95 protein-coding genes, 1 tRNA gene and 1 pseudogene (1 of these 97 cut by a window edge) are annotated in these 115343 nt (G+C 28.1%); 57 read left to right on the forward strand and 40 right to left on the reverse strand.

Going from position 1 to position 115343, the window contains the following annotated elements; translation table 4 throughout:
• The 8 genes from rpsT to ACPYPZ_RS01280 form a co-directional block, all read left to right on the forward strand.
• A protein-coding gene (rpsT, locus tag ACPYPZ_RS01245) for a 30S ribosomal protein S20 (protein ID WP_426461516.1) crosses the window boundary here: on the forward strand, positions 1-104 show its 3' portion. The gene continues 157 nt to the left of window position 1, outside the view; only the last 104 of its 261 coding nucleotides appear in the window; the start codon falls outside the window, past its left edge; the stop codon is at positions 102-104.
• 107 nt (positions 105-211) lie between these two features.
• The gene (nadE, locus tag ACPYPZ_RS01250; protein ID WP_426461517.1) at positions 212-1003 is read left to right on the forward strand and encodes an NAD(+) synthase; all 792 of its coding nucleotides are present in this window, start codon (positions 212-214) and stop codon (positions 1001-1003) included.
• Between the two features lie 8 nt (positions 1004-1011).
• A complete protein-coding gene (locus tag ACPYPZ_RS01255; protein ID WP_426461518.1) occupies positions 1012-1743 on the forward strand; it encodes a YebC/PmpR family DNA-binding transcriptional regulator in 732 nt (243 codons plus the stop codon).
• Positions 1743-2861, forward strand: coding sequence for a ZIP family metal transporter (locus ACPYPZ_RS01260; RefSeq protein WP_426461519.1), 1119 nt, complete (start codon positions 1743-1745; stop codon positions 2859-2861). The genes ACPYPZ_RS01255 and ACPYPZ_RS01260 overlap by 1 nt, the downstream gene beginning before the upstream one ends.
• Before the next feature lie 118 nt (positions 2862-2979).
• Positions 2980-4992, forward strand: coding sequence for a DHH family phosphoesterase (locus tag ACPYPZ_RS01265; protein WP_426461520.1), 2013 nt, complete (start codon positions 2980-2982; stop codon positions 4990-4992).
• Complete coding sequence (rplI, locus tag ACPYPZ_RS01270; protein WP_426461521.1) at positions 4973-5437, forward strand: 50S ribosomal protein L9; 465 nt, start codon at positions 4973-4975, stop codon at positions 5435-5437. Before ACPYPZ_RS01265 ends, rplI begins: the two co-directional genes overlap by 20 nt.
• Positions 5437-6987, forward strand: coding sequence for a DnaB-like helicase C-terminal domain-containing protein (locus ACPYPZ_RS01275; RefSeq protein WP_426461522.1), 1551 nt, complete (start codon positions 5437-5439; stop codon positions 6985-6987). The genes rplI and ACPYPZ_RS01275 overlap by 1 nt, the downstream gene beginning before the upstream one ends.
• Positions 6988-7050: 63 nt before the next feature.
• Positions 7051-8286 (forward strand): CNNM domain-containing protein, encoded by a 1236-nt coding sequence (locus ACPYPZ_RS01280; RefSeq protein ID WP_426461523.1) that lies wholly within the window; start codon positions 7051-7053, stop codon positions 8284-8286.
• A gap of 30 nt (positions 8287-8316) precedes the next feature.
• Here ACPYPZ_RS01280 and ACPYPZ_RS01285 read toward each other — a convergent pair whose 3' ends face one another.
• A complete protein-coding gene (locus tag ACPYPZ_RS01285) occupies positions 8317-10125 on the reverse strand; it encodes a hypothetical protein (RefSeq protein ID WP_426461524.1) in 1809 nt (602 codons plus the stop codon).
• Positions 10126-10320: 195 nt separating this feature from the next.
• Here ACPYPZ_RS01285 and recA point away from each other — a divergent pair, with 195 nt between their 5' ends.
• Positions 10321-11325: a recombinase RecA gene (recA, locus tag ACPYPZ_RS01290; RefSeq protein ID WP_426461525.1), complete on the forward strand. Its 1005-nt coding sequence runs from the start codon at positions 10321-10323 to the stop codon at positions 11323-11325.
• A 71-nt stretch (positions 11326-11396) separates the two neighbouring features.
• On the opposite strand, the gene secDF is transcribed toward recA, so the two are convergent.
• The 11 genes from secDF to ACPYPZ_RS01345 form a co-directional block, all read right to left on the reverse strand.
• Positions 11397-14015 carry a protein translocase subunit SecDF gene (secDF, locus tag ACPYPZ_RS01295; protein WP_426461526.1) on the reverse strand — a complete coding sequence of 873 codons (2619 nt, stop codon included), beginning with the start codon at positions 14013-14015 and terminating at the stop codon, positions 11397-11399.
• Positions 14016-14233: 218 nt separating this feature from the next.
• Entirely contained in the window at positions 14234-14953 is a 720-nt protein-coding gene (locus ACPYPZ_RS01300; RefSeq protein ID WP_426461527.1) for a hypothetical protein, read from the reverse strand.
• The gene (locus ACPYPZ_RS01305; RefSeq protein ID WP_426461528.1) at positions 14946-15803 is read right to left on the reverse strand and encodes an aromatic motif membrane protein; all 858 of its coding nucleotides are present in this window, start codon (positions 15801-15803) and stop codon (positions 14946-14948) included. The genes ACPYPZ_RS01300 and ACPYPZ_RS01305 overlap by 8 nt, the downstream gene beginning before the upstream one ends.
• 1 nt (position 15804) lies before the next feature.
• Complete coding sequence (locus tag ACPYPZ_RS01310; RefSeq protein ID WP_426461529.1) at positions 15805-16779, reverse strand: aromatic motif membrane protein; 975 nt, start codon at positions 16777-16779, stop codon at positions 15805-15807.
• Positions 16769-17719, reverse strand: coding sequence for an aromatic motif membrane protein (locus ACPYPZ_RS01315; RefSeq protein WP_426461530.1), 951 nt, complete (start codon positions 17717-17719; stop codon positions 16769-16771). The genes ACPYPZ_RS01310 and ACPYPZ_RS01315 overlap by 11 nt, the downstream gene beginning before the upstream one ends.
• Positions 17697-18404 (reverse strand): ABC transporter ATP-binding protein, encoded by a 708-nt coding sequence (locus ACPYPZ_RS01320; RefSeq protein ID WP_426461531.1) that lies wholly within the window; start codon positions 18402-18404, stop codon positions 17697-17699. Before ACPYPZ_RS01320 ends, ACPYPZ_RS01315 begins: the two co-directional genes overlap by 23 nt.
• Positions 18404-20227: a hypothetical protein gene (locus ACPYPZ_RS01325; RefSeq protein ID WP_426461532.1), complete on the reverse strand. Its 1824-nt coding sequence runs from the start codon at positions 20225-20227 to the stop codon at positions 18404-18406. Before ACPYPZ_RS01325 ends, ACPYPZ_RS01320 begins: the two co-directional genes overlap by 1 nt.
• Positions 20228-20349: 122 nt before the next feature.
• Entirely contained in the window at positions 20350-20784 is a 435-nt protein-coding gene (gene coaD / locus ACPYPZ_RS01330; protein ID WP_426461533.1) for a pantetheine-phosphate adenylyltransferase, read from the reverse strand.
• Position 20785: 1 nt separating this feature from the next.
• Positions 20786-21982, reverse strand: a complete 1197-nt coding sequence (locus ACPYPZ_RS01335) for an acetate/propionate family kinase (protein WP_426461534.1) — start codon at positions 21980-21982, stop codon at positions 20786-20788.
• An 81-nt stretch (positions 21983-22063) separates the two neighbouring features.
• Positions 22064-22567, reverse strand: coding sequence for a dihydrofolate reductase (locus ACPYPZ_RS01340; protein WP_426461535.1), 504 nt, complete (start codon positions 22565-22567; stop codon positions 22064-22066).
• 72 nt (positions 22568-22639) lie between these two features.
• Positions 22640-22855, reverse strand: a complete 216-nt coding sequence (locus tag ACPYPZ_RS01345) for an MAG6790 family protein (RefSeq protein WP_426461536.1) — start codon at positions 22853-22855, stop codon at positions 22640-22642.
• 551 nt (positions 22856-23406) lie between these two features.
• Between ACPYPZ_RS01345 and ACPYPZ_RS01350 the strand changes: the two genes are divergently transcribed.
• The 4 genes from ACPYPZ_RS01350 to ACPYPZ_RS01365 all read left to right on the forward strand — a co-directional run bounded on the left by ACPYPZ_RS01350 (position 23407) and on the right by ACPYPZ_RS01365 (position 29973).
• A complete protein-coding gene (locus tag ACPYPZ_RS01350) occupies positions 23407-26220 on the forward strand; it encodes a hypothetical protein (protein ID WP_426461537.1) in 2814 nt (937 codons plus the stop codon).
• 683 nt (positions 26221-26903) lie between these two features.
• Complete coding sequence (locus tag ACPYPZ_RS01355) at positions 26904-27359, forward strand: hypothetical protein (RefSeq protein ID WP_426461538.1); 456 nt, start codon at positions 26904-26906, stop codon at positions 27357-27359.
• 113 nt (positions 27360-27472) lie between these two features.
• Entirely contained in the window at positions 27473-29272 is a 1800-nt protein-coding gene (locus ACPYPZ_RS01360) for an MYPU_1760 family metalloprotease (RefSeq protein ID WP_426461539.1), read from the forward strand.
• A gap of 2 nt (positions 29273-29274) precedes the next feature.
• Positions 29275-29973, forward strand: a complete 699-nt coding sequence (locus ACPYPZ_RS01365) for a DUF402 domain-containing protein (RefSeq protein ID WP_426461540.1) — start codon at positions 29275-29277, stop codon at positions 29971-29973.
• A gap of 212 nt (positions 29974-30185) precedes the next feature.
• Here ACPYPZ_RS01365 and ACPYPZ_RS01370 read toward each other — a convergent pair whose 3' ends face one another.
• Both ACPYPZ_RS01370 and ACPYPZ_RS01375 read right to left on the reverse strand, forming a co-directional pair.
• Positions 30186-32690, reverse strand: coding sequence for a PfkB family carbohydrate kinase (locus tag ACPYPZ_RS01370; RefSeq protein WP_426461541.1), 2505 nt, complete (start codon positions 32688-32690; stop codon positions 30186-30188).
• 56 nt (positions 32691-32746) lie between these two features.
• Entirely contained in the window at positions 32747-34369 is a 1623-nt protein-coding gene (locus tag ACPYPZ_RS01375; protein ID WP_426461542.1) for a PTS transporter subunit EIIC, read from the reverse strand.
• Positions 34370-34528: 159 nt separating this feature from the next.
• On the opposite strand from ACPYPZ_RS01375, the gene ACPYPZ_RS01380 reads away from it, so the two are divergent.
• Entirely contained in the window at positions 34529-35455 is a 927-nt protein-coding gene (locus ACPYPZ_RS01380; RefSeq protein ID WP_426461543.1) for a nucleotidyltransferase, read from the forward strand.
• Positions 35456-35520: 65 nt separating this feature from the next.
• On the opposite strand, the gene asnS is transcribed toward ACPYPZ_RS01380, so the two are convergent.
• The 4 genes from asnS to tpiA all read right to left on the reverse strand — a co-directional run bounded on the left by asnS (position 35521) and on the right by tpiA (position 40075).
• Positions 35521-36876, reverse strand: coding sequence for an asparagine--tRNA ligase (gene asnS, locus ACPYPZ_RS01385; RefSeq protein ID WP_426461544.1), 1356 nt, complete (start codon positions 36874-36876; stop codon positions 35521-35523).
• A gap of 11 nt (positions 36877-36887) precedes the next feature.
• Positions 36888-37391 carry a YhcH/YjgK/YiaL family protein gene (locus ACPYPZ_RS01390; protein WP_426461545.1) on the reverse strand — a complete coding sequence of 168 codons (504 nt, stop codon included), beginning with the start codon at positions 37389-37391 and terminating at the stop codon, positions 36888-36890.
• An 8-nt stretch (positions 37392-37399) separates the two neighbouring features.
• A complete protein-coding gene (locus ACPYPZ_RS01395) occupies positions 37400-39253 on the reverse strand; it encodes a hypothetical protein (protein ID WP_426461546.1) in 1854 nt (617 codons plus the stop codon).
• An 87-nt stretch (positions 39254-39340) separates the two neighbouring features.
• On the reverse strand, positions 39341-40075 hold the full coding sequence (tpiA, locus tag ACPYPZ_RS01400; protein ID WP_426461547.1) for a triose-phosphate isomerase: 735 nt from the start codon (positions 40073-40075) through the stop codon (positions 39341-39343).
• A gap of 98 nt (positions 40076-40173) precedes the next feature.
• On the opposite strand from tpiA, the gene recU reads away from it, so the two are divergent.
• The gene (recU, locus tag ACPYPZ_RS01405) at positions 40174-40665 is read left to right on the forward strand and encodes a Holliday junction resolvase RecU (protein ID WP_426461548.1); all 492 of its coding nucleotides are present in this window, start codon (positions 40174-40176) and stop codon (positions 40663-40665) included.
• A gap of 28 nt (positions 40666-40693) precedes the next feature.
• Here the strand turns inward: recU and ACPYPZ_RS01410 are convergent, their stop codons facing one another.
• A complete protein-coding gene (locus ACPYPZ_RS01410) occupies positions 40694-40975 on the reverse strand; it encodes an HU family DNA-binding protein (protein WP_426461549.1) in 282 nt (93 codons plus the stop codon).
• 351 nt (positions 40976-41326) lie between these two features.
• On the opposite strand from ACPYPZ_RS01410, the gene ACPYPZ_RS01415 reads away from it, so the two are divergent.
• Positions 41327-41417, forward strand: a tRNA-Ser gene (locus tag ACPYPZ_RS01415).
• Between the two features lie 102 nt (positions 41418-41519).
• A complete protein-coding gene (locus ACPYPZ_RS01420; RefSeq protein WP_426461550.1) occupies positions 41520-42695 on the forward strand; it encodes a restriction endonuclease subunit S in 1176 nt (391 codons plus the stop codon).
• 247 nt (positions 42696-42942) lie between these two features.
• Here ACPYPZ_RS01420 and ACPYPZ_RS01425 read toward each other — a convergent pair whose 3' ends face one another.
• Positions 42943-43353 (reverse strand): hypothetical protein, encoded by a 411-nt coding sequence (locus ACPYPZ_RS01425; RefSeq protein WP_426461551.1) that lies wholly within the window; start codon positions 43351-43353, stop codon positions 42943-42945.
• Positions 43354-43480: 127 nt separating this feature from the next.
• Here ACPYPZ_RS01425 and ACPYPZ_RS01430 point away from each other — a divergent pair, with 127 nt between their 5' ends.
• Together ACPYPZ_RS01430 and ACPYPZ_RS01435 are read left to right on the forward strand one after the other, a co-directional pair.
• Positions 43481-44758: an endonuclease gene (locus ACPYPZ_RS01430; protein ID WP_426461552.1), complete on the forward strand. Its 1278-nt coding sequence runs from the start codon at positions 43481-43483 to the stop codon at positions 44756-44758.
• A 223-nt stretch (positions 44759-44981) separates the two neighbouring features.
• Positions 44982-46628, forward strand: a complete 1647-nt coding sequence (locus ACPYPZ_RS01435; RefSeq protein ID WP_426461553.1) for an IS1634 family transposase — start codon at positions 44982-44984, stop codon at positions 46626-46628.
• Positions 46629-46745: 117 nt separating this feature from the next.
• On the opposite strand, the gene ACPYPZ_RS01440 is transcribed toward ACPYPZ_RS01435, so the two are convergent.
• Genes ACPYPZ_RS01440 through ACPYPZ_RS01450 form a run of 3 tightly spaced genes read right to left on the reverse strand, consistent with a single transcriptional unit; the run spans position 46746 to position 48080 of the window.
• On the reverse strand, positions 46746-47126 hold the full coding sequence (locus ACPYPZ_RS01440; protein WP_426461554.1) for a hypothetical protein: 381 nt from the start codon (positions 47124-47126) through the stop codon (positions 46746-46748).
• Positions 47116-47616 carry a DUF4231 domain-containing protein gene (locus ACPYPZ_RS01445; protein WP_426461555.1) on the reverse strand — a complete coding sequence of 167 codons (501 nt, stop codon included), beginning with the start codon at positions 47614-47616 and terminating at the stop codon, positions 47116-47118. Before ACPYPZ_RS01445 ends, ACPYPZ_RS01440 begins: the two co-directional genes overlap by 11 nt.
• Positions 47616-48080: a hypothetical protein gene (locus ACPYPZ_RS01450; protein WP_426461556.1), complete on the reverse strand. Its 465-nt coding sequence runs from the start codon at positions 48078-48080 to the stop codon at positions 47616-47618. Before ACPYPZ_RS01450 ends, ACPYPZ_RS01445 begins: the two co-directional genes overlap by 1 nt.
• 75 nt (positions 48081-48155) lie before the next feature.
• Between ACPYPZ_RS01450 and ACPYPZ_RS01455 the strand changes: the two genes are divergently transcribed.
• From ACPYPZ_RS01455 to ACPYPZ_RS01475, 5 genes are all read left to right on the forward strand, one after another.
• The gene (locus ACPYPZ_RS01455; protein WP_426461557.1) at positions 48156-48992 is read left to right on the forward strand and encodes a Cof-type HAD-IIB family hydrolase; all 837 of its coding nucleotides are present in this window, start codon (positions 48156-48158) and stop codon (positions 48990-48992) included.
• Between the two features lie 233 nt (positions 48993-49225).
• Complete coding sequence (gene rpsB, locus ACPYPZ_RS01460; protein WP_426461558.1) at positions 49226-50011, forward strand: 30S ribosomal protein S2; 786 nt, start codon at positions 49226-49228, stop codon at positions 50009-50011.
• A gap of 52 nt (positions 50012-50063) precedes the next feature.
• Positions 50064-50942 carry a translation elongation factor Ts gene (gene tsf / locus ACPYPZ_RS01465; protein WP_426461559.1) on the forward strand — a complete coding sequence of 293 codons (879 nt, stop codon included), beginning with the start codon at positions 50064-50066 and terminating at the stop codon, positions 50940-50942.
• A gap of 160 nt (positions 50943-51102) precedes the next feature.
• Positions 51103-53001, forward strand: coding sequence for a ribonuclease J (locus tag ACPYPZ_RS01470; RefSeq protein WP_426461560.1), 1899 nt, complete (start codon positions 51103-51105; stop codon positions 52999-53001).
• Between the two features lie 49 nt (positions 53002-53050).
• A complete protein-coding gene (locus tag ACPYPZ_RS01475; RefSeq protein ID WP_426461561.1) occupies positions 53051-54037 on the forward strand; it encodes a DNA-methyltransferase in 987 nt (328 codons plus the stop codon).
• 92 nt (positions 54038-54129) lie between these two features.
• On the opposite strand, the gene ACPYPZ_RS01480 is transcribed toward ACPYPZ_RS01475, so the two are convergent.
• Genes ACPYPZ_RS01480 through ACPYPZ_RS01495 form a run of 4 tightly spaced genes read right to left on the reverse strand, consistent with a single transcriptional unit; the run spans position 54130 to position 59620 of the window.
• Entirely contained in the window at positions 54130-55731 is a 1602-nt protein-coding gene (locus ACPYPZ_RS01480; RefSeq protein WP_426461562.1) for an MHO_4530 family protein, read from the reverse strand.
• A 1-nt stretch (position 55732) separates the two neighbouring features.
• Positions 55733-57931, reverse strand: coding sequence for an ATP-dependent helicase (locus ACPYPZ_RS01485; RefSeq protein ID WP_426461563.1), 2199 nt, complete (start codon positions 57929-57931; stop codon positions 55733-55735).
• Positions 57912-58604 (reverse strand): RDD family protein, encoded by a 693-nt coding sequence (locus ACPYPZ_RS01490; RefSeq protein WP_426461564.1) that lies wholly within the window; start codon positions 58602-58604, stop codon positions 57912-57914. Before ACPYPZ_RS01490 ends, ACPYPZ_RS01485 begins: the two co-directional genes overlap by 20 nt.
• A complete protein-coding gene (locus ACPYPZ_RS01495; RefSeq protein WP_426461565.1) occupies positions 58604-59620 on the reverse strand; it encodes a glycosyltransferase family A protein in 1017 nt (338 codons plus the stop codon). The genes ACPYPZ_RS01490 and ACPYPZ_RS01495 overlap by 1 nt, the downstream gene beginning before the upstream one ends.
• Positions 59621-60183: 563 nt before the next feature.
• On the opposite strand from ACPYPZ_RS01495, the gene ACPYPZ_RS01500 reads away from it, so the two are divergent.
• Both ACPYPZ_RS01500 and ACPYPZ_RS01505 read left to right on the forward strand, forming a co-directional pair.
• A complete protein-coding gene (locus tag ACPYPZ_RS01500) occupies positions 60184-62340 on the forward strand; it encodes a S8 family serine peptidase (RefSeq protein ID WP_426461566.1) in 2157 nt (718 codons plus the stop codon).
• 6 nt (positions 62341-62346) lie between these two features.
• Entirely contained in the window at positions 62347-64161 is a 1815-nt protein-coding gene (locus ACPYPZ_RS01505; RefSeq protein WP_426461567.1) for a hypothetical protein, read from the forward strand.
• Between the two features lie 105 nt (positions 64162-64266).
• On the opposite strand, the gene ACPYPZ_RS01510 is transcribed toward ACPYPZ_RS01505, so the two are convergent.
• Both ACPYPZ_RS01510 and ACPYPZ_RS01515 read right to left on the reverse strand, forming a co-directional pair.
• Complete coding sequence (locus ACPYPZ_RS01510) at positions 64267-65766, reverse strand: phospholipase D-like domain-containing protein (protein WP_426461568.1); 1500 nt, start codon at positions 65764-65766, stop codon at positions 64267-64269.
• Positions 65767-65818: 52 nt separating this feature from the next.
• A complete protein-coding gene (locus ACPYPZ_RS01515; RefSeq protein ID WP_426461569.1) occupies positions 65819-66259 on the reverse strand; it encodes an RpiB/LacA/LacB family sugar-phosphate isomerase in 441 nt (146 codons plus the stop codon).
• Between the two features lie 134 nt (positions 66260-66393).
• Between ACPYPZ_RS01515 and ACPYPZ_RS01520 the strand changes: the two genes are divergently transcribed.
• The 23 genes and pseudogenes from ACPYPZ_RS01520 (at position 66394) to atpC (ending at position 86939) form a co-directional block, all read left to right on the forward strand.
• A complete protein-coding gene (locus ACPYPZ_RS01520; protein WP_426461570.1) occupies positions 66394-68397 on the forward strand; it encodes an Mbov_0121 family peptidase domain-containing ABC transporter in 2004 nt (667 codons plus the stop codon).
• Positions 68390-68764 (forward strand): MAG1140 family protein, encoded by a 375-nt coding sequence (locus ACPYPZ_RS01525; protein ID WP_426461571.1) that lies wholly within the window; start codon positions 68390-68392, stop codon positions 68762-68764. The genes ACPYPZ_RS01520 and ACPYPZ_RS01525 overlap by 8 nt, the downstream gene beginning before the upstream one ends.
• A 43-nt stretch (positions 68765-68807) precedes the next feature.
• Positions 68808-69284 carry an rRNA maturation RNase YbeY gene (gene ybeY / locus ACPYPZ_RS01530; protein WP_426461572.1) on the forward strand — a complete coding sequence of 159 codons (477 nt, stop codon included), beginning with the start codon at positions 68808-68810 and terminating at the stop codon, positions 69282-69284.
• A complete protein-coding gene (gene cdd / locus ACPYPZ_RS01535; RefSeq protein ID WP_426461573.1) occupies positions 69284-69682 on the forward strand; it encodes a cytidine deaminase in 399 nt (132 codons plus the stop codon). The genes ybeY and cdd overlap by 1 nt, the downstream gene beginning before the upstream one ends.
• Before the next feature lie 2 nt (positions 69683-69684).
• Complete coding sequence (gene era / locus ACPYPZ_RS01540; RefSeq protein ID WP_426461574.1) at positions 69685-70560, forward strand: GTPase Era; 876 nt, start codon at positions 69685-69687, stop codon at positions 70558-70560.
• A gap of 48 nt (positions 70561-70608) precedes the next feature.
• A complete protein-coding gene (locus ACPYPZ_RS01545) occupies positions 70609-71694 on the forward strand; it encodes a M42 family metallopeptidase (RefSeq protein WP_426461575.1) in 1086 nt (361 codons plus the stop codon).
• A gap of 33 nt (positions 71695-71727) precedes the next feature.
• Entirely contained in the window at positions 71728-72039 is a 312-nt protein-coding gene (locus tag ACPYPZ_RS01550; RefSeq protein WP_426461576.1) for a YneF family protein, read from the forward strand.
• Between the two features lie 89 nt (positions 72040-72128).
• Entirely contained in the window at positions 72129-73778 is a 1650-nt protein-coding gene (locus tag ACPYPZ_RS01555; RefSeq protein WP_426461577.1) for a TrkH family potassium uptake protein, read from the forward strand.
• A gap of 10 nt (positions 73779-73788) precedes the next feature.
• Complete coding sequence (locus ACPYPZ_RS01560) at positions 73789-74508, forward strand: potassium channel family protein (RefSeq protein WP_426461578.1); 720 nt, start codon at positions 73789-73791, stop codon at positions 74506-74508.
• 140 nt (positions 74509-74648) lie between these two features.
• Positions 74649-75074 carry a division/cell wall cluster transcriptional repressor MraZ gene (locus tag ACPYPZ_RS01565; RefSeq protein WP_426461579.1) on the forward strand — a complete coding sequence of 142 codons (426 nt, stop codon included), beginning with the start codon at positions 74649-74651 and terminating at the stop codon, positions 75072-75074.
• Between the two features lies 1 nt (position 75075).
• Entirely contained in the window at positions 75076-75984 is a 909-nt protein-coding gene (rsmH, locus tag ACPYPZ_RS01570; protein WP_426461580.1) for a 16S rRNA (cytosine(1402)-N(4))-methyltransferase RsmH, read from the forward strand.
• 19 nt (positions 75985-76003) lie between these two features.
• A complete protein-coding gene (locus ACPYPZ_RS01575) occupies positions 76004-77236 on the forward strand; it encodes an MAG3720 family protein (protein WP_426461581.1) in 1233 nt (410 codons plus the stop codon).
• Between the two features lie 3 nt (positions 77237-77239).
• Positions 77240-78658: a cell division protein FtsZ gene (gene ftsZ, locus ACPYPZ_RS01580; RefSeq protein ID WP_426461582.1), complete on the forward strand. Its 1419-nt coding sequence runs from the start codon at positions 77240-77242 to the stop codon at positions 78656-78658.
• 210 nt (positions 78659-78868) lie between these two features.
• Positions 78869-79762, forward strand: a complete 894-nt coding sequence (locus ACPYPZ_RS01585; RefSeq protein WP_426461583.1) for a PTS glucose transporter subunit IIA — start codon at positions 78869-78871, stop codon at positions 79760-79762.
• A gap of 161 nt (positions 79763-79923) precedes the next feature.
• Positions 79924-80373: a hypothetical protein gene (locus ACPYPZ_RS01590; RefSeq protein ID WP_426461584.1), complete on the forward strand. Its 450-nt coding sequence runs from the start codon at positions 79924-79926 to the stop codon at positions 80371-80373.
• A complete protein-coding gene (locus ACPYPZ_RS01595; RefSeq protein WP_426461585.1) occupies positions 80373-81152 on the forward strand; it encodes a F0F1 ATP synthase subunit A in 780 nt (259 codons plus the stop codon). Before ACPYPZ_RS01590 ends, ACPYPZ_RS01595 begins: the two co-directional genes overlap by 1 nt.
• 9 nt (positions 81153-81161) lie before the next feature.
• A complete protein-coding gene (atpE, locus tag ACPYPZ_RS01600; protein ID WP_426461586.1) occupies positions 81162-81479 on the forward strand; it encodes an ATP synthase F0 subunit C in 318 nt (105 codons plus the stop codon).
• A 2-nt stretch (positions 81480-81481) separates the two neighbouring features.
• Positions 81482-82039, forward strand: coding sequence for a F0F1 ATP synthase subunit B (gene atpF, locus ACPYPZ_RS01605; protein WP_426461587.1), 558 nt, complete (start codon positions 81482-81484; stop codon positions 82037-82039).
• Positions 82039-82581 (forward strand): ATP synthase F1 subunit delta, encoded by a 543-nt coding sequence (gene atpH, locus ACPYPZ_RS01610; protein WP_426461588.1) that lies wholly within the window; start codon positions 82039-82041, stop codon positions 82579-82581. The genes atpF and atpH overlap by 1 nt, the downstream gene beginning before the upstream one ends.
• Before the next feature lie 12 nt (positions 82582-82593).
• On the forward strand, positions 82594-84165 hold the full coding sequence (atpA, locus tag ACPYPZ_RS01615) for a F0F1 ATP synthase subunit alpha (RefSeq protein ID WP_426461589.1): 1572 nt from the start codon (positions 82594-82596) through the stop codon (positions 84163-84165).
• A 6-nt stretch (positions 84166-84171) separates the two neighbouring features.
• On the forward strand, positions 84172-85032 hold the full coding sequence (atpG, locus tag ACPYPZ_RS01620) for an ATP synthase F1 subunit gamma (RefSeq protein WP_426461590.1): 861 nt from the start codon (positions 84172-84174) through the stop codon (positions 85030-85032).
• A gap of 12 nt (positions 85033-85044) precedes the next feature.
• Positions 85045-86430: pseudogene (atpD, locus tag ACPYPZ_RS01625) on the forward strand (F0F1 ATP synthase subunit beta); the annotation flags it as partial.
• Between the two features lie 89 nt (positions 86431-86519).
• Positions 86520-86939: an ATP synthase F1 subunit epsilon gene (atpC, locus tag ACPYPZ_RS01630; RefSeq protein ID WP_426461591.1), complete on the forward strand. Its 420-nt coding sequence runs from the start codon at positions 86520-86522 to the stop codon at positions 86937-86939.
• A gap of 143 nt (positions 86940-87082) precedes the next feature.
• On the opposite strand, the gene ACPYPZ_RS01635 is transcribed toward atpC, so the two are convergent.
• From ACPYPZ_RS01635 to thrS, 3 genes are all read right to left on the reverse strand, one after another.
• Complete coding sequence (locus ACPYPZ_RS01635; protein ID WP_426461592.1) at positions 87083-90220, reverse strand: hypothetical protein; 3138 nt, start codon at positions 90218-90220, stop codon at positions 87083-87085.
• A 74-nt stretch (positions 90221-90294) separates the two neighbouring features.
• Complete coding sequence (locus ACPYPZ_RS01640; RefSeq protein WP_426461593.1) at positions 90295-90732, reverse strand: hypothetical protein; 438 nt, start codon at positions 90730-90732, stop codon at positions 90295-90297.
• A 95-nt stretch (positions 90733-90827) separates the two neighbouring features.
• On the reverse strand, positions 90828-92573 hold the full coding sequence (thrS, locus tag ACPYPZ_RS01645) for a threonine--tRNA ligase (protein WP_426461594.1): 1746 nt from the start codon (positions 92571-92573) through the stop codon (positions 90828-90830).
• A 319-nt stretch (positions 92574-92892) separates the two neighbouring features.
• Here thrS and ACPYPZ_RS01650 point away from each other — a divergent pair, with 319 nt between their 5' ends.
• A complete protein-coding gene (locus ACPYPZ_RS01650) occupies positions 92893-94242 on the forward strand; it encodes a hypothetical protein (RefSeq protein WP_426461595.1) in 1350 nt (449 codons plus the stop codon).
• A gap of 211 nt (positions 94243-94453) precedes the next feature.
• Here ACPYPZ_RS01650 and ACPYPZ_RS01655 read toward each other — a convergent pair whose 3' ends face one another.
• Positions 94454-94900 (reverse strand): transposase, encoded by a 447-nt coding sequence (locus tag ACPYPZ_RS01655; RefSeq protein ID WP_426461628.1) that lies wholly within the window; start codon positions 94898-94900, stop codon positions 94454-94456.
• A gap of 71 nt (positions 94901-94971) precedes the next feature.
• Positions 94972-95973: a tryptophan--tRNA ligase gene (gene trpS, locus ACPYPZ_RS01660; RefSeq protein ID WP_426461596.1), complete on the reverse strand. Its 1002-nt coding sequence runs from the start codon at positions 95971-95973 to the stop codon at positions 94972-94974.
• A gap of 173 nt (positions 95974-96146) precedes the next feature.
• On the opposite strand from trpS, the gene secA reads away from it, so the two are divergent.
• Both secA and ACPYPZ_RS01670 read left to right on the forward strand, forming a co-directional pair.
• Entirely contained in the window at positions 96147-99404 is a 3258-nt protein-coding gene (secA, locus tag ACPYPZ_RS01665; RefSeq protein WP_426461597.1) for a preprotein translocase subunit SecA, read from the forward strand.
• Positions 99394-99873 (forward strand): hypothetical protein, encoded by a 480-nt coding sequence (locus ACPYPZ_RS01670; RefSeq protein WP_426461598.1) that lies wholly within the window; start codon positions 99394-99396, stop codon positions 99871-99873. The genes secA and ACPYPZ_RS01670 overlap by 11 nt, the downstream gene beginning before the upstream one ends.
• A 132-nt stretch (positions 99874-100005) precedes the next feature.
• Here the strand turns inward: ACPYPZ_RS01670 and ACPYPZ_RS01675 are convergent, their stop codons facing one another.
• Entirely contained in the window at positions 100006-102732 is a 2727-nt protein-coding gene (locus ACPYPZ_RS01675; protein WP_426461599.1) for a glucose PTS transporter subunit IIA, read from the reverse strand.
• A 447-nt stretch (positions 102733-103179) separates the two neighbouring features.
• Between ACPYPZ_RS01675 and ACPYPZ_RS01680 the strand changes: the two genes are divergently transcribed.
• Entirely contained in the window at positions 103180-103869 is a 690-nt protein-coding gene (locus ACPYPZ_RS01680; protein ID WP_426461600.1) for a hypothetical protein, read from the forward strand.
• Positions 103870-104129: 260 nt separating this feature from the next.
• Here ACPYPZ_RS01680 and ACPYPZ_RS01685 read toward each other — a convergent pair whose 3' ends face one another.
• The gene (locus ACPYPZ_RS01685; protein WP_426461601.1) at positions 104130-105683 is read right to left on the reverse strand and encodes a hypothetical protein; all 1554 of its coding nucleotides are present in this window, start codon (positions 105681-105683) and stop codon (positions 104130-104132) included.
• Positions 105684-105786: 103 nt separating this feature from the next.
• On the reverse strand, positions 105787-106458 hold the full coding sequence (locus tag ACPYPZ_RS01690) for a hypothetical protein (protein ID WP_426461602.1): 672 nt from the start codon (positions 106456-106458) through the stop codon (positions 105787-105789).
• A gap of 439 nt (positions 106459-106897) precedes the next feature.
• Between ACPYPZ_RS01690 and ACPYPZ_RS01695 the strand changes: the two genes are divergently transcribed.
• The gene (locus ACPYPZ_RS01695; protein ID WP_426461603.1) at positions 106898-107455 is read left to right on the forward strand and encodes a hypothetical protein; all 558 of its coding nucleotides are present in this window, start codon (positions 106898-106900) and stop codon (positions 107453-107455) included.
• Between the two features lie 119 nt (positions 107456-107574).
• On the opposite strand, the gene ACPYPZ_RS01700 is transcribed toward ACPYPZ_RS01695, so the two are convergent.
• Positions 107575-108798, reverse strand: a complete 1224-nt coding sequence (locus ACPYPZ_RS01700; RefSeq protein WP_426461604.1) for a hypothetical protein — start codon at positions 108796-108798, stop codon at positions 107575-107577.
• A gap of 1 nt (position 108799) precedes the next feature.
• Positions 108800-110179 (reverse strand): hypothetical protein, encoded by a 1380-nt coding sequence (locus tag ACPYPZ_RS01705; protein ID WP_426461605.1) that lies wholly within the window; start codon positions 110177-110179, stop codon positions 108800-108802.
• Between the two features lie 238 nt (positions 110180-110417).
• On the opposite strand from ACPYPZ_RS01705, the gene ACPYPZ_RS01710 reads away from it, so the two are divergent.
• The 3 genes from ACPYPZ_RS01710 to ACPYPZ_RS01720 all read left to right on the forward strand — a co-directional run bounded on the left by ACPYPZ_RS01710 (position 110418) and on the right by ACPYPZ_RS01720 (position 114066).
• The gene (locus tag ACPYPZ_RS01710; RefSeq protein WP_426461606.1) at positions 110418-111059 is read left to right on the forward strand and encodes a hypothetical protein; all 642 of its coding nucleotides are present in this window, start codon (positions 110418-110420) and stop codon (positions 111057-111059) included.
• Entirely contained in the window at positions 111059-112042 is a 984-nt protein-coding gene (locus ACPYPZ_RS01715) for an MAGa7180 family putative nuclease (RefSeq protein ID WP_426461607.1), read from the forward strand. The genes ACPYPZ_RS01710 and ACPYPZ_RS01715 overlap by 1 nt, the downstream gene beginning before the upstream one ends.
• A gap of 245 nt (positions 112043-112287) precedes the next feature.
• Positions 112288-114066, forward strand: a complete 1779-nt coding sequence (locus ACPYPZ_RS01720) for a hypothetical protein (RefSeq protein WP_426461608.1) — start codon at positions 112288-112290, stop codon at positions 114064-114066.
• Positions 114067-114136: 70 nt separating this feature from the next.
• On the opposite strand, the gene ACPYPZ_RS01725 is transcribed toward ACPYPZ_RS01720, so the two are convergent.
• A complete protein-coding gene (locus ACPYPZ_RS01725) occupies positions 114137-115330 on the reverse strand; it encodes an HAD family acid phosphatase (RefSeq protein ID WP_426461609.1) in 1194 nt (397 codons plus the stop codon).
• Between the last annotated feature and the right edge of the window lie 13 nt (positions 115331-115343).

Raw genomic sequence — 115343 nt, forward strand, 5'->3', positions numbered from 1 at the left:
CACACAAAACAATTGCTAAAGCAGTTTCAAAAGGTGTATTCCACGCAAACAAAGGTGCTAGAAAACACTCAAGATTAGACCAATTTGTTAACCAAAACAAATAGTTTAATTAAGTACTTTTAACTTCCACTTAGGAAGTTCTTTTTTTTATTCTTGAAATAATAAAATATTATAAAATATTACTACTAAATTAATTAGGAGAATATTACTGATGAGTAAAATATCTAAATATCAAAATCAAGCAGTTTCATACGATGAAAATTTAGCTTGAGAATATTTAAAAACTATTGAAACGTTTTTACAAAACAAAGTAACAGAAGCTCATGCAAATGGTGTGGTTGTAGGAATTAGTGGTGGTATTGATTCAGCACTAGTTTATGCAATTGCAAAACGTGTATTTAAAGATAAGGTAACAGCAGTTGTAATGCCAGTTATCAAAATGACTGATAATGATTTATATCACATCAGCGAGCTTGAACAAGCTTTTAATGATAAATTCATTACCGTTGATTTAACCAATGCTTTTCACGCGATGCAAGAAGCTACTAAAGTTACTAATCCATTATCAATTGCTAATATTAAACCACGTCTTAGAATGACTACTTTATATGCAATTGCACAAGATAAAAATGCTTTAGTACTTGGAACTGATAATGCAGACGAAGTGCATATTGGTTACTTTACTAAATTTGGAGATGGTGGAGCCGACTTATTACCTATTTCACAACTAACAAAAGGTGAAGTAAGGTTTTTAGCTTCATTATTAAATGTTCCAGATTCAATTTTAAATAAAAAACCATCTGCTGGACTTTGAGAAGGTCAAACTGATGAAGATGAGCTTGGATTTACATATGCTGATTTAGATTTTTATTTAAATCACTTAGACCAACCAGAACAAATTAACAAATACTTATCAAGTGATACGATCTCAAAAATTGAACACAAACATAAAATTACTCAACACAAACGTGATACAGTTTATAAACCAGAATCATTTAACTAGGAGGAATTATGGCAGGACACTCACACGCAGCCAATATTATGCACCGTAAAGGAGCACAAGATGCAGCTAGAGGAAAAGTTTTCCAAAAACTTTCAAAAGAAATCTTTGTAGCAGCACAAAAAGGAGTTGACCCTGAAACTAACCCAGCATTAAAATTAGCTATTTCTAAAGCTAAATCAAAAAACATGCCTAAAGATAACATTGAAAGAGCTATTGCTAAAGCAAAAGGTGACAAAAACAGTCACGCTTTCGTTGAAACAATTTTTAATGCGACAGTTACAGGTGGTGCAAGTTTTATCGTTGTAACACTTAGTGATAACATTAACCGTGTTACTTCAAACGTACAAGCTTATTTTAGAAAACAAAATGCAACATTAGGAAAAACTAACCAAATTCCTTTTGCATTTGACAAAATGGGAATTATTGAAATTTCAAAACAATTAGTTACTGAAGATGAATTAATGATGGTAGCACTTGAAAATGGTGCTGATAACATTGAAAACGAAGAAGAATCATTTGTTGTTCTTTGTTTACCAGAAAACTTCACACAACTTAAAACTGCAATTGAAAACGATTTAGGAATTGATACATTCATTCAATGTGAAGTTACATATATTCCTAATATGTATGTTGAATACGATGAAGAAAAAGAAACTAAATTATTAGAATTTGCAGAAAAATTAAAAGATGATGATGATATTCAAGATGTATATCACAACATCGATGTTAAATTTAATTAATGAGCAACTTTTTACAAGAAATTTCATCTAAAATAATGGATGGAGTAGGTAATGAAGTATTAGGAAAAATTTTAATTGTTGTAATTTTCTTATTAGTACTTCTTGCTATTCCTGTAGGAATTTCTGTTTTATTCCCTTTATTTAAAAGCAAATTAAATCACCGTACTAAAGTATATTTATATGCTTTTTCAACTGGGTTTTTCATTGTGCTATCTACCTTTGGATTTTTACGTGAAGCACTTGAACAAGCTGGAGAAGCAACTGCTCATTCAAATTACAGTGAATGAGGTAAGTATGGATATAATATCGCAGTTGTATTTGGTGGTTTAGTAGGTGGAATTTTATTTTCATTTACTTTAAAATTTGCAATCTCATATCGTATTAATAAAAAATTATTACATAGCAAAAAATTAAGCTTATTTATTCATGATCATTCACACGAGCATGGTGGAGAAGGTCATGTGCACGAACACCCGGCTCATATTTTTAGTCAAGAAGATTCGATCGAATTAGCTGAAGAAGCTCTTGCAGAAAAAATCAGTGGTAAGATGAAAATTATTGCTCTTGCATTACTTTTAACACACAGAATTCCTGAAGGATTCTTAATTGGATATAACCTTAGTTTAACAGTAAATGGACAAGAAGCAGCAGTTACTAACTTAACATTAGCTTACTTTATTTCGCTTATTTTACATATGATTCCTGAAGAGCTTGTCTTCTATTACCGTTTAAGAGAAGCTGGATATGGTAGATGAAATTCTTTATTAATTTCAACTATTATGGATATGTTATTCTTACCATTTATGTTAATTGGTATGTTTGCAGGAACATCAATAGCATCTAATCCAGGAGCTCAAGGTGCGTTAATGGCAATTATCGCTGGAATTTTCTTATTTACATCACTTGTTGAATTTTTCCCAGAATTCTATCATGTTGAAATGAGCAAAAAAAGATGAATGGCTACAATTATCGCATTATTCATTGGGGTAGCATTTGCGGTATTTGTGTTATGTTTCCACTCACACTCACATGGACACGTACATAATTGTTTAGTAAGTACAACACTAGATTTACCAAAAGTGCAATTACCTAATTTACATACAAATTTAATAATTTAATCCTAAAAGTTGGTATTCCAACTTTTTTATTTTAAAAATCATACTTAGAAAACCTAAAATAACGCTATTAGGTATTAAATTAGGTATAATTTAAAAATAAATAAGAAAGATAAATAAAATGAAAAGAAAACAAAAGATTTGGATATTTAGTAGTGCAATATTTGGCAGTTTAATAATTTTTGTTGCATTAATTATTAGTTTAATTAAAAGTAATAAAAACGAATGAACTTCACTATTTTTTGCACTTGGACTTTTAGTAATTTTAGTTTTTACCACTATTTTACTTTACTTTGCAATTCGTAACTTTGCAAAATCTCGTGAATTAATTAAAGGTTCATTTAATAGTTTTGTCGAAGAAGTTATGTCAAATAATAATATTGGAATTATTATTTATGATATCGATCAAAAAATTATTTGATCAAGTAATTTTATAGCTAATAAGTTTAATAAAGATTTTATTGGTTTAAAAATTGATGATTTATTTAACAAAGTAAATTTAAAACTTGAACAAAATTGAAATATTACTGAAACTAAAAAAGAATTTGAATTTAATCATAGCTACTATGAAGCTCAATTTTGACCTACTTCAAATACGGTAGTTATTCGTGATATTTCAAGTGAATATTTATTTAAAATTGAAACTTGACAACAACAACCAGTTATTGGTGAGTTAGAAATTGATAACTTCCAATTATTCCAATCAATTCTATCTGAAGAACAATTATTCACAATTAATAAAGTTGTTATTGACGTAATGAATGAATATGTTGAAAAATATAATTTAATTTATCGTCAATATACAAATGGTAAGTTCGTTATTTTTACTAACGAAAATTCATTGCAAGAAATGTGTAAAGATGGATTTTATGAGTTAATGAATATTAATAACAGAATTAAAGGCCAAGATATTGGAAAACTTAGTTTATCACTTGGATTTGCTCACGGATGATCTTCATTAAAAGAAAAAATCGAGCAAGCTAAAAAAGCTTTAGTGCAAGCTCAAAGCCGTGGAGGAGATCAAGTAACTATTTTCTCAAACCAAGAAATGCCGGTTTACTATGGTTCTAACTCAGAAATTCTAGTTAATAATAGTAAAACTAAAATTCATCAAATTGCACGTAATTTTGAAGCTGCTTTAACTAATCCGAATATTACTCAAGTAATGGTTTACGGACACCAATTTGCTGATTTAGATGCAATTGGTTCAGCTTTAGCAATTTGTGAAATAGCACGTAATTTTGACAAAAAAGCTTATATTGCAAATGCAACATTAGATTCAACTGCAGAAAAAGCATTACGTGATATTTCTGAAAAACATAAAGATGCATTAAGCAATTTATTTATTAAAAACCCTAAAACGGCAACTAAAATGACTGATGCTAATACAGTTGTTGTTCTAGTTGATAACTCAGATCCAAATCGTACCGATAATAAAGAAGCATTGATTAACGCCGAAAGAGAAAACATATTTGTATTTGATCACCACCGTGTAGCTCATGAGGTTGATTATTGTCCACAAACAAATGTTTATATTGAAACTGGTGCAAGTAGTGCTTGTGAAATCGTAACTGAAATTATCACTTTCTTTAAAAAGCAAATTGATATTACTCAAATAGCTGCACAACTTTTACTAAGTGGTATTTATTTAGATACTAATCAATTTACTAAATCAGTTACTCCAAGAAGTTTTCAAGCTGCTGCTTGACTTGAATCTAAAGGTGCAAACGCAGTTATTAGTTCAGAGATGTTAAAAGTTGATGAAGAAGCTTCAAAAGAAGTTCAAGAAATATTAGCAAATACTGTTGAAATTAAAAAAGGATATTACTTAGCTTATACTGATAAAGAATGTTCAAACGATATTATTTCAATAGCTGCTAATGAATTATTAAAAGTTCGTGGTCGTGTAGCGAGTTTCGTAGTTGCTCGACTTAAAGGGACAAAATTATATAAATTAAGTGCACGTGGAATTGAAACGAATGTTCAAATTATTTGTGAAGCAGTTGGTGGTGGTGGTCACTTTGGAACCGCAGCAGCTGTTTCTGATGAAGATTTAGAAACATTTGTTGATAACATTAGACACGCAATTACAACAGCAGGGAGACATTTAAATTATGAAAGTAATTCTAATTAAAGATTGTAAAGACGGGAAAGCAAATACAGTAATCGAAGTATCAAATGGATATGGAAGTAACTTTTTAGTTAAAAATGGTTTTGGAGTTCCATATAATCCACAAACAGCTAAAATGTTAGAAAAAAAACTTGATAAGTTAGCTGCAGATGAACACGAAAAAAGAGCTGAAATGCTTGAATTAAAAGAAAAACTTGAAGCTCTTAGATTAAAATTTGAACTTACAGCTAATGTGGATGGAAACAAAAACCTTAACGTACATGGCTCAATTTCTACTAAAGATGTTGATAAGAAATTAAGAGATTTAGGTTTCAATATAAGTAAACACGCTTTACAAAAAATTCACTTAGTTTCTGAAGGTTTACATGAAGTTGATGCAGTTCTTTATAAAGATATTGTTGCTAAAATTCATATTGAATTAAGAATTAATGTTAAAGAGAAAAATTAATGTCTAAACATAAGCGTAAAAATCTTTTAGCTTTAGCTGAAAAGTTTAAAGATGTTAAACAAAATCCGAATACAGTTTATGCTGATGAGAACCTCGAAAAAAGAATTTTAGCTACAATGCTAGCAATTCAAGACAAACAATTAATGGCTTTAGATTATCTAAGTCCAGAAATGTTTTTCTACCTTAAAAACAAGGAGTTGTTTTTATTATTTAAAAACTGAAAGAAACAACTTAAGTATGAAAACATTTGATTTACATACAATGATATTTTAAATTTCTATGAAGATGAAATTAGAAATCAATCTAAAGAATATCCAAATATCTCAATTGAATATTTAAATGAAGTTGCAACAACATTATTTAACGAGCTGAATTTCTTAGCTGAAATCGACAAACTCAAAGAATTAAGCAATATGCGTAATCTTGAAGGATTCTTTTTAGAATACGCACACCAAATGGGCGGATTAAACAACAAACTTAATTTTAAGGATGTTTTATATGATTTTAGTGAATATGTTAATTTTAAAAATGATGGAGCACTTGAAAGCGGACAATTCCAATCAATCGAAGAAGTCTCAAATGCATTTCATGAATTTGTAATAGATATTCTGCAAAATAATGTTAATCAATTTAGTTTAAAAACTCATTATGAAGGAATTGATAAATATGTTAATGGTTTTAAACCAGGACAATTTATTGTGCTTGCAGCTCGTCCAGGAGTAGGTAAAACAGCGTTAGCTTTAAATATCGCAACTAACGTAGCTTCAGCGCATGAACAAGAACAAAACAATTTTGATTCACAAATTTTAAGCACTACGGATAATGAAACTAAACCGCAAATTAGACCAAAAAACGTCGCATTCATTTCACTTGAAATGCCAGTTAATGAATTAATTGCTCGTGTAATTTCATCAACAGTGCAAATTCCTTTATATGCTTTGCAAAATCCGAAGATGATCTTTGAAGATGAAATGATTAAAAATAAATTTAATTATTTCTTTACAAAGAAAATGAATCAAATGAATATTTATTTTGACGATACAGCAACAAGTAAAATTTCTGACATCGTATGAAAAATCAAAGCACTAGTTAAATCACTTGATGGCCAATTAGATTTAATTATTATTGATTACTTGCAACTTATTTCATCAAGTGATGCTACCGGAAACCGTCAAAACGAGGTTTCGGTTATTTCAAGAACCTTAAAGACTTTAGCATTAGAACTTAAAGTTCCAATTATTGCTTTATCGCAATTATCTCGTAGTGTAGAAAATAGAGAAGATAAGCGTCCACAGCTTCACGATTTACGTGAAAGTGGTTCAATTGAACAAGATGCTGACATTGTTATTTTCTTACACCGTGATTTAATACCAAATACCAAAGCAAATGAAAATGCTCAAAGTGAAACTGGTTCAAATTTAAACACACAAGGTCAAGGAAGTAAAACAATTGTTACGGTAGCAAAAAACCGTAATGGACAACCAGGAAGTGCCGAATTTATGTATTACGGTCCAACTGTTACATTCTTTGATCGTCATAAAAATAATTAAATAGGGAGTTAAAATGGATGGTTATTCCAGTTGTATAAAATTATTTTTAAATAAGGAGGCACAATGTCTCTAGAATTAAAAATCATTTTATCTTTTGTTTTAATTTTATTATTTTTATTAAGTAGTATTTACAGTGGTAGTGAAACTGCTTATTCAACTATTTCACCAGCAAGACTGCATGATATGGTGGAAAATAAGGAACGTTTTGCTACAATTATTCAAAAACAATCAAAAAGATACAACCAAATTTTAAGTACTATTTTGATTGGAAACAACTTAGTAAATGTTGGTTCAGCATCGCTGATGACTTACTTTATGGCTAGAGTTATAGGAAATGATGAAACAGCTGCAATTATTTCAACAGCAGTAATCACACCACTTTTAGTTTTATTTGGTGAAATTATTCCAAAACTTTTAGCTAAGTCATACCCTGTAAAATTCTTAAAAACTTTTTGTCTTTTTATTGAATTAAATTATTGATTATTCTTTATTTTGACATATCCAATTTCAAAAATTAGTAAGAAAGTATATGAAACTAATACTGAAGAAGATATTAAGAATTTTATTAAAATCGCTCAAGATGAAGGGGTGCTCCAAACTGGTGAATCAATTTTAGCTCAAAATGCTTTAGATCTAGATTCAACTAAAGTATCTTCACACTACATTAAATTAAAAGATGTTGAAACTGTTGATTTTAAAGCGACCGTTGGTGAAGCTCTTAAAATTTTTAAAGAAACAAATTATTCGCGTTTACCAGTTATAAAAGATGGACAACTAATTGGGATTATTCTAGTTAAAGATATTTTTCACGTTCAAAAATCTGAGCGTGTTGTGGACTATTTAAAAAACGTTCCAAATATTTCGGCTAACTCTATTTTATCCAGTGCACTTGAAAAACTCCGTGCTGCCCGTGCTCAAATGGGATTTGTGGTCGAAAATAATAGTTCAACAGATACAATCGGAATTATTACAATTGAAGATATTATCGAAGAAATCATTGGTGAAATTTATGATGAATACGATGATGATGAAGTGATTTATGAAATTTCGCTAGAAAAATCACACGTTCAATCTGATGTAAAAATGAATGAAGTATTTAAACAGCTTGAATTAGATACTGAATTACTTGAAGAAGGTGAAAGCGAATTAGATTTAAGAAGTTGATTATTAAAACGTACAAATAAAAGCAGATTAACTAAAAACACAAAATATATTATTGAAAATGAAATTTCATTTAAAGTAATTGAAATTGTTAAAAATCAGAAGTTTTCAGCAATAATTGAGGTTCATAAATTATAGTGATACAAAAAATAGTTGGCTATTAACCAACTATTTTTTTAATAATGGAATAGGTTTTAAATATGAAACTTCTGTTAAGTTTCCTAAATTTTTAAATCCAACACTGTTAAATAAGGTTGAGTCATAAATAATAGCAACGACCTCTTGTTGATTTTTTCCAAATCTTTTTGAGTCTAAAAATTCTTGAGGAATATCTGTATCATTTCTTGATTGATATCCGAATGTATAATGTCTTCCAGTAAGGTCATTTAGTATATCGACTATTTTTTGCGGTTCTGTTCCAGAACTTTTTGTAACTTCTGTTAAACCGATAATATCAAAACCAGTTTGTGCGATTAATTGAGCTATTGCAAGAACCTTACCTGGTTTTTTACCATTGTATTTTAGAATGTTTCAATGTGCAACTCTAATTGTATTTGTTTCGTTTTTTGGATATTCTTTTAATACTGAAGGGTTTGAATTTATTGTTTTACCATTAATTTCAATATCTGTATATACAGGTGCATGGTCACTTATTTTATTTCTAATATATTTTGTATCGTTTTCGTTTGTTTTTTCTCCAACTTGTTCAATTTCTTTACGTTTTCATATTTGATTTTGTTGGTAGAAACCACGTGCTATATCAACTTTAAATTTGAAATTATTTGCATTATCTTCATTGCTGGTTAAAACTCTAAAATCAGAATCCGAACCATTTATAAAGAACATTTTGTCATAAGGATTTTTATATCCACCTTTTGTATCTAGTGATGTATAAAATTTATCACCTACAACAGATGTATATAAACTATCTAAAACTGGTGTGATACCTTCAAAATTAGAATGTCTTTGTAAATAGAAATTAACATCCATAATATTTGTGTCACCACCAAAAATTACAAGATCTTCAGGATTACCGATATTTAAATAATAACGCATAACTGATGGCAGTGCTAAAAACTCACTAACTTCTTGAACTCCTTGCATTTCAAGTTTATCAGTTGTGGTCCCTGTGTTTGCTTCTAAAATTGCTCCTGAAGGAGAGTCCTCATTATTTGATTTAGAAACAGCAGGACTATCTAGATGATCAAAAATAGTTGTAATATTTGGAAGATTTAAACTTTTATCAGCAAATTCAAAAGTCATTCCAAATGGAGGACGAACGAAAATTGTTTTTTCAGTGAAAATTTTTGCTAATTTATTTTCTGAATCAACTTTCATTTCCATTCTTGGAGTGTTTTGATATTCTTCAAGTAATGTGACTTCATTATTGGTTTCTTCGTTTTTAGCTTCTTCACCTGTTTTAATTTCTTCTTTTACTTCCTCTTTTTTATCTTCTTTTTTAGTTTCGTCAGTAGATGTTGATGTTTTTTCTTGTTTTTCTTCATCTTTCTTTATTTCTGAAGTTTCTTCACTTTTTTTATTTTTATCATCTTCTTTACTTGAATCAGAATTTTCTTTTTCGTTTGTTTTTACTTCATCAACTGGTTTAGGCTCAGGTTGTGGAGTTGGTTCTGGTGTAGGTTTTATTTCATCTTGTTTTTTATCTTCTCCATCTGTTTTAATTTCTTCTTTTACTTCGTCTTTTTTATCTTCTTTTTTAGTTTCGTCAGTAGATGTTGATGTTTTTTCTTGTTTTTCTTCATCTTTCTTTATTTCTGAAGATGATTCTTCTTTTTTGTTGTTATCACCTTTTTTATCTATCTCAACTTCGTCAACTGGTTTTGGTTGTGGAGTTGGCTCTGGTACTGGTTTAGGTTCATCTTTTTTAATGCATCCAGCTGATAATGCGGTTGCACTTGCTAAAGGTAATGTGACTAATGTACCTCATAATAATTTTTTAAAAATTTTACTCTTCATTCTTTACTCCTAATTGCTATATCTATAATTTTATTAAAATATCAAATCTTTTTATGTTTTATCTTTTGAACTATTAAAATAATGTGGTTTGTTTTCATAAATGATGAGATTTAGTTAAATTACACACTATAAAAAAATAATTAGTTTATTTTTTGTAAAATATAAAAAATAAATTCTTTATTAGTTGGAGGAAAGATGAACGACGAAGAATTAAAAAAATTTACTCTTGATACTGATAAGGATATTAAGGATGCACTAAAAGAAATTGAAAAGAAATATGGGAAAGAAGCTATTATGCTTCTTGGACAAATTCCTGAAGCAAATGTCGAAACTTTTCATAGTGGAAGTTACGTCTTAGATCAAGCACTTGGTATTAATGGATTTCCACGTGGAAGAATTATTGAAATCTATGGACCTGAAAGCTGTGGAAAGACAACTTTAAGTTTACACGCTATTGCGTCGGTGCAAAAATTAGGTGGAATTGCGGCTTTTATTGATGCTGAACATTCAATTGATCCTGGTTATGCTGCGAACATAGGGGTTGATATCGATAATTTAATTTTATCTCAACCAGATTCTGGTGAGCAAGCATTAGAAATAGTTGATATACTAGCTAAAACTGGTAAAGTTGATTTGATTGTGGTTGACTCAGTTGCAGCGTTAGTTCCTGAAGCTGAATTAAATGGAGAAATGACAGATCAACAAATAGGCTTACAAGCTAGATTAATGTCTAAAGCATTGCGTAAAATAACAGGTAACTTAAATAAAAATAGAACTACAATTATTTTTATTAATCAAATTCGTGAAAAAGTAGGAATTGTTTTTGGAAATCCTGAAACTACTCCAGGTGGTCGAGCACTTAAATTTTACTCAAGCATTAGAGTAGAAGTTCGTAAAGGATCTGTAATTAACGAATCAAAAGATATAGTTGGTAATGAAATTAAATTTAAAGTAGTTAAAAATAAACTTTCAGGACCATATAAAACTGCTAATAGTGAAATTTATTTTGCTAGAGGAATTGATACTTTAGGAGAATTAGTAGATTTCGGTGTCGAATACGGACTATTTGAGAAAAAAGGTGCTTGATACAGTATTCAAGACAAAAACATTGCTCAAGGTAAAAAGAATATGAAAGATTATCTCGAAACGCATCCAGAACTTAAAGAACAAGTTTTAGAGAAAATCAAAATCAAAGCATAATTCAAGTAGTGATGACTCACTACTTTTTTATATAAAAAATCGATAGCATAAACTATCGATTGGTTTCATTATTAATCTAAATAATCATTAATTCCGTTGAATGTTTGTTCTTCTGGATAATTGATTTTTCAATATCCTGTATCAATTCTCTTTTGAATTTTCTTTTGACGGTGTAATTCCAATTTACTTCATACTCAAGTACAAATGAAAATAGATGAGTAAACACCAATTGAAATACCAAATAACATAACGATGTTAAATGAGAAGTCAGTAGCGTTTTGGAATGCAAGAAGAACAGCGATTGCAAATAAAGTAGTTAATGAAGTATAAATACTTCTTTTTAATGTATCAGCAATTGATTGGTTAATGATTGTTCGAATATCTTCCTTAGTAAGAATTTTACGGATGTATCTAGAATTGATTGTTTCACGAATTTTATCGAATGTTACAACTGTATCGTTAATACTTAATCCTAAAATAGCAAGCATAGCAGCAACTAAAATTGTTGAAACTTGTAAACGTGTGATGATAATAAATGCAATAACCATCAAGAAGTCGTGTAACAATCCGATAATTGCAGCAATAGAGTAAGTGTAATTCATTCTGAATAATAAGTAAAGAATTATTCCGATGAAACTAATTCCTGTTGCTAATAAAGCGTTAAGTACTAATTTTTGAGCTTCTGAGTTTGAAACTTGGAAAGTTAATAAGTTGTAATTATTATTAACTTGTTTAATAATTGCAGAAATTTGTGAAACAAGGTTTTCTTGATTTACAGCTTGTGTTGTGTTGATTGATACTATGTATGAGTGTTGTTCATTATTTGATAAACTAATTGAAATTGCTTTAGCTAAATTATTAATTTCTAAAGCATCTTGGTTAGCTAATAATAATTCTTTAATATGCTCTGCTTGTTCTTTAGAAATAATAATTCCATTAGCTTCATCACCAATAATAGAAATGTTAATTCCACCACTAAATTCGATAGATGAATTAATACCAGCAGAAAGATTTTTATTAATTCCTGCAAGTACACTAAAGACAATTGCAGCAATAACAATGAAGGTTAAAGATAATAAAACAAAATATTTAGAATATTTTAAAAAGTCAGCATTATCAATTTTTTGTCTAAACTTAGTTGGATTATTAATGTATCTTTTTCTTACACCAAGTAAGTAAAGTCGTTTATCAAAAATTCCACTGTTTGCAAGTAAAGTAGCAAGAAAACGTTGGAAAACAAGCATTACTAATAATGTAAATAACACTGATAATGTTAAAGTAATACTAAATCCTTTAACATCTTTGGTTCCAAAGTAGAATAAGACAAATCCAACTAAAATTGTTGTAATATTTGCATCTAAAATACTTGAAAGAGACTGACGATTAGCATTTTTATAGGATTTTTTAAACGAGTCTCCTTCATAAATTTGTTTCTTAAGCCGTTCGTAAGTAATAACATTAGCATCAACGCTAATACCAATACCAATAATTAAAGCAGCAAGTGTTGATGGCGAGTATTCTCCACGTAATGCTGTGAACATTAATAAAGTTAAGAAAATATAAAGAGCCATACTAATAGTACTTAAAGCTCCGAGTAAACCGTAGTTTACAATCATTCAAAGTGCAATTGCCACGAAAATAATAATTCCAGCAATCATCGCATATTTAAATGCATTTTGGTTTTTGTCAGCTTGTAAATAACGTTTGTAAAGTGGTTTTAATTCGTAATTACTTAAACCGAATTTAATGTTATCTGCAAGTTTTTGAGCACTATCTTGAGTGAATTGTCCTTGAATTACAGTTTTACCACTAGTAATTGCACTAGAAACAGCAGGAGAAGAAATTAAGTATAAACCTGCATTAAAGTCATTTTCTTTTAATGCGTTTTCTACTTTAGCTTCATTTAAAACTGATTCATTTACGTGAACAAAGTTTCAAAGGTTTTTGTTTGCTTTTTCTCATGCTTCACGGTTTGCAGGACTTTCTGCAATTTGATATAACTTATCTAAGTTTAATCAAATAAGCATTCTTTTATCTTTAAGAGTAGAAATGTATTGAGTTGCATCGGTTCAAGCGTTTTTACCGCTTTCGCCAGCAAGCTCAATTTCAACAGTTCATTTACCACCTGGCTCAACTGCAGCAGCGACTGAATTATTACCAGTTGCAAATGGTGGAATAAATGTAGATAAAGGTTTTAGTTGTCCGTTTGCACCAAAAAGAGATGCGTCCTTTTCAAATTTAACTACTGAACCATCTCTAACAAATAGAGGATGCATTTCTGTATCTGTAATTGTTAAAATTGGTTTAGTAACAATTTCTTTTTCAAAATCATTTAATTCGTTTGAAGAATATGAACCACTTTTTGTAATTCTTAATTTTCCATCTCCTTCTGTTGAAACGGTAATTCCATTTAATCCTGTTCCACCTGTAAGACGGTTAAAAAGTGATTTATTAACAAGTTCAGTTAAGGTTGGATCTGCGTTTTCAACTTCGTTTTTCTCATTCTTAACTTGTGCTTGTACTAAAACTTCAACACCACCACCATATTCGATTGATTTATTAACGTTTTTTGAAATGTAAAACGTACTACCAAATACGATTGCAACACCAGCTGCGGCAATGGTTATAAAACTAATTAAAAATCTTTTGAAATTATTTATTTTCAACGTCTTTTTAATTCAATTAATCATAATTTAAATAATACCATAAAATGCGTGAAAAATATAACTAAAAACGCAGTAATTAAGAATTAAAATAATTATTTTTATGTTCAGAATTTATTATATTTTTTTCATTTTTTTATCACAAGAATATTGTTTTACTAAGCTTATGCCTATTAATACTTAAACCTAAATATAAGTTAATTGATTCTAGCTTTTTATATAAAAAAATCTCGGAATTACCGAGATTAAGAGATTTTGAGTAAACTAGCAGGACCATAGTAGTTTGCGACAAAATCTTGTTCGTATTCATTAACTAGTTGTTCTGTTAATTCTTTGTAATTGAAATATTTATTAATTTGATCTAAATCTATGTTTGAGCGAATGTCGTCTCTAAAGTAAATAATTCTAGGGTTTAAAATATAATCATTATTTTGATTAATATCAATTTCTAGGACAACATTTCTCATATTTAGAAAAATAATATTTTTGAATTCTGGATTATTTGATTCGAATACCTTAAGATGATTGATAGTTGAGGTAGAAAGCTTAAAACCATTAGGAGATAAAGTATAGTGTTTATGTTTTCAGGCTTGACTAGGATCATCTAGGTCACTGGCTTTAATTAAACCAATTTGGTGTTGATAAAGTCTAGAATTTAGTACTTTACCATCTTTTTCATAGAGAAAGAATTTAGGATTAAGTAAACGAAAGTTTTTAATATTGTTAATTATTGTAAGAGAATTTTGGGTTATTAAATTATTATATTCTTGACTATTAAATTTTGCATCTTTAAGGGCATTTTGGAGATTGTTGAAGGTTAATTGTGAAGGAAGAAACTTTGCATCTAACTTGGAGTGAATTTCAATTTGTTCTGCAGTAGGTTTTTTATCATTGCATGAAACAGAAATTAGAGAAGGAATGGTAACAATAGGGGTAGAAAGAAAGAAAAATAGTTTTTTATTCATAAGATATATCTACTACAGTATAACGTAGTTGTGTGCCTCCATAGTGATCGGTAAATAATATTTCGTTAGTATTACTTCCATAAATATTGTAATTTGCAAAGCTTTTGGTATCTTGAATGTATTTTTCTAAACTAAAATCTTTTAATTTATCTTTAGAAGCTAATAGTTTAGGGAATGTATAAACATACATTAAAACATTAGTTGATGGTTTTTGCTCACCATCTTTGTAGAATGACATATTAAACTGGATAATAAATCCGTCTTTTGTAAGTAAGTAAACGCGTTTTTCGTTTTCATAATCATCGTTTGAATATTCTTGAACAACATAATCAATAAATTCATTAGAGCTTGGAGTATAAAAATTATTATAAAGCAAGCTATTTTCTAAATTTTCTTTTTCGTATTCTTCGACAGTTTTATCACGTCCAAAGTCTTGTGTTTGAATAAATGTTAATTGTGGTAAGTGGTATAAATAATATAACCAATTAGTGTGACTAAATTTTCGAGTAACTGTTTCGCCGTATTCAATTGGAGCAGCATCACCAAAGAAGCTAAAAGCATCTCTGAACGCTCCTGTAATGTTATTTGCATATCTTAAAGCAACTTGTACTTTTTTAGCATATTCATTACCGAGATTAAATTGCTCGTTAAGGAATTCTGTTTTTGCATCATTATCTGTGTATAAATTATTAAGAATAGTTTGAATTGCATCTTGCTTAATAAATGCGTTAAATTTATCTTGTTCACTCTGCATCTTTTTAACTACTGCTTGTTCATTAGTACAGCTGAGTGCTGTTAATGGAGCACTGAGTAATGAAAGTGCAGCAAAATATTTAAATATTTTTTTCATACTACTCCTTTAATAATGTTGGATACACATAAACAGGTTCACCATAACGTTGTTTTTTAACCATATCTGTTATAAATTGTTCGTAAGCAGCTGGCACACCATGAATAAATGCATAGTGATAAATGCTTGAAATTAAGTTTAATGAAATTTCAGGTGCTTTTAAATTAGGGAAATATCAAATATTATCTGAAATTTCAACATAAGTATTGTTGTTTGAGATGTTTTTAATCATAATTCTAAAAACTAATTTATCTTTTGAAAGATAGTAAACTGTACTGTTTGCTAGCTCACTGCTTTCTGAACCGACTACCATATTACCAAGTAAATCATCGGTTACACGGTAAGGGTTTGGAGGTAATAAGTTTTTGAATTTGTTTAAATAATTTTTATCAATGAAATCTAGATTTTTAAATGTTTCACCAATAAACTCTAAATAGTTAAATTTAAATAAATCTAAATGCATTAAAAAGAAATATCAGTTTTTACTTGCTCATTGCATAATTTGGTCGTTGTATGCACTGATTTTATCTGTTAAAGAACTTAATTGTTGATTTGCGACTTTAATTTTTTCGCGTGTTTCTTCAAGTTCTTTAGCAAAGTTTTGAGGTAAGAATTCGTATTTTCTTAAATCCTCATTTAGTTGTGCAATTTCTTGATCTAATTTGGATTTAGTTTCAAAAGTTTCTTGATTTGCTTGATAAATTTCTTGAAATGATGGAAGAACATTAGCTTCGGTTTGAGAATTTAAAAATGCAGTTTTAGCTGTTTCGTCATTTTTAAATACAAGTTTTAAAATTTGGTTAAGTAATGCTTCATTATGTTTTTGTTCATTTACTTCTTTAATATCAATATGATCAAACTTATGATCGATATACTTTTCCATTTTTTGTACGTTTTGATAATTAGCACATGATAAAGCTGTGAAAGACATTAAAGGTAAGAAACTTAACAGCATTCATTTTTTCTTATTTTTCATTGACAAAACCTCAAGTGTATTTTTCGAAACTAACTTTGTTATTCTCATCATTTTGCATTTTTTGGATTACTAATGAAAGTAATTGAGCGTAGTTCTTAGAACTAAATAATTTAATAAATGCTACATCATTAAATTGTTTTGAAACCGCTTCTTCATTAATTGGATCGTCGAAATTTTTTAAATAATCAATTTCTTTTTGTATTTGTGCTTGATTTACTTCTTGAATCATTTCGATTAATTTTGAACTAAATGCATCAACGCTGATGTTATTAGAAATTACATATAAATCAGGAAGTAAAAAGATTTGTTTTTTATCATTTTGATCTTGATACGTTAATAACATTAAAAACTTATTTGTATCAATTTGCATAAAGTACATTTTTTTGTTTTTTAGTTCATCGTATTTTGATAATTGGAAATCTTTAATATATATTTTTTGAATATTAGAGTCTTTTAATGTGATACTTAATGGTTTATCTGATTCTAAAAACTTATTAAAGATATTATTTCCTGCACTAGCATTTCCTGAATATTCATTACCATAAGGGTTAAAAACAAATTGTAACTTTTCTAAGTTGTTTAAATATCAGAATCATTCGTTGGTTAATGCTTGTTCGATGTTTTTAATTGATTGAATAGTTTGTTTTGTGTTGGAATCAGCATTTTTTAATACTTTTTGATCTCATAGTGGCGCAAAAATTAGTGATGTACGATATTCAGGAATTAAACTATTACCGATTTGACTTTGTGTACGATAAAAGTCTTTAAGTTCATTTTGATTATTATCAAAATAAGTTTCAGTAAGTAATTTTAAATTGTGATTAATAGTTTGTGCAAATGGTTTGTTATAACTAATGTGACTGTTGTTACATGATAGTGCAGATAAGGGTACTGCAACACTAGATAAAAGTCCTAAACTAATTTTTCAAAACTTTTTCATAGTAGATTTTTTCTAACGAATCGTTTTTAGTTCCACTATAAACGATTTTTCCTTGGTGAATTAATGTTAATGAGTCTACGTATTTATCAATTTCGCTTAACACGTGAGATGAAATGAAAATAGTAGTACCTTTTTTATTTAACTCTTGTAAATAACTAAATAAGTTATAACGAGCTGTTGGATCTAGGTTTGCAGCAGGTTCGTCAAGAATTAAAAGTTCTGGATCGAACATTAATGCTTGAATTAAGAGGATTTTTTTCTTTTGACCTGATGAAAAGTCGTATGGTTTTTTATTTTTTAAGTCTTCGATTTGAAAAACTTGTAAAAAGTGATTAATTTTATTTTCTAATTCTTTATGAGATAGATTATTAAGTTTACCAAGAGCATATAAATAATTAAATACAGTGATGTCTTTAGGGAAAATAGCATTTTCAGGAACATATCCAAGATATTTTTTACTTTCTGGATTAGTATTTAAAATATCGTTAATTAAGATGTCTCCTTCATATGAGTAATAAGCACCAACAATACTTTTAATTGTTGTAGTTTTACCAGCTCCGTTTTCACCAATAAAAGCGTGAAAGCTTCCTTTTGGAACGCTAAAGTTTAAATCAAAAACTCCAACTTGCTTATCTTTTTGAGAATAAATCTTATTGAGATTTTTAACTTCTAATATTTTTTGCATTATTTATAATCCTTTTTACTGTATTTGTAATTATTGATAAACATTAAGACTGCAACTAATGTTACTCAAATTGCTAAGTATCCAATTTTAGATACTTGTTTTGCTCCTTTTTCTAATTGGTAAACTGTATCAAGTGTTTGAAATACATAATTATCACTTTTTGTTAAGTTAAATCTAATAATAACTTTTGGAGAATCATCAATAGTTGTTACTTCTTGAATTGGTGTATATTGACTATATCCACCGATTAAGTAGTCTAAACCATTGATTTGAATTTTAAATTGACTTGGTGTATAACTTTTTGAAATGTCTTCATTTAATAAAATGGCATTTGCAAGTGGTGTTTGATTAAAGTTAAAGTAAATGTGATATAAAAGTGCTGTTGCTAAATAAACTTTCTTTTCAGTGTCTGTTTTAATAAGTTTATTTTTAATAGCTGTTTGATTAAATACTGTAACTAATGAGTTTGCATAAGTGTTTAAAAAACTATTTTCATCAGCTAATTGTGATTGAATGGTTTCTAAAACTGCATCTTTTGTTGCGAATAAATCTTCTGTATTAGTTTGGTTCATTACTCCACTAAATAATTTAGTTGCGTATGAATTAAATGAGCTATCTCCAAGAACTTCTTTTAAGTAAGTTCATTTAAGTTCACCAACAAGGTTATCGCTAGCGCTAAATGTGTATTTATCTTCTGGGAATTGAACTTTGAAATCATCAGCACCAACTCTAGCATAAATTAAGTTTGTATTAACAATATTGTTTCTAAAGCTTTGGTTTTTTAGTGCTCCAGGGACAATAAATTTACTAATTGCTTCGCTTTTTTCGTTTAACACTTCAAATACTTGTAATCCATTTGTTTTAGGATTTGCAGCATCATTTTTAACTAGTGAATAGTTATATAAATATGATGTACTTTCTGGTGCGTTTAAGTATGAATTTGTGTAGTTTTTATGTTGAGCAACACTTTCGAAGACGTTTTGCTCATTTAAATTAAATAAGTCTAAAAATTGGTATGGAAGAATTGCTCAAGAGTATGCAACGACACCACTTGATGCACGTTTAGATAGTGTGTAACTATCTTTTAAGAATTCTTCTTGTTTTGAACTGAATGTTTCATTTTGATATCCATTTGGAACGATAAATAAATTATTATCTCCATTTAAATAAAATTCTTCAGTGTTAGAAATTTTTCCTGATAAGTTGTCTTTATATTTTAAGTTTAAGTAATAAGCAAAGTTATTAGCCACACTGGTTGAATAACTGCTTAAAACTACTCCAGCAACCATTAATGGTGTAGAAATTATTAAAGGTGCAGTTAAAGCTATTTTTGAATTAGCATAGTAAGCAATAATAGATGTTATTAATCCAAAGAAGTTGAAGATTAAAACAAATCCAAAGAAGCTAACTAATAGTAATAAAACTAATGAGCTAAACATATGTAAGCTTAAACCGATAAATAAGTTAGTAAATAATAATAAGATTCCATATCCAAGACTAAATAGTAAGGCATATGTTGTTTTAGCACGATAAATATTTTTACGACTAATAGATTTACTTAAAGCAAGAATTTCCATTCCTTCTTTTTCAAGGTCGTTAAAAATATTTAAATATAAAATTGAGCTATAAAAAATAGTAATTAAAATTTCAACAAAAGCGGTAATTAAAATTACTAAATAAGCTGAACTTTGTAAATTAATTGCTCCAAATACAATTGCTGCAATTACTGAAATTGCTAATCATAAAATCGGAACAATAATAATTATTTTTTTAGTTAATAAAAGTTTTGATAAAAAACTTCAATAGTTTTTAATTTGCTTCATTTTTTCCTTTCGATATATTACTGTGCAGAAATATTATAATATAAATATTACTTTTGAGTAATAAAAAAGAAAAAAATAAAAGTACACTTATTCGTGTACTTATAGTATAGAAAACATAGTTTTTACTTTAACTTGTTTAAATATCTTTTATGTCTTTCTAAAGTTGAATTAATATCAACCATCTCTAAATCACTCATAAAAAAGACAGTTTGAATCTCAGGATTTAGAGATTGATTAATATAATTTATTTCTTGTTCATAATTAAAATCTGCTGTGTCGCGGAGTCCACGAACTAGGTAATCTGCACCAAGAGATTGAGCAAAATCGACAGTAAAATCTTTTTCGTTGGTTAGTACTGACACATTTTGAAATCCTAAATTTGATATTTCAGATTCGATAAAAATTTTATTATTGTGAATATTTGAATTATCTTCTTTATCTGGATTAACTGTAACTACCACATAAATATGATCGAATAATTTTGCTGCTTTTTCTAAAATATGTTGGTGTCCTAAATGTCAAGGATTAAAACTACCAGCAAAAACGGCTTTTTTCATTTTATTTTTTATGTACTGCTAAAGCATTTTTAGCAATTACAAGTTCTTCGTTTGTGTGAATTGCATACACAGGAACTTCGCTAGTTTTATCACTAATTAATAAATAATCATCATAGTGTTGTTTGTTTTGTTCTTCGTTAATTACAATTTTTGTAAATGTAATTTTACTCATAATACGAGCTCTTAAACTTGCATCATTTTCACCGATACCTGCAGTGAAAACAATAGCATCAAGTTTTGAACCTAATTTATTTGAGTATGATGCAATATAATCAACGATTTTTTGTGCATAAAGTTCTAAAGTAAATTCAGCTTGCTTATCACCATTTCTAAAGGCGTCACGAACATCACGCATATCACTAGAAATTCCTGAAACACCTAGAACACCACTTTTTTTATTAAGAATATCGGTAAATTCATCAATAGAAATACCTTCTTGCTTCATAATGAATTGATGTATAGATGGATCGATATCTCCGCTACGTGTTCCCATCATAATTCCAGCTAATGGTGTAAGACCCATAGATGTATCAAATGACTTAGAATCTTTAATCGCACATAAACTAGCACCGTTTCCTAAGTGTAAGTTAATAAATGTAACTTTATCTTTGTTTAAAAGTTTTTCTAATCTTTCTGTGATATATTGATGACTAATTCCATGAGCACCATATCTTCTAATTTGATATTTTTCTGTTAATTCATAAGGAATTGCATAAGTTGCATTTACTTTATTAATTGTTGTGTGGAATGCTGTATCAAAATCAGCACTTAATTTAGCATCTGGAAATACTTTTTTAAATCCACGCATTGCAGCAACTGCACCAGGATTATGTAGTGGTGCATAAATACTGCAATCGCTAACTTTTTGAATGTTTGCATCATCTAGGATTGTTGTTTTGTCAAAGAATGTTCCACCTTGCACAACTCTAAATCCAATATATTCGACTTCTTTTTTGTCGCTAATTAATTCAATTTTTTGCATTGCTTTGTAAACTTCTTCTACAGCAATATCGTGATTTGGCATATTAACATCAAAATGATGTTTTTGTTCTTTATATTTGATTGTGATATTACCTTTATCTAATCCTATTCTTTCAGCAATACCACTAGCTAATAATTCTAATGATTCTTTATTAAATAGACTAAGTTTAATTGAACTGCTTCCTGCGTTAATTACTAAAATTTTTGAATTTTCCATGAGACTCCTTGGTTTGTTATATTTATAATTCTAATTCTTTTTAAATTCACTTGATTAAAATGGAATACTTTTCCACATTTATTATTTAATTCGTTCTCATTTTTGAAATTCAAAGTCAGTATAATCAATTTTTTTAGTTAATTGAAATTGTTGCAAATAAAAATCATTAAGTGCATCTAAATATACTAAATCTTTCGGTTCTACCTCTTGCAATTTAAATGTAGGTGATATTTTAGAAATATATCACACATCAACTTTATCTAAAAATGTCTCGTATATGGTTTTACCACCAAATAAAATATTATCGGTTTTGCGATCTTCAATTAAACATAATGACTTTTGGTAACTATCAAGATCGTAAATTGGATGTAATCATTTTTTGTATTGTTCTACAAATTTTTTAGGCAGACTATTGTAAGTGTTTGAACCCACAATGATAGTGCGAAAATTATTTTGTTTAATTGCTTCATTGATTAATTTATATAGATGTTGTATTTCGTTAGGACACTTTCATGCAAGTTTATCTTTATAACCGATTAATTTGTGTCCGTTATCATCTATGAATGCAATAATTCCAATTAACATAAATCCTCCTTAATAAATAAGAAAAAGGAGCGATGCTCCTTTTAAAATATTCGGTAAAAACTAAATCGAGAACTAAACAATTTTCACTGTTACTTCTTTTGATCCTCTTTTTCCTTCTAAGTTATTTCTTTCTACGTGTAGAATTTCAATTTTTTCATTTCCTTGAGTATGTTCACCACGTTTTTGACCTCTACGGAATCCTTTAATCATTCCTTCAAGTTCTTCTAATGTGTTAGCTTGAGCTACTACTTCTCCGCTGGCTACTAATTTTGCTTTGTATTTGTACATAAGCACCTCCATTTTATAAAATTCGGATGAATTTTTCATCTGAACTCAGAAGTATTTTTTAGAAATACCTTTTGTAGAATTTTAATCTACATAATGATTTTACAAGAAAATAAAATACATATAAGGTATTTTCAAAAAAAGGGTAAAAAATGTGGTTAAAAAGTAATTTTGTTTCAGTTTTAAAGAAATTTTTTCTTACTACTTGTGATTAAAATTAAAATTTTATTTTTATGAAAAGAATAAAGATATATCGATAAAATAGAAAAAATATATTTTCTATCGTATAAAACTATAATAAATTAACTTTTTTGTAAATATTATATGATTGCAAAGTTAAAAAAAATACTAAAAAATTAATATAATAAAAATAATGTAAAAAATATGCATTGTGCTTTTCAAATGTTTTTGATTAAATTTGTAAATTTAGTGATAAATTAAGTTTATTTATTCTTTGTTAATCAAACAAATTAGTATTTGCTGTGAATATTAAAATTTTGAAAAGTTTGATTTTTTAGATAGAAATTAAGTGTTAAGTATAGGAGTTGAAAATTATGAAAAAAAGAATAAAAAGAAGGATGAAGAAAACAGCTTTTATCGGAGTTCCTACAGCTATTGCTGCTGCAACTACAATTTGGACTTTATCATTACATGAAGAAGCAAAAAAAGTTATTACTAATCCAGAATTAATTGATTTAATGTCTCAAATTAATCAAATTCGTGAATCTAATAAAGACCGACTTAAAAATTATTCTGATAATAGTGAATTAGACAATATTTTAACTAATGCACAGTCACTAATTAACTCAGATGATTCAAAAAGAGTAAATGAATTAATTAAGAATTTAAAAGAACACAAAAATAAGTTGGAAGAATTTTTAAATTCAAAAAGTAAACTAGAACAGCTTGATAAAGATGCTAAAAAGATATCTGTTGAAAAAGTTCCTAGTTCTATTTCGAAACAATTAACTTTAGAAATTGAAAATAGTGATAATCAATTGGTTAAAAACTCAGTAACGATTAATGAATTAAATACACAATATGATAATTTAAACGAAGCAATTAAAACAGCTGAGCAATTTATTCAAGAACGTGCAAAATTAGAAAAAGAATGAGCCGAGTTACAGTTGCAAACTGTAACAGGTATGAACAAAAGATACCAAGAAGTATTAAAACAAGCTCGTGTTAATGTTGAGAATGTAATAAACAATAAAGAATCATCTCTTGAAGAGATAAAGCAAGCAATAGATGAATACAAAATTAAACTAAGCGATGCAATTACAAATGCAGATCTCATTCAACAAGCTCGCAAGGCTAAAAAAGATAAAGAAGCAGAAATAGCTAATTATCCACAAATTACTTTCGAACAAATTGTTCAAAACTATAATAATTTAGATAATGTGGCTAAACCTGCTTTTGATGATTACGAATCAAATGAAGATTTATTAAAAGATATCAAAAACATTAAAAACTATGAAATAGTTGTTTCAAAACCAGATGACTCAAAACCTAATGATGATAAAAACAAAACTGATGTTTCACAACCAAAAGCAGAAACTAAACCTAACGAAAACACAGGTTCTACAGATAACAATCAAACTGCAGAAGAAACAAAACCATCAAATGAAAATGAGCAACCAAAAGATGATAATGTAGACAACAAACCTACACCAGAACCAGAAAAACCAAAAGACAGTCCTGTTGTTGCTGATGCTAAAAAAGTAATTAATGCAGTTGAACTTATTTTGAAAGATTATGATATTCCTAATTCTGATGAAATCAATAAAATTCTCACAGATTTAAACGATTTAATTAATGAACCAAAACAAAATATTCAAAAAATAAGTGAAACTAAGCATAAGTTATTTGAAAAAGCACAAGAATTTGCAGATAGCTTTAATAATGCAGTTGAAACAACCACAACAAATTTCTATAAAGGATTTAAAAACTTTAGACTTTATGATGATAATTTAGCCACAGGTAATGTTGTTTCATCATTTGTGCAAGTGCCTTTATTAGGTTGAAATGATATTCGTAATAAAGAAATTACTGATCAACTTAAGGAAATTAGTAAAAAATACTTAACTAATAATGAACAATTAGATACATTAAATGCCCAAAATGATGCACAATTTAATAGTGCGGTTGAAGAAGCATATAAAATTAACTTAAATGATTTAGATAACCCAAAAATACCTGGAGTTAATAAAAAATCAGTTAATGAAAAATATTTATCTGTGATTTACGAGTCAGCTCAATTATTAAGAACTTGAATTTTAAAAACTTTTGATGAATGATGACAATGATTACAGATTGCAAAAGAATATTTAACACCAACTCAATATATTGAAATGTTAGTTAAAACAACAGGTTACGGGTTAGAAAACCTTGAATATTCAGAGTTAAAAAATAAACAGTCAGAATACTTTGATCCAAATGAAAGAAATTTTGAAATGCCTGATGAGTATGCGTTTAAGGTTGAACCAAATAATTCTAATCTGAATCAAAAAGAACTATTTGCTGATAATGCTTCTGTTTCAAATTGAGGATTATTATGAGATAGTGCCATAGCACTTTTATCTGAAAATCCAATGGGATATAGTATCTATCCTTTTATTTGAGGTGCTCAGCAGTTTGGTGATATAACAAATTGAGATAATAGTGGAATAAAACCTGATAAATCAAGTATTTATAGTAAATCACTTACATTAGATGAATTTTTAAAGAACAAAAAATATTATGAAGTATTTTTAAATAATAAAACACCTTGATACGGAGAGCCTATCAAGCTTGGTTCGAGAACAAATGATTTAATAAATGTGGAAGAAGATGGATCTAAATTTACTTTTGATTTTATGACAAACCCACTTAACTATAGTTATACTTATAGTCAAACAGTTGGTTTTGAAAATTTCTCTTATGTTTTCCGTGAGTTATTTAACGAAAGAGTAGAACTATTTAATCAAAATTTAAAAGCTGATGTAGAAAATTATTCATCAATGTTGCAAAAGCTTAAAAATTTAATTCATAAAGAAGTACAACAAGGAAATAATTCATTTGTGAATGTAGCTACAATAATTGATAAAGCTACAGATATTCAGTCATTTGATCAAAATACGATGAACTTAATTGAAAAATACAATTACTATAAAAATGAGTTATTAAACACTAAAGATCAATTAACCGAAAAAGCTTATCCAATTCTTAAAGAATATGTTGAACAAAAAATTCAAGACTCAAATACAGAAGAAGCTGAAAAGCAACAACTGCAAAACGCGTTAGATGAATCAGAAGCACACTTCCAAGAAGATGATCTTAATAAGAAAGTAGAAGCTATCTCCGTTTTACTTAATGTTTTAAAAATATAAAATTTATACAAAATTACAGCATAAGTTTATGTGCTTTGTAATTTTGTATTTTTTATTAGGTTTATTGTTATTGTGAATTTCTATCATAAGTTAAGACAATAGATTCTATATGATAGTATCGTCATTATCACTTTAATTCTAATAACTATAGGTATCTTTTAAATAGTATGAAATGTACAATGATTTGAGTCGATTCATATCAAGATAATTTGTTATATTTTCTTTTGGTGTTTCTTGTTTATTTGTAAATTAGTAAATATGTTATTTTTTAGACATTATTTTCATTTCAAATTAAACTTTTTATATTATTGTTAATTTACCTTAAATTATTTCTAATACACTAACAAAAAAGTTATTTTTTAATAATTTGTTTATTGCTAAGGATTTTAAAAGTGCTAAAAGGTACATTAAAAAACTAATTTTTCTATTTTTTATCCAAATATGAAAATAATGTTAAGTTTTTCACAAAATGGATTTCCGATCCATAAAAGAATATAATTGTTATGTAAAATAATTTATTTTTTAAATATAAAGGAGTGTCTAATTCTTAAAAAGAATAAATGACTATATGGCTTATGACAAAACAGCTGAAGTTTAATACTACAAAAATTAGTTTTTTAGTTATTAATATATCCATTTTATTATTATTACTAATCGGTTTTGGGACATTAATTTTTTATGGTATGGAAAATATTTTTAATAAGGGTGAATATATCGATGTCATTGGTGAATGTGCACCAGATAGTAATTGCGGTCATTCATTCATTTACGAACCATTTCAATACAAAATGAATGTCTGAGTAGAAAAATGGTTAGCATATTTAATATTTGGAATGGTTTTATATATTGTAGAGCTTGTTAGTTTATTAATCCAAAAAAACAAAATTGTTCATTCATTATTTCCGCTATTTTATGGTTCAGAACTTAAAATAAGCACAGAACAAAACAACTTTAATAAAGCAACAACACTTATAAATATCTTAGTGTTATTTCTTTTTGTAATTATTTCAATTTTTATGATATCTTGAAGTCAAACAAACAAATGATTAATTGAACAAATATTCCTTGTGGTAATTAGCACTATAATATTTGTTTTATACGCAAGTTTAAATTTTACTTATTTAAAGACGCAAAAATAAGTTATTAAGTAAGGCACTAGATACTTATAAAGTATCTGTGCTTTTTTAAATAACTTAATCATTCTTTACCTTAGAAATTATCAAAGTATAATATAAATAATCAAAGGATTAAAATGAAAAATAAAATATATAGACTAATTGTATCAATGCAACTAATACCTACTTCAGCAATGGCGTTTGTTTCATGCAATGAAACGAAATATAATCCTAAAACATCTAAAATTGTTGAAAATGAAGAATTTTTTACAGACTTTCAAAAATGACCAAGTTATTTTGATAATTCTAAATCATTATCAGAAGTGTTAAAAATAAGTGAAAAAGATTTTAATGTTAAATATTTTGAAGACAGAGTCCCTTATATAGAATATATTGACCCAGAAACAAAAATACATTTTCGAGATTATAGCTATAAAAATGAAAATAATAAGTTTTATTTTTATTTAGGAAAATATGGACTTGTTATTCTTGCTAACGAATTTAAAAATAAAATACCATATTTAAACGAAGTATTTGACTTAAATTCAATTAACTTAAATATAAATAGTGATTTGATAATTAAAAACGGAAAAGTTAATGGATATTATCAAGCAGAAACCAAAACAATTAATCTCTTTACAAGCAAATTATTTAATCTTGCTTTAACACCAATGCAAATTATTAGTTATATAATGCCTACTTTATTTCACGAGTATATTCATCATTTTGCAAGCAGTTATATTTCTAACCCTGATTTATTAAATAAAGATAATTCAGTAAATTATTTAGGTAGATATCAGAACAAGGAGTTTGCAGAAGCCTTTATAGATTTATTTCAATACAAAAATAAAAAAATTGAATCTACTGGTTCAAAAAATATTAACAATTATTTAAGTTTAAGTGATTTATTTAGTTTTGCAAACAATAACCGTCAAATTAAGTATGATAATGAACAGTTGAAGAAACTTTATTTTAACAAAATGATTAAATCATCAATTAATCGAGATAAATTAAAATACATTTATAGTTTTGATGAATTAATTGCTAGAGAATACACAAAGTATGGATTTGAAAACTATTATAGCGACCTAGTAGAAGCTCAAGGTAACAAATTACAAAGTGATTTTTTTGGAATTTTTGATGGTAAAAACTATCTTTATTACTCATATTTATATGATTGAAGCCGTAGCTTAAAAATGGACAAGCTTAATAAAGAAGAATTATTAAACAAAAATATTTCTTACTTTGGCAGTTTAAAAAATGAGTATCCATATGATATTTTTTGAAATCAACAAAAAGCTTACGATGTTTATAATTTATTTACTAAGGCAAGCGGTTATGGTAAAAACATAAATCAAATCCATGCTAAAATGAACTGAAAATATATTATTGAAAATGGATATAAATCATCTTCAAAATTTTGATTAGATGATAAAGATATTAATCAAGTAATGTTTACAGGATTTTTAGAAAATAAACCAGAACAAAATTTAGGAATAGCTATTTTTGACAAAAATGCAAATCAAATAATGAGTTCGAGCTTATTAGATGTTCAAAATAATGATAACTTTTGATTTACAGACCATTTTTTTGGAAAAAAATCTTTTGATCGTGGAGCTGATATATATAATTTTGATGCTAGACAAAAACAATTAGATTCCAGAATATTAAATGATAAATATTATTCATATACCACAAAGGATTTTTTAGATTTAACTAATTTACAATCAAATTATAGATATAGTATTTATTTTTTTATTGATAAAAATAATAATCAAATCGCAGAGAATAATGAACTTTTATTTAAAAAGCAACTAACTCTCCCAAATCGAACTTTAACCTCTCTAAAAAGTTCGGTTTTAACAAATAATTTAGATAAAACATTTGTGGTGTTTCAAGATGAAAAACAAACTTATATTGAAAAAATTAAGGAGTAAAAATGGAATGAGATTTTAAACAAATCAAAATTGGACAAATCATTAATGTACAAGCGTATAAACATAATGGTTTTTTATATCGTCAATGAAATGGTGCAAAAGTGATTTTTCACAATAAAAGACATATTGTTTTATTTTTACGTGGAACTAGAGTAACTGAAAGCCAAAACGACACTAATGGTTGAAGATATACAGAAACTGCTTTATGATTTATTCCTAAAAAAAGCTTATATAATGCAATCGTGCTTTTTAAGAAAAATGTTGGATGCTACTATTACATTAATATGGCTTCATATCCAATTTTTGAAGATAATACAATTAAATTTATTGATTATGATTTAGATATTAAATGTTATCCAGAAAAAGATTTACAAATTGTCGACCGTGATGAATTTGGACAAAATTCAAAACAAATGGATTACCCAATGGTGTTAAAAGAAAAAATTCATGAAGAAATTAAAAATTTAGTTTCTATGTATAACAATTACGAATATTTCTTTAATACTGAAATTTTAGAATATTACTTAAGAATTGCAGTGCAAGATAAGTTAATCACGGAAAAAACAGTAAATGATTTTATTTCACAAAATCGTAAGAAATTTAGTGAAGAGTCAGAAATGTTTTATCAAATTTCGAAACATAAAAAAAATAACTACATTCCTTATAAAAAGAAACGTAGTAATAATGTAAATCAAAAATAGGCACCTAGAATGCCTATTTTTTTCATCACTGACGATTAAATACACCGAAGACATTTAAAATACCATAGCAAAATAAAGGAATCATTGTGCCAAGTCCAAATGGAAAAATAATTCATCCATATCAAGGATAAGTTTCGACATTTAAATAAATGCTTAAAGAAATACCTAGTCCAGTTAAAATTCCACAAATTACTAGTAAAATGATAAAAATTTTAAAACGGTTCATTTTCAACTAAAAATTCATTAAATCTTTGCTCTATTTCTTCTAAAGTTGGCAGCGATTCTATAGCACCAAATTTAGACACTACAAACGAAGCACAAATATTGGCTTTAAGAATAATATATTTTAAGTCTTCAATATTTAAGTTTTTCATCGCATCGTGATTATCATATTGCTCTAAAAACTGTGCAATAAAGAAACCAAAAAACGAATCTCCTGCACCAGTTGTATCAACAACTTTAGTCTTAACAGAAGGGACAATAATGTATTTTCTATTATAAATTGCTAATGTACCTTTTTCACCTAAAGTGATTAAAACGTTTTTCTCATCTAATGCACTGTGTTCATTGCTAAATTTATCATTAAGAATATTTTCAACTGTATTGTTATATAACATTTGATATTCTTCTTCTGATAATTTTACAACATGTACATTTTGAATATATTTATATGATTGTTCTTTAAAATATGCTAATTTATTTTTAAATAAGGCATCACGATAATTAGGATCAAAGAAACCGAATTTTTCCTTATATTCTGTTAAAGAGTTTAAGAAACTATCGTAAGTTTTATTTAATTTATTTTTTAAGAATGCTGTAGCAGAAGAAAAAACTACATTTCTTTCAATATATAAATAATCATCATATGTATATTGTTGATCTGCTCCAAAAGTAAATTCAAATGAACGCTCACCATTTTCATCTAAAGTAACGTGAGCTATTGTAGTTTTAGTTTTTGGTAAAACACTTAATTCACTAGTTGAGAGATTATTTTTAAAGAAGTAATTTTTTATTAAATTACCATTTTCATCATCACCAATAGCTCCTAGAAAATCTGCATTTGAATTAAGAAGACCGATAGCACCACAGACATTAATTGGTGCACCACCAACTTTTAAAGTTTTGTGATCATTTTGTTTAAATTCATCAATTAAAGCTTCTCCTGGTAAATTTACTAATGGATTACTTTGATGTTTTTTAGTAGAACTAACAAATTCCATTTCGTTAACTGGATACATTTTTCCTTGCAATCCAAGGAATTCAACACCTAAAGTTCCATTGATGTAGTATTTAGAACTAAAAACGGCCTCACCATCATTGATAAAGAGTTCGATAAATGAATTATCTAATAAAACTTTAATTTCATAGATGTTGATTTTTTGAGTAATTTTTTGTGTAGTTTCAATGCTTTCTAATACGCTCATATTACTACGATCAACCGTTAATGTTTCATTTGAATAATTAATTAGTAATTCATCATTTTTTTCGTTAAATAAACGAATACTAAATGATTCTTTATTTCTTAACTCTCAATATTGATGTCTTTGTTTTAGAATACCACTTCTTACTTTTGTACCTTTTAAAGGATTGTAATTATCATCGATTCATAATGGTTCTTGAATGATTTGATCATCCATTAAGCTTAATTTACGAACAAAGCTTAAGTGGTTAGCATATCCGTGATCAAATGTTGCAACAGCATGATCTTGTGGTTTTGCTGCTCATCCTAAATATAGGACTTCATCATCAAATAAATCATCATCGACATTGTTAAAAATTTGACCTGCGTAAAAATCAAAACCTAGATCTGCTTGTTGGACGTTTTGAACTTTAAACTCAAGTGTTTTTCAGTTCATTTTTCCAATTAAGAAAATAGTATAGTCATTTTTTTCTGCTTGATCTTTGTAATATTTTTGTCCTTGTGTACTAAAACTAATTACATCCTTATCTTCTAATTTAAAGTACACAGGACATTCATACATATAAGCTTCATCGCTTTTGAAGTTTGTAAATTTAATATCTCCTAAACGTTCGAAGTTACCATTAGGTGTTGAAGAAGCATAAACTGATAAAACACCTTTTTTATCTTCTTTAGTTTGTGCACCGTGAATTAAATAGTATTTTCCACCTTTTTTGAAAGGGAATGGATCTCTAAATTCACCAGTATAAATATTTTTATCTACACTAAATAGTACTTTCTTTTCACTGATTGTATTTTTTTCAGGATTATATTCAACAACAATAGTTGATGAACCACGTTCAAATGTTCCGTCTGCAAAATATTTTTTTGTATTACCTGTGTAATAAAGATAAATTTTATTATGTGCTGATATAGCTCCACCACTAAAAATTCCTTGTGCATCTTCTGGGATACTTGGAGTAATAATAGTTCCTAAATCTTCATATACTAAAAAATCCATAGTTCTATATGCAGATCAACACTTAGTTTTATGCATTGCTATATTAGGAGTATTTTGATAGAAAATATAGTAATAACCATCGTGATACACAAGACCGTTTGGATCGTTTAATAAACCGCTATATGGTCTAATGTGTATTTTAGGATAATAAGGACTTTCTAAAGCTAGTTTATGATTGATTTCCACTTGTGAATTATGGATAGTAGAGTCAAAATGAGAGTAATACTTAGTATTTGCGATTTTTTTCATTAACTCTAATTTGTTGAAATAAAATTCTTCTTTTTCTTTTTTGTTCATAATTTCCTCGTTAATAATTTTATTAAAAAATGCAGATAAACTGCATTATATAAATCTTAAACTGCTTGTTTTTGTAAACATCAGTCAACAAATTGTTTATTAGCTTTAAATTTAGTTCATAATACTGTTAATGTAATTGCTAATACAGAAGCAATAGCATTTCCGATTAACATTTTTACACCATTAGACATTGATGCATTAATTACAAAGTTATACTTTGTATTTGCTTCATAGAAGTGTAAGTCGTTTTCGCTAATTGTTCAACTAAATTGAATTGCATTTCCAATTCAAGAAGATGAACCCATTGCTGTTGCGTATGTTTGTGACATTCCTAATCAGTAACCAGCTACTCCACTAGCAATAGCGGCACAAATAAATGGATATTTTAATGGAATGTTTACCCCAAATAAAGCTGGTTCAGTAATACCGAAGTTAGCTGTAACTGCTGATGAAGCAACTTTTGAAGCTTGTTCATTGTGTTTTCTAATAAGCATCATAATGATTAATCCAAAACCAACCATACCTTGAGCAACGTTTGCTGCAGTTGCTAAAGGCGTAATTCATGTATATCCTTGGTGGAAGTTTTTGGTTGTCTCAGCAATAATAACTGTTTCAACAGGTAATAAACCTTGGTGAAGTCCAGTTACAACTAAGAATGGATATGCAAATCCAATTAACGCACCTCCAAGTCCGAAGAATGGGAAATTAGTGTATGTTCAAAGTCCGTTAAATGCTTTACCTAAAAGGTTTGAAATTTCACGTCCTATTGGTCCTAAAATTCAGAAACCTAAAAATACTGTTAAAAATACAGTTACAAGCGGAACACTTAAGATTGCGATAGCTTGTGGTGAAATTCTTTTCATTAATCTTTCAATTCAGTATCCTAAGTAAACAATCATTAAAACAGGGAATACTTGTGCTTGGTATCCAATTAATGGGAAATTGAAAAATCCTCATTCAACAGGGAATAATGTTCAAGCAATTGATTGTCCTGGTTCTAAGACAACGTCTTTTGGATCGACACTATTTAAGTAAACAAGTTTGAAGTCACCTAAACTTCAAGAGTTCATTAAGCTAGGCGCAACCATAATAATTCCGATTGCAAGTCCATAAAAAGGATTTCCACCAAATTTTTTCATTGATGTATATCCAATTAACACAGGTAGTGAACCTAAAATTGCGCCACCGATCATATCGAAGAAGAATTCAACGTTTTTAACTGTGACATTTTCACTTCCAAATGCTTGGATAAATGATTTTAATGCTAATGAAATCCCTCCTACAATAAATAAAGGAATTAAAGGAATAAAAATTTCAGCGAATGCTCTAATTGCATTACGTGTAATTCTAAAAAGGTTGTTTTTAAATGATTCGCTTTTATTTCATCTAAAAACTTTTTCTTTGACTTCTTTTTCCATTTGTCCTGGATTAATTTCTTTTTGATAATTTTCATAAACTTTGTTCACAAGACCTGCACCAAAGATGATTTGAATTTCGTTATTATTTAAATTCACACCTTTTGCAATATCTATTGAACCTAATAATTTTTGATCAACAACATCAGGATTTTTAACAACTGCTCTTAATCTAGTAGCACAGTGATAAACTTTTGTGATGTTATCTTTACCACCAAGACCTTTTTCGATTGTCTTGGTAATTTTCGCTCAATCGTATTTCATAAGTCTCCTTTCATTTCTAAAAAAAGCAGAAAATTTAAAAATATTTTATCATAAAGTTATTTTTTTAGATGCAAATCAGGTAATAATGTGGAACGTTTTCCACAAATAAATTTTTATAATTTATTTTCATCTTTTAATTTTCGTTTATATAATAAATTTATGCATTTTTTAAATCAAAAAGAAAAAGTCGGAATCGTTGTTGAATATAACCCGTTTCATAATGGACATATTTATCAACTTAATTGAATTAAAGAACATTTTAACAATCCTAAAATAATCGTAGCAATGAGTCACAAATATTCACAACGTGGTGAGTTCATTTGTGCTTCTTGACATTCCAGAGTAAAAATAGCGAAAAAATATGGTGTAAGTAAATTTGTAAAGTTACCAGTGCAAATTTCAGCACAAGCAGCACATATTTTTGCTAGTGAATCTGTTTTAAAATTAGCTAAAAAAGGAATTAAATATTTAGTATTTGGATCAGAAACAGCAGATACAGAGTTGTTTATTAAAATAGCACGATTAATTAAAGATAACCAACAAGAATATAATAAATTAGTCAAAAAACATTTAAAAAATAAAGGGACATCTTTTCCACGTGCAACTAATTTAGCTCTGCAAGAACTTTCTGGCGAAGATATTTCAATGCCGAATGATATTTTAGGGTTAGAATATGTAAAAACAATTGTGAATCATAATCTTGATATCACTCCGATAGCAATTAAAAGAACAGTTGCTTTTCATAGTGAAGAAACAATTCAAGAATTTGCAAGTGCATCACATATTCGTAAGATGTTATCTGAGAATCTTGATGTATCTCAATATACACCAATGAATTTAAAAGGCATTAATCCGAGATTAAATATTGAAAATACTTATTCTAAATTTCAAAAAATAATTCGTTCAAAAACACCTGAACAACTTAGACAATATAAAATGATTAGTGAAGGAATTGAAAATTTATTTAAAAAACAAATTGATAATCCTGATTATGATTCATTTATTAATGCGTGCATTTCAAAACGTTACACAGCTAGCAGAATTAAAAGAACTTATTTATTTGTCTTATTAAAAATTAAAAAATAAAATGACAATACCGATAAACCATCACTCAAAGTGATTTAGTTTATGACAGTATTGTCATTTTTATATTACATTCTGATGTTTCCGTTTGTACGTGGGTATGGAATTGTATCACGAATGTTTTCGATACCTGTAACATACATTACAAGTCTTTCAAAACCAATACCAAATCCAGAACTTAACATATGTCCGAATCTTCTAAGGTCTAAATATCATTGTAAGTCTGTTTGATCGATTCCTAGTTCGTTAATTCTTTGAACTAATTTATTATAGTCTGATTCACGTTGTGAACCACCAACAAGTTCGCCAACACCTGGAACTAATAAGTCAAAAGCAGCAACTGTTCTTCCGTCTTCATTTTGGTGCATATAGAATGCTTTGAAATCTTTAGGGAAATTAATAACAGCAATTGGTGCTTTATAAATTACTTCTGTTAAGTATTTTTCGTGTTCACTTCCTAAGTCTAATCCAAATTTAATATCTTGATTTTCGAAGTTTTCTTTTACAGCAGCTAATTGATCGATTGCTTCTTGGTAATCAACAATTTTTAATGGTGTATTTACAAAGTGGTTTAATCTGTCAATAAGTCCGTTATTTGTGTAAGCATCTAAGTAAGCTAATTCATCTTTATGTTTTGCCATTGTGTTAGCAATTACAACTTTAAGTAAGTCATCTGCAAGATGAATAACATCTTTTAAATCGTAAAATGCTACTTCTGGTTCAATCATTCAGAATTCCGCAAGGTGTCTTTTTGTATTTGAACGCTCTGCTCTGAATGTAGGAGCGAATGTATAGATTTTTTTCATACCGATTGCGTATGATTCACCGTGAAGTTGTCCTGTTACACCTAATGTTGATTTGTTTCCTTTTCCAAAGAATGGATCATCAAGGTTAGAATCTGAAACGTTGAATGTTTCACCTGCACCTTCACCATCGTTTGAAGTAATGATTGGACTATTCATATAGTAAAAATCTCTCATCATAAAGTATTTGTGTACTTCTTGAGCTAATGTTGAACGAATTAACATAATAGCTCTTAAAAGATTTGTACGGTGTCTTAATTGTGGTAATTCTCTAAGAGTTTCTAATTTAATTTCTTGATTTTGGATTGGATAATCTTCATCAACGTTTTTTGATCTAACAATTTCTGAAACATTCATTTCAATTGGTTGCTTAGATTCTGGTGTAGCTTTAAAACTTCCTTTAGCTACTAAAGCAGCACCTGGTTTTAATGTATCTAATAATTCAAAATCAAAATCACCTTTAAAAACTAATTGTAAGTTTTTAATAGTTGATCCGTCATTAAGTTCAATAAAACGAATTTTCTTATTTCCACGGTTGCTTGACACTCAACCTGAAATTTCTACATCTGTTCAACCATCATAAAAGTTTGGTTTTAATAATATTTTTTTAATTGTTTCCATATTTCCTCGTTTTAAATTTTAACCTTAATTATGTATTTATTAATGTGTGTAAGATTCTCATCATTGATTTTTGGAGCATGAAATTCACCTGGTAGAAATAAAGCAAAAGTATTAGGTTCTAAAATTACAAATGATTTATATTCTTTAGTTCTAGGAAACACAACATCAGTTTCTTTATTTTCGCCTAAAATATCTTCGACTTGGTAAGTAAAATCATGATCAAAATAAATTTTTTCAGTTGTAGTTCCACCAAAAATATGGATATCTACGTGATTATCGTGTAATTCACCGAATTTTTCACCTGGATAAAAATCTCAAAAATCTCTTTTGATAATTTTGATATTTTCATCAATGATATTTGCACCATCTTTTAAAGAATTAAAATCAATTTCAGATAATAATTGCAATGCTTTGTTAATTTGTGGATATTCAGTTTTGTATTTTTTTGCGTTTTTTATTGCGTCAAAAATCATATTTGCTCCTTTTTGCGTAAGAATGTTTTTATTATATCACATTCATTTTATTATGACTTTGTACGATTGAAGTATTCGGTATTTAATAAGCTTTGTAAGCGATCTGAAACTGGTCCTAATGCTGTGTGAATATTATTTTGGTTATTTATAATTTCGTAAATTTTAATTACCGTTTCATCTTGACCTGTAAAATAGTCTAAAAAGTAATTTCTTAATACTAATTCATATAATTCTGTATCGGTTGGAACGTATCGAACGTAATTAAAATTACTAATTACAGGATCAAGACTTTCAATTCTAGAGTTTAAAAGATTTATTTTCGCAATAATGCGTGCTAAGATTAATAATTTGTCTTTTTGATCTGTAATTTGTGCTTGCGTTTTAATATTTATTGTTTTATTAAATAGCTTTCTAAGTGTAGTTGCTAAACTATTTTGATTAGAATTATCGCTAAATATGTTTTGAAAATTAGAATTTAGCTCTTCAAAAATAATTTTGGTGTAAGGAGAAATTCTTTCTTCGATATTTACATCTTCGTTTGTCTTACCATTTAAGAAATTTTGGTGTTGATTTCTAGAACTATAAAAATCATTTAATTTATTTTGATTTTCAGTTGTTGCTAAATTAACTAATTTTCCAAAGTGATTTAATAAATCGTTAATTTCTGATTCGGATAATCCGAGATTTTCTCATTCAATTTTTTTGTATTTTTGTCAGTCTGCAAAATATACAGCTTCAGTGATAATTTGTTGTTTTAAGTTTTTACTGTTTAAGTTATTAATTAAGTGATGTGTGTCTTTTAGTTTTTTGAAAATGCTATTAGAAAGCGATTTTAAATATTGTTTATTTTGTTTTTCATTATTTCGAGCAAGTATAAAACCATCAACTAATAAAATATTATGTTTTGGTTTGATGCCACGAATCGATGTTTTATCTTTTAGTTCAGAAAAATGTTCGCTTGCATAATATGCATTCATTGCATCACCGTTATACATTAAAGCAGCAGAATGATCTTTAAATTGAGGATTTAATAAATTGCGGATAATTTCTAAGCTATCTCCTTTAAAAGAAATATTATTTAAGTCTTTTAAATCGGAATTTCAAGAATTTTTAAGTAATTCTGCAAAATAGATCATTAATTCTTGATAAGTATTTTTGTGAACTTCACCTGTAAATTTTTTATCTGTATAAGAATTATCAGGTAATTTTCAATAAGCAGAAGCGTATGCTAAATTATCACGCATTGCATCAGTAATCATTAAATGTGTGAAATTATTTTCTTTTAACACTTTTAAAATATTTTCAAGATTATGAGTTTTATTTACACCGAAACGATTTTTAAACTCTGTTGCATCAAAATTAATTTCTCCGTTATCTTTTAAAATACCTTGATTTTTAATTTTATTTTTTTGAATGTTATAACCAACAATAGCATCTTGTGAGTAATATGGAATAAAGTATTCTCATAAACTACCTTCATTGTTTGTTAAATATTTATCAAAAGATTTTAGATGTTCTCAAATTTCTGGACGATAAATTTGTTGCAATGCTTTTTCAACTTTTTCACAAGTAATTAAGGTTTCATCATCTAGTAAAGTAGCAAAATCAATTTTAGAAATTAATTTATTTTTAATAAGATTAATTGAAAGATATTCGGTTCCAATTCCGGCAGCAGCTTTATTATTAATTAAAGCTTTTGAAAATTGGTTAATTTCATCGAAAACTTTGTAATCAAAGTCTTTGTTTACTTGATTAATATTATCATGTGACATATAAGATTTATAGTTGTAAAAACTTGGTTTAAAGCTGTTTTTAGTTTTGTAAGCAATTAAACTAGATAGACAAGATAAACCTACTGTAATTCCTATGGTAGAAAATAAGATTTTTTTGATTTTAGGTTTCATTATTCCTTTCGTGTTTCAAAGTTGAAAATATTATATTTTATACATAATTTTTTTTACAAAAAAAGTATAAAAAAAGAGCATAAGCTCTTATTTTCCTAATGTAAGTAATTTCATGAAACTTGAAGCTTCTAAACTTGCACCACCAACTAAGAAACCATCGATGTCTTTTTGTGTTGAAAGTTCAGCAATGTTTTTAGGACTAACACTTCCACCGTATTGAACGATTAATTTCTTAGATGTAATTTTGTGAATGTAAGCACAAACATCTTGAGCGATTTCAGGAGTAGCAACTTTACCTGTTCCAATAGCTCAAATTGGTTCGTAAGCAACAATGATTTTTGTTAAATCTAAATCTTGTACTGATTTTTCGATTTGAGCTTTAACAACTTCTTTTGTTTTTCCAGCTTCGTATTCTTCTAATGTTTCACCAACACAGATAACTGGTGTCATTCCGTGTTCTAATGCTAATTTAGCTTTTTCGTAAATAAATTGATCATCTTCGTGGTAGTATGTTCTTCTTTCGCTGTGTCCAAGAACAACATATTTAACACCTAAATCAACTAACATAGATGGAGAAATTTCACCTGTGAAAGCTCCACCTTCTTTGTTTGACATATTTTGAGCAGCTAATTGTAAAGCTTTGTATTTGTTTGATTTAAAAGCAGCTAAGTCAACAAATGGTGCAGCGATAGCGAATTTAACACCTTTAGCAACATTTAATCTTTCTTCTTTGTAAATTTGTCCGAATTCTTTAATAAATTCTTGTGCTTCTGAAAAAGTTTTGTTCATTTTTCAGTTACCAATGATTACTAATTTTTTCATTTTTCTCCTCTCAAGTAATATAAAAGTATTTTAAATTATTTTTTACCTTAATTTAGTTTTATTTTTGTTAATTTTTGGAATTTACTTATTTAATAAATATGAGTCAAAAAAATAAAGGTATGTTTTTAGAAGAAGTATTAAATCGTTCTTTAAATTATTATGCAAAAAATGATATTGCTTTTATCGAAAAAAAGAGTTTGCCATTTTTATTAACCGAAGTTAGTAAAGCTCAAAATAATGAATCTAAGAAATCGCTAAAAGGATATTTATTTAAAAAAAGCACTGTTGATTATATTGGAATGTTTCAAGGAATGTTTGTTTGCTTTGAAGCAAAGAGTTGTAAAGGAGAAAGGTTTGATTATAAAAATATTAAGCAACACCAAATTGAATATTTGAATCTAATTGCAACTCATGGTGGATTAGCGTATTTGATTTTTTATTTTGAGACAGAAAACAAATTTGTTAAAACTGATCCAACTTGAATTTATAGTGATATGAAGTTTAATAAATCAATTTCTGTGGATAGGCTAATTAAAATATCAGTTGTTTTAGAATTTGAATTTCCTGGAATTGTTAATATTTTTAAATAAAAAAACTAACCGTTTACGGTTAGTCTTACTATGCTTTGATGTCAATTTGGTCACGTAAGTACTTAGAAGGTTTATATTTAATTACACGTCTTTGTGGAATTTGTTGTTCTTGTTTAGTAAATTTGTTTTGAATTGTACGAGGTTGTTTAACAACTGTTGAGAAAATTCCTAATTTTGATAATCTAACTTTTTCTTCAGTAATTAATTGTTCTTTAAGAACAAACACCATTGAGTCGAATACTTTTTCAACTAATTTAGGTTCTAAGTCTGCGTATTCTGCGACATCTACGATAAAATCTTTTTTTGTCATATTTCTCCTATGTGGTACTAACAATAATATTATAATATAAAAAAATATTTTTTAAATTTTTAAGCCTATTTTATAGGCACTTTTATTAAATTTCATTAAAAATATAACATTTTATATAAATAAAATCGAAAAACTTAGTCAAAAATAAGTAAAAATGCCTGAAATTTTTCATTTTTGTTCCATATTTTTGTAAAAAATAAGTTTTTTTATTTTGAAAAAACAATTTTTCATAAAAGAACTTAACAAATAAAAAAATAAGTAAGTAATTAAAAATTATTAATAATGAAGTTTTCAAAAAATAAAATATACTTGTCTATTTTTCAAAATGCTTTATAATATTAACACAAATATGGAACAGTACTCAAGAGGCTGAAGAGGCGGTCCTGCTAAGACTGTAGGGGAGGCAACTCCCGCGGAGGTTCAAATCCTCTCTGTTCCGCCATTTCAAGAAATTGACCTAAGCCCATTTGGGCTTTTTCTTATAATTTTGCAGATTTATATATAATTTAAAAATTATTAGATAGTAATTTGAAAGAGAAAAATAATGGAACCACTGATTGAAAGAAAAATGCTAGATGAGTTTTACACTGAAAATGTAAAAATGGTTAGATTAAGAGAAATTGTTAAAATCAAAAAAGGTGAAGCGATTAAAAGAGATAAAAATATCAAATCTGGTTATAAATATTTTAATGGTGGAGTGAAAGAATCTGGTTATTGACCAACATATAATTTAGGTGAAAATGAATTAATAATGTCTAGCGGAGGTTCAGCTGGATATACAAACTGAACAACAGAAAAAATATGAGCTGGTCCAGATTTGTTCATTTTTGAAACAAATGAACTTATAAATAAAAAGTATTTATATTACTATCTTAAGAAAATTGAACCTTGAATTTTTAGGTATTTACGTGTTGGAGCTGCTATTCAACATGTTTATTTACGTGATTTATATGAATTAATCGTTCCTTTACCTTCTTTAGAAGAACAACAAAAAGTTGTTGAGATTTTAGATATTATATCTGAGCTTACGCATGAGCTTACGCATGAGCTTACGCATAGAAACAATGTAAATAAATACTATTTAAACATCTTATATAATCCTTTCAATTTTCCTTCTTTCGATGAATATACTTTAGAAGATATTTTTAAGATAAGGTATGGTGCAACACCATCTACTAAAAATAGTTCTTTTTGAAAAAATGGAACAATTAAATGATATACGGTAGCAGATTTTCCTGAAAATGGTGGAATCTTAAATAATTCTGAAAAAACAGTTAATCAAATTTATTTCAAAAATAAGAATCTTTTTAAAAAAGATAGTATTTTATTTAGTGCTAGAGCAACTGTTGGTCGTTTTGCGATTATGCAATTTGATGCTTTTTGTAATCAATCTATTCTTAATTTTGATATATATGATAAATTTAAGGATAAATTATTACCTAAATTTGCTTTATATTTTTTTCACAAAATAAATGATAACATTGCTCCATATATAAATAACAGCACATTCAAGACATTGAATGTTGAAAAATTTAAAAAATATATTATAGAAATACCACCGATAGATTATCAAGAAAAAGTTGTTTATATATTAGAAAACCTACACAATTTAACTCATACTAGCAATGAGAGCATTCCTAAACTTATCAATCTAGAAAACAAACGTTTTAAATATTATTTAAATAAATTATTTGATTTTTCAAATGCTGAAAATGATTAGCACTTTTATCGGTGCTTTTTATTATGCAAAAATGTGAAAAAGATACCACATTATATGAAAACTTATATAATTTATACAATGTAAATTTATTCAATGAGATATACAAATATATATATATATATATTAAAATTTCTAGGAGAAACTATGAAAAATAAGCTTAAGAAATTCTTTTTATTAGCACCAATTGCTCTTATTCCAGGAGTGGCTACTATGTCAGCTGGTTGTGATGTAAAAGTTCACGTTGAACCTACACCAGAGCCAACTCCACAACCAGAGCCAACTCCACAACCAGAGCCAACTCCACAACCAGAGCCAACTCCGCAACCAGAGCCAACTCCGCAACCAGAGCCAACTCCGCAACCAGAGCCAACTCCACAACCTGAGCCAACTCCGCAACCAGAGCCAACTCCACAACCAGAGCCAACTCCACAACCAGAGCCAACTCCACAACCAGAGCCAACTCCACAACCAGAGCCAACTCCACAACCAGAGCCAACTCCGCAACCAGAGCCAACTCCACAACCTGAGCCAACTCCGCAACCAGAGCCAACTCCACAACCAGAGCCAACTCCACAACCAGAGCCAACTCCACAACCAGAGCCAACTCCACAACCAGAGCCAACTCCGCAACCAGAGCCAACTCCGCAACCAGAGCCAACTACCGATCCAAACAAAAAAAAAACACTATTAACCCTACAGTTGATAGAGAATCAATTAAAGATTCAGAATTAAAAGTATTTGTTGACAAATACGATCTTGATCATTTAATTGAACCAGCAGATGATATGGATTATGCTGTGCTTTATAATCACGTAACACATCCAGATAAAAAATATGGACTTCAATTCTTTTATGATTGAAAAACTAATAAAATGGGTGCTCGTGCTCCAAAAAGTAAGGACTTAACAGAAGGGATTAACTTTAAACCAGTTGATTCAAAATTTGGTACTGTAATTCCAGCTTTAGCAGATGATAAAAAATACATTGATAAAAAAGGTTTTGCAAATACTAATCTTTCAGCTGATTTTGATGCTAAGACTGGAAAAGTTACAATTCATTACTTTTTAGTATCACGTAACGAACAAAATAAACCAAGTAAAGAAAATGGTTATGTAGGTCCACTTACAGCTTCATTTGTAATTCCAGCAGAATACTTAAAACCAGAAACAAATGACACTAAACCAGTTGATAATCCAAAAACTGATGATAAACAAGAACAACCTAAACCTATTACACCAGTAGTAGCAGAAGGTAAGTTTGCATATGATGCTTCAAATAATTACTACAAATCACTAGATGGATTAAGTGGTAAAGAATTAATGGATGCTTTAGTTAAATTACAAGTATCTAAACATGAAACTGGAAATTATAATAATTTACCAAGTTTCTATAATTCAACTAATGCTTTTAAAGATAGATTCTTTGAAAATGACGGCACAATGTTAGATGTTTATTCAGAAAATCCAAATGGTAAAGATCCATATACATTCAACAGTTATGCAACTACAGGTGGTGCTAATGAAGGTGATGGAATGAATAGAGAACACGTTATTCCACAAAGTTGATTTAGAAAAGTGGCCGAAATGAGAAATGACCCAATTCACGTTTGACCTACTGATATTAAAGTAAATAGAGATCGTTCTAATTATCCACACGATAATGTTGTAAGTTCTGTTCTAACATCAGAAAACGGTTCACGTTTAGGAACTAATTCAATTGGAGAAAAAACATTTGAACCAGTCGATGCATTTAAAGGTGATATAGCTCGTGCTTACCTATACTTTGCAATGACATATGGTTCAAGTAACAATATTACAGAAACAAAAGAAGCTCAAGAAGTATTCCAAAAATCAGCTCCATACCTTAAACCACACTACTTAGAAACATACTTAAATTGAAATAAACAAGATCCAGTTGATGCATTTGATGTTGTAAGAAACAATGAAACAGCAAATTGAACAGAGCAACACAGAAGAAACCCATTTATTGATTATCCAGATTTAGCAGATTCATTATTTGGAAATAAACCATTTGTTAATAAAGGAGTTTTAGTACTTAAATAGTATGAAAAAACTAGAGTTTGATGCTCTAGTTTTTTAATTGATTGTATTTAAAATTTGATCAAGGTCTTCTTGAGTGAGCTCTTTACCATTTTTCCTGAGTTTCCGAGTTGGAAGCTCAATTTTTTATTCTAATTTTTCTATTATTTACTATGTAAATAATAGGTAACACTAATTTTCTTATTTTTTTACTTGTATTACTTGTATAAAATGATATAATGAAAATATGGAAAAATTCATTGTCATCAAACATAAAAGAAAAGATCATACATATGTTTCGGTAGCAGTTTCAAACGGTTACGGAAAAGGTTATAGTAATCAAGTAGGAATTGGTAGGTTGGAAAAGTTAATGGAAATTGTTTCTGACCCAATTAGTGTTCTCAAAAAAGAAGCAGAAAAAATCCCTACTACTGAAAGCAAGGAAAAAGTTAAAGAAATTTTACTGAAATCATTAAATAGTCAAACCGTAGAAACAAAAACAGTTAAATATGGTGTTGAAACTATTTATAAAGTAATTGATAGTATGAATTTATTTTCAAACATTCAAAAATCTAAACATAAAGATTTAGATAAATTGTTGAAATACACAATTACTTCACGTATTTTAGACCCTACAAGTATGATCGGAATTTTTCAAAATAAACATAAATTTGTAGAAACTCCAGATGTTAAGAAAACGTCATTTTACGGTTTATTAGATTATATTTTCGACAAAAAAGATCAATTATTAATTAATTTAAACCAAAGAATAGGTGAATTAACAAATAGAAATGTGAATTTATTTTTCTTTGATTTAACCACAACTTACTTTGAAAGTTTTGTAAGAGATGGTTTAAGATATCCTGGTTATTCAAAAGATGGAAAATTTAAAGAAGATCAAGTTGTGATTGGAATGGCGACTGATATTAATGGAATACCAATACATTTTAAAGTATTCAAGGGTTCTACTGCAGATTGCAAAACAATGATACATTTTATGTTGGAAATAATGTCAATTTACAAAATTCAAAATGTCACAATTATTGCTGATAAAGGTATGAGTATCAACTCTAATATTCGTTTTTTAGAGCAACATAAAATTAACTATATTATTTCTTATAGACTAAAAACAAGTAGTAAAAAGTTTAAGGAATATGTTTTGGATGAAAGTGATTACATCGAAAAAAATAATATTAAATTTAAAGAAATGACATATGCTTCGCTTTTTAAAAGTAAAAGACCTAACGGTGAAGTTAGAAAAAGAATTATTACTTTCAGCGAAAGTCGTGCAGCAAAAGATAGAGAAGATAGAAAAACTTTAATAAACAATTTTAACAAAAGAAAAAATAAAGATGGTTATGTTAATGCAAATGACTTAACCGGTTCTAAAAAGTGTCGTTTTTTCAAACAAATTGGTGAATCTTACTATGAGTTAGATGTAGAAAAAATTCAAGAAGATGAAAAATATGACGGTTATTACATTTACGAGACAAATAGATTTGATTTATCTCCGTTTGAAATAATTGATATTTACAGTCAACAATGACAAATAGAAGAAAACTTTAGAACATTGAAAACAGCTTTAGAAGTTAGACCAATGTATGTGTGAAAAGATGAACACATCATCGCACATTTTACATTATGCTTTATGTCGTTAGTTATTTTAAAATACTCACTTTATTTAGTAAATTCAACTTTGGAAAATAGTGGAGTTTTATATGAACATTACACAAACAAAAGATTTATTGAAGCTATTGTTTCAGCTGAATATTTTGTTAAGTATATAAACTCAAAAGAAGTAGAAAAAACTTTCATTGAAAATGAAGATAATAAAAAACAAGTACAAGATTACAAAACAATATCAAATATTGTAAATGCAATTTTGTACAAGTAATTTTATTTTAGGTTTACGAATACACCTATTTTTTAGGTGTATTTATTTTTACCTAGTTACAACTCGGAAACCCAGGTTAAATAGTATGAAAAAACTAGAGTTTGATGCTCTAGTTTTTTAATTGATTGTATTTAAAATTTGATCAAGGTCTTCTTGAGTGAGCTCTTTACCATTTTTAAATTCGCTGAGTAATTCGTTATTTTGATTAACATTATTAGTTAAAGTGCTTTTACGATCTTGAATGTTAAGAAATGATTGAATTGAAACAATTAATGACATTGCTGATGTAAGTACGGCAATGGATACAAAATAACTCATTGTTGTATCTGGAACTTTATTAAAGCGAATTGATCAAAGGTTTAAAATAACAGTAGCAGCAGAAATTACAATCGCAAGAATTGATAAAGTAACAAATAAGCTACGACTAATTCAGTATTTTCTTAATAAGACATTTTTTATTTTTTTGATTTTAGTTTTTTCTTTTGTATTACGCTTCATAAAAATTATCTCCTTTAATCATCTCGGTGTGATAACGATCGAATTGTGTAATAATTAGTGATCTTTTATATAAATAAAATTCTTTCTTTTCTTTAGTTTCTTTTAATTTGTAATTAGCTAAATTTGAATTAAAGGCTAATTCTTCAAAAGAAAGTTTTTTAATTTGAGTTTTTTTGTTTTGAAATTTTGTATTTACAAGGAAAAATGAAAGCATACCAGAAATAAGACCAACAATTGAGTTAATAATTGTTGTAAAAATTACGTAAACTCCTGATTTATTTAAAAATTCTGGATCGTGATATGGGTTATTTTCAATTCCGCCAAGATAATTTCCGTTAGCTCCAGCTAAAAAGTAAATAGCTAATAAACTAATGTAAAAAGCAGCAAGAATTGTAATTAAATTAAGCAAGTAATATAAAAAACCATAAATGTACATTGAAAAAATGAGTTTTTTCTTGATTTTTAAGTATTCTTTATAAAAATTTGTCATTATGCTCCTGTAGTAATTTGATCTTTTATAGCTTTAGTAATAATTAATTTGGTCTTTTTGCTTGCTTTAGCGAGAATTTTATCAGCAAGTTCATCAAGTTGTTCATCAGTTAATTCACCAGCTTCGTATTTCATTTCTAAATATTTAATAGTATTAGAAAGTTTTTTATACTCTTGTTGACGTGAATTATATTTATAAATTGTTAAAGTAATAGTGATTAAAAATGATGACAAAATAAGCACTGATAAAATGATTAAAATAGTGAATGAAAAAATATCTTTATCTTGTTTATTTTTATTAGATGCTTCCACCAATAAAACTAAAGTACGAATCGCAAGTGCGATAATTGAAATGTTTAAAATAGCAATTAAAATCGAAGTAAAAGTATCCACAAAGCGATAAATTTTAAGCTTCTTTTTATCACTTGCTATTTTCTTTTCTAATGCTTGGATTAACTTATTCATATTTAAATATTTTATACTGAATTTTTAAATAATAATTATCTAAATGATATTATTAATATACAGAGAGGAGCTTAAATGCATAAATGAGCAGTTTTTAGTGATGTTGATGGAACAATTTACCCTTTTCCAAGTAAAGAACTCGCGGTAGAGACGATCCAAAAAACAGCAGAAATTACCAAAAAAGGAGTACCTTTTGTAATTAATACAGGAAATGGACCATACGAAAAAATCCAAAGATTAGCAGATCAGCTTAGTGGTCGTTACATTGTTTGTTCAAATGGTGCTTTAATTTGAGACAACCAAGAAAAACAAATTTTACACTTAGAAACATTACCACTTAGTGAAGCAAAAAAAGTCTTTGATTTAGCAGAAGAATGTGGTGTTGGACTTTATTATTTTGGAACACACCAATATTATTTACATTTATACACTGATGCTTTTAAAGATTTCATTTCAGACTTTTGTGAATACAATGATTGAATTCTTGATGGTCGTTTAAATGACGATATGCATAAAATAGAAGTTTACGGTGATCCAAAAAAACTTCAAGTCTTTTATGAAAAAGCAGTCGCACAAAATATTGATTTAAATATTTGTAATTTACATTCACATATTGAAATTACTAAAACAGGAGTTTCAAAAGGTACAGGAATGAAATGGCTTTGCGAAAATGTTTTTGAAACTACAGTAGATAATGTAATGGCAATTGGTGATAGCCAAAATGATATTTCAATGTTTGAATTAGCTGGCTATTCATACGTAATGGAAAATGCAGATAAATATACAAAATCATTTGCTAAATATTACACTTCTTGTGTTGATCAATTAGGTTTAGTTGAAGCTATAGATGATTACTTATACCGTAGTGATTTCGAACTAAAAAGAATGATTTCACAACAAACTAAGAAATAATTTTTTAATCACAAAACCTTAAAAAATACTATTTTTAGCTGTTTATTTTTTTAAAAAGTATTAACTTGTTAAAAATAATTATTTTGCTAAAATTTAAACAGAGTTTCATACTCCATTATTAATAATTAAATAATGAACTACAAACGTGAATTCGCTTGGGTGTGCTATTTTAATGTAGTGCTAGGCGTTCGAAGCGTTTGCATTGACTAACAAACTAAAAAGGAAATTAAAATATGACAGAAAACAAAAAAACAGAAACAAGACAACCAATTGTTTCAAAAAACAAATTATTAGAAGCTGGAGCTTACTTCGGACACAAAACTCACGCTTGAAACCCTAAAATGAAAGACTACATTGTTCCTAACAAAAGAAACAAAGGGTCACACATTATTGACATTTCAAAAACACAAAAATACCTTGAATATGCTTACACATTAGTAAACCAATTAGCATCAAAACACGCTCAATTTATTTTTGTTGGTACAAAAAAACAAGCTAGAGACGCTGTTAAAGCTGCTGCTGAAAGAACAAAATCACTTTACGTAACAGAAAGATGATTAGGTGGAACACTTACAAACAACGAAACAATTATGTCTCGTGTTAAGAAAATGGAAGAATTAGAAGCTAAAGCAGCTAAAAACTTCCAAGGATACACAAAGAAAGAAGCTTTAAACTTCCAAAAAGAACTTGACAAACTTCACAAAAACCTTGATGGTATCCGTGATATGAAACGTTTACCACAAGTTATGATCGTTGCTGATCCAAACGAAGATGAAATTGCTGTTAAAGAAGCAAGAAGAAAGAAAATCAAAGTTATTGGTATTTTAGATACAAACTCAGATCCAGATCTTTTAGACTTTGGTATTCCTGCTAACGATGATTCAGCTAAATCAATTACATTAATCATGACTGTTTTAGCAGATGCTATCGTTAAAGCACAAGGTGGACAACAATTATTCGCTTACCAAGATGATGAAAAAGTTGTTTTACCTGACTTTCAATCAAAAAGAGCAGAATAATAATCTGTAACTATCATTAAAATTTAATAATAAGAAATATAAGGAGGCAAATATGGCCGACAACAAAATGGAATTAATCAAAGAATTACGTGCAAGAACAAACTCAGCTCTTGTTGACTGTAAAAAAGCTTTAGAAGCTTCAGCATACGATATTGAAGCTGCTATTCAATGATTAAAAGAAAACGGAATCGTTAAAGCTGCTAAAAAAGCTGGAAGAATTTCAGCTGAAGGTATGGTTAACGCTTTCGGTACAGATAAAGAAGCTGTTTTAGTTGAAATCAACTCAGAAACAGACTTTGTTGCTCAAAACGAAAAATTCGTAGCATTAGTAGAAGAAGTTACACAAGCTATCTACAACTCAAAAGTTTTAAACAAAGAAGAAGCTCTTGAAGTTACATTAGTAGATGGTGAAACAATCGCTAACAAATTACTTAACGCTACAGCAGTTATCGGAGAAAACATTTCACTTCGTCGTGTTGCTAGATTACACGCTGGTGAAGGTCAAGTTTTAGGAACATACGTTCACGCTAACAGAAGAGTTGCTGCAGTTGTTACAGTTAAAGGAAGCAATGTTGATGCTGCTAGAAACGTTGCAATGCACGTTTCAGCTATGAACCCTGAATTTTCACTTGTAGCTCAAATTCCTGCTGAAAGAATGGAAGAAATCAAAGCTGGATTTGAAAAACCTGCTGGATTTGAAAACAAACCAGAAAAAATTCAAACAGCTATCGTTGAAGGTTGATTAAACAAACAACTTTCAGAATTTGTTTTAGAAAAACAACCATTCGTTATGGAAGATAGCTTAACAGTTGCTAAATACTTAGCAAACCACGGTGATGAATTAGTTTCAGCTGTAAGATTCGAAGTTGGTGAAGGAATTGAAAAAGTTCAATCAGACTTCGCTTCTGAAGTTGCAAGCATGGTTAAATAATTTATAATTTTTTAACATTCAAACTAGTCATTTTATGACTAGTTTTTTATTTTTATTCCACAAAATCAACCGTTTTCCTTTATAATATAAACAACATATTAATTAAAGAAATTAATATGATTTACAATTCAAATTAATAATTTTAGAGAAACGGAGAGATATGAACCCAACACGTTTAATTGCTCTTGGAGGTTTCGAGGAGATTGGAAAATCAACCTTTTTAATAGAGCATGAAAACCATATTTTTATTATTGACTCAGGTATTAAATTTGCAGATAGTTTTAATACAGGGGTGAAAGGTATCATACCAAGTTACGAATATTTAAACCAACCAGGAAAAATAATTGAAGGTCTTTTTATCACCCATGGACACGAAGATCACATTGGTGGAGTTGTATACTTAGTGCAACAAACAAACATTAAAAAGATTTTTGCACCACGGATTGCAATTCAATATTTAAAACTTAAATTCGAAGAGAACAAAATTACTCGTGATATTGAATTTATAGAAATCGAAAAAACCGATGTTCATCATTTTGCTAATGATTGTAAAGTGGACTTTTGAACTGCTCAACACTCAATTCCAGATGCATTTGGTGTGCGTGTTTCAACTCCAAATGGTAGTGTGATGTGTACTGGTGACTTTAGATTTGACTATACGCCGATTGGTAACTATACTGATTTTGCTCGTTTAGATGAAATTGGTAAAGACGGACTTACTGCATTACTTTCAGATTCAACCAATGCTATGCGTCCAAATCACTCACCAAGTGAAAGTGATATTTTAACCGATATTGAAAGACATATGGCTAATGCTAAAAGAAAAATTATTATCACAGCATTTGCCTCAAACTTAACTAGAGTTAAGGTTATTATTGAACTAGCAGCTAAATTAAATAAAAAAGTTATTACTTTTGGACGTTCAATGATTCAAGGAATTAAAATCGGACGTAAATTAGGATATATTAATGTTGGAAATGATGTTTTAATTGACAAAAAGCAACTTGCAAATGTAAATGAAAACGACTTAGTTATTTTAACAACAGGTTCTCAAGGTGAACAACTTGCAGCTCTTTCTCGGATGAGTTATGGTAAACACGCAACAGTTAAAATTGCTAAAGGAGATACTGTTATTTTCTCATCTAGTCCTATTCCAGGAAACAGAATGGTTGTTGAATTATTAGTTAACCGTTTATATAAATTAGGTGCTATTATTAAAGAAAACGGACCAGACGGATATTTACATACTTCTGGACATGCTTACAAATGAGAACATGATAAAATTTTCCAACTTACAAAGCCGAAATACTTCCTACCTTATCACGGTGAATATCGTATGTCTACAGTTCATGGACAAACAGCGATTGAAAATGGTGTTAAACCAGAAAATGTGCTTGTAGTTAAAAAAGGACAAGTGCTTAATATGATTCAAAATGAAATTATTCCAACAGAAGAAACGGTTGATTTTGGACCAATTTACATTGATGGAAATACAGTTCTTAGTTTATCAAATGAAATTTTAAAAGAAAGAACACAATTAAAAGATAGTGGATTTGTTAATATTGTATTTATTATCGATCGTCAAAAGAATTTAATTGTGGGACGTCCACAAATTATTACTCGTGGAAGCTTCTTTGTTAAAACATCTAAAAAATTAATTGATGAAACTAAACGTGTTGCTCACGGTGCTGTGCTTTATCATATTAAAAACTTCGAACAATGAACTACTAAAGATTTAGAAGATGTTATTATCGATCGTCTTTCAGCTTTATTCTATAAAGAAAAAAGACGTGAACCGATTATTATCCCTACTATTATTTATACTGATGAACAAGCTGATCCAGAATTAAATCAAGCTAAAATTCAGTTTACAAATAGTAGAGTTGATGTTGAAACAGATGTAGAAGAAAAAGAAACTACTTCAGAAAATAAAACAACAAATAAAAAACCACTTAATATCAAGAAATCTCAACGTAAAGCACTTGAATTGGTTCGTCAATCAATTTTTGGTGATGTTGATAATGATGAATTTGATATTGATGAAGAAGATGAAATTTAGGAATAAGCTACTTATTAGTAGCTTTTTTTATCGAAACTAAGGAGATATTATGCGAAAATTAAAAGAGTGTGTAATTAGAAATGAAGACTATTTATCCTTCCTCAGTACTATAACAGATAAAAGTATTGATTTGATTTGTGTTGATCCACCATATGGAAAAATCAACGGAATGATGCTCTCAGGACAAAAGAAAAAAATAGAATGAGATTATAAAATGGATTGAAAGAAAATGTTTAAAGAATTTAATCGTGTGATAAAAGACGGTGGAACCATTGTTTATTTTGGACAAAATCCAACTTATTCTGAAATGATTTTATCTAATTTAAACGACTTTAAATATGAACTGATTTGAGTAAAAAATAACTCGGCACAGGGGTTCCACAGTAAAAGAATGCCGCTGGGGTTTACAGAGAATATTGCGGTTTTTATCCATAATGAAAACAAAAATTCTAAACGAACTTTTAATAATATAGCAAAAAGTTTAGATATTGATAAAAATAATCATTTTACAAGATGATATGCACATCAGCTGCTTAAATATATAGGAATACCAAGAAGAAGGATTCACGAGAAATTAGGACATAGAAAATTAGAATTTTTCTTTTGCTATACAGGAAAACATTTTGGATTATTAAGCAAAAAATTATATGATGAGCTAATTGAAAAATATCAAATTGATAAATGAAAGCTTTTTATTCCTTTTGATGAACTGAAGCAGATATGAAAAAATGAAAGATTACGAACTAAGAATGTTAAATTAGACAGTAGCTTATATTCTGCAACACTTACAAATGTACTATTTGTAGCAAAAGAAAATAAACATTGACATCCTACGCAAAAACCTATTGAATTGATGGAAAAATTAATCTTAATGTTTTCGAACGAAGGTGACGTAGTGCTAGATTGCTTTATGGGTTCAGGTTCAACAGGTGTAGCAGCATTAAGAAACAATCGAATTTTTTATGGTTGTGATTTGGATAATATGTATTTTAAAATTTCGCAAGAAAGGTTTTTTGAAATAGTATATAAATCTTAAATTATTAGAATTCATTATTACTTTTGAATAGTATGTTATTTAAATTAAGAATCAAAAAAAACAATCGTAAATAATTACGATTGAATTGGTGTTTATTCATTTGTGTAATAACAAATTTGTACTTCAGCTTTTTGGACTATTAATTTATCTAGATTTGGTAATGGATTTTCATAAATTAGTTTGATTCCGTAGTTTTTTGATAGCATCACAATGTTCATACAGTCATAAAACACATTAGTATTATTGAGTTGTTTTGAAATTTTTTCACCTATTACAATTGCTTTTAATTGAGTGCTATTAATAATATTGTAAATTGGTTTAGTGATTTCTTCAATATATAAAGCGGTCGGAATTTCTCGTTCATAGTTTTCTTTGATTTTAGCTTTAAGTTCTTCGAAGCTAAACATATTTTTATAAGCATAAACTAAGCAAATTGGTGAATTAACTGAATCAAGAAAATCTTCAGTTAAATATACTTCTTGAGAAACTTTGACTAATGTGTTTTTTGGAGTGACGCTTTTTTCTGTATCACTGTAATCCTTAATAAAATTTAGCTGAGATTCTTCGTATTTAAAATTTAAACGAGGAATGTTTTTGAAAAATTTGTTTCAATATTGGTCAATTGCATTTGTGTTAATTCAAGCCACAACTAAATTTGAACTACGATTTGATTCGTATCTACGCAAGTTTGTGGTTGTAATGCTTAATGGAGTTTGATTTAAGTTAGACACAACATAGTCATTTAAATTTCTTTCAAATTCTTTGAAATTAAAATCATTGTAAATGTCGTTGTTTAAATCTAAGTATTGTGCATATTTATGAGAGTTTTCTTCGTTAATAATGTTATAAAGTGAATATTTTACTTTTAATAACATTTGTTTACGATTATTTTCTCTTAATAAAGTGTGCTGCAAGATTGTTCCTGCAATAAATAATTTAGAAAATAAACTATTTTCATTTATTTCTAAAATAATATTACGGATGTATTTATAACTACTGTTTGATAGCTTTCTTGTCACAAAGTAAATTAATCCATCTTGAATAAACATTTTTGTCTTATTCAAATTAACTCCGAGTAGTCCGCTAAGTTCAACTAAATCATCGTTATCTATTTCGTTAATGTAATAATAAGGTTTTAATGCAAAAGCAATAATAGTACTTTCATAAGGTAATTTAGCATCACGATGAGCGTAATTTTGTAATGATTTATGTTCTGCAGAATGCTTTTTGCTCCATTTAATTGAGCCAATAAATTCGTTGTTTTCAATTGGAGTTAGTGATAAAAAGTATTTAGTTCCATCTAAAATCTTTTTATCTAATTTGATTAGAATTTTTTCAGTAAAACTTAAATCTTTTAAAGCTTGTTTATTAATGTCGATCGCACATTGTAAATCCTTAGGATTGCTTTGCATTAAATATTCATCTAATTCCTTTCGTGAATTCTCATTTAAAAAATCCATAAAGTTTTTTAAAGGGATAAAATTGAATGTTTCAAATCTAGTTTTTTTAGCATCAAAGATTGTTGAAAGAAATTTGTATTTGTTATTTAAACGTAAGACTCTTTTATTATTGTTATCTATTTTAAAAAGAATAATTCCAGATGAAGACTTTGAATTATAGTAAAAAAGGATCGTTATAAATGATCCACAAATTACTAAAAAGATAACAATTAAAATTCATAAAAAGATATACATATTATTTAGAGATTAATTTAACAGAAGGGTGGAATTTGTTTAATGTCTTAACGCTTTTATCCTTAACAAACTCAACAACTATTTCGTAGTTGTTTACATCAATAACTTCACCTTCACCAAATACTACGTGAGATACGATATCTCCAACAATAATGTTTTTATTAATTTGTTTTAATTCTTCTTCGGTTTTGTCGTTATCATCAAACGCATTATCATGGTTTGTTACTAAGATAACATCATTAATATCAATTCCCATTTCTTCGATAAAACGAGAAGGTTTTTTATTAATTTCAGTACCAATAATTTTTCCACGTGCATCTGAAATAAATAACTTTTTACGTGCTCTAGTTACTGCTACGTATGCTAATCTACGTTCTTCTTCTAAGTTGTCAGCAACATTATCAGCAAGGTTTTTATCAGAGAATAAATTTGTTCCTTTAACAGCTTTTACATTAGGGAAAATTCCTTCACTAAGACCAACAAGGAAAATGTTGTCATATTCAAGCCCTTTTGCTGAGTGAACTGTCATTAATGAAACATAGTTAGGAATGTTATCGTACTCATCAGAAGCACTCATTAATGCGACTGTGTTTAAATAATCTTCAACAGTTTTACCAGGGTTTTTTTGCTCTCAAGTTTGAATTGAGTTGATTAATTCCTTAACGTTATCAATTGCACTACCACGAAGGTTTTTGTTTCCTTCAATGTGTTTGTAGTATTTAATTTCTTGTAAAAATGAGTCTAATATTGTGCTGATTTTTTGTCTTCTTTGTCTTAATAAGGCACGATATTTTAAGACTGTTTTCATAAATGGATAAATACTTTTAGCAATAATGTTAGGTGAAACTGGTAATGTTTTTAAATCTTCTTTTAAACAGTTAAATAATGTTTTACGTTTTTCACGAGCATATTCATTTAATTTTTGTAAAGTAGCTTCACCAATTCCACGAGTTGGAACATTAATAATTCTTTCTAAAGCAACTGTTTGACCGTTTTCTAAAACTCATAAGAATGCAATTGCATCCTTAATTTCTGTTCTTTGGAAGAATTTTGTACCATTAAAGATTTTATGATTAATTCCTTCAGCAATTAAAGCTTCTTCAAATGGTCTTGAATAATAGTTTGAACGATAAAGGATTGCGATATTTTTAAGTTGGTTTTTTTGTTTTTTAAGTTCGTTGATTTTTTGAACAACTCAACGTGCTTCCGCTTCAACGTTAAAACCGTGATAAAACTCAATTGGATCACCATCTTCGTTTGAAGTTACTAAATCTTTGTTAAATCTGTTTTTGTTATGTTTAATAAGTTTATTAGCAGCTTGGAGAATGTTTTTTGTAGAACGGTAGTTTTCATCTAAAACTACTGTTTTTGCAGTAGGAAAATCTTTGTCGAAATTTAAAATTAAGTTTACATCAGCACCACGTCAGTTATAAATAGTTTGGTCAGGGTCACCTACAATTGTAATGTGTGTGTCTTTACCAGCGATAGCTTTAATGATTTCATATTGCTTAATTGATGTATCTTGGAACTCATCGATTAAGATATATGAAAAACGTTTTTGATATTCACGAGCAATGTCTTTACGACGTGATAAAAGAATATGAGTGTGAATAATTAAATCATCATAATCAAGTGAGTTTTTAAATGCAAGCTCATTCATATATTCTTGGTATACTTTTGAAACATATTCAGAAGCTTCATCTTTTAGTTTATCTGCAAGTTCTTCCATTGTTAAGTCTAAGTTTTTAGCTCAAGAAATATATTGAAGCATACTGCGATAACTAATTTCGTGTGTAGAAATTCCTAAACGGTTATAAATGTTTTTTAAAATTTGAATTTGGTCTACTTCATCAATAATTAAGAAATTACTGTGAAAACCAAGTGCACGAATATGTTTTCTTAAAATCTGTGCACATAAAGAGTGAAAAGTATAAATTTGAATTCTTTCGGTAGTAGAATTGACATATCTGCTAATCCGATCAGACATTTCGTTAGAAGCTTTATTAGTAAAAGTAACTCCTAAAATATTTTTAGGAGATATTCCTAAATCATTAATTAAATAAGCAACTTTTCTAGTTAAAACTTTAGTTTTACCTGAACCAGCACCTGCGATAATCCGCAATGGTGTGTCAAAGTACTCAACAGCTTCTCTTTGTTTGTCATTGAGACCTTCGAGTAGATTAATCTTCTTTAAAATCATAATTCTCCAATTGTTCTATTTGATTAGATACAAAGTATTTATATTTACGTTGATTATTATAAAAAGGTAATAATTCAACATTTGTTTTATTATCAAGTGGTTGTTTAAATTTAGCATCAACTACACGAGATTTTGAAAAAAAGTCAATTAATGTTAATCTTTTTTTGTTTAGCATACCGAAGCAAAAACCAAAGAAGTTAACAAATAAAATGATATTAAATGACATAATAATAAATTGAATAATGAATTTATTAAATGTGGTGTCTTTAATTAAAGATGTTACACCTTCTTGAGTTTTCTTTTCTCATTCGATGTCACTAGGTCAAATTGAAGCTAATAAAACGATAAAAACAATATCCATTGCAAAAATAATTAAAATGTTTCGTTTTAAAATAGTTGAAACTTTGAATGTTTTGGTTTTATTATCAATCATTTTAATTCTTAAAATTAAATAGCCTAGGGTTGCACCTTTTGTGATAATTGGTGTACAGATAAAGTAAAAATTTAACCAAACTAAAATTAATACTATTGGTAAGTAGTAATTAATAGGGTTAAAAATTTCCCCTTTGTTTTGTAAAAGTTTTACAAAAACAGCAGAGAAACCAATAATAAGAACTCAGTCAATAACATTCGCTACTAATCGGCGAAGCATTGAAGCATTTTTGTAGAGCATTATTGTAATGTATCTAAAATTTTCACTTTACTTAGTTCTTTAATATCACGACCTAAAAGTTTTGCTTCAGCAGTTCCTTTTAACATATAAATGTTAGAAGTATTGAAGTTAATAAATTCACTAGAATCTTGCATTTTCGCAACTAAATCTGAGTGTTTTTGAATTGAACGCTCTGAACGTTTTTCGTTAAATTCACGATCTAAAAAGTTAAATGTTTTATATAAGTATGATGTTTCTGTTAAAAATGCAGTGATTAATAATTTTAATAAGTAATATTTTGCATATCTTAATTCTTGGTTTAATTTTAATCCTTTAGAATTGAAAATTTGTTCAACTGAATTCATTGAAATTAAAAAGTTTTTTGAATTAAGTCACATATCTGAACCAAAGTATTCACGGTAAATACGATAATCAACATACATATATGATTTAGCTTCAAGCATTAATAAATAAACAAAATATGAACATAATTTAGAATCGTTTGTAAATTCAATATTGTATTTTGCAGCTTTTTTAACAATAGATTTTTTATAAATTTTGTTAAAAATAAATGGGAATGTATATGCAAATACGTTCGAACATTGTGGTAATGGATATAAACATTCAGGTTCTAATCTAGCTGCTGGCTTAAAACGAACACTTCCAACAATTCTTGGTTTAAATTCTAAAATATCAACATCTTTTTCTTCAGCTGCTTGAATCATTCTTTCTGTGTAGTATTTTTTAAGATTATTATTACTGTTAACCACAGCTACATAATCACCTTTTACAAGCTCAAAAGCACTTTTTAAATTATGGTGATATGAGTTCTGTTTAGTGTTAAAAAGTACAACTAAACGTTTTCCAAAGAAATCTTTATGTTCTTCTATAACATCTAAGATTCCTTTTAACTCTGTGTTTTTATTGATGCATAAAATAACTTCAAAATCTTGGTTTTGTTGGTCCTTTAAGTCTTTTAAGTATCAGTCTACTTCTTTAGCAGAATTACCTACTAGTGATATTAAAGATAACTTCACATTAACCTCTCTTTCAAAATAAAAACTATATCGAAAAATCTATATAGTTTTAACTAATAAAATTTTACCACATTGACGCTAAAATTAGCCGAGAAAGTGGTTGCAAGTAATAAAAAAATGGTAAAATTTACATTTTTACCATAGCGGTATTTTAACTAAATTAAAGGTTTATTTCAATTAGATAAAAATCTTCCAATAGTGGTTTTATATAAATACAAGTGTTTCTTTAAAAAAGGTTATTAATAATACACAAAAACTCACAAGATATATATAACAATTAAAATACTATTTTGTGGTAGTAATTAATTTTTAGTTCACAAATATACGTATTTTTATCTATTTATGCAAATATAAAACTTATAATTCGATTAATATGAAACTTTAAAGCGATTGCATAAAAAATGGTTTGTAAATTTTGAGTTTAATTTATTAATTTAATTTATGAAAATAATTTCAGTTTTTCCATATTTTTTGATAAAAAAACACTAATTTAATTTAATAAAAATTTATAAAAATATAATTTTATATATAAATAATATATTTAATGTCACAATGGAGAAAATATGAAATTGAAAAGAATATTAAAACTAGTAATGATAACATTACCTATTATTCCTGTTGTTTTCGTTTCATCATTAAACTATTCAAATAATGATGTAAATGACTTTATAAATAAAAATAATTTTGATGATCTTTTTCAAATGTACTATCAAAAATTAGGTGTAAATAAAAATGAAAGAAAAACATCTAATAATATAGATTTAAATTCTAACTTTAATAAAGTCGGAATTATTGAACTCGCAGACCAAAAATTCGATAATAATCTTTATTCTACAAAAAATAACTTTCATATAAATTATGTCGGAAATCTAACAAGCACAACTAATGAAGATAATTTAAGACACGTAAGTGCAGTAGCTTCCATTATTGGTACTGATTTAGGTATAAATCCGAATGCTAATATTTTTTATGCCAAATCACCATATGGTAAAGAAGAGAAACTAAAATTATTATCTACTCTAAAAGACAAAGGTGTAAATATTGTTAATATGAGCATAGGCTATCCTTATAGATATTATAAGTGGAGCGATTTAAATGAAAAACGTAGAGATTTGCTTACAGATGAAAAATTAAAAAAAATTTTAGATTTAGTTACATTGAACAATATGATTACAGAAATAAATAACAATCCTCACTTATACGAAGATTTAACAAACTGAAAAACAGTTATTGATAGTTTTACAAAAACGCACAATATGATTTTTGTAATTTCATCTGGTAATTCTTGAGATGAACATATGAGGTTTGTTAAAATAGCAGATAGAATTAAAAATAATATCGACGAATATAAACAAATTTACGTTAATTACTTTGGAAATTCCAACGAGAAATCTAATATATTATCTTCTCTAGAAAAAATTAAAGCCAAAAAGACAACAAAAGATAATAGTGAATTAACAATAATTGATTCAGAAATTGCGAAAAAATTGTGAGAAAAGGATAATGCTAATATTAGAAAAGGAATTGACAGTTTAGTTGATTTCTTTAGAAATCTATTTAATATTCCAGCTTCTGAAAATGCAATCTACGTAGGAGCTGTTGATTATAATAATAGACCAACAAACTTTACACAATTTGATAACTTGCAGTCTATTAATCCTTTAGTTTCTGCTTATGGTGAGTCGTATTGAAAAGATGATGTTTTTATTGGTAAAAAACTTAATCCAGAAGCTAAAAGAGAATATAAAATAGAAAAATTAAAAAAAATTATCATCTCAAATCCAAATGTACAAAAAAATCCGATTATTAACCAACTATTATATACCCTAGATTTCAACGGAACAAGTATGTCAGCACCAATGATTACTGGACTTCTCTCGTTATTCCAAACACAAGTTAAAAAAGAATTGACAATAAATGAAGCTAAAATATTACTAGTTTCATCAGCAACGTATGGTAATACTCATACAAGAAAATTCAATACGGATAGTATAAATGGTTCAACAACAGAAGAATGATGAAAGAAGAATCATTCTAAAAGTAAAACAGGTTATGGAATTCCAAAATATTTTGTAATGAAAAATATTTGAGAAAACAAGAAAAATTTTAAAAACATAAATCTCAATACATCTAATAAGAAATTATCTGATTGAATGACTGCAGATAATAAATTTCATATTCAAATGTATTTGCCATTAAGCCCTAACGAATCAATCAATTGAATTAAAGTTACTGCGACATTTAAAAATTTATATTTTTCCGATTTTCAGAGATATTTCTACAATAATTTAAACAAATTTCATATTGAAAAATCTGATTTAGAAATATTTAGATTATTGTTTGAAAAATGTAAAAATTCTGATGATTTAGATAAAAATAATTTTTTAGATATATACTCAACTTTAAGTAAAAAAACTAATTCTGGTAGTTCTATCAGATTAAAAACTAGCGACTCTAAATACTCTACAGTTGAAAAAACAATTCATGGTCATTATGATTGATTTAATGCTTCTTTTGATGTTAGGTTAGTTTTAAAACAATTAATGTTTGTTTATGACTGTTTAGTAGATATTAAAAAAGAACACTGGTATTTATTTGGAAATGATCTATACTCTCAAAACCAAAAATTCGATTCTGTTTGAAATATTATTAGTTCTATATACAAAAGTTTTATGGATAGTCAACAAGACATTTATTTAAATTATGAAATTATTCAATAATATTTTATGAAAAACAAAATTTTATTTTTAGGCTCTGCATTACTTACGAGTCTACCTATTTCAATAATAAGTGCATCTTGTGACAAACAAACAGAACAAAGTGTGTATGATAAGAAATTGAATTTTTATCTTAAAGAATTTAAAAAAGTAGATAATACAACCAAAATTAATCGCATAAATGAATTAATAGAAACTATTAATTTGAAGGTAAAACAAAAAATTAATTTTAATATCGATTTTAATATTTCTGAAATTTATGATTTAAATAATTTGGAAGTTTTATTTAATAGTATATTAAATGCTTTAAATGAAGCGGATAAAATAAAGCTTACAGAATTTAGTTATGTGAATAGCCCAGAAGTTTTATTTAATCAACTAAATTCAATTGATAATTTTATTCTTTCTAAAAGACACTATGTCAACCTGATGGTTCAAAATTTGATTAAAGGGTTAAATAGAATTGTTTCGAAACACCCTTTTGTAACAAAAAATGATTTTTTCGAAAAACAAAATATCAAAGAAAACTGAATTTGAGCGAATTTGATAAATAATTTATTAGATATTTTTGCAAAAAGTAATTTTTTAAATCTTGATAGTTGATATTTTAATTCTAAATATTATAAAGACATTAAATTATGAAATTGAGAACCAAATACTTATAAACTACAAGTAATATATAGTAAGGAACGGATGGAATCGTTTTTAAATGATCCGAATACTGATAAGTTTTTAAATTTTTTAAGACATTCTTCAGATGCTTACTTAATCTTAAATAATGAATTATTCGACAACAAAAAGAGTCTTGTTTTTACAAATAAAGAAACTTATGATTTTAAAACTGACAGTAAATTGTTTATTGAAAACTTCGACCGATTATTAAATTCTTCAGAACAAAAAGAATTTATAAATGCATACAAAACAGAGAATGAAACGACAAACTTATTTTTACAACAAAAAATTTCTTGACCATTTTTAATTAATAATTATAAATATGGGTTTGAAGATTGAAATTATAATGAAGCAAATATAGGTGATGAAGAGAAAAAAGATTCTTTCAGTTTTTTTAATATAGCAAACTCATTTACGAACCTAAATAAAATAAGCATAAAAAAAATACAGTCAACTCCAGAATTATTTAACGAATTTACTAAAAAAGATAGCAGTATAAATAATTTAGTTATAAGATTGGCTTATACAGTTCTTTCTAGTTTTAAGTTCATAGATGGTTCAATTTATGATAAAGAATTAAAAAAACTTCTTAATAATTGATATAGCAAAATAGATGCTTGAAAGTATATTGATTTTTATGAAGTGGAGATGCAGATTGATTCAAAAGTTACCGAATTTAATACTATTTTTCCATTTTATGATTCACAAAATTTATATTCTGCAACTCTACCTAGTCGTTTTGAAATAAACAGATGATATTATGATGAAAACACAAACCTTACGGAGTTTATTGAAAAGTATGTTTCTATTTATTACTTATGGTACTCTGAACTAGCTTCTTTAATTTTTGATGGTACTGAAATAAAAAATCAATCTGAATTTGATTCAAAAATTATTGGAATTTCTAACAAAGTAGAAAAGCAAATCGAGTCTAAATATTCTGAAAGCAAAAATACTAAAAAAACTTTTTATGTTGCTATGACTAATATAGGCAATGTAAATAATAAAGCACTTACTTTCACTGACCTAGGCTCTATGACTAAAACACTTATTAAGAAAAATAATATAGGTTCAATTTCACAAGCTTATATTTTTGATAAGAATTTTATTAAGGAGCATAATTTAGAACTTTTTAAGAAACTCTTAAAGTAAAATATAAAAATACCAGCGTAATTTATACGCTGGTTTTTCATTCAATGTCTAACTTTGAAAAACATAGAAACCAAAAGACTGATATTTATTATAAGTGTTTTTTAACTAAATTAAAGGTTTAGTTCAATTTGCTAGAAATCTCCCAAAGGCGGTTTTGTTTTTTTCTAACTCTGACATTTCTTTAAAGTCGGTGCAGTTTTGACTATAAATTTCAAAAATTTCGTTTAATTTAGTAACTGCTTGACCTTCGAAAACATCCATTGTTTCATATTGTGAAAACATACTACGACTGTCTAGGTTGTTAGTTCCAACTCAAGCATATTTATCATCGATAATTCCAGCTTTTGAGTGTAAAAAGCAATTATTGTAGATTTTGACTTTTAATCCGTATTGCATTAAATATTTAAGTTGTTTTAATGTTACTTGGTAAACTAATTTTTTATCTGGTAAACCAGGAATATAAACAGTAACATCTACACCACTTTTTAAAGCTAAAATAATTTGTTTTTCAAGTGAATTTGTGATTGCAAAGTAAGGTGTTGAAATTTTGATACTTTGACGAGCTTCAGAAAATAATTTTAATCAATAATATTCAGAGTTCGAATAATCAAAAGAAGGTGAATCAACTACTAATAATGCGTTTGCATTGGTATTTTTGGTTTCTTGCTCACAAATTAATGAATTAACATCGAGTTTTTCACGTGTGATAATATCTCAAAAATGTGCAAATCAAATATTATATTTATTAACGTACGGACCTGAAATTTTGTAATTTAAGTCAATTCAGTGTCCGTATTTTTTACTTAAAGATGCATATTCATCAGAAATGTTATTTCCACCTGAATAAACTATTTTAGAATCTAAAATCACAAATTTTTGGTGATTGCGACTAAAACTAGTTGCGTTAATAAATGGATAATAAATTTTTCCAATAAAAAATATTTTTGCACCTAATTTTGTTAGTTTTCTAAGTTGCTTTTTCTGTGAAGGATAAACTCCAAAATCATCTACTAACCAGTAAACCTTAACTCCTTCAGCTAACTTTTGCTTAATAATATCGATAAATTCTGTGGTAATTTCACTTTTTTTAATGATGTAAGAAACTATTAAAATACTGTGTTTAGTTTCCTTAATATTATCGATTAAATCTTGGTAAAAGCGATATCCTTCATTGTAAAAAGTGTACTGTGCTGGTAATGGTTCGGTTTTATTAAACTTACTTAATGCTTCCATTACGTGATCGTTAAGTTTAGGAACATCGTTTTTAAAATAAGTTTCATATTGATATTTTGGATCATTGACAATTGCTAACTCGTGTTTGTTTACAAAAATTAATCCAAAAGTTAAAAATAAAATATGTCCAACTATTGGAAACAACATAATTAAATAAATTCAACTGATTTTTGCGTTTGTTTGTCTTTTTTGTGCATAAATAATGAAAACAAAAATAACGTTTAATAAATAGAAAGTAATTAAGAATAATCAACTTAATAAAACGTTAATTTGTAGCATTAAAATTGATAATCCAAAGATTAAACCAGCAAAAATTAATACTTGAATGATTACTGAGAAAATTTTAAGAAAATGTAGCTTGATATTTTTCATAATTATATTTTATAAAATTTCATAATAAAAAGCTATTGCAAGCAATAACTTTTTAATCTTCGTCTAATTGATCGATTCTTGTTTGGTGTCTTCCACCTTCGTATTCTGTTTTGATGTATTCATCAACGATTTTTTTAGCATCTTCAAAAGAGATTTGTCTTCCACCAAATACTAAAACGTTTGCATTATTGTGTTGTTTTGCTAAATGTGCATCTTCAATAGATGTAACTCTTGCAGCTCTAATTCTTTTGTGTCTGTTTAAAGCATATGAAATACCTAAACCAGTACCACAAACTCCGATTCCAAATTCAGGGTGTCTTGAGTCAATATAGTCAGCAAGTTCTTTACCTTGTGTAGCATAACTTACTGATTTTTCACCAGAATCAGGTCCAAGGTCAACTGTATCATATCCAAGTGAACGTACATATTCACCTAATTTTTGTTTTAATTCGAAACCAGCGTGATCGCTAGCTAATGCAACTACTTTTTTCATTTAAGTAATCTCCTTATTTAAAATAATTTTAATAATTATAAATCTTTTTGAACTTTTTAATATTGGCATTTACATAGTTAGTCTGCTTAAAGTTTAATTTTTGTCAAGTTTCTTAAAAAAATTATTTAATAAATATGAAAAAGATTCAATATGACAAAAAAGACTGTGGTTTATACGTTTTGAAGTATTTTTGCGACTTATATTTTTGAAATAGCCCAAATATAAGTGATTTAAAAAATGCTGCTTGATATGGTCAAAATGGTGTCTCAATTAGTGAACTAAAAAAACTTGCTGAAAAATATGGAATAAATGTGGAAAGTTATAATTGTGAGTTTGATAACCTTCTTAAATTAGACGCAAAAGAGTTTCCGATTGCAGTAGTTGTTAATAATCAAAATAATGCTCATTTAGTTGTAATTAAGAAAATTGTACATAATACGATTTATTTATATAACCCAGCTTATGGTGACCAAAAAATTGAAATTAATTTGTTTAAAAAGTGCTTTTTAAATGTCTTAATTAGTTTTAAGAAAGATCAAGCTAAAATCGAACAAAATGAATTCAAGAATAAAAAGCTAGTTAAAATGAATAAATTAAAAGCATGATTTTTGGTTATGCTACTTTGTGAAAGTGTGTTAGTTTTTGTTTTTCCATTTTTAAATAAATATTTATTACAAACTATATTGCCTAACAAACTTAGTTCGCAATTATTTTTGATTATTTTAACAATTGTTTGAATCACTTTAACATTTTTAGTTTTTAAATTAATTATGCAACGATTTACTAATGAATATTTAAAAAATGAATATCAAAAATATTATGAACAAACCTACCAAGTCTTAAAGAATAATAGATATAAATACTTAAATAAATTCAGCATTTTAGAATTAAAAAATAAATTTAACCTTTTTTATACAGTTACAAACTATAACTTAGTTTTTCTTCCGATGCTGATAAACAGTGTAGTTTGTGTCATATTTAGTTTTGTTTTGTTATTTAGAATTAACTTTTGGTTGCTAATTGCTATTATGGTTTATTTACTAATTAGCTTTTTATTATCTTGATGAAATAAAATTATCTATACAAATAATTACAAAAATTTAATGATTCAAAATTGAAAATATGAGTTAGCTTTTAGTAATTTATTAAATGGCTGAAAAAATGATGATGAAATTCATTTGTTGCAAAAATTAGAAAATGAACAATTTACGCAGTTTCATAATTTGCAAGCAGAATCGTTATTATTTAAAAATGAAAATACCAAAATTGGAATTTTGAATGATTTTTTAGAGTTAATTGCTCCCTTTTTAGTAATTATTGTTGGTTTATATCAAGTGTGAAAAAATGAGCTTAATTTTTATGATTTAATTTTCTTTATTAGTGCAGCTTCATTATTTACTAGACCTGTAAAAAATGCTTTACCTTTATTTACAATGTTCCAAGAAAATAAATGCAATCAAGAATTACTTGCTATTTTTGATATTCCAATCACAAATGATAATCACACTTGTCCAAGTAAAATCGACTCAATGATTTTAAGCTATATAGACTTTGATTTTATAGAAAATAAAACACGTAAGTTAATAAATATAGATCATTTAGAAATATTTGATAAGCATATTTTTCAAGGAAAAAACGGAAGTGGTAAATCAACTTTGTGCCGAATAATTTCAGGTTATTTACCAATTCAAAATGGTGAAATATCAATTAATAATGAACCGATTAACTTGTACTTAAATGAAAATTATCAAGCAAAGACCTTTTTGGTGACAACTAATAAAGATGAGATAAATTGTTTGATAACCGATTATTTGTGTATCGAATCGCTTGATTCGCTTTATCGATTCTTAAAAGTAAAAGGTTTAGATCAATGAATCGAATTATTAAAGGAAATACCAATTGAGCAAAATACATTTAATAGTATTTCTTTAGGTCAACAACAAATCATTAAACTTACTAAAATATTTATTTTTGATTTTCAAATTTTAATTTTTGACGAAGCTTTTGAATCACTAAGTAGCAAGACTTTTGAAACTGTTAAAGAAATCTTAATCAAACAATTGCAACATAAAATAGTTATTGAAGTAAGTCATAACAATAAATATATTTTTAATCAAGGATTAATCACTAATGTTTAAGCAATTATTTAAAAATTGATTTTATTTATTGATAGTTTTAATAACTATTTTAGCTTTTAGTTTGTTTTTATATTTTGTCTTGACTTATAAAATTGAAAAATATCATAATGCAATATTAGAAACGGAAGATGACAAACTTTATTTAAAAAACATTAATTGAAATCAGTTAACCAAAGATAATTACCAAGTTAATTTTGAAATAAATCATTTATTTTATTCTGAAAATATTGAAATTAATTCAAATATTGATGAAAAAATTCTAGTTAATGCACCTGATTTAATCCATTTAATGAATTTAAACAATCAAAAAATCTTGAATATTACATTAATACTGGACACGAAACAATTATTTTCACTTCTTTTTTAACAATTTATATATATATGTATTTTTATTAAACTATAATTTACATATGAATATTGCTAATAAAAAATCATTTATCACAGTACGAACAAGAATCAAGAATGTGGTAATTTATGAGAAAGAAATGGCTCAATTAGTAGAAAACTTAGCTAATTTATTTCACATCAAACAACAAATTATTTTAGATGTCTCAATTGTTTCACCTAAAAAAATTAGAGAATTAAATAATGAATATCGTGACAAAGACTATGTAACTGACATTTTGTCTTTTGACTTTGGAGATGGAGAACTTTATCAAGAAATGCCTATTTTACCAATTGGTGAATTAGTTATTTGTTGAGATAAAGTTGTGAAACAAGCTGCCGAATTTGGTCATTCAATTCGTAGAGAATATTGTTATTTATTTGCTCACGGTTTAATTCACTTAATGGGATATGACCATGAAATTGAAAATGAAAGAATTGAAATGAATAAATTAGTTGATGAAATTTTTGAACCACTCAAAATTACAAGAGAAGAGGAATAATGAAAATTGATATTAATAAATTAAGAGCATTATTAGAAAAATCATATGCACCATACTCAAATTTTAGAGTAGCAGCAATTGCTATTGACCAAGATGGAAAAGAACATTATGGTGTTAATGTTGAAAATGCTGCATATCCTTCAGGACTTTGTGCAGAACGTTCTGCATTATTTGGATCTGTTGCTTATGGTGGACAAGTTGGAAAATTTAAAGAAATCCACATTATTAGTCAAAAGAACGAAATTATTAGTCCATGTGCTGGATGTAGACAAGTTATGACAGAATTTTTACCAGCCGATGCAAAGGTTTACCAATACAGTAATGATGGTTTACAAATCAGAGTTAACACAGTTGATGAATTAGTGCCTTTTGGTATTCGTTCAGAAGATATTAAATAATTATGAAAATTTGTTTTGCAAGTATCATCGGAAGACCTAATGTAGGGAAAAGCAGCCTACTTAATGCGATTATTGGTTATAATGTCGCAATTGTAACAAGTACAGCTCAAACTACTAGAGATCAAATTACTGGTATTTACACCGATGATGAATATCAAATTATTTTTACCGATACTCCAGGAATTCACAAACCACAAAATAAACTTGGAGAAGCACTAAATAAAAACGCTTATGATGCGGTCAAAGATATTGATGTTTTATTATTTTTAACACCATCAGATGAAGTTTTAGGAAAAGGTGACCATATGATTTTGGATAACATTAAAAATGTTAAACACAAAATCGCGGTTATTTCTAAAATTTCAAAAATTAAAGGTAACATTAATTTACTACAAGAAAAAATCGCATCACTTGAACCATATAATTTTGAGCACATCGTTTCAACTGATGTGGATGATTTAAAATCAGTTGATGCTTTAATTGATTTAATTAAAACTTATTCATATGAAGGTGAACCTCCATATGACGTTGATTATGTAACAGATAAATCAATGCGTTTTATTGCAAAAGAAATTATTCGTGAAGCAGCGATTAATCGCTTATATCAAGAATTACCACACTCAATTGCGGTAGAAGTAAATGAATTTATCGAAGAAGATGACCATCTTACAATTGATGCCATAATTTATGTTAAAAAAGCAAGCCAAAAAGGAATGGTAATCGGAAAGAATGCATCAATGATTAAAAATATCGGAATTGATGCTCGTAAAAAAATTCAACACCAATTTGATGTACCAACGACACTTAATTTAAAAGTAAAAGTTGCTGATAAATGAATTGATGATGAAAAATCATTAGGGAAATTTGGATATAAATAATTCCAAAACCGAATACTTGTTATTCGGTTTTTATTCAAGAGGAGAAAAATGGATCGTTTAACACAATTTAAAGAACGTTTAGTTAAATATTTAGAAATAGAAGCAATGAGCCGTTATGAAGAACCGGTTGCTACAGAACTTAGAAATAGCATCAAACCTGGTTATGAAATTTCAAGAGATAAATTTGGATCAATTATTTTTCATAAACCATCAAAAAAAGCTAATGCACCAAAAGTAATGATTGCTGCTCATATGGATGAAGTAGGATACATTGTTAGAAGCATTGATAAAACTGGACAATTACTTCTTTCACCAATTGGTGGAATTTGAGCAAACACAGTAATTGGAACTAAAGCTAAATTAGTAGTTACTGAAACTAAAGAAGAATATCTTGGTGTATTTGGACATACATCAATTCACATTATGCAAAGCGAAAAAGTTTCTAAAGCAGTAACAAACGATGAATTATATGCTGACTTTGGTTTTAGAAACGAAGAAGAAGCAAAAGCTGCAAAAGTTCAACCAGGTGATAGAGTTTATATGTCTGGTGAAACAATTTTATTTAAAAACCCTGACTTAGTTGGTGGAAAAGCAATGGATAACCGTGCTGGAGTTACAGTATTAGAATTTATTGCTAACAATCTTGCTGATAAAGAATTAGATATTGATTTATATTTAGTTGGAACAGTTCAAGAAGAAGTTGGAACTCGTGGTGCTAAAACATCAGTTTCAATTATTAAACCAGATGTGGCAATTGCTCTTGATACAACATCTAGTCACGATACTATTGGAACAATTTCAGGAACAACAGCATTATTTAAAGGTGCAGCACTTAGATATAAAGATGGTGGAACATTAATGGACCCTAAACTTGTTGCATTTTTTGAAGAAGTTGCTAAAAAACACGATATTAAAGCTTATCGTTTTGTAGCTATGGGCGGTGGAACAGATGCTCATGAGCTTCAATTTGCTCCAGGTGGTGCAAGTGTTCTTACAATTTCACTACCACAAAGATACCTTCATAGTCCAATTGGTGTGTGTGCAATTAGTGATTTATTAGCTGCTGGTGATTTATTAACAGAGTTTTGTGTAGAATTTAATCAAGAAGCATACAATAATATAAAATATAAATAATGGTATAATTCTTACACTTATAAAGGAGACTTCATGACAGTAAATTTAACTAATTTATTAGAAGCCACAAATGCAGCAACAACCACAGATAAAACTGGTGTTACAATGGGTAACTGAGAATTCGGAATTATGATTTTCTTCGTTATCGTTGGTGTAGCTCTTATTGCTGCGCTTGTAACATTCTTTGTTGCTAAAAAATTCTTTGAAAAACAAATCAAAGAAAATCCACCAGTAACAGAAAAAATGATTCGTGTTATGTTCCAACAAATGGGGCGTAAAGCAAGCGAAACACAAATTAGACAAATTATGCGTTCAATGCAAAATGCAAAAGGCGATAAAAAATAAATAGAAATTCATTGCAAAATGAATTTTTTTATTTTGATTAATAAAATATAATAATTTTACTAATTAGTTTTAATCATTAAGGAGAAGCTTTGAGTTTTTATGACAAATTAAAAAGTAGTTTTGCAAAAAGTAAATTCAAAACTCAAATTTCGAAGTTTTGATATTGAACCAGCAATGTTTCAAGACTTAAGTATTTACTACTTGTTTATTTCTTAATAATTTTAATATCAAGTTTATTATTATATTCACCATATACACAAGCTGTAAAACCAGAAGATCGAATCAGTTATTTAGATGCTGTTTTTACAACTGCTAGTGCTTTTAGTGATACTGGACTAGTTGTTAAAAATACTTTTGAACATTGAAATATTTTTGGACAAGCAATTATTGCTATATTAATTCTGTGTGGTGGTGTAGGAATTTTTGCTTTAAAATTCTTTATTATTAATTATATTTTAGGAAAACGTTCATCAACTATTGGTGATATGATGCTATTGCAAACGGAACGTGGAAGCACGGATGAACGTCAAACCACAAAACTAATTATTGCATCTGTTAAATTTTTATTTATCACTATCTTTATTTTTTCAATTATTTTAAGTGTTTATTTTTATGCAACTCCAATTAAAACTACTGTTGGTATCAAAAATGAATTAGTAAATAATGGATGAAATATCGAAGCTAATCAACCATTACATAATTGAAAATTAGCGATTCGTTACGGAGTATTCCATACAATTAGTGCAATTAATAATGCTGGTTTTGATATTATCTCTGGTAATTCATTAATGCCTTATTATCAAGACTACTTCTTACAAATTTGTTTTATTATTCTATTGATAATTGGTGGAATTGGATATCCAGTTATTTATGATATTCGTTGTTATATTAGACACAAAATTAAACACAAAGCAAAAAGATATCGTTTTTCTTTATTTACTAAAGTTTCATTATTAATTTATGTTTTAGTTTTTCTAGGTGGTTTTATTACTACTTTATTATTTGAAATTTATAGTAAAGCAGACTTTACAATTTGAAATAAACAATATGTCGATCTTGCTACAGGAAAAATAAGCTCATACTATGGTTCAAGTTTTGATAAAACTTTTGCAATTTTATTTACTTCGCTTTCAACACGTAGCGCAGGATTTGCGACAGTTAATATGGATGACTTTACTCCTTCAAGTAAAATCGTGTATGTCATAATGATGGTTATTGGAGCAGCACCTGCAAGTACTGGTGGTGGAATTAGAACCACAACTTTTGGTATCTTTATAATGTCAATTATTAGTATGCTTGCTGGTTGACCACGTGTGAGAATGTTCCAAAGGGCAATTATCCCTGAAACTGTATCTCGTTCTTCAAGAGTTATCGGTATCGCCTTAGTTATTTTAATTACCGCAACCGTAATTTGCTCAACTAGTTTAGCAACATTTAATCCAAGTTCTGCTTCTTTACACGAAACTAAAACTTTACCTGAATTAGATGGAAATAAAGTAAAAGTTATAACTGATAAATTTAGTTCTGTTGATGTTTTATTTGAAGTGGCTAGTGCCTTTGGAACAACAGGATTATCTAGTGGAATTACATCTAGCTTAAATGCTTTTTCAAAAATAACTATTATTGTTGTTATGTTTATCGGACAATTTGGAATTTCATCTACCTTATTAGTATGACAACGTAAGAAAAATAGAAAACAAAAATTCGAATATGTTGATAGCGACTTAGCTATTGGATAAGAGGTGTTTTATGAGAACAAAAAATAAAAATGATATTGTTGTAATTGGAACTGGCCGTTTTGGTTCAGCTGTAATTGAACAATTAATTAAACTTGAAAAAAATATTTTAGTTATTGATAAAAACGAAGAAGATGTTCGTCCTTATGTAGATGAAGTTCAAAAAGCAGTAGTTGCTGATGCTGCAGATATGAAAGCATTAAAAGCAATTCGTATTGATCAGTTCGAAACAGTTGTGGTTGCTGTTTCAGATAATATTGAAATTGTGGCTGCACTTTTAGAACTTAATGTTAAAAATATTATTGCTCGTGCTAAGAGTGAACGTCATGCACGTGTTTTAAAACAAATTGGAGTTAACGTAATTATTCGCCCTGAATATGAATCAGGAACTAGAGCGGCGTTAATTGCAGCAAATAATAATTTCATTAACTATACTGAAAAACTATATGAACTAGAACCTAACTTTGTTATTGGTACAACAAAACTTAAAAATGATGATTTAATTGGTAAACCAATCCGTGATTTAAAATTAACTGATCGTGGTATCACAATTGTTTTAATTAAAAGAAACAATGTTCCACAAATGGTGACTGCAAATGGTAAGTTAGAAATGGATGATACTGTGACAATTTTTGGTCATGTTTCTGATGTAACTGTTGCCTTACAATGATTTAATGAAGTACATGAACCTGATGAAACACAAGAAAGTCAAGAAGCTTCAAAAGAAGCCTAAACCTGTAAAAGTTTTCGCACAAAAACAAAAAAATGAATGAAATTTTCAAATTTGTGAAAAATTTCTCATTTTTTTGTTTTTTTCTATAACAGCATATTAATATTAATGTAAAATTTTGGTAGATAGTGGTAGGAGGTGGTATGTTTGGACAACACACACGAAACCTAGATGATAAGTCTAGGGTTGTTCTTCCACCAGCTTTTAAAGAGCTGTTAGGTGACAGATTTTACATTACCGTCGGATTCGATGGAAATGCAGAACTTAGATCTGTTGAAAATTTCCGAAAATATGTCGCTATGCTAGAAGACAAGAGTTATTTCGATAAGAAGGTTAGAATTCTTTCCCGCCTTATCATGGGTAACGCTGTCGAAGTTACGCTGGATGGACAAAATCGGATTAGCATACCAAAAACTCTTAAAGAAAAACTATCTATAAATAAAGAAGTAATTTTCGTCGGAGCTGGTTCAATTATTGAACTTTGAGCAAAGGAACGCTTTGAAGAATTCGAAGGACAGTTTACGGCTGAAGATCTTGCTGATATCGCACAGGAGCTTTCAAATAAATAATATGGAACAGTCAAAATTACATTATTCTGTATTATTAACAGAAACAATCGATGCTTTAAACATAAATCCAAATGGGATATATGTTGATTTAACGCTTGGAATGGGTGGTCATTCAGCGGCGGTTTTATCAAAATTAAAAAATGGTAAATTATATGCTTTCGACAAGGATGATTACGCATTAGAAAAATCGTGCATTCGACTCAAAAGTATAAGTCCTAACTTCGAGCTAATCAAAAGCGATTTCAAGGATATAAAATCAAAATTAGCTGAGCTTGGGGTTTACCAAGTTGATGGAATTATTGCTGATTTGGGTATTTCATCTCCTCAAGTAGATCAAGCGGATCGCGGTTTTAGCTACAATAAAGATGCTTTCTTAGATATGAGAATGGATCAAACACAAGAGTTAACTGCTTATAAAGTTGTTAACGAATATTCTGAAGAACAGTTGAGCGACTTGTTATGAAAAAACGCTGATGTTAAGCTTAGTCATAAAGTTGCGAAAGCGATTATAGCAAATCGCCCAATCACAAATACTTTAGAACTTGTAGATATCATTAAAAGTGTCTATCCAGCTGCTTTATTACGTGCTAAAAATCCTGCAAAAGCTGTTTTTCAAGCACTTAGAATCGAAGTCAATAATGAATTAGCTTCACTTGAAGTTATGTTAGAAGACGCATTATCTTTATTAAAAAAAGATGGTGTACTTGCTATTATAACCTTCCACTCTATTGAAGACAAAATTGTTAAAAATTTCTTCAAAAAACAAACAGAAAACAAAGTTCCTTCAAAAATGCCTATTATGGAGGAAAAAAGTTTTCAAATTAAACAAATTAAACCTTCTAAACAAGAATTAGAAGAAAATAAAAGATCTAGAAGTGCAAAATTAAGGGTAATTAAAAAACTAATATAGGAAATAGAGGTTAAGTTAAATGCTAAAGTATTATTTAAATATTCATTTAGTTAATCGCAATTTAGTTAAAGTTGCTTTGTTAAAGGCAGAACAAAATAACTTTCTAAACGGTGGTGCAAATTTTAGTTTTAAATGAAATTCCGGTTCAGATAAAACTAAGCAAGAAAGCTTTAGCAAACTCGAAAAAACCCTAAATAAATTACCAGAAAATTCACATCTAATCACTAACGTTATTTTGGATGATTCAATCTTTGATGATTTGTTAGTAACAAAATCTGTTACAAAACTTTCAAAAAACGAATTAAATTACGAAACTTTTGATGCAAAAGAAATTCAAAGATTTTTACAAAGTCGAATGGAAAGTATCAATATCGTAGATGATAGTAAATTTTATGTACACTACACATATATGTATACTATCGAAGAGAAAGATAAGTTAAAAGGTGATGTCTTGAAAGTTTATAAAAACTTTCCAAATAATAAATCTTTTGATGTGTTATCACAACACTCAACAATCTATCAGTTTTCAAAAAATAACCTTACATTTATTAAATTACAACATTTTTTACTTAAATTTAATCTTCAAAATGATATCAATTACTTTTTCAGATCACAAGTTATCGCCAACTCATTACGTGATCAGAAAAAATTAACTTTTCTAGTGGATCTTTCAAATGATTATTTATTAATGTCGACCGTGCTATTCGGAAAGGTTGTCGATTACAAAAAACTTGCTGTGGGTACTGCAGGTTTAATCGAGAAAATTAAACGAGTAACAGGGTTACGCACTGATGAAATCATGTCGAGATTCAACTACATAGACAGATATACCAATAACAAATTAACCAAGTACGAAACCGACAATAACCTTATTCATTTCAAGCGTGCACTTGATGTTCTAGTTGATCGTATTAATACTGTGATAAAATTACAAATCGCTCATTTATGTGATGTAAATGGTGGTAAAATTATAACTAAGATAGCTTTTAGTGGTGAATTAGCTTGATTAGTCGAGTATTTAATGCATCATTTCAACTCAAAAAATGAGTATGAATTAATGAAAATCACAGATAGCAACAAATTTTCATTCACTTATTTAACAGACAAAATGGTAGAGCGAACTATTTTAATGTTAGAAGGTGATGAAAAACAAGAACAAGCACAAACTCAAACCAACCAAGTCTATCTACAAAAAAATTCGAAATACACACTATTTTCGAAAATAAAAGAATTTTTATACAAAGGAGCTTAATTTATGAACGAATTATTCGATGAAAAATTAATGAATAAAGAAGAGCAAGAAGCAATTTTTGATAAGAATACTGCGAAAATCGTCTTAAAAGTTATCGGTGTTGGAGGCGGTGGAAACAACGCTATCAAAATGATGCTTCAAGATCGCTTTACTAACGTTGAATTCATTATTGCTAATACTGATGCTCAAGCATTAGCTACAAATGAATGTTCTAAAAAAATAGCTTTAGGAAAAGAAGGACGTGGTTTAGGTGCAGGAAGCGATCCTGAAGTTGGTGCTAGAGCAGCAAGAGAAAGTGCTGAAAAAATCCAAGAATTCCTTAAAGGTGCTGATGTGGTGATCATCGCCGCAGGATTTGGTGGAGGAACAGGTACTGGTGCTGCTCCAATTGTTGCTGAAATTGCAAAAGGTAACGGTGCATTAACTATTGGTATAGTAACTACTCCTTTCACCTACGAAGGAACAAAACGTAGAAGAAGAGCTAAAGAAGGTATCGAAGAACTTAAGAAATATGTTGATTCATATGTAATTCTTTCAAATGATAAATTAGCCGAAAGTTTCGGAGACTTACCAGTCGAAGACACATTCAAACTTTCAAACGTGTCACTTAAAAACATTATTTTATCAATTCACGATATTCTTTACCGTATCGGATCAATTAACATTGACTATGCGGATGTTAGAAAGATTTTAACTAATGCTGGACTTACTGTAGTGGGTATTGGACAAGCAACAGGAAAAGATCGTGCAGTTAAAGCTGTTGATAAAGCTTTCGAACAAAACCTATACGAAAATAATATCAAAACAGCTAAGAAAATACTTGTTAACATTCAACACGATTCAAAATCAACAATTAACGAAATTCGTGCAGCTATTAACAGAGTTCACGAATTATTAGGTGAAAACCAAGATGATGATGATTACGAATGCATTATCGGACAAGAAATGGTACAAACCAAAGATAACTCAGAAATTTTCAAAGTTTCTATTATTGCTGGTGGTGCCGATGTAAACTCAAAAGCAGAAGTTTTCCAAACAACAGGACCTGCTGATTTAGTATTAGACAATGACGTGATTACTAAAGAAGTTATTTTAGACGCTGAGGATTTGCAAGCTAGCGAATCAGGTAGTAACTCTCAAAAAGTAAGTGATGAAATCGTTGAAAATGTACTTGTGGAACAACCGGAAGTTGAAGAAGACCCACAAACACAACCACAAAACTTAAATTTTGAAGTTGCTGCAGGATTCGCAGGACAAGAAGAATCAGAAGTTGCAAAAGAACTCTCTGAACGTAAACAAGAACATATCTCTACTATTGAAATTAGTTCCATCTTTGATATTAGTGGAAACGGTAATTACTCTCGTTTATACGAGTTAGAACCAGAAGATGATGTTGAAGATGACGAAAATACTCCTTGATAATTCGATGTTCCGAAGAAGAATCTAGAAGTGTTTTGTCTGACCGATATTATCGGTAATAACAGTAAAACGTGTTTATTTATATAAGTAGTCAGCAATGGCTACTTTTTTTATGGAATTTTTACCATAAAATAAAATTATTTATATAATAGAAAAGAATAAAAAATTCTATATATTATAAAATTAAGTAAATAGTTTTATAGAGGAGAAAAAATGAAATTAGTTTCAAAATGCAAAGAATTATTAGAAAAATTTCATGAACACAATAACGTACCACAAGAAGTAAAAGAAGTAGTAGATGCTTTTGGTGGAATTAACAATATTTTAGCAATGAACAACAGTGTTTCAGAGCTTAGATATGACTTAAAAGATTTATCAAAATTAAACAGAGCAGAACTTGAAAAACTTGGAGCTAAAAAAGTTACAGTTTTCGATAGAGAAAAACACGTTCAAGTTTGCTTTGGTGAAGATGTTCAAGAATTAAGCACATTAATTAAAAAATATGCATGCAAATTAAGAGAAGAAAATCAAGAAGTTGCTGAAGTTAAAGCAGAACAAGATTGCTGCAAATCAGATTGCAAATGTGATGATGCTGCTAAATGCTCAACATCAGAATGTGGTGTAGAACCTAAAAAAGAATTTAAAGCAGAAATCGAAGTACTTGCACCTGTTTCAGGTAAAATTGTTTCATTTGCTGATTTAAACCACTACGTATTTTCAAACAACATGGTTGGAAATGGTGTTGCAATCGAATTTGATTTAAACCAAGATAAAATTGATGTACTTGCACCATTCTCAGGAAAAATCTCAATGATGCCTGCAAACAAAACACAAGTTATCTTAACTTCACCATGTGGTGTTGAAACAGTTATTTTAATTGGACAAGACAGTGCTAAATTAGATGGTATCGGTTTTGATGTTCACTACAACCTTAATGATATGGTTCCAGCTGGAAAAGCAATTATGACTCTTAACTTAAACAAATTTAGAGAAGAACAAGCAGATAACCACATCGTTATCTCAACAACAGCTGATTCAAGATTACAATCAGTTTCTGAAGTTGCTACACAAGCAAAAGCTGGTGAAAAACTTTTCAAATTATCATAATAATCTTTTGAGACGGTATTTTGATACCGTCTTTTTCTTTTTTTTAAGAAACGAAATATTTCCACATTTTTGAGCTTTCTGTTTTTAAAAATAAATAAAAAATATAGAATATAAAGCTTAAAAAGTTATAAAATAAGCATAGCAAAAGCTAAAGGAGTCTTATGACACTAAAAAAGTATTATAAGTATTATGAAATCACTTTTTGAAGTTTTTATGGTTTTTTTGTAATCTTATTTGCTTGCTTAGTAAAAATACATTTGGGACTCGTACTTGGCTGTGCTATAGGTGGATTATTAAGTTATCTATTCGGAAAGATTAATGCAGGTATAGCAGGTTGAGTTTTAACTACGACAAACAAAACTTATCGCTATCTCTTTTTTTTATTTAAATCTTTCTTGGTTTTTTTATTTTTGGGTATTACTTTATATTTTGTCTTACAGATAGATTTAATTTATTTTGCAAGACATATCAGTAACCAAACACTGTATCAAAAAATGAATAAGCCAATAAATGTTATTACGTTTATTTTTGGTTTATCCTTTAACTTTATAACAATCATAGTGTTAAACATGTTTGATTTTTATAAACAAAAAAGAAGAAAGGAGAACTAGTGGATCAAATTATTGAGAATTTTTCCAATTGAGCCCATCCTCAACTTCTTTCTCTAATTGTTTCTGTATTAATCGTTTTCATTATGTCTTTAACTGCTTTCTTTAAGATTAAGAAAGTTAAGCCAAATCAAGCACCAACTGGAATTGCTTATGTGGCTGAAGCATATGTTGGAATGATTGATTCACAATTTGATGAAGCTGTTGGTGATAAAATACTACAAAAATCTAGAGTTTATATTTTAACTCTTGGAACATTCTTATTAGTTGGTAATGGAGTAGCAATTATTGGTTTAGAACCAATTGTTACATCATATACAATTCCTTTTACATTAGCGTTATCAAGTTGATTAGGGATTTTCACTTGTGGTGTGATTTATCGTAGATGAAAATACTACAAAAATTTCATTAATCCATTTGATTGACCAGGGAAATTTTCACCATTAATTTCACTTAGTTTCCGTATTTACGGTAACGTTATTGGTGGTTCAGCCGTTATTTTCTTAATTTATTCTATGTTAGCAAATATCGGTAGTCCATTACCTAGTGCACACGGTGCATCTGCATGAGTATTCATCGGACCTATTTTTACACCTGTGTTACACTTTTACTTTGACGTCTTTGGTTCGACGTTACAAGCTTATATCTTTACATTATTAACCGTTATTTATTGAGTTGTTGAAGCTGGTGATCCAGTAGAAAATAACTCTGAGAAAAAAACAACACACAAAAATAAGAAAACTAGAATAGGATTAAAACCACAAGAAGAGACAATCTATTAGGAGGTATTTATGATTCAAGGAATGACAAACTTACTCGAGCAAGCTGCTGATGCAGTTACAAAACAAACTGAAGCTCAAACAGCTGCAAAAACAGTAGATCCATTACAAGCTGGTTTAGTTGCAGTTGGTGCTGGTATTGCTGCTATTGGTGTACTTGGAACAGGGATTGGTCAAGGGTATGCTGCTGGAAAAGCTTGTGAAGCTGTTGGTAGAAACCCAGAAGCAGAAAGCAAAATCCGTATTATGTTAATTATCGGTGCTGGTATTGCTGAAACTGCTGCTATTTATGCCTTTGTTATTGCTTTACTTGTTAAATTCTTAGGATAATCATGGTAGTTGCAAACGTAACTAATTTACTCGAAAAGCGTCCAGGGTTAGATGAAAAATTCGCTCAAATTTTTCCAAGCTGACCAATTATGATTGCGACAATTATCGCATTTATAATTTTATTTGTGGTGCTTTGAAAACTTTTATACAACCCAGTAAAGAAAATGATTAAGGAGCGTCAAGAATTTATTCAACAAAATATTGATGATTCTATTAAACAAAAAGAAGAATCAGTTGAAAAATTAGAAGAAGCAAACTTAAACTTAATTAACGCACGTAAACAAGCAGACATTATTATTACAAAAGCTAAAATTCGTGCTGAGAAAGTTTCAAATTTATACACTCAAAAAGCTAAAGCTCAATCAAAACGTCTATTAGAGGAAACACAAATCGATATCGACTTACAAAAACAAGAATTTGAAGCTAATTCTAAAAAATATGTTGTACAAGTTGCAACCGAACTAGCTGACAAAATCTTAAAAAGAGAGATTTCAGCAGAGACTCAAAACGAAATTATCGATCGTTTCCTAAATTCAGATAAGTCTGTTGATGAAATCTAATGTATAAAAAACGTAATGTTGCTGCATACTCAGTTGCAATTTATGACTTAGTTAAAGAAGAAAATAAATTAGCAGAGTTGCACGAACAATTTGAAGATTTATTAGAAATTTTTAAAACACATCCAGAACTAATTGATTATTTAAAAAACGACTTAATCAGCGAAAAAGAAAGAACTGAAACAATTGATTTAGTTATGAAAGATTTTCACTGAATTTTAGTTAACACAGTTAAGGTTATTATGCAACGTAGAATGATGCCTTTTGTGAAAAAAATCTTAGTTGGATACTTAAAATTAGCTAATAAAGAACTTAGAATTCGTTTTTTACGTTTAGTCTCAGCTTTTCCACTTACAGATGAACAAGTTGAAGCTATTCGTCAAAAAATCCAAAAAGTTACACACAGAACTATTGAGCTTAAATGTGTTGTAGATCCTTCTTTAATTAGTGGAATTCGTATCGAATCACAAACAGAAATTCTAGAAATGAATCTCAAACACGATTTAGAAACTATTCAAAAATTAATTTTATTCAATAAAAAATAGAAAGGAGTGTAAATGGCAATTCGATTAGATGATATTTCTGCAATCATTAAAGATAGAATTAAAAACATTGGTACAACTGCTGATTTAAGTGAAGTTGGACAAGTTATTTCTATCGGTGATGGTATTGCAGTTGTTTCTGGTTTACAGAAAGTTAAAAACTCAGAGATTGTTGAATTTTCTAACGGTGTCTATGGTTTAGCTTTAAACCTTGAAGAAGAAACTGTTGGGGTTGCATTATTTGGTGATGCTAACTCAGTTTCTGAAGGTGATACAGTTAAAAGAACTGGTGAAGTTATTTCTGTAAATGTTGGAAACGAACTACTTGGACGTGTAGTTGATGCACTTGGAAATCCAATTGATGGAAAAGGACCAATTAACTCTACTAAAAGAAGTGAAATTTTCAAAGTTGCTTCTGGTGTTATGTCAAGACAAGAAGTTAACCAACCACTTGAAACAGGTATTATCGCTGTTGATACAATGATTCCAATCGGAAAAGGTCAACGTGAATTAATTATCGGTGACCGTCAAACAGGTAAAACTGCGATTGCAATCGACACAATCATTAACCAAAAAGGTAAAAATGTAAAATGTGTTTATGTTGCAATTGGACAAAAAAACTCAACAGTAGCTCAAATCGTGCAAAAATTAGCCGATGTTGAAGCCTTAGAATACACAACAGTTGTTGTTGCTAGTGCAAGTGAGCTTGCTCCACAACAATACATTGCTCCATATACAGGAGTTACAATAGCAGAAGAATGAATGTCTCAAGGACAAGATGTTTTAATTGTTTATGATGATCTTTCAAAACACGCTATAGCATATAGAACACTTAGTTTATTACTTAGAAGACCACCAGGACGTGAAGCTTACCCTGGTGACGTGTTCTACTTACACTCACAATTATTAGAACGTGCTGCACGTTTAAACAAAAACTTTGGTGGTGGAAGTATTACAGCTCTTCCAATCATCGAAACTCAACAAGGTGATATTTCAGCTTATATCCCTACAAATGTTATTTCAATTACAGATGGTCAAATCTTTACTAAAGAATCATTATTCAACTCAGGACAACGTCCAGCTGTTGATATTGGATTTAGTGTTTCTCGTGTTGGTTCAGCCGCACAAACTAAAGCAATGAAAAAAGTTGTTGGTTCTTTAAAACTTGAGTTAGCTCAATATAACGAAATGCTTGCTTTTGCTCAATTTGGTTCAGATCTTGATGATTCAACAAAAAGCATTTTACAACACGGTGCTAAAGTGTATGAATTACTTAAACAAGAGCAATATTTCCCAATTTCTCAAGCAGCTCAAACAATCTTATTAATTGGAATTAAAGAAAGAATTGTAAACCCATTACCAGTGCAAAATATTCACGAATATCGTGATGCAGTTCTCTCATGAATTACTCACGATGGGCAAGAAGAATATGCTCAAATTTACAACGAAGGTGTAATTTCAGATGCAGTATATGCAAGAATTGAAAAAGCCTTAGTTAGAATTGTTAAAGATATTATTGCAACTATTCCAAATTACGATAGCAGAATGCACAAACCTTTACCAAGCAAATACGATAACATTTTATAATCAATTATGGCTAATTTAAATAGTTTAAAAGGTAGAATTAACGTTGTTTCTAATACTCAAAAGATTACTAATGCTATGCAATTAGTATCTACTGCAAAATTAAGAAGAATTAGAACAGAATTCGAAAGTATCAGATCATATTTAGATCTTTTAAATGATACTTTTGATAGTTTAATTACACACGTTCAACCTGAAGACTTTTACACAATTTTTCCTAAAAATGATAATGTTGATGCAAAATTATACATCATCATTACTAGTGATTTAGGTCTTTGCGGTTCATATAATACTAACGTAGTTAACTTGCTAAAAAGCAAAATTCAACCTAACGATAAAATTATTGTAATTGGAACAAAAGGGTACAGCTTACTTAATGCTTCTCCATATAAACATCAAGTAATTGATAAATATTTAAATTATGGTGAAAAAGTAAGCTACAAAATTGGTAATCGCATTACAAAAACAGCTTTAGATTTATACGTAAATCAAGAAATTTCTGAAATTAATTTAATTTACACTGAATTTATTAATAATATGAACCAAGAAGCAGTTTTAAGAACACTTTTCCCTCTTGACTTAAGCAAAAACGATCACACAAGTTCAACGATGTCTCAATCAATGGAATTTGAACCAAACGCTGAAGTGGTTCTTAAAAATTCAATTCCTTTATATATTGGTAGTTTAATCTACTGTTTAGGAAGTAACTCAAAAGTTTCAGAAATGGCTTCACGTAGAAATGCGATGGAAAACGCTACAAACAACGCTAATGATTTAATTCACGACTTATACTTACAATATAACCGTGAACGTCAAAGAGTTATTACTCAAGAAATTAACGAGATTGTAGCTGGTGCGGATGCAACGTAGAAAGGAGTTTGTATGATTAAAAATCAAGGAACAATAGTACAAATTTTAGGTCCTGTTGTCGACGTGCGTTTTGAAGAAAACAAATTACCTAAATTATTAAACGCTTTAACAGTTGAACACGAAGGACAAACATATACATTTGAAGTTGCACAACACATTGGAGATGATACAGCTAGAACCATCTCAATGGTTTCAACAAATGGTTTACAAAGAGGAATGGTAGTTACAGATACAGGTGCTGCTATTTCTGTTCCAGTTGGTAACGCAGTGCTTGGAAGAATGTTTAACGTATTAGGTGATCCAATTGATGAATTGCCAATTGAACCTAACGTTGAAAAAGCTCCAATTCATGCACCTGCTCCTTCATACGAAGAACAAAAAACAACTTCTGAAATTCTTGAAACAGGAATCAAAGTTATCGACTTATTAATTCCATATGCAAAAGGTGGAAAAATCGGTCTTTTTGGTGGAGCTGGAGTTGGTAAAACAGTTCTTGTTCAAGAGTTAATTAATAACATTGCTACACAACACAACGGACTTTCAGTTTTTGCTGGAGTTGGAGAAAGAACACGTGAAGGAAATGACCTTTACTACGAAATGAAAGCTGCTGGTGTTCTTGATAAAACAGCTTTAGTATTCGGACAAATGAACGAACCTCCTGGGGCACGTATGAGAGTTGCTCTTTCAGGTCTTACAATGGCTGAATACTTCAGAGATAAACAAAACCAAGATGTGCTTTTATTCATCGACAACATTTTCAGATTTACACAAGCAGGTAGTGAGGTTTCTGCCTTATTAGGTCGTATGCCTTCAGCTGTTGGATACCAACCAACATTAGCTACAGAAATGGGTGCTTTACAAGAAAGAATTACATCTACTCGTAGAGGTTCAATTACTTCAGTTCAAGCTGTTTATGTTCCAGCTGACGACTTAACTGACCCAGCTCCTGCTACAACATTCACTCACCTTGATGCTAAAACAGTTCTTGATCGTGGTATTGCTGCCTTAGGGATTTACCCTGCGATTGACCCACTTAACTCTTCATCAAGATTACTTGATCCATTAGTAGTTGGACAAGAACACTATGAAGTTGCTCAAAGTGTTGTTGCAATCTTACAACGTTTCAAAGAATTACAAGATATTATTGCTATCTTAGGTATGGGTGAACTTTCAGAAGAAGATAAGAAAATTGTTGCTCGTGCAAGAAGATTAAGAAACTTCCTTTCTCAACCATTCCACGTTGCTGAAAAATTCTCAGGGATTGCTGGAGCTTACGTATCACTTGCTGATACAATCAGAAGCTTTAAAGAAATCCTTACAGGTAAATATGACGAATATCCAGAAGAAATTTTCAGATATGCTGGAAGTATTGAAGATGTAATTGCTAGATATAATAAATTAAATAAAGCTGAAAAACAAATCTTAAAAGACGAAACAGAAGCTGCTGAATCAGAAGAAGAAGTTAAAGTAGCTAACGCTACAGCGTAATGGCTAAACAAGTTAAACTTACTATTACAACACCAGATGGTGTGTTTTATGAAGGTGCAACCGATATTGTATCTTTAAAAACTGCCGCTGGCTACATTGGTTTACAAGCTAATCGTACTCCACTTTTTAGTAGTGTTGAAATTGGACGTTTAATCATCGGATGAGAAAACGATCCAGATTCAATTAAGTGTTCTATTGGTGGTGGTATAGTATACGCTGATTCAGAAAAAGTAAACATTATTACAGAAGATATCATTAATGTTAATGATATTGATGTTGCAAGAGCAGAAAGTGAAATTTCACAAATTAAAGAACAAATGAGTTCATCACATCATGATAATGCTGACTTAAGCAGACTTGAACTTAAACTTAAAAAAGCTCTTGCAAGAGTTGATACATATAATCAATTCCATAAATAAAAATTCAAAGAAAAATTTTAAAAAATTTCTTTGAATTTCTGTAAAAGTCTATAAAATAATTGTAGAGATTGTTAAACAGTCTCTAAGTAAAATAACATCAACTTTAATCCTATATATGCCGGTTTAATCGCCGGTTTTTTTATTTAACTTTGAGCAATTAATTCGTTAATGTCTCTCTCCATTTCACTACTTAAGTTTCATTCTTCTAGAATTGCTAGAGTTTTATTAATGATTTCTTCTGCGTTACTACTTTCACTATATCTTTCAACATAGGTTGAGTTTTTAGTTTTTTCGTAGTATGTTTTATAATCTGGAACCATTCTGCGAGTATAACCGTTTGGATCGTGTTCAACAATATAGGTTAATTCTGGTTTTTCTCCAGAACTTGAAAAGTTAGATGTTTTCTTATAGGTTTTTAACATCGCTATTGCTCTTTGAATTATTTCATTAGCTTTTTGTACCATTTTAGCATATGATAATTCAGCAATTTTAAGAGTTTCAATTTCAGCTAATAGCTGATTTTTTTCGTTATAAAGCTTATGAATTTCTTCGTTTAATTCGTTAACTTCATTAGTTCAATCATTGTCATCTAAAAGTTCATTTCTGAGCTTTTCATTTTCGTTATTTAAGGCATTAATACGATTATTAAAGTTATTTTTTAACTCGTTAAATTTAAGTAAAAGAGCTTCGTAATTTTCTTTATATTTTTCTGTATCAGCTTCAGCTAGTGCAACTGCTGAAGTGCTGTTAGCAAGATTTGCGTTAGATTCAGCAATTGTTGCTAAAAGTTTCTCTTTATCTTTTTCAAGCTTATTAATAACTGCGTTAAGCGATTCTGCTTCTGAATGATGAGCTACTAATTCATCATTATATTTTTTCTCTAAATCTTCTTTTTCTTTTAATATTGCACCATAAGATTCTCTCAGACTCAATAACTCATTGTTTGCAGTGGTGAATTTATTGATAATTTCTTTTAATTTGCTTTCTGTGGTAGCTAAGTTTTTATTTAAACTACTATTTTTTTCACGCTCAGTATTTAATAAGTTATTAATTTTATCTTTTTCTAAATTAACAGATTTGATTAGTTCATTTGCTTGTTTGATTTTAGTTTTTAAATCTGTAATTTGAGTATTTAGATTATTCAATTCCTTTAGTTTAGTTTCTAATTGGTTTTGTATTTCTGCTTTATCGGTGTATTCTTTTTTAAGTTCTTCATTAAGTAACTTAATTTCGTTTTTCTTATTTTCAATTTCTTTAGTTAAATTACTAATATTATTTTTAAACGAACTAATTTCACTTTCTTTTTGTTTGATTGCTGCATTTAATTTAGTAATTTGCTCATTTAAAAGTTCACTATTAGCTTTCATATTTCGATTTGCAAGATTTAATGTGCTAATATTACTATTTAGTTCATTTATTTGTTTGTTATAATTCTCAACTTTATTTAATAAACTAGCTTCACGGACTTTGTATTTTTCGATACTACTTTGGAGCTCATTTATTTTTTTATGACTTTCATCGAGAATTTGATTACTGTTAAGAATTAGTAAATTATTATCATTTGAAATTTTAGTAATTTCATCTTTTAGATTTTTAATGAGTAGATTTTGATCAAAAGATTCATTTAAAACTATTTTCATTGAATAATTCATATGTTTTAAAATGATTAAATTATGATTGAGTTGAGTTAGTGTATTAGTTAGTTCTTTAGCAATATCGTTATATTTATTAATATTGATTCCTTGTTTTTCTTTTAAATCAACATGAAAACTCTTTTGTTTTTCTAGTTCGTTTTCTAAATATTGCTTTTTGTCTTTTAGATTTTGTAGTTCTTGGTTAGTTAGATCATTTGCTCATTTTAAGTTAAGATTGATATTCTCAATTTGTTTTTCAATATGTTTTAAGTTATTTTCAGATTCATTTACTTCAATTAGTTCATTATTAATATCTACATTTGTTTCGTGTAAATTAATAAATAAAGCATTTTTAGTTTCGTTTAGTTCTTTGGTATTGGTTAAAACGCTTTGACTTAATTTAATGATTTGGTAAATAACATCAAAACTTAGTTTATAAATTCCATCAAAAACAACACTTAAATCTAGTTCGCTAATCTTGCCTTCATCGACTTTTAAATTACTTTCGTTTTTAGTCTTTAATTCAGTTGTCTCACTGATTAATTTATTAATTAACTGGCTTTGATCTTTATTTAAAATTTCAAGTGAATTTACGTGATTTAAGTAGTTTAATAAAGCGATTGCAAGTAAATCCATTTTATGTACATAAGCGGTTAAATAAGTTTTATATATCATTGCTTTCAAATCGATTGTGATATCTTTGTTATCAATAACTTTATTTAAGTAGCTCGTGTCATTTTTAAGCAATTCAAAGAGATTTTTATTTTGCTTATGATATGTGTTTAAAAGCTCAATAGAATTAGCGTACTGCTCACGCAATAATTCATTACTTTTAATTTCTTGCTGTATGATTTGATTGGTTTTTTGTAATGAAATAATAAAACTTCTAAGTGCAGTGTTAGTAGAGTTGTTATACACCATTGCGTTTGTAAAAAAACTATCACTAATTTGTAATAGAGCATTAACATCAGCAATTTCTTTGAGACTTAGCAAGTTTATTTTGGTTTTGAGTTCATTGAAATATTGTTTACCAGCTTGTACTTTATTTGACAAGTTCTCTACTAGGTTATAATTTTTATTCTCTTTATTGTTTTTAAAAATTAAGCTTTCGAGTTTATCGTAAGTATCACTTAAGCTAGAAACAAAACTATTTAATTGAATCTTGTAATTTTCAAAGGATTTAATAAAACTATTTTTATCACTTAGAGCAAATGATAATTCACCATTATTGTATCTTTTTCATTTTACAAGCAATTCATTATACTGACTTGATAAAGATTCTTCAAGATTTGAAACGTTAATTTCTAGTGGTGAAAAACTAGTAATCATTTCTTCAATTTCTTTACTTGTAAAAATTAATTGATTTAATTTTTGATTGATTGTTTCAATCTCTTTATTTTGATTACTATTTGTTGTTTCTCACTCGTTTAACATATTTTCAATTTCTTCGTTTTTAGTTTTGTATTTTCCTTCTAAGGAAATTAGTGTTTCAGACATTTTAACACTATTGTTTGCAAGTGGTTCATAGATATAGGTCATCTTTGGTTTATTTTGCAGCTGCGTGACAATAATTGGAGTAGCAACTAAAGCAACAGCTAAAGTACCAACACCTATATACAAAGCCTTAGGGTTTTTGAGTATTTCCATTTTAGCTCCTTTCGTTTAATAAATAGTTTTTATTTGGAAAGGAACTAAAAATAAACAAAAAAACTAACTAGTAATTAGTTAGCTTGAATATTATTTTGATTTTGTGTCTTTTTCTGTGCGAACTTCTCTTTTAATCAATATATGTTTTTATTTGTAATTAATGCTAAAGATACAATGTAAATTACTGCATAGGTTGCAAACACCGCAAAGACATCACCTTTGTATCACATTCAGTTATAAGAAGCATCTTGAGTTTCTTTATTAACAATTGCGGTTGGAATTCAAGCAAAGGTTACAAAAACTCCTAGAATAAAGACAGAATTATTAAAGAAAAAGGTAGAAATTTTACGTTTGAAAATTAAGAAAAATCCAACTACGAAGGTTATCACAGTATAAATTAAATTACTTAAAATTCTAGCGTAAAATGGTTGATGCTCACCAAGAATATTAAGAATAAAAATGTTATTGCTTAATAATAAATTAAGTATTCCTAATATTACGATAATGAGCATAAAAATGAATTTAAATAGTGTATTCTGATTGAATTTTTTTATTTTTTGCATGATAGTATTATATACAAGTTTAAAAAAAGATAAGCATTGCTTATCTATTTTTTCTCTCAGTAAAGTTTAAGTAATTTAACTAAAAATTCATCAAGTGTAAGTGTTGTTGTTTCTTGTTTTCCGTACTCGCGATATGATACAAGATTATCTTGTCTTTCTTTTTCTCCAACAATAACTTGGAATTTAGATTTAGACATTTGAGCTTCACGAACTTTTTTAGCTAAACGTTCATCTCTATCATCGATTTTACTTCTAAGACCAGCTACAAAAAGTTTTTCATTAACTTCTTTTGCGTAAGCAATATCATCAGCATTATTTGTTGCAGGAATTACTGTTACTTGTTTTGGAGCAAGTCAGAATGGTAATACACCTTTTGTTTGTTCGATTAAAATAGCAACAAATCTTTCGTATGTTCCAATTAATCCACGGTGAATCATAACTGGACGTTCATCTTCACCATTTTTATTTGTAAATGTTAAGTTAAATCTTTCAGGTAATAAGAAGTCTAATTGTAATGTTGAAACTGTAATTTCGTGTCCAAGTGCAGTAAAGATTTGAATATCCATTTTAGGACCATAGAAAGCAGCTTCACCAACTTTTTCTTCATATTCAACACCTAGTTCATTAAGAACTTGTCTAAGTTGATCTTCTGCTTCGTTTCACATCTTATCATCTTCGTAGTATTTATCTTTATTTTCTGGATCTCTTAAGCTTAATGAGATGTATGAAATTTCAATGTTGAAAATTTCTAATGTTTCTTTAATTAAGCTGTACATTGATTTGAATTCTTCAGCAATTTGATCTTTACGAACAAATAAGTGTCCTTCAGTAAGAAGCATTCCACGTACACGTTCAAGACCTGTTAAAGCACCAGATTTTTCATAACGGTAAAGTTGAGATTGTTCAGAATATCTAATAGGTAAATCACGGTATGAACGTTTTTCTGTGTTGTAACAAATAATGTGGTGTGGACAAGTCATTGGACGAGGAATTAAACGTTCGTTTTCAACTACGATTGGACGGAACATATCATCTTTATAGTGAGCTAAGTGCCCTGAAATTCTGTAAAGTTCTTCTTCACCAAAGTGTGGTGTTAAAACTTCTGTAAATCCATATTTACGATCCATTTGTAAAACTAATTTACGAATTTCGTTGTGGATGTACATACCATCTTCTAATCAGAATGGTAAACCTTGACCACCAAGTTTGTTAAATGTGAATAATTTTAATTCTTTACCAATTTTACGGTGATCTCTTTCTTTTCTATCTTTAAGAATTTCTAAGTATTGTTCAAGTTCTTCTTTTGTATCTCAAGAAGTACCGTAAATTCTTGTTAATTGAATGTTATCGCTGTTTCCTCTTCAGTAAGCTCCAGCTAATGATAATAATTTAAAGTTTTTAATGTGTTTAGTTGATTCAACGTGTCCACCAGCACATAAGTCAACGAAAACAACTTCATGATTAAGTGGATCTACAAGTGCATAAAATGTAACTTTTTCACCTTTAGCAACTAATTCATCGTATAGTTCTTTTTTGTATGGTTTGTCTGTAAAATCATATTCATCAATTGAAACTTCTTTCATTTCTAAGTTTCTTGATGCTAATCTTTTCATTTCTTTTTCGATTTTAGGAAGTTCTGAATCTGTTAAAGGATTAGCGAACTCAAAATCATAGTAAAAACCTTCTTCTGTTGCTGGTCCAAACCCTAATTTTGTGTCTGGATAAAGTCTAAGTACAGCAGCAGCTAAAAGGTGGCTTGTTGTATGGTTTAAATGTTTATTAGCTTTCATTTTATCTCCTATTTTTTAGGTATCGTTATTATATAACTTTTTAGTTTTGTAAACCTTTTTAATTCCAAAAAACGTAAATAAATTTCACTTTATTTTTTTTTTTTTTTTGAAAAGGTTAATTTGCAATTTAAAAAAGTATATTTAAGTATTTTTTTAAATCAATATTTACATTTTTTGGTTTTTTAGAAAAATCATTAAAACGTTTATTACTACACGGTAGTATTAAAAAACTTGAAAGTTTTTGAAAATATTTTATAACAAAATTTGATTTATTAAAATTATATAGTAATCATTTTAAAAATGAGAAATAAGGAGAAAAATGAATAAAAAATTTAAATGCTTTTTAGCACTAGGTTCAGTTGCTTCAACAGTATTACCATTAACAGCAATATCATGTAATGATGATAAAGTTGAACGTAGTGAATATGACAAAAAAGCAGCAGAAGTACAAGAATTACAAAACAAACTTAATGAAAAAACAACATTAGCAGCTCAATTAGAAACAGAAAAAGCTACATTAGCTGCAACAGTTGAAACACACTCAAAAACAGTTGAAGAATTAACTAAAAATAAAACAGAATTAGAAAATAAAATTGCAGCATTAGTAAAAGTTCAAGAAGAACTTAAAAAAGCTCAAGCAGAAAAAGCTGCTATCGATAAACAATTAGCAGATGCAAAAGATGATTCAAAAAGTCAAATCGATGAATTAACTACAAAAAAAGAAGAATTAGAAAATAAAATTAAAACTTTAGAAGAAACAAGTGCTAAAGGTTTAAACGATTCTAAAGCAGAATTAGAAAAATCTAAAGCAGAAGTTGCTAAAGCTTTAGATGAAGCTCAAAAAGCTAAAGTAGCTGCTGAAGCTAAATTACAAGAAAAAGCAGCTAACATCGCTCAATTAGAAACAGAAAAAGCTGCTTTAACATCAAAACTTGCTGAGACAGAAAGTAAACTTGCAGAAGCTACAAAACAACTTAAAGAAGCTAACGAAAATAACGAAACACTTCAAAAACAAGTAGCAGCATTACAAAAGGAAAAAGCAGATTTAAAAGCTAAAGCTGATAAATTACAAGTTGAATTAGTTGGTGCTAAACTTGACTTAAAAATTCAAGAAGAAAAAGTTAAAAACCCAGAACTTGTAAAATTAGAAAAAGAAATTATTAATGCAAAAACTATTGCAGCATGAGCTGAATTAATTGATTCATCTTCTAAAACAACATTAGAAGAAAAAATTGATGATGCAATTGCACAAAACAAAGAAAACCCAGTTGCGACATTTTCATCAATCGAAGCTGAAACTAAGATGTACCAAATGGTTTCAAGCTTAGAATATAAAACAAACAAAGCATTATATGATGTTATTATTAAAGCTTCTAAAGATAATAACCTTAAAGAAGTGTTAAAAGCATCATACGAATTAGAACAAGCAGCTAAAAAAGTTGCTGCTCAACCAGCAAACGAAACAGAAAAAGCAATGGCTAAAGAATTAATTAAAGAATCAAAAGCACAAGTTGCTGCTGATAAAAAAGCTGGTAAAACAGTTGCTAAAGATGTTGAAACAAAACTTAGTCAATTAGAACAGAAATTAACTAAAGAATTCACTAACGCAGACTTTTTACAAGTTATTAATGTTTACTACTCAATTTATGTAGATCAAGAACAAGCTTAATTTATTTATATATAGGTAACATCACATAAGTGATGTTATTTTACTATTTTCGTGTTCTTAAATATTTTAGTGAAATGATTCTAAGAATACATAAGAATACTTTGAATATAGTTTGTTTGGCTCATAAAATTACAAATTGTTTGGGAGTAGGCCAAATTATGTGTTTTCCATCTAAAACACGTTAAAAAATTGCACAATATAAACGTACTTGTTATTCATTTCCTAATTTTCTAGAATTTCAAGTACGTGTTATTCTTATGCTTGCTAAAATAGTAAGAGAATTGAATGCTTGTACGTTTACGTATGAGCATTTTTCTTTTACGTACTTTCTAAATGCTGAATTAAAATTCTTACTTATATTATTTGTATAAATGTATTTTCTTATTCATTTTGGCAGTTCAAAGAACACTAGCATTTCATCTAATGACTTTTCTATTTGTAGAACAATTCTTGGATATTTATTTAAATAAGTTTCTTTGAATTCAATAAATTTAACCAATGCTTCATGCTTTGTTTCAGCATTGTATATTGGTTTAATCATATTGACTACTTGTTTTCTCTTTTTATACTCTACATCTTTTAGAGCATTTTGAATTTTGTGGAAATTACATTTATTTAATACTTGTTTTAAGGTGTTTTGACTAGTTATAGTAAAAATAACTTAAAACAAAAAATCAGACACATAAATAATGTCTGACTAAAATATTTCTTGTCTTTTTTAATGAGTTTTTATTTCTTAAAGTAAAGTCCCATTTTTTTCATTACTTTATTTAAGTTTTTATTTGCAATATAGCTAGCTTTCATAGCTCCATCATCAGTGATTTTGTCTACTATTTTTAAAGCTTCATTATATTTAGATTGAATGTTTTCAAGTAAGCATTTAACTTCAGTTGCAACTGCTTCTTTAAATTGCTTGTAGTCTGCATCCTTGAATTTTTCTGCAGCAGCTTCAACAGAAATATCTGTTAAAGCAGCGTAAATATTAAGAAGGTTTAAAATTCCAGGTTTATCTTTGGAAATATATACTTTACCTTCTGAATCAGTTACAGCTTTCATAATCTTGTTATAAGCTTGTTGTGGATTTTCTAAAAGATAAATTGTAGATTTAGTTCCGTGCTCACTTTTAGACATTTTAGCTGTTGGATCAGTTAAAGATTTAATTCTAGCACCTACTTTTGGTACGTATCCCTCTGGTAAAGTAAATAGCGTGTTATATTTTGAATTTAATCTTTCGGCAATATTTCTAGTTAATTCTAAGTGTTGAGTTTGGTCTTCACCAATTGGAACAATATCAGGGTTATATAAAAGAATATCGCCAGCCATTAAAGTTGGGTACATTAATAAGTTAGTTGGAATCTTGTTAGTTCCGTTGGTTTGTTTTAATTTGCTTGCTTTATCTTTGTATTGTGTCATTCTTTGCAGTTCACCAACAGTGGTTTCAGAAGCACAAAGTCATTGCATCATCGCGTGTGCTTCTACTTGTGATTGGTAGAAAATTGTAGCTTTTTCAGGATCAAGTCCACAAGCTAGGTAAAGAGCAACAATTGTCTTACGACCTTTTCTAAGTTCTGCTGAATCTACTGTACCTGTAGTTAAAGCGTGTAGGTCAGCTACGAAAAAGTATGATTCATATTGGTCTTGAAGTTGAATAAAATTACGGATTGCACCAATATAATTTCCAAGAGTTAAATCTCCTGTTGGCTTAATTCCGCTCACTAATTTTTTTTGCATAATTTACCTCTAAAAATTTATTGCTTTAATTATATTAAAATATCACTTATTTAATGATTAAAATTGGATTTGAGTAGTAATATTTTTCCTTTGAAATTAAAAATAATTATTTTCTATTAATAACTTATTTACTGCACTGAAAATCCGCAAAAGTCGGTATAATTAAAACAATTATGAAAAAAATAAGAGATTTTTTTGATTTTAAAACCGCTGAAATGAAAATTGCCGAAAAATCATTAAAGAAAATTAATGAGATTGAAAAAATCGTTGAAAAATTTACTGACGAAGAATTACAAGCTCAAACTCAATTTTTCAAAGATTTATTAGCTAAAGGCTACACTCTTGATGATATTCGAAATGATGTTTTTGCCGTTTCACGTGAAGCTACAAAACGTGTATTAGGAAAACGTCCATATGATGTGCAAATGTTAGGTGGTTTATTACTTGATTTAGGTTCTGTTGCGGAAATGAAAACTGGTGAAGGTAAAACAATTACCTCAATTGCACCAGTTTATTTAAACGCACTCTTAGGTAAAGGAGCGATTGTTTCAACAGTTAATGAGTACCTTAGTGAGCGTGATGCTGAAGAAATGGGACAAGTGTTTAACTTCTTAGGTTTAACAGTTGGAATCAACAAAGCTCAAATGGATCCGACAAATAAACGTGAAGCATACGCTTGTGATATTACTTATTCAGTTCACTCAGAATTAGGATTTGACTATTTACGTGATAATATGGTTAAATCACCAAGTGAAAAAGTACAACGTGGATTGCAATTCTGTTTAATCGATGAGGTAGACTCAATTTTAATCGATGAAGCTAAAACACCGTTAATTATTTCTGGTGGTGAACAAGAAGATATTTCTAGTTACTTTGCAGCTGATCAATTTGTGCGTACTTTAGGGCCACAAGATTATGTTATTGATGATGAATCTAAAGCGATTAACTTAACTCACTCAGGGATTGCGAAAGCAAATGCATTTTACAAAGTAAAGAATTTATACGATATTGAAAACTCTGAAACAGTTCACTTAATTTCTAACGCTTTAAGAGCTCACAAAGTTATGCGTTGTGATGTTGAATACATCGTGCGTGAAGGAAAAATTGAACTTGTTGATGCCTTTACTGGTCGTATTATGGATGGTCGTAGTTATTCAGAAGGACTTCAACAAGCATTACAAGCCAAAGAAATGGTTGAAATTGAACCTGAAACAAAAACTTTAGCTACAATTACATACCAAAACTTTTTCAGAATGTTCAAGAAACTTTGTGGAATGACAGGAACAGGTAAAACTGAAGAACAAGAATTTATTGATATTTACAATATGCGTGTTAATGTTGTTCCAACAAATAGACCAATTGCTCGGATTGATGAACCAGATGCTATTTTTGCTACATACGAAGATAAGTGAAATGCAGCTGCTGATAAAATTGCTGAGTTATACGCAAAAGGGCAACCGGTTTTAGTCGGGACTGCTCAAATTGAAGATTCAGAAATCTTACACAAAATTTTAATTAATCGTGGTATTCCTCATACAGTCTTAAATGCAAAACAAAATGCTTCAGAAGCTGAAATTATTTCTCAAGCTGGTCAAGTAAAAGCTGTTACTATTGCTACAAATATGGCTGGACGTGGAACTGACATTAAACCTTCAAAAGAAGCAATTGCCTTAGGTGGTTTATATGTGCTTGGAACCGATAAAGCCGAATCACGTAGAATTGATAATCAGCTTCGTGGACGGAGTGGACGTCAAGGTGATGTTGGAACAAGTAAGTTCTTCGTTTCTCTTGAAGATCAATTAATGCAACGTTTCTCAAACCACGAAAGTTTTGTTGATGCTTATAAAACTGAAAAAGGTAAAGAAATCACAAATAAAAACTTACGTTTTGCATTTAACCAAGCTCAAAAGAAAATTGAAGGATTTAACTACGACTCACGTAAATCTGTTTTAAACTATGATGACGTTATTCGTCAACAAAGAGATCTTATTTATTCACAAAGAGATTTAATCTTAAATAGCTTTAATGTTGATTATATTGTTCGAAGAATGATTGAATCATCAGCTAAATCAATTGTTCGTAGCGGAGAATACTACTTACATAATAAAACTTATAATTATGAAGCTTTAGTTAACTTCTTAAATGAAAACATCGGTAAATTGGTTAAATTCCATTTTGATTTAAATGAAATTCAAAAAATTCACGAACATGATTTACCAGAATATATTTCAAACGTAATTTTAACTGTTTATAAACACTGAAAAGATAATGCGGTTCAAAATGCTTCATTAGAAGAAGTTGAAGCAATTGAGAAAGATATTATTTTATCTACTTTAGATGAAAAATGACAAAAACATATTAACAAGATGGACAAATTACGTTCAAACGTTAACCTTGTGCAATATTCACAAAAAAATCCATACCAAGTTTATACTGAAGAAGGAACTAAAACCTTTAACTATATGCTTGAAAACATTGCATATGGTGTAATGCTAAAAATCTTTAGTCATAGAATTGGAAAACAATCAATCATTACTAAAGATATTAGAAATGATGAAGTATTCCAACAAATTGCTCGTACTTACTACTTCGATCCATATTTAGATATTGAAACACAAGAACAACAACTTCTTGACCTATACCACTCAATTAAACGTCGTTTAAGCGAAATTGAAGAAGAAGCAAAAGAAGAAGTTAAAGAGGAAGTTGCAGAACCACAAGAAGAGCAACCAAAAGAAATTGAGCCAGAAGTTAATATTGAAGTGAAATCACCAGTTAAAGTTGAAATTGATGAAAGTATTTTCTATTCACCAGTTGGAAAACAAATGGAAGAAGATAGACTTCTTGGTTTACAAAAATCATTAGATAATAAAGAATATGAAAGAAAACAACTTTTAATTAAAATTTCACACTTACAAAGTGAATATGAAGCAGCTTCTGCAAGATTTGAAGAAGAAGGAACAGTTGGTGGTGCTGCTTTAATTTATGGTACAGCATTAATAAATCTTGAAGATGCTAAAGCTGAATTAAATGAACTTGAACAACAAATTCGTGATATTGAAAAAGAACTTAATTTAAATCAACAATTAGAAGATAATGTTGCTGAAAATAGTTTTATCGAACAACAAGCAAATCACGAAGAAATTGTTGAAAAACCACAAGTTTCTAAAGCTGAACCACAAGAAAACGAATTAACTCAGCAAGAAGTTCAACCTGCTGCTCCAAAAAAACGTGGTAGACCTAAAAAAGTTCAAAACCAAGAACCAGCAAGTGTTGAAACTAAAAAGGTAAATAAAACTAAAGCTAAAAAAACAACTACAGAAGAAACTGTTCAAACCACACCTAAAAAACGTGGTAGACCTAAAAAAGTTCAAACAGAAGAACAAACAAAAACAACTACTAAAAAAGTAGTAAAAAATAATGCTAAGTAAATTAAAAGAAAAAATGCGTTTTGAATTTAAATCAAAACGCTTTTATACTATTGTTTGTTCTTTTGCATTATTTTGATTAGTTTTATTCTTACTAATTTATTTTTTAGGTTATAAAAACTATATAAACGTAAAAGTATCACAAAGATTGCTTGATAGTTTTTCGGTTTCTTCACTTATTGTTTTTCTTATTGATTTATTAATTCTAGTTTTTAAATGAGGGTTCTTAAGACACACAATCAACAAAACCAAAGAAACATTAGATACAAATAAGAAGTTTCGCAATGAACGTAAAATGAAGAAAATGACTCCAGAAGAAAAAAGAGTCTTTCTTCGAATGGAAGAACAAAAAGCAGAAAAACAAAAGAATAAACCAATAAAAAGTAACTTTGGTTTTTACTTTGTTTTACTTATTTCATTTATAATTACATTACCTTTAATTATCGTATCTATTTGTTTTTATGTTAAATAATAAGTTTAATTAATTATTGCGTATCCTAGAGTTATTTAGGGTACGTTTTATTTTGCTGTTGTCCTGCTATTATTAAACCAAAAAGGCATAAAAAAAGTTCCAGCCGTAACTGAAACTTCTATTTAATAGTGACTATTTAACTTGACCAACTTCTGTTGTTGTTGTGTCAGCTTTCATTGATGTGTTTGTGAATTCAAATTGGTTGTGTTTTCCTTCATTAAGGATAATAACAACTGGATCTGATACTAATCCTTTTTCTTTGATTAATTCTAAATCAACTTCAGCAAGTAAGTCACCTGCTTTAACTTTATCACCTGTTTGAACTTTAGGTGTAAATCCTTCACCTTGAAGTGATACAGTGTTAATTCCGATGTGAACTAAAATTTGTACATCTTCTTTTGTTTTAATTCCGTATGCGTGTTTTGTAGGGAATACAAGTGTAATTTCCCCTTCAACTGGTGAATAAACATTTCCTGTTTTTTCAGCGTCAAATTGAACTGCGAAACCATCTCCCATTGCTTTTGATGAAAAGACTGGGTCAGCAACTTCATTCATAGGAATAATTTTACCTCTAGCTACTGTTGAAATTGTAACTGGGTTAATTAATTCTTCGTATGTTTGTGGTTGTTCTGAAGCTTGAACTGCTTCGTTAACAGCTTCAAATTCATCACTTTGAGTTAATTCTTGGTTTTTAGCTAAGTAATCTGCAAGAACTTGTCTTTGTGAATTAATTTTAGCGTTAATTTGTTCAGCAGCTGGTCCGAAGATTGCTTGTACGTGGTGTTCACCAACGAATTGAACTCCGAATGCTCCTGCTGCTTTTAATTTATCTACACTAACTTTATCTTTGTCTTTAACGTCGTATCTTAAACGTGAAGCACAGTTATTAAATGCTGTAATGTTATCAAGTCCACCCATTGCTAAAACAATATTTAAAGCTTGTTGATCAACACCACCTTCATTTGCTTTAGCAGCTTTAAAGTCTGCTTTTGTGAATAATTTAGTGTTTCCACCTCTACCTGGTGTGTCAAGGTTTTTGTATTTAATGTATCATAAGAAGAATCCGAAGTAGATAGCTGAGTATGCTGGACCTACAACAAGTGGTCATCAGAAGTGTGTTCCTTTTTGAACGTTAACAGCTCCGTAGATAAGCATATCAAGTAATCCACCTGAGAATGCCATTGGGATGTGCACTGACATTAAGTTTGCTACTAAGAATGATGTAGCAGCCATAAATGCGTGGAATCCTCAGAATAATAATGGTGATAAGAATAAGAATGTGAATTCAATAGGTTCTGTAACCCCTGTAATTAATGATGTAAGACCTGCTGGAAGTACAGTTCCTAAAGTAACTTTTCTGTTTTCTTTAGGTGCTGCATATACCATAGCTACAGCAGCAGCTGGTAAAGCAAACATCATAATTGAGAACTTACCGTCCATGAATCTACCAACTCTGATTCCTAATTGGTTTGCTAAGAAATCAAATACTGGAATATCTCCAATTGTGTTTTGTTCGTATTTAATAATGTTAAGTGAGATTGTTGAATCTCCAGCTAAAACGTTAGCATTTGTAGTAACGAAGTTTTGGAATGATTTGAAGTTATCTGAAGCAATTAAAGCTTGTGCATCAGCTAATTTCATTCCGTGAATAATTGTGTCAGCTGCTTTGTTTTCTTTTGTTGCTTGTGCAACAGCGTTAACAAAGTTTGTAAGTTCAGCATCAACGTCACCACCAACTGGTGTGTATCATAATGTAGCGTAGAATACGTGGTGTAATCCGAATGGAACTAACGCTCTTTCTACGTATCCGAAAATGAATGAGTCAACGTATTTAGCTGATCCTAAAGCTGAACCGAATTTACTTAATCCGTAACCAACTCATGGTCAGAAGATTAAGAATAAGAAAGCTAAAACAGTCATTGCTGGAACAGCTGCAAGTGCAACGAATCTTTTTCCACCAAAGAATGAAATAGCAGCAGGTAATTTAATTGTGTGTAATTTTACGTATAAGTATTGCATTACAAGACCAACAGCAATACCTCCGAATACTGATGTTTGAAGTGATTTAACTCCAAGTGAGTATCCAACTAATTTTGAAAGAGATTGAGGATCTCTACCAGCACCACCGAAAAGAACTTTGTATCCTTCGATAGTTTTGTTAACTACAACGTTTGTTCCATTAGATGAAACAACTGCTGAAAGTTTTTGTCCTGTAGTAGTTACAAAATCAACTGATTTAACTACAGCACCATTTGTAAGTAATGAGTTTAAGTCTGTTAATTGGTTATCAACTAATACTTTCATATTATCGTTGATTACTAAGTGACCGTCAACCACTGAAATATTAAGATTTGCAAAATCAGGTGATAAATATGTTTTATTAGATGCAGCATCATTTAATAATCCAATTGTGATGTTTCAATCTTTACCTGATTGTAAAATATTTGTGTCTTCGTTTACCATTTGTGAAGCAGGTTGATCGAAAATAAATACTGACTGAATAGATACGAAAACTAAGTATCCAATAATAGTAGCAAATACCGCAACCCCAGCTTCATCAGTAAACGCAATAACGAATGCTACTGCGAATAATAATGGTAATGAGTAGAAAATAGGGTTTCCTAATTGAGTAATGAATTCACCAAAGATTCTAAGGCTTTCATTTTGTCCTGCGTTTGAACTAATCGCAGCACCAATTCCTAAGAAAAGTCCACCAATCGCCATAACTGAGATTGGAAGCATAAAAGCACCAGAAATTTTTGATAAAACTTTCTTTACCTTATTTGAACCACTATTATTCTTGCTTTTTTCTTGCTTTTTACCTTTAGCAAAAAGCTTACCTTTGAATAAAGTGCTCATGGTTTCCTTTCTGTATATTAATTTAATATTCGACAATAAACATATAGACATAATATTATTTATATATGCATATGCAAAAAATATTTTACTCAAAAAAATCACAATTCCAACCATTATGAAAACATAACCATAAAAAAATGCTAAATGTTTCCACATTTGCATTTAAAAAATGATATTTTTATATCTTTATAAGTTGTTGAAAGCCTATTTTTCTAAAAACTATGAAAAATTTAGTAAGACAGTCGCAGAAATTAATCGAACAGCAAATATTAATCTTGATGATATCTTAAAGTGAAATTCATAGAATCAAAACAGCACTCAAAACTAATTGAGTGCTTTTGTTTTTGAGTTATTCCTTGGTAGGTAAGGTAAGAGTAATTTACTATGTTGTTTAATTTAACTTAAAAGGTGAGATACTTAATTTTATTTAAGTATAATTAATTTAATATGACTAAAAGCAGTAATAAAATAAATAATTTAGAAAAGAACATTTACCGTACATACGATAGAATACAAAAATTATTTGATGAGACTAAAAATATATCAATTTATGTTAATTCGTGTATTTATCATAAAGAACATAAATGTGAAAATAAATTAATTTTGTTTTTAGATGATAAATTTATTCCACATTCATTAGGTATTCAAGACTTACCGATATGTTATAAACTTAAAGCTGATGAAATGATTAATTTACTAAAAGAAAGAAAACTTAATATTACGAAATTATTTAATAGCAGATGAAAAAGTAATAAAGAAGTAATTTTTGGAAAATTAATATCTAAATTATCTGCTTGAAATCATTTTTTAAATGAGTATGAGAATTCAACAAATAAAGGTGAATCATTTACTAAATTCTTTAATTTTATTGCAGTTAATGAAAATAAAAATAGTAAAGTAAATAACTTTCACGGTGAAACAGTTTTAATTCATCAATCTAAAAACTATTGAATTTCCTTTGATACAACTTATCACGATATAATAAAACCTAAATATCAAAACAATAAATGTTATATTTTCTTAACTTTAAAATCAATTAAATATGGTTCATTAAATAGTGAAAAATATAAGTCATTAGAAACCAAGCCCAATATCAAATACGCTATTAGAATCGGTTTTTTCAATAAAAAGAGTTAATTTTTGATATAATATATATGCTTATTTGTTGTTCTATTATTAGAACATACTGTAGTCGTTTGCAGTCACTAGTTATCGGGTCAATAAGTGTTATGTTATATGCGATAACGACACCAAGAATTGAAACGACAAGCAAGTGTTAGTTCACTTGCTTTTTATATACTTTTAAACCTAAAAAAGTACAAAAACAGCACTCAAAATTAATTGAGTGCTTTTGTTTTTTTAGTTATCTTTATCGTTCTTTCAAAGTTTAAAACATTTTATTTTTTAAATAAATGTTTTAATTTATTGTATTCATCATTAATTTTTGGGTATTCATATTCGTTTGGGTTTTTAAAGTGAGTTAACACAGCTTGATAAGAATTAAAGAGCAAAATTTTATCAGCATTTATTTCATCGCTTCGTTCAGTAATTAATTTATTTAAATCTATTTCGTAATTTTGTTGTTCTCATTTAAAGTTCTCTAGATTATCTGCTCACGTCACATCCACAACTTTTCATCTATTATCTAAAAATACTTCATTATATGCGTGTACTTGTGAGTCTAATTCAAGAAGTGAAGCAGTCTCGATGTTTACTGGAATATTTAAAAGCGTTAAAGCATAAGCAAAATTTAAAGAATATGAAAGACATTGTAAATCTTTTGAATTTTCAAAAATAGATACTGGAGAAAATATATGGTTATCGTTAACATTAACTTCTTCTCTTGTATTTTGTCTTAATGAACTATTATATAAATAAACTGCGTTAGTACAAATAAATAATGCAACAGCTTTAATTTTTTGCTCATCAGTTCAATTTTTAGAAATAATCTTTGGTAATATCTTTTTTCATTGTTCCATTCAAGGTTTAAGTACATCAATATTTTTTGCATTAGTCTTCAATACTTTAAAAGATAAATATTTATTAACATAAAAATTAGGTAAGGAGAATAAGTCTAATAAACGTATGTCAAAATCAGAAACTGGAAAGTCATTTGAATATGCTTCGTAGTGTTGTTCGGTTATTCCTTGGTAGGTTGGTTTAGAATAATCAATTGTATCCTTAATTTCTAATGCATCAAGCATTCTTTCTCTATTTGCACCTGTATATTTTTTATAATCATTTAATGCAATTACATTTTCATCTTTAATTGCATCGATACTATCTTTAGGATCGAATTTAATTCATTTAATAGAGTGGTAATACTTAATTCATTCAAGCATATTTTCATCGCTAAATTCGAACTTGTCTTTTGATGTAAAGGAGATAAATTTAGTTGGTTCAATACTGAATTTATTTTCATCATCAATTCCCCAGCTGATATATTTAGGTTTTGAATTGTTTTTGTAATTCTTAATAAAAAAGTTCAAACGTTGTTCTATTTGATATCACAAATGATCTTCCGTAGTGAAGTAATCTCTTAAAGACATTAGCTCTTTTAAGATTGCTTCGTGAATTATATTAGATGCATCCTTATTTTCTAATAAACCAATTAAGCTAGTGTAATACAAATCATTTATATTAATTTTGCTAAATTTATTTTTTATCAGTTGAAAATTATTTACATAGTTAATTAAACTTTTATACTCTGCTTCATCTTTGAAATTATTACTTTTTGTTTTTAACTTTAAGCTCTCTAGTTTATTTTCAATTAAAAGGTTAATCTCTGCTAATTTTTTACTTTTAATTAAACTTAATTTATTTTGTAATAAAGCTAAACTTTCTTCATTATTTTTAATTAATTCTTGTTGTTTTACATCAACACAAGAGATTAAACTAACTGGTGCAGAAGCAATTACACCACCTAAAAATACTCATTTTAAAGCTTTCATAACTCTTACTCATCCTTTTTTATATAATTTTTATATATAAAAATTATATAACTTTTTCTAAATATTTAAGAAAAAAAGCACAAAAACTGTGCTTTCAAATAAATTACTTAACTAAATTAATATTACCAAATTTAGGGACTAAAATTGCACTATTGAAATCTGCACGTACTCGGTGAAAATCAGCATCAAACTCAACTCCATCGCTTTCATCACTATATCATCCGTAGAATTGATGATTATCAACAGTATTTGGTTTTCATATTGTTCGTACATATTCTAATTCATTTTGTAAGTCCAGTGCTGGTCCACTATCTTTTGAAATTGAAATAGTTTTTTCGGTATGTTTGATTGTATATTCAGCTGGTGAGTTATATTCTTGTGTACTTAACTCCATAAATCCTAAAACATTATTTTTGTCTTCACCGAACAATGGAATATAAACTAAAAATGGAAATTCATTTACAGTATATGTTAAGCTCTTTTCAATATTATTTCAAATTACATTACCTTTTGTACCGACACCTTCTCCCATTTCCACGACAACTGAATTTTCACCATACGCACTTGCTCTTTGCTCTAATAATTTTCAATTCTTATGCATAACGAAGTCTTCATCCACTCTAAATTCATAATTAGCACTTCACGTACTGCTATATGAATCTTTAATGTCTGATGATAAAAAGTATGAACCACCTAAATCGTTTGTATAGTTAATAAATAAATTTCGTGGTGTAATAGTTCAATTGTTAATTTTATCAATTGACTTATCGAGCATATTTCCACTTTCATCTATTCAAAGATTAGTGAAGTTATGCGATGTGTGGTAATACAAGTTATTAAAACAGTTTTCTCATTCTCTGGTTGAATATTCTGCAGAACTATTTCCTAATAATGAATGTTCGAACCAGTTATCTCAAATAGCTGTTTTTGAATGTTCCACAACCTTTGGTTCTGGTACTGGTTTTGGAGTTGGTTTTTCTTTTAATTTTTTAATTTCGTTTTGTAAATCATCAACCTTTTTTTGTAGTTCATCTGCTCTTCTTTTTTCAGCAAGATAATCGCTATATCAATATAACCTATTATTATTTGCATTGTTTGCTTCATTATTAGCTCTTGTTGTCTCGCTATTTGCAATATCTTTAATAATTCCAGTTAAAGTTGAATAAATCTCATTTGTTTTAGTTAAATATTCGTTAATTTTATTAACTTTATCAGTGGTTTTTGCATTAGCTAGAATATCAGCAACTACCTTGTTTTTTAAATTAGCAAAATCATTTGCTTTATTATTTTTATTTGTTGAATTACTTAATGCGTTTTGAATTTCACTAATTTTATTTTTAGCTAAATCAAATTTAGCTTTTGCTTCGTTTAATACCTTATCAATTTCTGCATTATTAGAATTTGATTCTTGTAGTTTTTGTTTTAAATCATTAATCTCTGCTGTTTTACTTTGAATTTCTTTAACTTTTGCTTGCAGTTCTTTTGATTTACTATCTAGCTCTAATTTTTGGTTCTCAATTTCAACTTTATTTTCAGCTAAAATAGCATTATTAACTTCATCTAATTTATCTCTAACTTCGTTAAGTTTAGTTTGTAATTCATTAATTAAATTACCGTTATCACTTCCTATATTAATTGAGTTAGTATTAAACTTATTTAATTCATCATCTAACTTTTCAAGTTGAGCTTTGAATGGTTTTACTTCTGTTTATTTATTCATTAATACTTCTTTTGAAGTAAAAACAACACTGTTAAAATTGTTGCACAGTTAGAAATTAATTGTTTACTTAAAAAAGGTGCTCTCAATGAGCACCTGATTTTGTAGTTTAATACATTTTGATATTTCAATTGTTTATTTTTAAACAAATTAAATTTTCACCTTTGATATTTCTTAATTCTTAGTGTATTTGTTTAAGATTTTGTTTTGTGTAGCTAAAAATTGATTTTCAATGTTAGTAGATATAATTATGTAACCTAAAACTATCATAATAAATGGTAAACCCAACATTAATATTATGAAAATTTCAAAGCTAGCAAATCCGTTTTGTAATACCATAAATCAAATTATAAAAATTAAGTATGTAATTATTAAAGTAAAAATACTACTTAATAAGTATTTTTTAATTTTAATATTAGATTTTATCTTTAGTTCGTTTAATGTTTTTGTTTGTTTTAAATCATTAGAAAAGTTAAAGTAAACATAACGAGTAGCAGAAAGATATTTTGATTCTCTAAAGTTTAATGAGGCATTAAATTCATTAGTATTTTTATTACCCATTTCTAATTTACTAAAGTTGTATACACCAAGCGGAATATAACCTAACAACAATATACAAATAGCAATAGGGATAAGTATCGAAATTGAAATATATAAATAGTTAGTGTAAATTAAAGTAAATATAAGTATTATTTCTATGATTGTAATTATTGAAATGTTTAATAAATTTCAAACAATTTTTCCTTTGTTTTTTGCATAATTATTTAAAACACCTTGCGATTTTAAATTATCTTTAATTTGATGTGTTTGATTTGTTGAAATTAAATCATCACAATTTAATAATTTGCTTTTAAAACGATTTGCTTTTATTAAAATCAAAATTAAGATAATTAAGTCTAATACAAACATTATGCAAGTAATTGTAATTCCAACGTAATTTAATATTTTGGTGTTTACGATGAATGTAAAAATCATATTAAAAACATTAAAAAGAAATAGTTCAAGTACAAAGGTTGCACTAATATATAAAGGGAATAGAATTCTTTTTCTTCAAATTTGAGTGTTAATAATTTCTTGATACAATTCCTTATTAGTTCAATTTTCGACTCTTGCTAAATTTATTAAAAACTCTTTAACAAATGAAAACATTGTTATTTGATTATTTTGTATTTTTTTTAGATTGAAAATAATGATAAAAACTAAACAAATTAGAAAAGCTAGCAAAATAGACATTAGAATATAAAATAGTAAATTTTGAGTGATTGATGTTGATTTAATAGTGTAATAAAGCGTGATTGTAGCTGCTAAAATATTAAAAGTAATTAAAGTAAATAATAAAGAATATCAAACGAATAAGTATCGATTTTTAAGTATAAATAAGTTTTTAAGTTTTTCCATTTTAATGTTCCTTAATTAAATTTAAAATATCTCTACCTACTTGATATTCCTTAAAAAAGTCTCGATTATTAATATCAGCAACTCCAAGAGAAAAGATTTTAATTAAGCTATTGATATTTTCAGATATATTTTTACTTATAATTTCGTCTTTGAATAAAATTCTAAAAATCATTTTTAAATTTATTAATGATTCAACAACTCTAAAATTAATATATCTTTTTTCAAGCTCTGTAAATTTATGTGCATTTTCTACTTTTTGTGTTTTTATAGCCATAGAGTATCAAAAATTGTATCTATCAATTAGTTTTACAAATAAATCCATAAAGTTATTAGAATATGCTAAAAAATCATCGGTTAAATTCATCTCTCTTAATACATATGATTGTAAATCAGATAATTTGTTATCTGTTTGTCATTGTGTTGGTTTTTTATCATAAATATTTGACTCTGCAGATATTTTTCATATTTCTAATAGTAATTGAGCAATTGATGCAGAACTTTCTTTTTTACCTAAGAATTCTGGAAAATAGGTATATCTTCAATCTTGTTTAACTTCATTTTGTTTTGGTACCTTATAACCTTCACAAAATTCAGAACGACTTTTTTCAAAAATTCATTTAAAAACTAATTTGATAAATTCATTTTCCAATTTGCTAATAAATTCTGTTTCATTTGTTTGCAATGATTTTTTAAGTTCATTTCAAAAATAATTTGGATTCTCTAACTCTTTTCTAAACTCTTGTCACAAATGAAATGATGATGCATCCTTTATGGATGTATTAAAAATTTTACCTATAATTTTTTCGATATCAGATGCAACTAACTTAAATATTTGATTATCAAGTAAATGCGTTAATGTTGTGGTTATTCCGTTAATAGTTATTCCATTAATTCCTTGTGTAATAGCATTAAAAGGCATTAAGAAATTAAAAATTGATATTAAACCTTGAAGTGGTTGGTGATAATTTTTATATCTATTATTAGGTTCATCATAAATTTTTTGCAGTTTATCAGTAATTTCTGATACTTTAGTTTGATATTCAACTATTGTGACTATTTCGTTAGGGTAAAACGATCTGGTTGATATGTTTTTGTATTTTTCTCATAAAATATTGACTTTTAATAATTTTGCACAATAATTTATAAAACTATTTTTATCTTCATTATTTTCTAAATTAGTTCCAAAAATATTATTTATTAATTCGATATTTGAATTTTTTAATATAAATAAATATAAAAGTAAAGAACGAGAAATATTATCTGATTCAAATCAATTTTCAGTAACTGATTTATTGCTATCAGACTCAGTTGTTGTGTTATTGATACTTTGAATTGATAATGTCCCAAGATTAATTAGACTTATAATATTGCTTTTTAACATAACTTCTCCTATTATTTATCTATAAAAATTATACTCTTATATATTTTGTTCTTTCTATACTAATAAGCAAATAAGTTAAAAAATAGATTTTTGCAAATAAAAAATTATTTATTAATTGAAACTGAATAATTTGTGAATGTAAATTTCAGAAAAACTGAAAAGTGTTCCAATTTTATATTACGTGATTGAGCTTAATATATAATTAGTTAACCAAGTATAAAATTAAGAGGAGTAAAAAATGAAAAACAATAAACACGTAATTATTTTAATTAATGGAAAAAGAAGAAGTGGAAAAGGACTTCTTAGTAATAAATTAAAAGAAAAATGTGAAAAAGAGTTTGATAATAATGTCAACATTTTATCTTTTGCACAACCTATTAAGCAAATTACTGAACCAATTTTAGCTGCAATTAATTGAAATGGACAAGATAAAGAAATTGTTCGTCCTTTATGAATTGCAATGGGAGAAGTAGGTAGAAACATCGACAATAATGTTTGATGTTCAAAAGTATTTGACAAAATTATCGAAATTGCTGGAGAGTCTTCAAAAGCAAATAAAAATAGCTTGTTCTTAATTGATGATTTACGTTTCCCTAATGAACTTGACTTTTTCAAAGGGAATAAACAACGTTTACAAAATGTAGTAAAAGAAGGTGATGAAGTAAGAATTATTTCTATTCGGATTGAAAAATTTATGGATGCTCAAAAATTTGTTCCTGGAGTTGATGATAACTCAACAGAAACTAGTTTTGATAAATTAGTAAATATTTGTTTTGATCACATTGTTCCTATGGATGTATTAATTAATCGTGATTGAGCTCCAAACTTCTCTAACGTAGAAATAATGGCTGATGTTATTATCAGTAACTTTTTAAAATAATGGCACAACGTAAATACTATAACAAAAAGGATTATTTAGTTGATTTAGAGAATAGGGTGCTAATTTTAGGACCTGAATTATATGAAAAATTACATTCAAACAATAAATGAACCAAATATAAAAAAATTGGTGGAAGTTCAATTGGTGATATTCTATTAAAAAACGAGCCATTTAAATCTGAGTTTAGTGCTTTTTGTCACATTACTAGACTAAAATTACCAGTTTTAGCTGAAAAATATGTACGAGCAGGTACTGTGCTTGAACCAATTATTTTTGATAAATTAAGAGAAAATCAACCAAATAAAAATGTTGCTAAAATTATTAACTATGTAGCTGCTGATTATAATTATGATTATTTTGACGGTTTAGATCCAATTTTTGGTGGAGTACCTGATGGATATATGTGTTCTTTAAAAGAATTAGAACTTAAAAAACAATTGGATGAAAATCATCTAGCTACTCAGCAAGCGATTAATTTAGGTGATTTATCACTTGCTAATTATTTAAAAGAACAAAAAGTACTCTTAGAACAAAAATATGCTGAGCTACATAAAGAAGGTGTGATTTTAGAAATTAAAACAGCAGGTCAAAAGAAAATGGAAAAATGAGATGCTGGTGAAGTTGATTTATCATACCGTAAACAAAGTCAACTTTATGCATATTTAAATGGTAATTTTAGATATGTCATTGTAGCTTTATTTTTAGAAGAAGAAGATTATATCGATCCTGAAAAAGTAAATTTAGATCAAAGAAATATGAGAAGTTATAAATTTACAATCAATGAAAATGAAGTTAAAGATGACATTACTACCGTAAGAAATTGATACACTAAATATACTAATACCAATATTTCGCCACAATTTGATTTAAATAAAGATCAAGATCAAGTTGATTATTTATTATGTGAAAACGAAACACAGTGAGCAGAACTGCTTGATAAGTGAAAAAAAATCGGCAAAGCAGATGCAGACAAAACAATTTAGTAAGCTTAATTGCTTACTTTTTTATTTGAAAATTACTAAATAATGCAAGAAATTAGTGTTTGAAAAGAATTATAATTTTTATATATAAGATTAATTCAGAAAGAAAAATATATTATTAGTTTATTTGAATTGTTTTATATTTATATAAATTAATAATTATTTTCTAATACATAAAATTTATTAGTCACTTTGTTGATAGTTCTACTAATCACAGCAAAGTAACTATTATCAAATAGGAGATGAATATGAAAAAACTAAAATCTCTTATAACTAATATAGGGTTACTAACTCCTTTTGCATTAACACCTATTGTGATTTCATCATCATGTCAAAAACGAACAAAACCATCTAAAGAACAGCTAATTGATTTAAAAAAGATCGAAATATTTAACGAAGATTCTAAACAATATATTAATAATAGACATTCACAAGATATAAAATCGATTAATTTATATATTTCTAGCATAAATAATCAAGTTTTTAATAAATATAAACTAAATTATATAGATGCATCAAATGTATCTAAAATGTATGATTGAGAATTAATTCGTAATGTTCTTTCAAGAATTGATTATTCTTTAAGTTATTGAAAACAAATAAATAAAGCAGCAAAAGATAAAGTTTGAATTAATTATTCTCAAATTGTTTTCCCTATTTTAAAAAACTTGAAATTTGTTTTTTATAAAGGTTTTGTTTCTGGAGATATTAATGACTGAACAAAACAAGAAGCACAAGAACACTGACTAAATATCAATTTAACAAATAATTATTTTTTACTCTTAAAAAATTTTTTAGATCAATTGATATTGCCTAAAGAGTTTATTCCGCCTGAACCACACGATCCTAGACTACCAGTTCCAAATAGTTTTATTTATATATCAGACTATGATGATAGATTATTGAAGCAAAAATATCGTGACTTAAATGTCCAAGAGTTGAATAAAAAATTTTTAGATGATTATAAAATTTACTATGACTTTTTTGATTTTTATAGCCCTATTAACAGCTCTAATCTATCTAAAAACAGTTCTGATCTAAAAATTAAAAACACCATAAAGAATAAAAAAAGAAATAATAGTCAAAATGACTTTTATCAAAAAGTGATTGATAAATATTTAAAAAATATTAGAATTTACTGACCGATTTTAATTGATTATTTTAATTTTACAGATCGTAATAATAATGTTTTTAACAACAGAAGAAACGATTTGTTTTATTACCGTTTTGATTCGATAAATTCAGATAATCAAGACAGCAAATTTGATATTCAAGAAATAAAAGTAAATCAAATTAATCCTGCCTACTTAACCGATTTGTATCAAAAATTTAGAAATGATATTAGTGATGAAACTAATATAGAGAAAAATTATTATGAAAAGTTCTTTACCACCTTGCGTAATGCAATTGAATTTAATCTTTTAGATCCTACATATTTGACTTTTATTTTTAATAAAGAACAAATAGAAAAACAAAAAGTAGATTACTGAAAACTTCTTGAATTAAACAGAGAATTAATGGATGACAGTACTAAAGAAAAAGCTGCTAATGATTATTGAAATGCATTTACTAAGATTAAAAAGAACTTAATTACTAAAAACAAAAAATATCCTAAGGTTTTTGAACTAGATATTTTAATTAATAATGGAAGTTTTTTAAATTACAAAGATTTTAATCTAGATATAGATTTAAGTACAAAAACTATCCAAGTAATTGTTGATAACATCCAAAAAACTGATTTTACATACAATACAAGTTTTATGCAATTTCAAAAGGTTTATTACGATTTCTTTAAACATTTTTCAGAACAAGTTCCCCAAAAACTGAATAAAATAACTAGCGAAGAATTTAATCTAGCAATGATTGATAATGCAACAAAATTAATAAAACCTGTCGAATGAAAAAACCCATTTAATAATAAAAAGTGAAATAAAAAATTCTACATCGCACTTGTTGACTTTAAAGACCAAATCAAAGATTTATCTGAATTTAAGATAGAATTAATTACTAAAGAAATAAAACGTTAAATTAAAAAATAAAAAGCTGTCAACCAGGCAGCTTTTTATATTAAAGATAATTATCTATAGCAAATAAAAATTATTTTTCAGGTGTTGCAGTTGAATTGTTCATAAATACTCAACCTAATTCTTCGAGTAATTTATTTGCTTTTTCAAAGTTGAATGCACTTTGTCCAAGTGCTTGTTTTACTCAACTACCGTAAGAAGTGTTTCCAGGGATTAAAATGTAACTTGCTGAAAAGTCTTCTTTTTCTCAAGATTTAGATGTTGGGTTAAAGTACACAGATTTGTTATCTAAGCTTGTGTTTCCGAATAAAACACCATATCCGTTTGCTTGATCTGTAAGAGCTTCTACAACTTGAACTGATTTAATACCTTTTTGTTTTGAGAAGTTATCGTTAAAGTCTGAAATATCATCACCTACTCTCATAACAACTTTAAATTGCACTTGTGCGTTATTAATTGTTAATTTGTGAGTATTGATGTAGTGCATTCTTTCTTCTTTTGAAACTTTTACATTTCTGTTTGTTTGACTAAATTGTAAAGAATCACTTGGTTTTTCTGTACCTTGCATTCATCAAATTCATTCAGGCATTAATTTAGCTTCCAATCCTAATTTTTCTAGGTTTTGTTTTGAAGCTTCAACTTCACCAAGAATTTTACCGTCAGCACTTGTGTTTTGGTTTCTGTTTGAGTTGTACATTACAACTCCACCTTTAGACCATACGTGTTTGATAAACGCAATCGCACCAGCAACTTCTTTTGAACTTGCTTCTGAAACGAATTTGTGTCATGTGTCTAAACTAAATGTTGTGTTGTTTGCAACTAAGTAGTTTTGGTAAGCGAAGTTATTTAAAACTGTTTCATCTAAGTCCATAAATACTACAGGAACGAATTTACCTTCTTCTGTAGCAGTAACTGCAACTTCGTTACCTGAAGTGTTGATATTTGTAAGAGATACATTTGGTTGAGTGATCATAGCATCAAAAGCAGCTGTTGCTTGTTTGTATACTTCCACACCCATAGCGTGTTTTTCTGCTGAAACACTATTTCATGTATTTGAAGATGTTAGGGCTACTGAGTTATATCTTTTTAACGCTTCTTCTAATTGTGTGTTAGCAGCAGTTAATTTAGAATTTGCATCAGCTAATTTTGCTTCTAATTCTTTAACTTTTGCGTCATTTTCACCATTATTACATGAAACCGCAACCATTGGTGTAATAGCAGCTGTTGCACTACCTAAAGTTAATAATAGTTTTGAAAATTTATTCATTCTTAATTCTCCT

The sequence above is a fragment of the Mycoplasma hafezii genome (assembly GCF_049942695.1).
In the GTDB taxonomy this organism is placed as follows: domain Bacteria; phylum Bacillota_I; class Bacilli_A; order Mycoplasmatales; family Metamycoplasmataceae; genus Mycoplasmopsis; species Mycoplasmopsis hafezii.